Annotated in this window: 110 protein-coding genes, 1 other RNA gene, 1 pseudogene and 2 riboswitches (2 of these 114 only partly in view); of the genes and pseudogenes, 74 read left to right on the plus strand and 38 right to left on the minus strand. The window is 61.5% G+C overall.

Annotated elements, in window-relative coordinates:
* Together AC07TV_RS01365 and AC07TV_RS01370 are read right to left on the minus strand one after the other, a co-directional pair.
* Positions 1–350 carry the beginning of a FecCD family ABC transporter permease gene (locus AC07TV_RS01365; protein WP_494646600.1) on the minus strand. The gene continues 628 nt to the left of window position 1, outside the view, so only the first 350 of its 978 coding nucleotides appear in the window; it begins with the start codon at positions 348–350; its stop codon lies beyond the left edge, outside the window.
* A 6-nt stretch (positions 351–356) separates the two neighbouring features.
* A complete protein-coding gene (locus AC07TV_RS01370; protein ID WP_494646601.1) occupies positions 357–2,177 on the minus strand; it encodes a TonB-dependent receptor domain-containing protein in 1,821 nt (606 codons plus the stop codon).
* A 108-nt stretch (positions 2,178–2,285) separates the two neighbouring features.
* A riboswitch (cobalamin riboswitch) is annotated at positions 2,286–2,492 on the minus strand.
* A gap of 115 nt (positions 2,493–2,607) precedes the next feature.
* Between AC07TV_RS01370 and AC07TV_RS01375 the strand changes: the two genes are divergently transcribed.
* From AC07TV_RS01375 to AC07TV_RS01395, 5 genes are all read left to right on the plus strand, one after another.
* Positions 2,608–2,805, plus strand: coding sequence for a hypothetical protein (locus AC07TV_RS01375; protein ID WP_494646602.1), 198 nt, complete (start codon positions 2,608–2,610; stop codon positions 2,803–2,805).
* A 1-nt stretch (position 2,806) separates the two neighbouring features.
* Positions 2,807–3,142 (plus strand): cell division protein ZapA, encoded by a 336-nt coding sequence (locus AC07TV_RS01380; RefSeq protein WP_494646603.1) that lies wholly within the window; start codon positions 2,807–2,809, stop codon positions 3,140–3,142.
* A 33-nt stretch (positions 3,143–3,175) separates the two neighbouring features.
* A non-coding RNA gene (gene ssrS / locus AC07TV_RS01385) (6S RNA) lies at positions 3,176–3,354 on the plus strand.
* Positions 3,355–3,397: 43 nt separating this feature from the next.
* Entirely contained in the window at positions 3,398–3,850 is a 453-nt protein-coding gene (locus AC07TV_RS01390) for an EVE domain-containing protein (protein ID WP_494646604.1), read from the plus strand.
* Positions 3,847–4,647, plus strand: a complete 801-nt coding sequence (locus tag AC07TV_RS01395) for a sulfite exporter TauE/SafE family protein (RefSeq protein ID WP_494646605.1) — start codon at positions 3,847–3,849, stop codon at positions 4,645–4,647. Before AC07TV_RS01390 ends, AC07TV_RS01395 begins: the two co-directional genes overlap by 4 nt.
* Before the next feature lie 101 nt (positions 4,648–4,748).
* On the opposite strand, the gene AC07TV_RS01400 is transcribed toward AC07TV_RS01395, so the two are convergent.
* From AC07TV_RS01400 to AC07TV_RS01415, 4 genes are all read right to left on the minus strand, one after another.
* Positions 4,749–5,405, minus strand: coding sequence for an NrsF family protein (locus tag AC07TV_RS01400; protein ID WP_494646606.1), 657 nt, complete (start codon positions 5,403–5,405; stop codon positions 4,749–4,751).
* On the minus strand, positions 5,395–5,964 hold the full coding sequence (locus AC07TV_RS01405) for a sigma-70 family RNA polymerase sigma factor (RefSeq protein WP_494646607.1): 570 nt from the start codon (positions 5,962–5,964) through the stop codon (positions 5,395–5,397). Before AC07TV_RS01405 ends, AC07TV_RS01400 begins: the two co-directional genes overlap by 11 nt.
* A 122-nt stretch (positions 5,965–6,086) precedes the next feature.
* Complete coding sequence (locus AC07TV_RS01410; protein ID WP_494646608.1) at positions 6,087–6,863, minus strand: alpha/beta hydrolase; 777 nt, start codon at positions 6,861–6,863, stop codon at positions 6,087–6,089.
* 201 nt (positions 6,864–7,064) lie between these two features.
* On the minus strand, positions 7,065–7,751 hold the full coding sequence (locus AC07TV_RS01415) for a GntR family transcriptional regulator (RefSeq protein WP_494646609.1): 687 nt from the start codon (positions 7,749–7,751) through the stop codon (positions 7,065–7,067).
* Between the two features lie 190 nt (positions 7,752–7,941).
* Between AC07TV_RS01415 and dctP the strand changes: the two genes are divergently transcribed.
* The 11 genes from dctP to AC07TV_RS01470 are packed head-to-tail and all read left to right on the plus strand — an operon-like array spanning position 7,942 to position 17,867.
* Positions 7,942–8,967 carry a TRAP transporter substrate-binding protein DctP gene (gene dctP, locus AC07TV_RS01420; RefSeq protein WP_494646610.1) on the plus strand — a complete coding sequence of 342 codons (1,026 nt, stop codon included), beginning with the start codon at positions 7,942–7,944 and terminating at the stop codon, positions 8,965–8,967.
* A 45-nt stretch (positions 8,968–9,012) separates the two neighbouring features.
* On the plus strand, positions 9,013–9,597 hold the full coding sequence (locus AC07TV_RS01425) for a TRAP transporter small permease subunit (protein ID WP_494646611.1): 585 nt from the start codon (positions 9,013–9,015) through the stop codon (positions 9,595–9,597).
* Positions 9,594–10,934 carry a TRAP transporter large permease gene (locus AC07TV_RS01430; protein WP_494646612.1) on the plus strand — a complete coding sequence of 447 codons (1,341 nt, stop codon included), beginning with the start codon at positions 9,594–9,596 and terminating at the stop codon, positions 10,932–10,934. The genes AC07TV_RS01425 and AC07TV_RS01430 overlap by 4 nt, the downstream gene beginning before the upstream one ends.
* An 18-nt stretch (positions 10,935–10,952) precedes the next feature.
* Positions 10,953–12,605: a malonate decarboxylase subunit alpha gene (gene mdcA, locus AC07TV_RS01435; protein ID WP_494646613.1), complete on the plus strand. Its 1,653-nt coding sequence runs from the start codon at positions 10,953–10,955 to the stop codon at positions 12,603–12,605.
* 5 nt (positions 12,606–12,610) lie between these two features.
* Positions 12,611–12,925 (plus strand): malonate decarboxylase acyl carrier protein, encoded by a 315-nt coding sequence (gene mdcC / locus AC07TV_RS01440; RefSeq protein WP_494646614.1) that lies wholly within the window; start codon positions 12,611–12,613, stop codon positions 12,923–12,925.
* Positions 12,922–13,824 carry a biotin-independent malonate decarboxylase subunit beta gene (locus AC07TV_RS01445; protein WP_494646615.1) on the plus strand — a complete coding sequence of 301 codons (903 nt, stop codon included), beginning with the start codon at positions 12,922–12,924 and terminating at the stop codon, positions 13,822–13,824. The genes mdcC and AC07TV_RS01445 overlap by 4 nt, the downstream gene beginning before the upstream one ends.
* Positions 13,821–14,540, plus strand: coding sequence for a biotin-independent malonate decarboxylase subunit gamma (locus tag AC07TV_RS01450; protein ID WP_494646616.1), 720 nt, complete (start codon positions 13,821–13,823; stop codon positions 14,538–14,540). The genes AC07TV_RS01445 and AC07TV_RS01450 overlap by 4 nt, the downstream gene beginning before the upstream one ends.
* Positions 14,541–14,544: 4 nt before the next feature.
* Positions 14,545–15,213 (plus strand): malonate decarboxylase holo-[acyl-carrier-protein] synthase, encoded by a 669-nt coding sequence (mdcG, locus tag AC07TV_RS01455; RefSeq protein WP_494646617.1) that lies wholly within the window; start codon positions 14,545–14,547, stop codon positions 15,211–15,213.
* Positions 15,206–16,099 (plus strand): triphosphoribosyl-dephospho-CoA synthase MdcB, encoded by an 894-nt coding sequence (gene mdcB, locus AC07TV_RS01460; RefSeq protein WP_494646618.1) that lies wholly within the window; start codon positions 15,206–15,208, stop codon positions 16,097–16,099. The genes mdcG and mdcB overlap by 8 nt, the downstream gene beginning before the upstream one ends.
* A 1-nt stretch (position 16,100) precedes the next feature.
* A complete protein-coding gene (mdcH, locus tag AC07TV_RS01465) occupies positions 16,101–17,015 on the plus strand; it encodes a malonate decarboxylase subunit epsilon (RefSeq protein WP_494646619.1) in 915 nt (304 codons plus the stop codon).
* A 42-nt stretch (positions 17,016–17,057) separates the two neighbouring features.
* Positions 17,058–17,867: a sulfite exporter TauE/SafE family protein gene (locus tag AC07TV_RS01470; protein WP_494646620.1), complete on the plus strand. Its 810-nt coding sequence runs from the start codon at positions 17,058–17,060 to the stop codon at positions 17,865–17,867.
* A gap of 9 nt (positions 17,868–17,876) precedes the next feature.
* On the opposite strand, the gene AC07TV_RS01475 is transcribed toward AC07TV_RS01470, so the two are convergent.
* A complete protein-coding gene (locus tag AC07TV_RS01475) occupies positions 17,877–18,653 on the minus strand; it encodes an enoyl-CoA hydratase/isomerase family protein (protein ID WP_494646621.1) in 777 nt (258 codons plus the stop codon).
* 132 nt (positions 18,654–18,785) lie between these two features.
* Between AC07TV_RS01475 and AC07TV_RS01480 the strand changes: the two genes are divergently transcribed.
* Genes AC07TV_RS01480 through AC07TV_RS01490 form a run of 3 tightly spaced genes read left to right on the plus strand, consistent with a single transcriptional unit; the run spans position 18,786 to position 20,954 of the window.
* Positions 18,786–19,106: a DUF485 domain-containing protein gene (locus tag AC07TV_RS01480; protein ID WP_494646622.1), complete on the plus strand. Its 321-nt coding sequence runs from the start codon at positions 18,786–18,788 to the stop codon at positions 19,104–19,106.
* Positions 19,106–20,779 (plus strand): cation acetate symporter, encoded by a 1,674-nt coding sequence (locus AC07TV_RS01485; RefSeq protein WP_494646623.1) that lies wholly within the window; start codon positions 19,106–19,108, stop codon positions 20,777–20,779. Before AC07TV_RS01480 ends, AC07TV_RS01485 begins: the two co-directional genes overlap by 1 nt.
* 7 nt (positions 20,780–20,786) lie before the next feature.
* Positions 20,787–20,954 (plus strand): hypothetical protein, encoded by a 168-nt coding sequence (locus tag AC07TV_RS01490; protein ID WP_494646624.1) that lies wholly within the window; start codon positions 20,787–20,789, stop codon positions 20,952–20,954.
* A 12-nt stretch (positions 20,955–20,966) separates the two neighbouring features.
* Here the strand turns inward: AC07TV_RS01490 and AC07TV_RS01495 are convergent, their stop codons facing one another.
* Positions 20,967–21,635 (minus strand): GntR family transcriptional regulator, encoded by a 669-nt coding sequence (locus AC07TV_RS01495; RefSeq protein WP_494646625.1) that lies wholly within the window; start codon positions 21,633–21,635, stop codon positions 20,967–20,969.
* A 166-nt stretch (positions 21,636–21,801) separates the two neighbouring features.
* On the opposite strand from AC07TV_RS01495, the gene scpA reads away from it, so the two are divergent.
* From scpA to AC07TV_RS01515, 4 genes are read left to right on the plus strand one after another with little or no spacing between them, the layout of a single operon-like run.
* On the plus strand, positions 21,802–23,952 hold the full coding sequence (gene scpA / locus AC07TV_RS01500) for a methylmalonyl-CoA mutase (RefSeq protein ID WP_494646626.1): 2,151 nt from the start codon (positions 21,802–21,804) through the stop codon (positions 23,950–23,952).
* Positions 23,953–23,959: 7 nt separating this feature from the next.
* Positions 23,960–24,970, plus strand: a complete 1,011-nt coding sequence (gene meaB / locus AC07TV_RS01505; RefSeq protein WP_494646627.1) for a methylmalonyl Co-A mutase-associated GTPase MeaB — start codon at positions 23,960–23,962, stop codon at positions 24,968–24,970.
* A gap of 27 nt (positions 24,971–24,997) precedes the next feature.
* On the plus strand, positions 24,998–26,533 hold the full coding sequence (locus AC07TV_RS01510; RefSeq protein ID WP_494646628.1) for an acyl-CoA carboxylase subunit beta: 1,536 nt from the start codon (positions 24,998–25,000) through the stop codon (positions 26,531–26,533).
* Positions 26,534–26,554: 21 nt separating this feature from the next.
* Positions 26,555–28,567: an acetyl-CoA carboxylase biotin carboxylase subunit gene (locus AC07TV_RS01515; protein ID WP_494646629.1), complete on the plus strand. Its 2,013-nt coding sequence runs from the start codon at positions 26,555–26,557 to the stop codon at positions 28,565–28,567.
* A gap of 66 nt (positions 28,568–28,633) precedes the next feature.
* On the opposite strand, the gene AC07TV_RS01520 is transcribed toward AC07TV_RS01515, so the two are convergent.
* On the minus strand, positions 28,634–30,166 hold the full coding sequence (locus AC07TV_RS01520) for a cyclic-di-GMP receptor FimW-related protein (protein ID WP_494646630.1): 1,533 nt from the start codon (positions 30,164–30,166) through the stop codon (positions 28,634–28,636).
* A gap of 29 nt (positions 30,167–30,195) precedes the next feature.
* Here AC07TV_RS01520 and AC07TV_RS01525 point away from each other — a divergent pair, with 29 nt between their 5' ends.
* Positions 30,196–30,468 carry a hypothetical protein gene (locus AC07TV_RS01525; protein WP_494646631.1) on the plus strand — a complete coding sequence of 91 codons (273 nt, stop codon included), beginning with the start codon at positions 30,196–30,198 and terminating at the stop codon, positions 30,466–30,468.
* Here the strand turns inward: AC07TV_RS01525 and napF are convergent.
* From napF to AC07TV_RS01580, 11 genes are all read right to left on the minus strand, one after another.
* Entirely contained in the window at positions 30,455–30,931 is a 477-nt protein-coding gene (gene napF, locus AC07TV_RS01530) for a ferredoxin-type protein NapF (protein ID WP_494646632.1), read from the minus strand. The two genes, AC07TV_RS01525 and napF, sit on opposite strands and share 14 nt — an antisense overlap.
* A gap of 11 nt (positions 30,932–30,942) precedes the next feature.
* Positions 30,943–31,785: a c-type cytochrome biogenesis protein CcmI gene (ccmI, locus tag AC07TV_RS01535; protein WP_494646633.1), complete on the minus strand. Its 843-nt coding sequence runs from the start codon at positions 31,783–31,785 to the stop codon at positions 30,943–30,945.
* Positions 31,782–32,270, minus strand: coding sequence for a cytochrome c-type biogenesis protein (locus tag AC07TV_RS01540; RefSeq protein ID WP_494646634.1), 489 nt, complete (start codon positions 32,268–32,270; stop codon positions 31,782–31,784). The genes ccmI and AC07TV_RS01540 overlap by 4 nt, the downstream gene beginning before the upstream one ends.
* On the minus strand, positions 32,267–32,851 hold the full coding sequence (locus AC07TV_RS01545; RefSeq protein WP_494646635.1) for a DsbE family thiol:disulfide interchange protein: 585 nt from the start codon (positions 32,849–32,851) through the stop codon (positions 32,267–32,269). Before AC07TV_RS01545 ends, AC07TV_RS01540 begins: the two co-directional genes overlap by 4 nt.
* The gene (locus AC07TV_RS01550) at positions 32,848–34,842 is read right to left on the minus strand and encodes a heme lyase CcmF/NrfE family subunit (protein WP_494646636.1); all 1,995 of its coding nucleotides are present in this window, start codon (positions 34,840–34,842) and stop codon (positions 32,848–32,850) included. Before AC07TV_RS01550 ends, AC07TV_RS01545 begins: the two co-directional genes overlap by 4 nt.
* A 2-nt stretch (positions 34,843–34,844) precedes the next feature.
* Positions 34,845–35,330, minus strand: coding sequence for a cytochrome c maturation protein CcmE (gene ccmE, locus AC07TV_RS01555; protein WP_494646637.1), 486 nt, complete (start codon positions 35,328–35,330; stop codon positions 34,845–34,847).
* A complete protein-coding gene (gene ccmD / locus AC07TV_RS01560) occupies positions 35,327–35,515 on the minus strand; it encodes a heme exporter protein CcmD (protein WP_494646638.1) in 189 nt (62 codons plus the stop codon). The genes ccmE and ccmD overlap by 4 nt, the downstream gene beginning before the upstream one ends.
* Complete coding sequence (ccmC, locus tag AC07TV_RS01565; RefSeq protein ID WP_494646639.1) at positions 35,512–36,267, minus strand: heme ABC transporter permease CcmC; 756 nt, start codon at positions 36,265–36,267, stop codon at positions 35,512–35,514. The genes ccmD and ccmC overlap by 4 nt, the downstream gene beginning before the upstream one ends.
* Complete coding sequence (ccmB, locus tag AC07TV_RS01570) at positions 36,264–36,932, minus strand: heme exporter protein CcmB (protein ID WP_494646640.1); 669 nt, start codon at positions 36,930–36,932, stop codon at positions 36,264–36,266. The genes ccmC and ccmB overlap by 4 nt, the downstream gene beginning before the upstream one ends.
* Before the next feature lie 13 nt (positions 36,933–36,945).
* Positions 36,946–37,554, minus strand: a complete 609-nt coding sequence (ccmA, locus tag AC07TV_RS01575) for a cytochrome c biogenesis heme-transporting ATPase CcmA (protein WP_494646641.1) — start codon at positions 37,552–37,554, stop codon at positions 36,946–36,948.
* Positions 37,555–37,685: 131 nt separating this feature from the next.
* Positions 37,686–38,693: a cytochrome-c peroxidase gene (locus AC07TV_RS01580; RefSeq protein ID WP_494646642.1), complete on the minus strand. Its 1,008-nt coding sequence runs from the start codon at positions 38,691–38,693 to the stop codon at positions 37,686–37,688.
* A gap of 170 nt (positions 38,694–38,863) precedes the next feature.
* Here AC07TV_RS01580 and AC07TV_RS01585 point away from each other — a divergent pair, with 170 nt between their 5' ends.
* Positions 38,864–39,769, plus strand: coding sequence for a hydrogen peroxide-inducible genes activator (locus tag AC07TV_RS01585; protein WP_494646643.1), 906 nt, complete (start codon positions 38,864–38,866; stop codon positions 39,767–39,769).
* On the opposite strand, the gene AC07TV_RS01590 is transcribed toward AC07TV_RS01585, so the two are convergent.
* Positions 39,751–44,772, minus strand: a complete 5,022-nt coding sequence (locus AC07TV_RS01590; protein ID WP_494646644.1) for an EAL domain-containing protein — start codon at positions 44,770–44,772, stop codon at positions 39,751–39,753. The two genes, AC07TV_RS01585 and AC07TV_RS01590, sit on opposite strands and share 19 nt — an antisense overlap.
* 256 nt (positions 44,773–45,028) lie before the next feature.
* On the opposite strand from AC07TV_RS01590, the gene AC07TV_RS01595 reads away from it, so the two are divergent.
* The 17 genes from AC07TV_RS01595 (at position 45,029) to hypE (ending at position 59,922) form a co-directional block, all read left to right on the plus strand.
* Positions 45,029–46,123, plus strand: a complete 1,095-nt coding sequence (locus tag AC07TV_RS01595; protein ID WP_494646645.1) for a hydrogenase small subunit — start codon at positions 45,029–45,031, stop codon at positions 46,121–46,123.
* Positions 46,124–46,126: 3 nt separating this feature from the next.
* Positions 46,127–47,917, plus strand: coding sequence for a nickel-dependent hydrogenase large subunit (locus AC07TV_RS01600; RefSeq protein WP_494646646.1), 1,791 nt, complete (start codon positions 46,127–46,129; stop codon positions 47,915–47,917).
* 22 nt (positions 47,918–47,939) lie between these two features.
* On the plus strand, positions 47,940–48,644 hold the full coding sequence (gene cybH, locus AC07TV_RS01605) for a Ni/Fe-hydrogenase, b-type cytochrome subunit (protein WP_494646647.1): 705 nt from the start codon (positions 47,940–47,942) through the stop codon (positions 48,642–48,644).
* A 63-nt stretch (positions 48,645–48,707) separates the two neighbouring features.
* Positions 48,708–49,322, plus strand: a complete 615-nt coding sequence (locus AC07TV_RS01610) for a HyaD/HybD family hydrogenase maturation endopeptidase (RefSeq protein ID WP_494646648.1) — start codon at positions 48,708–48,710, stop codon at positions 49,320–49,322.
* A 1-nt stretch (position 49,323) separates the two neighbouring features.
* Entirely contained in the window at positions 49,324–49,626 is a 303-nt protein-coding gene (locus AC07TV_RS01615; protein WP_494646649.1) for a HypC/HybG/HupF family hydrogenase formation chaperone, read from the plus strand.
* On the plus strand, positions 49,623–50,081 hold the full coding sequence (locus AC07TV_RS01620) for a hypothetical protein (RefSeq protein ID WP_494646650.1): 459 nt from the start codon (positions 49,623–49,625) through the stop codon (positions 50,079–50,081). The genes AC07TV_RS01615 and AC07TV_RS01620 overlap by 4 nt, the downstream gene beginning before the upstream one ends.
* Positions 50,078–50,941: a hydrogenase expression/formation protein gene (locus tag AC07TV_RS01625; RefSeq protein WP_494646651.1), complete on the plus strand. Its 864-nt coding sequence runs from the start codon at positions 50,078–50,080 to the stop codon at positions 50,939–50,941. Before AC07TV_RS01620 ends, AC07TV_RS01625 begins: the two co-directional genes overlap by 4 nt.
* Before the next feature lie 11 nt (positions 50,942–50,952).
* The gene (locus tag AC07TV_RS01630; RefSeq protein WP_226402793.1) at positions 50,953–51,150 is read left to right on the plus strand and encodes a rubredoxin; all 198 of its coding nucleotides are present in this window, start codon (positions 50,953–50,955) and stop codon (positions 51,148–51,150) included.
* Between the two features lie 7 nt (positions 51,151–51,157).
* Positions 51,158–51,625, plus strand: coding sequence for a [NiFe]-hydrogenase assembly chaperone HybE (hybE, locus tag AC07TV_RS01635; RefSeq protein ID WP_494646652.1), 468 nt, complete (start codon positions 51,158–51,160; stop codon positions 51,623–51,625).
* Complete coding sequence (locus AC07TV_RS01640; protein ID WP_494646653.1) at positions 51,622–52,551, plus strand: hypothetical protein; 930 nt, start codon at positions 51,622–51,624, stop codon at positions 52,549–52,551. Before hybE (AC07TV_RS01635) ends, AC07TV_RS01640 begins: the two co-directional genes overlap by 4 nt.
* Positions 52,544–52,885, plus strand: a complete 342-nt coding sequence (gene hypA / locus AC07TV_RS01645) for a hydrogenase maturation nickel metallochaperone HypA (RefSeq protein ID WP_494646654.1) — start codon at positions 52,544–52,546, stop codon at positions 52,883–52,885. The genes AC07TV_RS01640 and hypA overlap by 8 nt, the downstream gene beginning before the upstream one ends.
* Before the next feature lie 13 nt (positions 52,886–52,898).
* Positions 52,899–53,972: a hydrogenase nickel incorporation protein HypB gene (gene hypB / locus AC07TV_RS01650; RefSeq protein WP_494646655.1), complete on the plus strand. Its 1,074-nt coding sequence runs from the start codon at positions 52,899–52,901 to the stop codon at positions 53,970–53,972.
* Positions 53,973–53,979: 7 nt separating this feature from the next.
* A complete protein-coding gene (gene hypF, locus AC07TV_RS01655) occupies positions 53,980–56,331 on the plus strand; it encodes a carbamoyltransferase HypF (protein WP_494646656.1) in 2,352 nt (783 codons plus the stop codon).
* Positions 56,328–56,810: a [NiFe]-hydrogenase assembly chaperone HybE gene (hybE, locus tag AC07TV_RS01660; RefSeq protein ID WP_494646657.1), complete on the plus strand. Its 483-nt coding sequence runs from the start codon at positions 56,328–56,330 to the stop codon at positions 56,808–56,810. The genes hypF and hybE (AC07TV_RS01660) overlap by 4 nt, the downstream gene beginning before the upstream one ends.
* A gap of 29 nt (positions 56,811–56,839) precedes the next feature.
* Positions 56,840–57,097 carry a HypC/HybG/HupF family hydrogenase formation chaperone gene (locus AC07TV_RS01665; protein WP_494646658.1) on the plus strand — a complete coding sequence of 86 codons (258 nt, stop codon included), beginning with the start codon at positions 56,840–56,842 and terminating at the stop codon, positions 57,095–57,097.
* Positions 57,097–58,224 (plus strand): hydrogenase formation protein HypD, encoded by a 1,128-nt coding sequence (hypD, locus tag AC07TV_RS01670; RefSeq protein WP_494646659.1) that lies wholly within the window; start codon positions 57,097–57,099, stop codon positions 58,222–58,224. Before AC07TV_RS01665 ends, hypD begins: the two co-directional genes overlap by 1 nt.
* Positions 58,225–58,869: 645 nt before the next feature.
* Entirely contained in the window at positions 58,870–59,922 is a 1,053-nt protein-coding gene (gene hypE, locus AC07TV_RS01675; RefSeq protein ID WP_494646660.1) for a hydrogenase expression/formation protein HypE, read from the plus strand.
* Between the two features lie 7 nt (positions 59,923–59,929).
* Here hypE and AC07TV_RS01680 read toward each other — a convergent pair whose 3' ends face one another.
* Positions 59,930–60,136 carry a hypothetical protein gene (locus AC07TV_RS01680; RefSeq protein ID WP_494646661.1) on the minus strand — a complete coding sequence of 69 codons (207 nt, stop codon included), beginning with the start codon at positions 60,134–60,136 and terminating at the stop codon, positions 59,930–59,932.
* Between the two features lie 167 nt (positions 60,137–60,303).
* Here AC07TV_RS01680 and AC07TV_RS01685 point away from each other — a divergent pair, with 167 nt between their 5' ends.
* The 10 genes from AC07TV_RS01685 (at position 60,304) to AC07TV_RS01730 (ending at position 72,437) form a co-directional block, all read left to right on the plus strand.
* Entirely contained in the window at positions 60,304–61,995 is a 1,692-nt protein-coding gene (locus tag AC07TV_RS01685; RefSeq protein ID WP_494646662.1) for a hydrogenase maturation protein, read from the plus strand.
* Complete coding sequence (locus AC07TV_RS01690) at positions 61,992–63,485, plus strand: sigma-54-dependent transcriptional regulator (protein ID WP_494646663.1); 1,494 nt, start codon at positions 61,992–61,994, stop codon at positions 63,483–63,485. The genes AC07TV_RS01685 and AC07TV_RS01690 overlap by 4 nt, the downstream gene beginning before the upstream one ends.
* Positions 63,482–64,483, plus strand: a complete 1,002-nt coding sequence (locus AC07TV_RS01695) for an NADH-quinone oxidoreductase subunit B family protein (RefSeq protein ID WP_494646664.1) — start codon at positions 63,482–63,484, stop codon at positions 64,481–64,483. Before AC07TV_RS01690 ends, AC07TV_RS01695 begins: the two co-directional genes overlap by 4 nt.
* Positions 64,480–65,898 carry a nickel-dependent hydrogenase large subunit gene (locus AC07TV_RS01700; protein WP_494646665.1) on the plus strand — a complete coding sequence of 473 codons (1,419 nt, stop codon included), beginning with the start codon at positions 64,480–64,482 and terminating at the stop codon, positions 65,896–65,898. The genes AC07TV_RS01695 and AC07TV_RS01700 overlap by 4 nt, the downstream gene beginning before the upstream one ends.
* A gap of 177 nt (positions 65,899–66,075) precedes the next feature.
* The gene (locus AC07TV_RS01705) at positions 66,076–67,665 is read left to right on the plus strand and encodes a HAMP domain-containing protein (protein ID WP_494646666.1); all 1,590 of its coding nucleotides are present in this window, start codon (positions 66,076–66,078) and stop codon (positions 67,663–67,665) included.
* Complete coding sequence (gene nhaA, locus AC07TV_RS01710) at positions 67,662–68,828, plus strand: Na+/H+ antiporter NhaA (protein WP_494646667.1); 1,167 nt, start codon at positions 67,662–67,664, stop codon at positions 68,826–68,828. The genes AC07TV_RS01705 and nhaA overlap by 4 nt, the downstream gene beginning before the upstream one ends.
* A 165-nt stretch (positions 68,829–68,993) precedes the next feature.
* Positions 68,994–69,932, plus strand: coding sequence for a GGDEF domain-containing response regulator (locus tag AC07TV_RS01715; protein WP_494646668.1), 939 nt, complete (start codon positions 68,994–68,996; stop codon positions 69,930–69,932).
* A gap of 193 nt (positions 69,933–70,125) precedes the next feature.
* Positions 70,126–70,914, plus strand: a complete 789-nt coding sequence (locus AC07TV_RS01720) for a J domain-containing protein (RefSeq protein ID WP_494646669.1) — start codon at positions 70,126–70,128, stop codon at positions 70,912–70,914.
* Positions 70,911–71,297: a hypothetical protein gene (locus AC07TV_RS01725; protein WP_494646670.1), complete on the plus strand. Its 387-nt coding sequence runs from the start codon at positions 70,911–70,913 to the stop codon at positions 71,295–71,297. Before AC07TV_RS01720 ends, AC07TV_RS01725 begins: the two co-directional genes overlap by 4 nt.
* Positions 71,298–71,405: 108 nt before the next feature.
* Positions 71,406–72,437: an endonuclease/exonuclease/phosphatase family protein gene (locus tag AC07TV_RS01730; RefSeq protein ID WP_494646671.1), complete on the plus strand. Its 1,032-nt coding sequence runs from the start codon at positions 71,406–71,408 to the stop codon at positions 72,435–72,437.
* 28 nt (positions 72,438–72,465) lie between these two features.
* Here AC07TV_RS01730 and AC07TV_RS01735 read toward each other — a convergent pair whose 3' ends face one another.
* The 4 genes from AC07TV_RS01735 to AC07TV_RS01750 form a co-directional block, all read right to left on the minus strand.
* On the minus strand, positions 72,466–73,431 hold the full coding sequence (locus tag AC07TV_RS01735) for an AAA family ATPase (protein ID WP_494646672.1): 966 nt from the start codon (positions 73,429–73,431) through the stop codon (positions 72,466–72,468).
* A 228-nt stretch (positions 73,432–73,659) separates the two neighbouring features.
* On the minus strand, positions 73,660–74,052 hold the full coding sequence (locus AC07TV_RS01740; protein WP_494646673.1) for a hemerythrin domain-containing protein: 393 nt from the start codon (positions 74,050–74,052) through the stop codon (positions 73,660–73,662).
* On the minus strand, positions 74,049–75,116 hold the full coding sequence (locus AC07TV_RS01745) for a DUF8744 domain-containing protein (RefSeq protein ID WP_494646674.1): 1,068 nt from the start codon (positions 75,114–75,116) through the stop codon (positions 74,049–74,051). Before AC07TV_RS01745 ends, AC07TV_RS01740 begins: the two co-directional genes overlap by 4 nt.
* Positions 75,117–75,443, minus strand: a complete 327-nt coding sequence (locus AC07TV_RS01750) for a metal-sulfur cluster assembly factor (protein ID WP_494646675.1) — start codon at positions 75,441–75,443, stop codon at positions 75,117–75,119. It abuts the gene before it with no gap.
* Positions 75,444–75,521: 78 nt separating this feature from the next.
* Here AC07TV_RS01750 and nikR point away from each other — a divergent pair, with 78 nt between their 5' ends.
* The 5 genes from nikR (at position 75,522) to AC07TV_RS01775 (ending at position 82,697) form a co-directional block, all read left to right on the plus strand.
* Positions 75,522–75,986: a nickel-responsive transcriptional regulator NikR gene (gene nikR, locus AC07TV_RS01755; protein WP_494646676.1), complete on the plus strand. Its 465-nt coding sequence runs from the start codon at positions 75,522–75,524 to the stop codon at positions 75,984–75,986.
* Complete coding sequence (locus AC07TV_RS01760; protein ID WP_494646677.1) at positions 75,961–77,307, plus strand: PAS domain-containing sensor histidine kinase; 1,347 nt, start codon at positions 75,961–75,963, stop codon at positions 77,305–77,307. Before nikR ends, AC07TV_RS01760 begins: the two co-directional genes overlap by 26 nt.
* Before the next feature lie 113 nt (positions 77,308–77,420).
* Positions 77,421–78,230, plus strand: coding sequence for a HoxN/HupN/NixA family nickel/cobalt transporter (locus tag AC07TV_RS01765; protein ID WP_494646678.1), 810 nt, complete (start codon positions 77,421–77,423; stop codon positions 78,228–78,230).
* 91 nt (positions 78,231–78,321) lie between these two features.
* Positions 78,322–80,331, plus strand: a complete 2,010-nt coding sequence (locus tag AC07TV_RS01770; RefSeq protein WP_494646679.1) for a TonB-dependent receptor — start codon at positions 78,322–78,324, stop codon at positions 80,329–80,331.
* Positions 80,332–80,420: 89 nt separating this feature from the next.
* Positions 80,421–82,697 carry an NADP-dependent malic enzyme gene (locus AC07TV_RS01775; protein ID WP_494646680.1) on the plus strand — a complete coding sequence of 759 codons (2,277 nt, stop codon included), beginning with the start codon at positions 80,421–80,423 and terminating at the stop codon, positions 82,695–82,697.
* Positions 82,698–82,798: 101 nt separating this feature from the next.
* Here AC07TV_RS01775 and mpl read toward each other — a convergent pair whose 3' ends face one another.
* Positions 82,799–84,145 (minus strand): UDP-N-acetylmuramate:L-alanyl-gamma-D-glutamyl-meso-diaminopimelate ligase, encoded by a 1,347-nt coding sequence (mpl, locus tag AC07TV_RS01780; protein ID WP_494646681.1) that lies wholly within the window; start codon positions 84,143–84,145, stop codon positions 82,799–82,801.
* 50 nt (positions 84,146–84,195) lie between these two features.
* On the opposite strand from mpl, the gene AC07TV_RS01785 reads away from it, so the two are divergent.
* The 9 genes and pseudogenes from AC07TV_RS01785 to AC07TV_RS01825 all read left to right on the plus strand — a co-directional run.
* On the plus strand, positions 84,196–84,786 hold the full coding sequence (locus tag AC07TV_RS01785) for a hypothetical protein (RefSeq protein WP_494646682.1): 591 nt from the start codon (positions 84,196–84,198) through the stop codon (positions 84,784–84,786).
* Between the two features lie 39 nt (positions 84,787–84,825).
* Positions 84,826–85,305 carry a type II 3-dehydroquinate dehydratase gene (gene aroQ, locus AC07TV_RS01790; protein ID WP_494646683.1) on the plus strand — a complete coding sequence of 160 codons (480 nt, stop codon included), beginning with the start codon at positions 84,826–84,828 and terminating at the stop codon, positions 85,303–85,305.
* 55 nt (positions 85,306–85,360) lie between these two features.
* Complete coding sequence (accB, locus tag AC07TV_RS01795) at positions 85,361–85,813, plus strand: acetyl-CoA carboxylase biotin carboxyl carrier protein (protein ID WP_494646684.1); 453 nt, start codon at positions 85,361–85,363, stop codon at positions 85,811–85,813.
* Between the two features lie 7 nt (positions 85,814–85,820).
* Entirely contained in the window at positions 85,821–87,179 is a 1,359-nt protein-coding gene (accC, locus tag AC07TV_RS01800) for an acetyl-CoA carboxylase biotin carboxylase subunit (protein WP_494646685.1), read from the plus strand.
* Positions 87,180–87,182: 3 nt separating this feature from the next.
* On the plus strand, positions 87,183–88,073 hold the full coding sequence (prmA, locus tag AC07TV_RS01805) for a 50S ribosomal protein L11 methyltransferase (RefSeq protein WP_494646686.1): 891 nt from the start codon (positions 87,183–87,185) through the stop codon (positions 88,071–88,073).
* On the plus strand, positions 88,073–89,155 hold the full coding sequence (locus AC07TV_RS01810; protein WP_494646687.1) for a DUF3426 domain-containing protein: 1,083 nt from the start codon (positions 88,073–88,075) through the stop codon (positions 89,153–89,155). The genes prmA and AC07TV_RS01810 overlap by 1 nt, the downstream gene beginning before the upstream one ends.
* Before the next feature lie 6 nt (positions 89,156–89,161).
* Positions 89,162–90,094: a carbohydrate kinase family protein gene (locus AC07TV_RS01815; RefSeq protein WP_494646688.1), complete on the plus strand. Its 933-nt coding sequence runs from the start codon at positions 89,162–89,164 to the stop codon at positions 90,092–90,094.
* A gap of 94 nt (positions 90,095–90,188) precedes the next feature.
* Positions 90,189–90,941 carry a GNAT family N-acetyltransferase gene (locus AC07TV_RS01820; RefSeq protein ID WP_494646689.1) on the plus strand — a complete coding sequence of 251 codons (753 nt, stop codon included), beginning with the start codon at positions 90,189–90,191 and terminating at the stop codon, positions 90,939–90,941.
* Between the two features lie 74 nt (positions 90,942–91,015).
* A pseudogene (locus AC07TV_RS01825) lies at positions 91,016–91,471 on the plus strand (lysophospholipid acyltransferase family protein); the annotation flags it as partial.
* Positions 91,472–91,661: 190 nt separating this feature from the next.
* Here the strand turns inward: AC07TV_RS01825 and AC07TV_RS01830 are convergent.
* Genes AC07TV_RS01830 through AC07TV_RS01840 form a run of 3 tightly spaced genes read right to left on the minus strand, consistent with a single transcriptional unit; the run spans position 91,662 to position 95,377 of the window.
* Positions 91,662–92,492, minus strand: coding sequence for a symmetrical bis(5'-nucleosyl)-tetraphosphatase (locus AC07TV_RS01830; RefSeq protein ID WP_494646690.1), 831 nt, complete (start codon positions 92,490–92,492; stop codon positions 91,662–91,664).
* A gap of 44 nt (positions 92,493–92,536) precedes the next feature.
* Positions 92,537–94,360 (minus strand): glutamine--fructose-6-phosphate transaminase (isomerizing), encoded by a 1,824-nt coding sequence (gene glmS, locus AC07TV_RS01835; protein WP_494646691.1) that lies wholly within the window; start codon positions 94,358–94,360, stop codon positions 92,537–92,539.
* 9 nt (positions 94,361–94,369) lie between these two features.
* The gene (locus AC07TV_RS01840; RefSeq protein ID WP_494646692.1) at positions 94,370–95,377 is read right to left on the minus strand and encodes an NAD-dependent epimerase; all 1,008 of its coding nucleotides are present in this window, start codon (positions 95,375–95,377) and stop codon (positions 94,370–94,372) included.
* 170 nt (positions 95,378–95,547) lie between these two features.
* Here AC07TV_RS01840 and waaC point away from each other — a divergent pair, with 170 nt between their 5' ends.
* Both waaC and waaA read left to right on the plus strand, forming a co-directional pair.
* On the plus strand, positions 95,548–96,486 hold the full coding sequence (waaC, locus tag AC07TV_RS01845) for a lipopolysaccharide heptosyltransferase I (RefSeq protein WP_494646693.1): 939 nt from the start codon (positions 95,548–95,550) through the stop codon (positions 96,484–96,486).
* Complete coding sequence (waaA, locus tag AC07TV_RS01850; RefSeq protein ID WP_494646694.1) at positions 96,486–97,745, plus strand: lipid IV(A) 3-deoxy-D-manno-octulosonic acid transferase; 1,260 nt, start codon at positions 96,486–96,488, stop codon at positions 97,743–97,745. Before waaC ends, waaA begins: the two co-directional genes overlap by 1 nt.
* Here waaA and AC07TV_RS01855 read toward each other — a convergent pair.
* The 5 genes from AC07TV_RS01855 to AC07TV_RS01875 form a co-directional block, all read right to left on the minus strand.
* Positions 97,711–99,048, minus strand: a complete 1,338-nt coding sequence (locus AC07TV_RS01855) for a TolC family outer membrane protein (protein WP_494646695.1) — start codon at positions 99,046–99,048, stop codon at positions 97,711–97,713. The two genes, waaA and AC07TV_RS01855, sit on opposite strands and share 35 nt — an antisense overlap.
* Before the next feature lie 7 nt (positions 99,049–99,055).
* Positions 99,056–99,379 carry a rhodanese-like domain-containing protein gene (locus tag AC07TV_RS01860; protein WP_494646696.1) on the minus strand — a complete coding sequence of 108 codons (324 nt, stop codon included), beginning with the start codon at positions 99,377–99,379 and terminating at the stop codon, positions 99,056–99,058.
* Positions 99,379–100,032 carry a protein-L-isoaspartate O-methyltransferase family protein gene (locus tag AC07TV_RS01865; RefSeq protein ID WP_494646697.1) on the minus strand — a complete coding sequence of 218 codons (654 nt, stop codon included), beginning with the start codon at positions 100,030–100,032 and terminating at the stop codon, positions 99,379–99,381. Before AC07TV_RS01865 ends, AC07TV_RS01860 begins: the two co-directional genes overlap by 1 nt.
* Before the next feature lie 62 nt (positions 100,033–100,094).
* Positions 100,095–100,739, minus strand: coding sequence for a TetR/AcrR family transcriptional regulator (locus AC07TV_RS01870; RefSeq protein WP_494646698.1), 645 nt, complete (start codon positions 100,737–100,739; stop codon positions 100,095–100,097).
* A gap of 52 nt (positions 100,740–100,791) precedes the next feature.
* The gene (locus AC07TV_RS01875) at positions 100,792–102,279 is read right to left on the minus strand and encodes a carbonic anhydrase (RefSeq protein ID WP_494646699.1); all 1,488 of its coding nucleotides are present in this window, start codon (positions 102,277–102,279) and stop codon (positions 100,792–100,794) included.
* 110 nt (positions 102,280–102,389) lie between these two features.
* Positions 102,390–102,485, plus strand: a riboswitch (TPP riboswitch).
* Between the two features lie 41 nt (positions 102,486–102,526).
* Between AC07TV_RS01875 and thiC the strand changes: the two genes are divergently transcribed.
* The gene (gene thiC, locus AC07TV_RS01880; RefSeq protein WP_494646700.1) at positions 102,527–104,443 is read left to right on the plus strand and encodes a phosphomethylpyrimidine synthase ThiC; all 1,917 of its coding nucleotides are present in this window, start codon (positions 102,527–102,529) and stop codon (positions 104,441–104,443) included.
* A 117-nt stretch (positions 104,444–104,560) separates the two neighbouring features.
* Here thiC and AC07TV_RS01885 read toward each other — a convergent pair whose 3' ends face one another.
* From AC07TV_RS01885 to AC07TV_RS01895, 3 genes are read right to left on the minus strand one after another with little or no spacing between them, the layout of a single operon-like run.
* Positions 104,561–104,935: a hypothetical protein gene (locus AC07TV_RS01885; protein WP_494646701.1), complete on the minus strand. Its 375-nt coding sequence runs from the start codon at positions 104,933–104,935 to the stop codon at positions 104,561–104,563.
* Positions 104,936–105,298, minus strand: a complete 363-nt coding sequence (locus AC07TV_RS01890) for a hypothetical protein (RefSeq protein WP_494646702.1) — start codon at positions 105,296–105,298, stop codon at positions 104,936–104,938. It abuts the gene before it with no gap.
* Positions 105,299–105,300: 2 nt separating this feature from the next.
* Positions 105,301–106,350, minus strand: a complete 1,050-nt coding sequence (locus tag AC07TV_RS01895) for an HNH endonuclease (RefSeq protein WP_494646703.1) — start codon at positions 106,348–106,350, stop codon at positions 105,301–105,303.
* Between AC07TV_RS01895 and AC07TV_RS01900 the strand changes: the two genes are divergently transcribed.
* The 5 genes from AC07TV_RS01900 to AC07TV_RS01920 form a co-directional block, all read left to right on the plus strand.
* On the plus strand, positions 106,286–106,825 hold the full coding sequence (locus AC07TV_RS01900; protein ID WP_494646704.1) for a Spy/CpxP family protein refolding chaperone: 540 nt from the start codon (positions 106,286–106,288) through the stop codon (positions 106,823–106,825). The two genes, AC07TV_RS01895 and AC07TV_RS01900, sit on opposite strands and share 65 nt — an antisense overlap.
* Before the next feature lie 438 nt (positions 106,826–107,263).
* Positions 107,264–108,088, plus strand: a complete 825-nt coding sequence (locus AC07TV_RS01905; protein WP_494646705.1) for an undecaprenyl-diphosphate phosphatase — start codon at positions 107,264–107,266, stop codon at positions 108,086–108,088.
* Positions 108,073–108,642 (plus strand): YqiA/YcfP family alpha/beta fold hydrolase, encoded by a 570-nt coding sequence (locus AC07TV_RS01910; RefSeq protein WP_494646706.1) that lies wholly within the window; start codon positions 108,073–108,075, stop codon positions 108,640–108,642. Before AC07TV_RS01905 ends, AC07TV_RS01910 begins: the two co-directional genes overlap by 16 nt.
* 7 nt (positions 108,643–108,649) lie before the next feature.
* A complete protein-coding gene (locus tag AC07TV_RS01915) occupies positions 108,650–110,551 on the plus strand; it encodes a ribonuclease catalytic domain-containing protein (protein ID WP_494646707.1) in 1,902 nt (633 codons plus the stop codon).
* A protein-coding gene (locus AC07TV_RS01920; protein WP_494646708.1) for an energy transducer TonB crosses the window boundary here: on the plus strand, positions 110,548–111,002 show its 5' portion. Its footprint extends 442 nt past the window's final position; the window shows 455 of its 897 coding nt (coding positions 1–455); its start codon is at positions 110,548–110,550; its stop codon lies off the right edge, out of view. The genes AC07TV_RS01915 and AC07TV_RS01920 overlap by 4 nt, the downstream gene beginning before the upstream one ends.

The following is a 111,002-nucleotide window of genomic DNA, read 5'->3' on the forward strand; positions in this document are numbered from 1 at the left end:
CCATCGACGCCGAGAACCGGCAAGCCAAGCAGCATGGCGAACATCGCCCCGACCCCGGCGCCGCCGGAGATGCCCAGCACGTAAGGATCGGCCAGCGGATTACGGAGCAAAACCTGCATCAGCGCGCCAGCCAGGGCGAGCAGCCCGCCGCAGGCAAAGCCGGCCAAGGCGCGCGGCAGGCGAAGCTGCAGCACGACATCGCCGGCCCCGCCTTCACTGCCCAGCAGCGCAGCCAGCACTTCACCGTAGGAAACCTTGAAACTACCCACTGTCAACGCCAGCCCGATACTCGCCACGGCCAGAAGGCCGAGGCTGGCGAGAATCAGGAAGGCGCGGTGACGGGTGGGCATGAATTGTTACTTCGGACTGTAGCGGATACCGACGAAGGCGTTCATGCCCGGCGTGGCATAGGTGTCGGCCAACACGTACTCTCGGTCGAACAGATTGTTGACCCGGGCGAAAACCGACCAGTCCTTGGCAAATCGATAGGCTCCATAGAGGTTGGTGAGCGAATAACCGCCCAACTTCTTGGCCGGCTGGCCGAAAGGATAATCCATGCGGTCGTCGCTGACCTGTTCCTCGACGCGCCATTCCCAGGCGCCATGCGTTTTGCCGATGGCTGCGGCGACGCGATTCTGCGCGCGGCGGGCCAGACGAAGATCGGTGTCCAGATCCTTGGCGTCCAGATAGTCGTAACTGGCCTGAACGTTGAGGCCGGCAAGCACGCCCTCGTAGGCCAGGGTGATGCCTTCCAGTCGCGCGCTGCCGACGTTGCTCGGCGTATTGGTCCACACGATCAGGTTTTCGACGCGATTCAGATACCAGGTCAGCGAAACGTGCTGTGTACCGGTTTCGAAATGCAAGGCCGCTTCGCGGTTGCGGGCATTTTCCGGCACAAGGTTGGGGTTGCCGTGATAGCCAAAACTCAGGGGGTAGTAGAGGTCGTTGAAGGTCGGTGCCTTGAAGGCGGTGCCGTAACCCACGTTGGCACGCCAGTTGCGCGAGAAGCGATAGCCGTAGGCCAGCGAGCCGGTCGTCTTTTCGCCGAACTGCGAATTGTCGTCGCGGCGCAGGTTGGCCTGCAGGCGGTGCGCTTCGTAGCCAAACGTCCAGCCACCGAGCAGGGAATTGTTGGTTCGTTCGCGGACGGCGTAGGCGGCCGTGGTGTCGACCTCCTGTTCCAGGCGCTCGGCGGCGAGCAGGAAATTGCCAAACCGGGTGCGCAGATCGTTTTGCCAGGAATATTGGCGCTGATCAGTCCGGAAATTGCTGTTTCGCAACCCGTTCTTGATGTCATCGGAATCATCGGCGCTCGTCCCGACAGTGACCGTGCTGGTCCAGTTTTCAGTCAGCGCGTTTTTTATGAACGCATTCATGCTGCTCACGCTGTTCCGGTTACGCCAGTCGACCGTTGCGCCGCTGCCGTCGTACTTGCTTTCCCCGTCGCTGTAAAAGAAATTGATGCCGGCTTCATGGCCCTTGGCAAAGCTGTAGGCCAGCCGGCCGCTCAGGCTGTTCATCCAGAAACCGTCGCGATCCTTGTTGGCTGTGGCGGTCCACGGCTTGCTGTTGAAACCGGCAGTCGAATGGGTGGCCGCATTCAGTGCGTAACGCCAGCCGTTCTGCGCGCCAGAAAATCCACCGGAGGCCGAGGCGGTATCGTAAGAGCCAGCGCCCACTTCGCCATAAAAGCGGAGAGGTCCGTCACTTTGGCGAGTGAATACCTGAATGACCCCGCCGATGGCATCGCTGCCATAGAGCGATGAGGCCGGGCCGCGGACGATTTCGATACGCTCGATCTGGCTAGCTGGGATGCGATTCCATGAAGCGCTGCCCGAAGTGGCCGATCCCATGCGCATGCCATCCACCAGCAGCAACACATGGGCGCCGCTTGTGCCGCGCATGTACAGCGATGAGCTGGCACCGAAGCTGCCGTTGACCGAAAATTCGATGCCCGGTTGCCGCGACAGAATTTCTTCGAGGCTCGATTGGCCGGCCGCATCAATGGTTTCGCGTTCGATCACGGAAACATCCGACAACTGTTCCGCGACGCGCATTTCCTGACGCGTTGCAGTGATCAGAATGGGGTCAAGTGCGGCGAGCTGGTCGACGGCGAAAGCCGCAGGGGCAAAAGACAAGGCCAGCAGCGCGGCCATTGGTTTCAAACGTGGATACATGGTTTTCCTTTTCCCGGCGGGCGTCCCCGCATGCCGGAAGAGCATTGAAAAGGAAGTGCGAGGGGAGAAGGGCTGGTTGCGTTAACCCGCACCACACCCCCGTGGCACTTCCGCTTTTTGTCTCAGGCCGGTATCCGGGCTCACAAGTCTTGACGTATCGCCTTCCCAGGTTGGCACCCAGTGGCATGTTGATACGCCCGCACTTGCTTACCGTTGCGGGGGCAGCAGCGGATTTGTCTCGTTGGAGACGCACCGCTTTCCCGTTTAACTGCGTTTGGAGAAACCTTACGCAGCACCTGACACGGCGCGCATTCTACATTCATTCGTGCTGCAGCGCATCAGGCGGCATGCTGGTGTTTGCTATAAACCACTTTTAGAATAATGGCTTAGTCCTTGACCACGCGGCGTTTTTCCCTCTATAGTTCGTCGCATGAATGTGGAACTCGAAACGCTAGAAGCCAAAATCGAACAGGTTGTCGCACTGGTTCATCAGTTGCGCGCCGAGAATGAGGTTTTGAAGAACCAGATGACCGCGGCCGAGGCTGAACGGCTGCATCTGCGGCAGACGATGACGGTCGCCCGCGAGCGACTTGAAGGTCTGATGGACAAGATTCCCGAGGATGTCTGAGATGAGTGGCGAGCCGAATTTCCTCGACGTCAAGATCATGGGTCGCGAATACCGCGTCGCCTGCACGCCAGAAGAGCGTGATGCCCTGCTCTCGGCGGTTGATCTGGTCGACAACAAAATGCGTGACATCGCGCAGCGCACCAAGAACACCATCGCCGAACGCGTCGCCGTCATGGCTGCCCTGAACATTGCCCACGAGCACCTTTCCGGGGCTGCCGGCGGGGCTGGAAAAGAGTTCTCGGAAGCAGTTGATACTTCCGAAACGAAGCGTAGAATCGGTGACATGGGAGCACGACTTGATGCCGTGCTTGCGCCCCAGCAGCAACTGGACCTGTAGTCGGTTCTGCTGACCCCGGCGCCGCCCGCCGAGCGTCCCCTGCGGTGTTTGTTAAGGCCATACATTCCTTGAACCAATGCTAATTGGCATCGGTTGCGGACCATCAATCCGCTGTTGTGCGCGCTCCCAGTGAGCGTGCCTGATGCGGAAGGAATGCGACCACTCTGGACCCAGGTTCAGGATGCCGGCCTGACGGCACTTGCGGGGGCCTTTTTTTTGCCCTCGAAATTACCTGAACGCATGCAATATTGGCTGATGAAATCGGAGCCGGACGAGGTTTCCATCGACGACCTCGCTGGCGCGCCGGGACAGGCGTTTCCGTGGTTCGGTGTACGCAACTATCAGGCGCGAAATTTCATGCGCGATGCGATGCAGGTCGGTGACCTTGCCTTCTTTTACCACTCCAGTTGCGCCGAACCGGGCATTGCCGGCATTTGCGAAGTATGTTCCGAGCCTTATCCGGACGAGACGCAGTTTGCTACGGTCAACCGGTATTTTGACCCAAAATCGAAACCGGAAAATCCGCGCTGGTGGCTGCGCGATGTCCGGTTCGTCAGCAAGTCGCACCTGATTCCGCTGGCCAAACTGCGCGGTTATCCGGAGCTTGCCAACATGCGCCTCCTTGCCCGCGGCAACCGCCTGTCGATCATGCCGGTCACGCCCGACGAGTGGGCATTCATCAACCGTCTCATGGCAGATAACTCATGACAATCTGGTGGCTGGCCTATCCCCTGCTGGGAATCTTCGGCGGCTTCGTTGCCGGTCTGTTCGGCGTTGGCGGCGGGCTGACCCTCGTCCCGTTCATGTACATGCTGTTCGTCGCCCAGAACTTCCCGCCGGAGCATGTCATGCATCTGGCGCTCGGTACCTCGATGGCGACCATCGTTTTCACGTCCATTTCCAGCATGCGCGCCCACCATGCGCATGGCGCGGTGCGTTGGGATGTTGTCCGCAATCTGGCGCCGGGTCTGGTGCTTGGGACTTTTGCTGGCTCGCTGGTCGCTGGTCAGGTGCCGACCGGGCCGATGACGGTGATTTTTGTCGTCATCGTTTATTACGCCTCGATCCAGATGATCCTCGATTTCAAGCCGCAAGCCCACCGGCAACTGCCCGGACCGGCCGGATTGTTTGCTGTCGGGGGCGCTATTGGGGGCGTGTCGAGTCTGGTTGCTGCGGGGGGCGGTTTTCTATCGGTGCCGTTCATGCTGTTCTGTAATGTTGCCATCCACTCGGCGGTTGGCACCTCGTCGGCGCTCGGTTTTCCGATTGCCCTGGCTGGCGCCATCGGCTACATCGTTGCTGGTTGGAGTGACACTGGTTTGCCCAATTATTCGCTGGGCTACATATACCTTCCGGCTTTCGTCGGCATCGTCGTGATGAGCATCCTGATGGCGCCGGTCGGCGCCAAACTGGCGCACAAATTGCCGGTCAAACAACTGAAGCGGGCATTCGGCGGTTTTCTCGCCCTGCTCGCCACCAAGATGTTGTACAGCCTGATCGGCTAGGCGGATTATGAGATTGCTTGTTCTCGGAGCGACCCCGGAGAATAGGCGACCCCTATCCACCCATGCCGCCATCGCCAGATACTGATGGCGAACGGATGTAGCTACCAGGCCAGCACGTAGCGGCCGGTAAACGCCCCAATCGCAGTCGTGATGGAGATTGCGACCACGTACCAGATGGCGACAAACATGGCGCCATCGTTTACGCATGCAACCGTATAAGCCAAGGCTGCGAGCGAGCCCGACAGGACACCGGAAATCGCGCCAGCGGCGGCAAGCCGAGTCGGAATACCCCTGCGCAATCCGGCCTGAATGATGATGAGGCCAGGAAGGGCGGCGGCGACGATGACCCCTACACAAATTGGCGCGGACAGTTGTCGCACCCCTAGTGGCGGGATGCCGCTGCGATCGAAGAGCGCGCCGGCGAGAAGAAATAGAACGCCTGGGAGCAAAGCCAGAGGGCTTGTTGCCATCCCCGGGGTTCCGGCGGCGCGGACGAGAATGACGCCACCACCGGCGAGCAGAATCATTGCTGCAGCCTTGAACTGGAATGGCCAGGCCGTCAGCATCGTGGGCAGATCCGGACGCAACCCGGATACGCCAATTACAATGAGCAAGGCTGCGACAGTGGACAGCGTCAGGCTTGCCCACACGGTGCGACCAAAGGACATGGCCGCATGAGTCTTAATGCCGGCCTGATTGGACAGCCGATGGATAAGCTCATCCGTCCGCATAATCTCGTTGTTACGCTTACGCATCATTTACGCTCCCCTTTGCTGCCGCGATCAATCTCTTTAATGCTCGGTGAAACGCAACTCTCACAGCCCCCTCTTTCATCCCGAGTTCGGTGGCTGCTTCACTGGGTGACGCCCCATTTACGCCAATCGCGCGGACAACCGACTGCTGGCCTGGCGGCAGCTCGGAGATCAAGCGTTCGACGTCAATGCCGGACTCTTCCGGGTCTCTCTGATTGAAGGCTGGCAGGGAGGACCATTGCTCATCGTCGAGATCCACCCTGCCGTGCGCTTCCTTTCGCAGACGCCGCGCCGTATCGATGATCTTGTAGCGCGCAATGGCATTCAACCATGGCAGGAGCGGCCGACCATGATCCCATTGGTCGCGTCTTGAGTGCACAGCGATCAGTACGTCCTGCACCACGTCCTCGGCCTCCACGGAGTTTAATCCAGCATGATGCAACCGATACCTGATGACTCGCCGCAGATACGCCGCCAACTCCTGGAGGAAATGCTCGTATGCAAAGCGATCACCCACTCGCTCCTTGCGCATGGCATTCGCCCAAGTGCTCTCTTGCTTGTGCAATCCCACTCCTGATGCTCCGTTCTCATACCACGCCGTCGTTGCAAGGCATGATGTCGTGGTCAAGCTTCACGGAAGCTCACGGGAATTGGCTAAGCTATCCACGTCATCTCCTGACTAGCAAATTACAATCCCCGTTTCCCGGCTGCAGCCAGAATAAGCGCCGCAATGTCTTTCGGATGCGAAACAAGGGGGAGATGTCCGGATTCGACTTCTATCGTCTTGGCCTTCATGCGCCCAGCAAGGAATCGCTGGAAATCAGGCGAGATCGTGTTGTCGTTCTTTGCGACCGCGTACCAGGATGGCTTGGTTTTCCAGGCTGCAGTTGTGGTTCTGTCAGCAAACAGATTTGCTGCGACCGGTTGTTGTACGGAATAGAGCGTCTTTGCCTTCTCCATAGGTATGCCGTCCGCAAAGTGGTTGAAGAAAGCCTTCTCCGAAACGGTCAAATAGCCATTGTGTTTTTCGACGCCAGCGCGGAGGGGCATTGTCGGAAATTGACTGCCAAGCGCCAGAAAATCTTCGCCGGCATCAGGTGCGCGAGCCGCGACGTAGACCAGCGCCGTAACCTTCGGCTCTCCCCCTGCTTCACTGATGACACTTCCCGCGTAGGAATGTCCTACGAGGACCGTGGGTCCATCCAGCAGGGCGAGCGCCCGTTTCGTTGCGGCAACGTCATCGGCGAGGGAGGTAAGGGGATTCTGGACCGCTATCACCTTCAAGCCGGCCGCCCCTAGGTAGGGGATGACGTCGGACCAACTGGAGCCATCGGCCCAGGCTCCATGTACGAGGACGACATTCTTGGCCTCGACAGGTACGGCCTCTCTTGCGAATGCGGTACCGCCAAAGATCGTGTGCATCAACCCGAAGGCCAGCGCAATTGTGGAAAAGAGTGTTTTCATCAAATAACTCCTGAATGGTAACGAAGCACAGCGCTTCATCATGGCTATTCGGCAATCGGAGTGATTTGTTACATCCACTGGTAAAAAACATGTTCAGAAAAGATGGTACGCAACGCGATCGGCATCTCGGCTGTGCTCGGTTTTCGCCTCGCCAGTTGGAGCGATAGCGGCCTGCCCGGCTGCTCGCTCGGCTGACCGGGGTCACAAGCCGGCCTTGAAGTCGCGCAAGGTGGCGACGAGGTCGGCGAAACGTTCGCCCTGAACTGTCACGTGGGCGCGTAGCTGCGCCGAGGCGAGTTCGCTGTCGCCCTTGACGATGGAATCGACGATGGCCTGGTGCTCGTTGAACGAGGTCGCCATCCGGTTGCGGACGCGCAACTGTAGCCGGCGATAGGGGCGCAACCGGCGGTGCAGGGCGGTCGCCTGCTCAACCAGGAAGCCGTTGTGGCTGGCTTCGTAGATGCGCTGATGGAAGACCTCGTTGAGCTGGTAGTAGATATCCGGAGTATTGGCGTCACGCGCAGCTTCGCAGGCGTCATGTGCCTCCTGCAACGCCACTTGCTCGCTTGGCGTAATACGCCGCGCGGCCAGTCGGCCGCACATCGCTTCCAGTTCGGCCATTACTTCGAACATTTCGCAGACCCGGTCGGCCCCAACTTCCGGGACGGTCGCCCCGCGTCGTGGCTTGATTTCGATCAGTCCGACCGAGGCAAGCTGGATCAAGGCTTCGCGTACCGGCGTTCGGGATACGCCGAAGGTGTCGGCTAATTCCTGCTCGTCGAGCCGCGTGCCGGGTGGATAGACGCCAGTGACGATGCGCTCTTCAATCAGTTCGCCGAGGCGTTCCGACTGGCGGGTGGTAGGGGGTATTTCGACAGGGCTGTTCATGATTAGTGCTCCAGCGTGCGGCAACGATTTAATTATACGAAATTAGTTGACCAGTATTCAATGTATGACTATCGTGTATACACAACGGTGATTTTTGAACACAAAACAAGAGTGCGGTATTCCCTAGCGTGGATAAGCCAGCCAGTGAGGTTTCACCGTCAGTGCTTTTCTAACCTTGGAGGAGATATCCATGTTCAGCAAGACTAAACGCCAGCTTACGCTGGCCATCGCTGCCGCCGCTCTCACCTGTGCTCTGCCCGTCGCCCATGCCCAGACGCCGCGCGTCATCAAGATTTCCCATCAATTCCCCGCCGCGACCAACGAGGAGGGCGATTTCCGTGATCGACTTGTCCGCCGCTTCGTAGCGGAAGTTGAAAAGCAGTCCAAGGGCAGCCTGAAGTTCGAAATTTATCCCGGCAGTTCGTTGATGAAGACCAACAGCCAGATCGGGGCCCTGCGCAAGAGCGCGCTGGACATGAGCCTGGTCCCGCTAGCCTATGGCGGTGGAGAGATTCCGCAGGTCAACATCACGCTGATGCCGACGCTGGTCAATAGCTACGAACAGGGGATGCGCTGGAAAACAGCCCCGATCGGCAAGGAGCTTGACCGCATTCTGGCCGACAAGAACATCAAGATCATCACCTGGATTTGGCAGGCTGGCGGAATTGCCTCGACCAAGAAGACCGTGGTTGTTCCCGATGACGCCAAGGGCCTGAAGTTCCGCGGCGGCAGCAAGGAAATGGACCAGATGTTGAAGGGCGCCGGCGCCGCAGTGACCGGCATGCCGTCCTCGGAAATCTACAGTGCGATGCAGTCCGGTGTGCTCGACGCGGCGCTGACCTCCAGCACGTCGTTGATCAGTTTCCGTCTGCAGGAATTCAGCAAGTACGTGACTACGGCCCGCAACAAGAGCTTCTGGTTCATGTTCGAGCCACTGCTGATCTCCAAGGGCCTCTACGACTCGTTGACCCCGGAACAACAGAAGATCATCAGTGACGTCGGTGCCAGTCTGGAGAAGTTTGGCGTTGAGGAAGCCAAGAAGGATGACCTGCGCATGGCCGAGGTGTTCGCCAAAGCAGGAGCCAAGGTGGCCGACATGGACGAGAAAGCGTTCCTGGCCTGGCGCGGTATCGCCGAACAGACCGCTTTCAAGGATTTCGCCGAGAACATCAAGGATGGCCGCGTCCTGCTCGACATGGCGCTGTCGGTCAAGTAATCCACCGGCCGGGCATGCCCGGCCCATCCTTCTTAAAGGTGAATCATGAGCCCCGGATATTTCATCAGCCGAGCGGTCAAGGCCTTCAATATTGCGACAGGTTACCTGTCGGCTTTTCTGATCGTCATCGCTACCTGCGTTCTTGTTTTTGAGGTCGCAGTCCGTTATTTCTTTGCCTGGCCGACCGACTGGGAAATCGAGTTTTGCGTCTATTTGCTGATTGCCTCCAGCTTTCTGGCCGCCGCCCATACCCAGCTCAATCGCGGTCATGTGACGATTGAAATTCTCGACGAAGTCACGCCGCCGAGCTGGACCCAGTGGCGCATGGCGTTTTCTGACCTGCTGTCCTTCCTGTTCTGCGCCTTCATCGCCTGGAACTGCTGGCACCTGTTCTACGAAGCCTGGGACGAAGGCCGGATGAGTGACACCTCCTGGGCGCCCAAGATGTGGCCGGTCTTTGCCACCATGGCGGTCGGCATGACCTCGCTCGCCCTGCAGGTCTTTGTCCAGTTCATCGAAGACTCGCTGCCCGAAGCCATGCGCTCGCACCAGCCGCCGCCGCAACACAACGCGGCCATTCAGGTGGCCATCGAACGCATCCAGCATGACGACGAAGGAGAGCGCAAATGAGCGTCGGAACCTTGGGCTTGCTCTACGCGGCCGCCACTTTCATATTCCTGTTTTCCGGGATGCCGATTGCCTTTGCCGTTGGCTCGGTCGCCCTGATTTTCATGTACTTTTTCATGCCGGTGGCGCAGCTGTCGATCATCGCTGAAACCATCTTTTCCGAACTGAACAGCTTCACGCTGCTGACCATTCCGCTCTTCATCATGATGGGCGCAGCCATCGGCAAATCGCGCGCTGGCGCGGATCTCTACAACTCCCTGAACCGCTGGTTGTACAAGGTACCGGGTGGCCTCGGGCTGGCCAATACGCTGGCCTGCTCGGTGTTCGCTGCGATGTGCGGTTCCTCGCCGGCAACCTGCTCGGCCATCGGTTCATCGGGCATTCCGGAAATGCGCAAACGCGGTTATTCCGAGCGTCTGGCCACCGGCCTGATCGCCGCCGGCGGCACGCTGGGCATCCTGATTCCGCCGTCGCTGACGCTGATTCTTTATGGTCTGGCCACCGAACAGTCGATTGGCAAGTTGTTCATGGCCGGCGTTGGCCCCGGCTTGATGCTGACTGCTTTGTTCTCGACTTGGGTGATCTACAAATCCTGGGCCGAAAAGAACGAAAAAATTTCGGCCAATCGCTCGACCGGTATGGCCATGCCGGCGGAAGAGTCCTATAGCTGGAAACAGCGCCTGGAAACGCTGCCCCGCCTGGCGCCCTTCCTCGGTCTGATCATTATCGTCATGGTTGCCCTCTACGGTGGCTGGGCCACGCCGTCGGAAGTCGCCGGCATCGGCGCCTTCGGTGCGCTGCTCATGGTCATGGCGATCTATGGCTGCTGGCGCTGGAGCGACCTCAAGGTCATCCTCTCCGGGACGGCGCGCGAGTCGTCGATGATCATGCTGATCATCGCCATGTCCTTCCTCTACACCTACGTCATGAGCTACCTGCACATCACCCAGTCGGCCGCCGCCTGGATGATTTCACTGGAGTTGAGCAAGTGGGCCTTCTTCTTCTGGGTCAATATCCTGCTCATCGTGCTTGGTTTCTTCCTGCCGCCGGTCGCCATCATCCTGATGGTCACGCCGATCATCCTGCCGGCGCTGAACGCCCTCGGCATCGACCTGATCTGGTTCGGCGTGATCATGACCATCCTCATGGAAATGGGCCTGATTCACCCGCCGGTCGGCCTCAACCTGTTCGTGATCAGCGGCATTGCCCCCGACATCAAGCTCAAGGAAATCATGTGGGGCACCGTGCCCTTCCTGCTGCTCATGGCGCTCGGCATCGTGTTGCTCTGCATTTTCCCGGAAATCGCCACCTGGCTGCCGTCGCAGTACAGCGGTTCCTGAGCGAGCGGAAAGACGATCATGAACGCACCTCTCCCGCGTGACTGGGATTCCCTGCGCCAAAGCCGTGGCCGCCGCCTCGAGCGGGCGGCGAGCCTTGGTTTTGGCCGGGAAATCCCGGTCGACCGTATCATCGACCTGCTCGAAGCCGTCATCCAGCCGGGCGACCGCGTCTGTCTGGAAGGCAATAACCAGAAGCAGGCCGATTTCCTCTCCGAGTCCCTGGCTGATTGCAGCCCGGAACGCATCAATCACCTCAGTATGGTCCAGTCAGTCCTGGCGCTTCCGAGCCATGTGGACCTTTTCGAGCGCGGCCTGGCAAACCGCCTCGACTTTTCTTTCAGCGGTCCGCAGGGCGCCCGCCTGGCCAAGCTGGTCCAGGAGCAGCGCATCGAGATCGGGGCGATTCACACCTATCTCGAACTGTTCGGCCGCTACTTCATGGATCTGACGCCGAATGTGGCGCTGATCGCGGCGCAGGCGGCGGATGCCGAGGGCAATCTCTATCTCGGGCCGAATACCGAAGACACGCCGGCCATCGTCGAGGCGACCGCCTTCAAGGGCGGCATCGTCATCGCCCAGGTCAACGAGCGCCTCGACAAGCTGCCGCGCGTCGACGTGCCGGCCGACTGGGTCGATTTCACGGTGCTCGCCCCGAAGCCGAACTACATTGAGCCGTTGTTCACCCGCGATCCGGCGCAGATCACCGAAGTGCAGGTGCTGATGGCGATGATGGCGATCAAGGGCATCTACGCCGAGTACGGCGTCACCCGCCTGAACCACGGCATCGGTTTCGACACGGCAGCCATCGAGCTGCTGCTGCCGACCTACGCCGCCGACCTTGGCCTGAAGGGCAAGATCTGCACGCACTGGGCGCTCAATCCGCACCCGACGCTGATCCCGGCCATCGAATCCGGCTTCGTCGAATCGGTGCACTGCTTCGGTTCGGAAGTCGGCATGGATGCCTACATCTCGGCCCGCTCCGACATCTTCTTCACCGGCGCCGACGGCAGCATGCGTTCCAACCGGGCGTTTTCCCAGACGGCCGGCCTCTACGCCTGCGACATGTTCATCGGCTCGACCTTGCAGATGGACATGGCCGGCAACAGCTCGACGGCGACGCTGGGCCGCATTGCCGGCTTCGGCGGCGCCCCGAACATGGGCTCCGACCCGCACGGCCGGCGCCACGCCAGTCCGGCCTGGCTCAAGGCCGGGCGCGAGGCCTACGGGGCGAACGCCATCCGCGGCCGCAAGCTGGTTGTGCAGATGGTGGAGACCTTCCGCGAGCATATGGCGCCGGTCTTCGTCGAGGAACTCGATGCCTGGAAACTGCAGAAGTCGATGGGCGCCGAACTGCCGCCGATCATGATCTACGGCGACGATGTCAGCCATATCGTCACCGAGGAAGGCATCGCCAACCTGCTGCTCTGCCGCTCGCCGGAAGAGCGCGAACAGGCGATCCGCGGCGTTGCCGGCTTCACGCCGGTCGGCATGGCGCGTGACAAGGCGATGGTCGAAAACCTGCGCGACCGCGGCATCATCCGCCGCGCCGAAGACCTCGGCATCGACCCGCGGCTGGCTACGCGCGACCTGCTCGCCGCCCGTTCCGTCAAGGATCTGGTGCGCTGGTCCGGTGGCCTGTACGCCCCCCCTTCACGCTTCCGCAATTGGTGACCGCCATGGAAACTCTCGATTTTCGTTTCGACTCCAAGCCCGTGCCGCGGGCAGCCGATCCCGCGTTGTGTGGCGTGGTCGGTTCGGGCAATCTGGAAATTCTCGTCAAGCCCGGTATTGAGCCGGAGGCTTGCCGGGTCCGCATCAAGACCTCGGCGCGCGGCTTTGGCGACACCTGGCGTGCTGTGCTCGACAGCTTCGCCACGAGTCATCCGGCCGGCGGCACCGTTATCGCCATCAACGACATGGGGGCGACGCCGGCTGTCGTCACCTTGCGCCTGGCTCAGGCGCTGGCCGAATATCAGGGAGGCGCACTATGATCGCGTCGCTTGCTGCACGTCACAGCTGGTTCGAGGCGACCGCCCGGGCTCGCCTCGCCGGCCTGCTTGATCCCGGCAGTTTCAGCGAAATCCTGCCGCCGGCCGAATCCACACCCAGCCCGCATCTCGCCCTGCTCGACCTGCCCGGCGCATTTGATGACGGCGTGGTCGTTTGCTACGGTCAACTGGAAAAAAAGCCGATTTTTGCAATCGCCCAGGAAGGCCAGTTCATGGGCGGCGCCGTCGGTGAAATCCACGGCGCCAAGATCGTCGGGATGCTTCGCCGCGCGATTGAAGAAAAGCCGGCAGCCGTGCTCTTTCTCATCGATTCCGGCGGCGTTCGTCTGCACGAGGCCAATGCCGGGCTGATCGCCATTTCCGAAATCATGCGCGCCGTGCTCGATGCGCGTGCGGCCGGCGTGCCCGTGCTGGCGCTGGTCGGCGGCAGTTGCGGTGCTTTCGGCGGCATGGGCATCGTCGCCAAACTCTGTTCGGCCATCATCATTTCCGAAGAAGGCCGACTCGCGCTGTCCGGCCCGGAAGTCATTGAAACGGTGGCCGGCGTCGAGGAATTCGACTCGAAGGACCGGGCGCTGGTCTGGCGCGTCACCGGCGGCAAGCATCGCTACCTGATGGGCGATTGCGCCATGCTGGTCGAAGACGACATCGCGGCCTTCCGCCACGGCGCCACGGAATTCCTTGCCGGCTGGAGCGAGCCCGCCCCAAGCCTCGCCCATCTGCGGGCCGGCCAGCAGGCGCTGGAAAATCGTCTGGCCGCCTACGCCAGCTATCGCGACGGCCTGCAAGTCTGGGCCGCACTCGGTATTGCCCAGCCGGAAAGCGTGCCGCTGCTTGACCGCGACAGCCTGGTCGCCTTGAAGGAAGGATTGCCGACATGAGCCTCAACGACATTCTCGATAGCCTGTTCCCGGCCGGCCACGCGGTTGCCGTGGACAACAAGGTGATTACCGGCGAAGCGACGACGGCGCAAGGCACGGTCGCCGTGCTCGGCACCACCGACGCGGCGGCCATCGACCACGCCATGGCGCTGGCTTTATCCGGCTTCATTCTCGACACCATCGAGCAGCACCCCGGCCGACCGCTGGTCTATTTGGTCGACACCAGCGGTCAGGCCCTGTCGCGCAGCCAGGAGTTGCTCTGCCTGAACGGCTCGCTGGCCCACCTCGCACAGTGTGTCGATCTGGCTCGTCGACAGGGCCACGCCTCGCTCAGTCTGGTCACCGCCAACGCCGTCAGTGGCGGCTTCCTGTCATTCGGCCTGATGGCCGACCGGGCCTATGCGCTGGCCGATGCCCAGGTCCGGGTCATGGACCTGCGTGCCATGTCTCGCGTCACCAAGATCGCTCATGAGCGTCTGCTCGAACTCGCTGCCGGCTCGCCGATTTTCGCGCCGGGCGCCGAGAGCTATGTCTGCATGGGTGCGATCGAAGCGATCTGGCCGGTACCATCGGCTGGCTTGCTGGAAGAAGCGCTCGCCGCCGGGCAGGTCGCGCCGGTCGGCGATCTACGCCAGTTATGCGGTGCCGAGCGTGGTGGCCGCCAACTGGCGGCAGGCATCACCAAAACCGTTCAGAACGCCGCCTGCGGAGCCTGACGGGATGCGTCGCCACGACCTCGTTTATCTGGATCGCGATGCGGCATTCGAGACGCCTTGCGCCGCAATAGGCGATGCCTCGTGGCGGGCGGCGCGCGACTGGATCGCCGCTGGCCGGCCGCTGGTTGCTGCCCGCCAGCCGGCAGGTGGCGGCCCGCTGCTGCTCGGCCTGAGCCTGCCGCTGAACCAGCAACGAAAGCGGCTGACCATCCACGTCGACCGCCGGGCCGTAGCCGGAATCGACGTACCGCTTGCCATCGCCCGCTGTTGTTCCCGGCTGCCGGTTGCCGAGGCCGACGTGCTGCGCCGATTGGCCGAGCGGGCGGTTGCCTGTTCGGCCAGTCTCGGCGTTTTCGGCTCGCTGGCCTGGGAGGCGCTAAGTGGCGAAGACTACCGCCATGCCGAATCGGATATCGACCTCATCTGCGATGTCGAGACAATGCCGCAATTCGACGACATGCTGGCGGCGCTGCGACTGGCGGCTGGCGAGTTGCCCTGCCGGCTCGATGGCGAAATCCGCTTTCCCGATGGCAACGCCGTCGCCTGGCGGGAAATGGCTGCGCAGCGGAAAAATCCCGCTGCCCTGGTCCTGGTCAAAGGCCCGCACGAGGTTGGCTTGCGGCCCGTGCAGGCCTTGCTCGCCAGCCTGAACGAGGTTTGCTGTCATGCTTGAGCACATCGTCCCGAGCAATCGTCCTGCCCCGCGGGCCATATCGGCCGGGCGCGCGGCAACCGAGCGCATCGGTCGCCTGGCCATCCGCAGCCTGTACCGTGAGGCTGCACTGGCGCCCAAGCCCGGACTGGTCAGCCCGAACAGCCAGGGCAGCCACCGCGACATGGATTTCAGCACCTTCCTGCGCAGTCTGCAGGCCTTGCGCAGCTATTTTTCCGCCATCGCCGGTTGCGGCCTGCAACGCCCGGGCTTTGCGCCTTTGCGGGCGCTGGGCATCGAGGCCGAAGCTGCCATGCTGGCGGCAACCAGTGGCGTCAACACCCACCGCGGGGCGATTTTCAATCTTGGCCTGCTCTGTGCGGCAGCCGGCCGCTTGATTGCGGATGGCGAAACGCCAAGTGCCGCGACGGCTTGCGCGGCCGTCAAAACGAACTGGGCGGCCGACATTCTCGACGGTCTGGCCGTCTTGCCAGCCGCCTCGCAGCTCAGCCACGGACTGGAAGTCGCCCGTCGCTACGGCAGCGGTGGGGCGCGTCAGGAGGCGGCGAGCGGTTTCCCGGCGGCGCTGGAGATCGGCCTGCCGGCCTACCAAAACATTCTGGTCGCCATCGGCGACGGCGAACTGGCGGCGGTGCAGGCCTTGTTTGCGCTGATTGCCGAACTCGACGACACCAACCTGCTGTGGCGTGGCGGTCCGGCCGGACTGGCCCGCGGGCGGCGTGCCGCCAGGGAGTTTCTGGCAGCCGGCGGCGTGCTCGCCGACGACTGGCGCGAGCATGCGGCGGCAATCGACCGCGATTTTGTGGCGCGCGATCTCAGCCCCGGCGGTAGCGCCGACCTGCTCGGCGTGACGCTCTTTCTCGCCGAACTCGACGGCCGGGACTGAAATGCGCCTCGCCCTCCTCTTCAGTGGCCAGGGCGGCCAAACCGTCGCGCACTGGCAGCAAGTGCAGGCTGGCATTGACGGCGAATTGGGCCCGGCGATATTGCAGGCGTTGCCGGGCATCGCAGAACTAGATTCCACGGTCAACCCGGAAAAACTGGCAAAAAACAAAATTGCCCAACCGCTGATCTTTGCCCAGCAGATGCTGCTCTGGGCTCAGTTGCAAAGCCGCCTGCCGCGGCCGATCTGCGCGGCCGGCTATTCGCTTGGCGAAATGGCGGCGAGCTCCGTCGCCGGGGCCTTTGGCGCGGTCGAAGGCGTGGTGCTGTGCGCCGAGCGCGCCGCCGAGATGGATAGCGCGGTCAGCGGTGAATACGGCATGCTCGCCGTGCTCGGGCTGGATGAGGCGCTGGTCGCCACGCTCGCCGAGGAGGCCGGGCTGGCGGTGGCGATCCGCAATGCACCGCGGCATTTGGTGGTCGCCGGGCCACGTGCCGGCATTGTGGTCGTCGCCGGCAAATTTGAGAGGGCGGGGGCGACCCGTCTGGTCCATCTGGCGGTACGCACGCCATCGCATACGCCGTTATTGGCCACAGCGGCGGCCAACTTCAGGCAACGATTGGCTTTGCTGCCCGAGCGCCGCCTGGCCTTTCCCGTCCTCAGCGCCATCGACGCGACGGTCGCGCGCACTGCTCGCCCGGCGCTTGACGCGCTGGCCCGCCAGATCTGTACGCCGCTCGATTGGGCGGCCTGTCTGCAAACGGTACGTGAGATGCAACCCGATGCAGTGCTCGAAATCGGCCCCGGCAATGCGCTGGCCAAGCTGTTTGGCGAACTCGCCCCGGAGATTCCGGTTCGTGCCTGCGATGATTTTCGCAGCATCGACGGCATCGTTCGCTGGCTGGACGCCGGCCACTGATAAAGTTCGGCGCTTGCCAATATTGTCGCTGCCTCCATCCTCGTGATCCCTTTCGATGTCATTCCGGCGTACCTGCTGACCGGTGCCGTGGCCGGTTTTTTTGCCGGGCTGCTCGGCGTGGGCGGTGGCGTTGTGGTCGTCCCGTTGCTGACCGTCATCTTTGCCGGGCAGGGGTTTCCGGCCAACGAAGTCATGCATCTGGCACTCGGCACCTCGATGGCGACCATCCTGTTCACGTCCATTTCCAGCTTGCGCGCCCATCACGCACACCGCGCCGTACTGTGGCCGGTAATGCGCGACCTGACGCCGGGTGTCCTGGTCGGGACGATGCTCGGGGCGATGTTGGCGGCCCGTATTTCGTCGCGGGCACTGTCGATTTTCTTCGTCGGATTCATGATTTTCGTCGCCGTGCAAATGATGGCCAACCTGCGTCCGAAACCGAGCCGCAACCTGCCGGGGCGCGGCGGCCTGGGCCTTGCCGGCAGTGTCATTGGCACGGTCGCCAGTCTGGCCGCGATGGGCGGCGGGGCGCTCACCGTGCCTTATTTGATCTGGTGTAACGTCCGGCCGCACCAGGCCATCGGGACTTCGGCGGCGGTCGGTTTGCCGATCGCCATCGGCGGCAGCATCGGCTATGTCTGGAATGGTTGGGGGCATCCCGGCTTGCCGGCGAGCAGTCTGGGTTTCATCTATTTGCCGGCGCTGGCCGTCATCCTGCTCGCCAGCGTCCTGGCCGCCCCGCTCGGCGCCCGCCTCGCCCATCGTCTACCGGTGGTCGTGCTCAAGCGGATTTTTGCTGGGCTGCTCCTGGTGCTGTCGAGCAAAATGCTGTGGAGCCTGTACGGCAGTTGATTGCCGAGTTCAGCGCGCCTTGAACGCCGGTTTGCGCTTTTCCAGAAAGGCAGCCAGGCCTTCGCGGTAATCCTCGGTATCGAGGAAGGCGAACGAGGCGGCTTTCTCCTCATCGCTCAACGGTTTTCCATCGAGCAGTCGGCGTATCCACTGCTTGTGCCAGCCGGCGACGAGCGGCGCCCCGGCGCAGATGCGTTTGGCCGTGGTGTAGGCTTCGCTTTCGGTTTCCTCATCGGCAACGACGCGGGTGACCAGCCCCTTGGCGTAGGCTTCCGCAGAATTCAGGATGCGGCCTTCGAGCAGGATCTCCTTCATGACAGCCGGCCCGGCCAGACGCAGCAAGCCTTCCATTTCACCCGGGTACATCGAAAAACCCAGACGATTGATCGGCGCGCCAAAACGGGCCGACTCGCCGCAAATCCGGAAATCACAGACGCCGGCGATTTCCAGCCCGCCGCCGATGCAGGCACCCTGAATCAGCGCCACCGTCGGATGCGGGCAATTGTCGATGGCCTGAAGCGCGAGGGCGACCTGACCGTGGTAATGAAGCGCCTGTTCCAGTGTTGCCCGGCCAGTGACGAATTCTTCAAGATCGCCGCCGGCGGCGAAGGCGTCGCTGCCGGCTCCGCGCAGCACGACGCAGCGAATGCTGCGGTCGACGCTGATTTCAGCCATTTTTTCGGCCAGCTGGTTCCACATCCCGAGGTTGATGGCGTTCAGCTTGCCGGGGTTGTTCAAGGTCAGGGTAGCGACTTCGTTGTCGCAGGAAAAATCAATGGTGCTCATGGGTTATCTCGAATGACCATATAAAAAATATGGGATTAGTCGATCCAGATCAAAGGAAACGAGTCTTATATAAGATAGAATATTGCGGCTTTTTTGTCGGTAATTATTAATTAAAAGTTAGGAGATCAAGCCATGAGCAGCGCGATGTATGAGCGGATGCGGGCCAATCCGAAGTTTCAGGAGCTTGTTTCAAGACGGGGACGTTTTGCCTGGACGTTGGCTTTTGTCGTATTAACCATGTTTTACGGCTTTGTGATGGTGGTGGCTTTCAATCCGGCGGCCCTCGGCCAACCGGTTGCCGAAGGCTCCATGTTGACGGTGGGTGTGGCCGTTGAGCTATTCATGTTCATTTTCTTCTGGTCGCTGACGGCAGTTTACGTCAAACGCGCCAATTCGGAATTTGACGCCCTGACGCAGGAAATCGTCAAGGAAGCCTGGAAGGAGAACAAATAATGCGACGTTTGACTCAACTCGGCACCGCGCTCGGTCTCTTCGCCCTTGCTGCCATGGCTTTTGCCGGCGGCCCGCTCGAAGGCGTCACTGAAAAGCAGGCGACCAACTGGCACGCCATCATCATGTTCTGCCTGTTCGTCTGCATGACCATGGGTATTACCTACTGGGCCTCGAGCCGGACCAAGTCGACAGCCGACTTCTACACGGCCGGCGGCGGCATCACCGGTTTCCAGAACGGTCTGGCGATTGCCGGTGACTACATGTCGGCCGCCACGCTGCTTGGTCTGACTGCCATGGTTTACGGTCAGGGCTACGACGGCTACATCTACATGCTGGCCTTCTTCGCCGGCTGGCCGATCATCCTCTTCCTGATGGCCGAACGCCTGCGCAATCTGGGTAAGTTCACCTTCTCCGACATCACCGCCTATCGCCTCGATCAGGGCAAGGTGCGCACCATGGCCGCGATTTCGTCGCTGACCGTGGTCTGCTTCTACCTGATCGCCCAGATGGTCGGTGCCGGTCAGCTGATCAAACTGCTTTTTGGTCTGGACTACAACGTCGCCATCTTCGCCGTTGGTATCCTGATGATGGTGTATGTCACCTTCGGCGGCATGGTCGCCACGACCTGGGTGCAGATCATCAAGGCCTGCATGCTGCTGGCTGGCGGTACGCTGGTCATGTTCCTGGCCTTCAGCCAGTTCGGCTTCTCGTTCCAGACCTTGCTGGAAAAGGCGACGGCAGTTCATAAGCTCGGTCCCAAGCTGATGTATCCGGGTAGCCTGCTGGCCGATCCGGTCACCGCCATCTCGCTCGGTCTTGGCCTGATGTTCGGTACGGCTGGCCTACCGCACATCCTGATGCGTTTCTTCACCGTGACCGACGCCAAGGAAGCGCGCAAATCGGTGCTGTATGCCTCCGGTTTTGTCGCCTACTTCTTCAACGTCATCTTCATCATGGGCCTGTGCGGCATCATTATCGTTGGTCAGAACCCGGAGTTCTTCGAAGGCGGCACGCTTGGCAGCAAGATGATCGGCGGCGGCAACATGGTTGCCATGCACCTCTCCAAGGCTGTCGGTGGTGACATGCTGCTCGGCTTCCTGGCCGCGGTGGCTTTCGCCACCATTCTCGCCGTGGTGTCGGGACTGGCGCTGGCCGGTGCATCGGCCATCTCGCATGACCTCTATGCCCGTGTGATCAAGAAAGGCACGGCTTCGGAAGCTTCCGAAATCCGCGTCTCCAAGATCGCCACCATCTGCCTCGGCTTCGTTGCCATCATCCTCGGCATCCTGTTCGAAAAGCAGAATATCGCCTTCATGGTCGGTCTGGCCTTCGGCGTCGCGGCTGCAGCCAACTTCCCGGTGCTCATCCTCTCCATGTACTGGAAGGGCCTGACCACCCGCGGCGCGCTGTTCGGTGGCTACGGTGGCCTGGTTTCTGCCGTGCTGTTCGTGGTCTTCTCGAAGTCGGTTTGGGTCGATGTGCTGCACAATGCAGCGCCGCTCTTCCCCTATACCCAGCCGGCGCTGTTCGCGATGCCGATTGCCTTCATCCTGGCCTACATTTTCTCGAAGACCGATTCGAGTGTGCGTGCCGGTCAGGAAATCGAGGCTTTCGAAGATCAGTATGTCCGTGCCCAGACGGGTTACGGCGCAGCCTCCGCCAGCAACCACTAGGTTTCTGTTGCAGAAAAAACCCCCTGACGGCGAAAGCCGTCAGGGGGTTTTTGTTTATTGGCGCGGAAAACTCATTGAAGCCGGCAACGAGCCGGTTTGCAGCCAAGGCTTGGCCGGTCTTTCCGTCAGTGCTGCACCGGATCTTGTTTTGAATTTGGCTGAATTTTCCGGTTGACCGTGGCAACGATCAGTTGCCTTGCCCCGCGGCACTATCCCGAATCTTGGCTAGGGCTTCGCGCCCGGACAGCAGATGATCGTGCATCAGTTTCTCGGCCTTGACGGCGTCGCCGGCCTGCAGCGCAGCCATGATCAGGCGATGCTCGTCCAGAGACTGCTGCAGGCGGCCCTCGAGTGAGAGCGAGTGCAATCGAGAGAGCTTCAATACCTTGCGCAGGTCCTGAATGACCGAGAGCAGCCAGCGGTTGCCGGACAGCTCCTGAATTTTTTTGTGGAATTCCTGATTCGACTCGAAGAAGGCGTCAATGCGTCCCTCGCGGGCCGCCGCCTCAAGCTGCTCATGGATGTTCTTCAGTGCCGAGATGTCGGCTGGTTTCGCCCGCTTGACCGCTTCTGCCGCACAGCGCCCTTCCAGCATGGCCATCAGCGGGAATATGTCGTCCATGTCCTGCCGGGAAATCTCGGTGACGTAGCAGCCACGGCGGGGGCGCAGATCGACCAGCCCTTCGGAAGCGAGAACCTTGAGTGCCTCGCGCAAGGGCGTACGGGAAATGCCGTATTCCTCGGCGAGCTTCTGCTCGTCGATCCAGGTACCCGGGGTCAGTTCGTGTGCGAAGATGCGTTGACGCAGTCTTTCGGCCACTTCCTGATAGAGCGCGGTAGGTGCGATACGTGTCATGGTTTTGGTGTGATGTGATTGAGCCGATCGGGACTTAGCCGACTTGCTTCCATAATTATGGATAAAGTATTATGTGGGGCTTGGTATGTCAAGCTGGGCCCAAAAGCGTAGAATTTTGAATTCTGCATCATAAGCCCGAAAAAATCGAATCAGCGAGGGGTGTGTCATGTCTGAAAAGTTCTTTGATTCCAATAACCTGGATGCTTGGGAAAAGGCCGCAGCCAAACAGTCACCAGGGGGCGATGTCGGGAATCTGGTGTGGAATACCCCCGAAGGGCTAGCCGTCAAGGCACTGTATACGAAGGCAGATGTCGCCGGTCTCGAATTTGCCGATACCCTGCCCGGTTTTGCGCCCTATCTGCGCGGCCCGCAACCGACGATGTATGCCGTCAAGCCGTGGACCATCCGTCAGTATGCGGGTTTCTCCACCGCTGAAGCCTCCAACGCCTTCTACCGCAAGGCGCTGGCCGCCGGCGGCCAGGGCGTTTCCGTGGCTTTCGACCTGGCGACGCACCGTGGTTACGACTCCGATAACGCCCGTGTTACGGGTGATGTTGGCAAGGCCGGCGTGGCGATCGACTCCGTCGAAGACATGAAGATCCTCTTCGACAGCATTCCGCTCGACAAGATATCCGTCTCGATGACCATGAACGGCGCGGTGCTGCCGATTCTCGCCGGCTACATCGTCGCCGCCGAAGAGCAGGGTGTTAGCCAGGACAAGCTGTCCGGCACTATCCAGAACGACATTCTCAAAGAATTCATGGTGCGGAATACCTACATCTATCCGCCCAAACCATCGATGAAGATTATTGCCGACATCTTCGGCTACACGGCGCAGCACATGCCGAAATTCAACTCGATCTCGATTTCCGGTTATCACATCCAGGAAGCCGGTGCCAATCAGGCCATCGAGCTGGCCTTCACGCTGGCTGACGGCATGGAATACGTGCGTACCGGCGTCGCCTCCGGCATGGACGTCGACACCTTCGCCGGCCGCCTGTCCTTCTTCTGGGCGGTGGGCATGAATTTCTACCTTGAGATCGCCAAGATGCGCGCTGGCCGCCTGCTGTGGGATCGCATCATGACCGGTTTCAACGCCAAGAGCCCCAAGTCCAAGATGCTGCGCACGCACAGCCAGACTTCCGGTTGGTCGCTGACCGAGCAGGATCCGTACAACAACGTCGTGCGTACCACCATCGAAGCGATGGCGGCTGTTTTCGGCGGCACCCAGTCGCTGCACACCAATGCGCTGGACGAAGCCATTGCGCTGCCGACCGAGTTCTCGTCGCGTATCGCCCGCAACACGCAACTGATCATTCAGGAAGAAACCCACATCACCAATGTCGTCGATCCGTGGGCCGGTTCCTACATGATGGAAAAGCTGACCCAGGACATGGCCGACAAGGCCTGGGGCATCATCCAGGAAATCGAAGCCATGGGCGGCATGACCAAGGCCGTTGAATCGGGTTGGGCCAAGATGCAGGTCGAAACCTGCGCGGCCGACAAGCAGGCACGCATTGACTCCGGCAAGGACGTCATCGTCGGCGTCAACAAGTACAAGCTGGCCAAGGAAGACGCGATCGACATCCTCGATATCGACAACCACGCCGTGCGTGACTCGCAGATTGCCCGCCTCAAGCAGATTCGCGCGACGCGCGACAGTGCTGCGGTCAACGCGGCTTTGGAGGCGTTAACCAAAGCCGCCGAATCCGGCGAAGGCAACCTGCTCGACCTGACCGTCAAGGCCATGCGCCTGCGTGCCACGGTGGGTGAAGTGTCCGATGCGCTGGAAAAGATCTTTGGTCGTTTCCGTGCCAACAACCAGACCATTTCGGGTGTGTACGGAGGTGTTGTGGAAGGTCAGGAAAGCTGGGAAAAGATCAAGGCCGATGTCGCCAAATTCGCCGAAGAAGAAGGTCGTCGTCCGCGCATCATGATCGCCAAGCTCGGCCAGGATGGCCATGACCGTGGCGCCAAGGTGGTGGCTACGGCCTATGCCGACCTCGGCTTCGACATCGACATGGGCCCGCTCTTCCAGACTCCGGAAGAAGCTGCCCGTCAGGCCATCGAGAACGACGTGCACGCCGTGGGTGTGTCGTCGCTGGCGGCCGGTCACAAGACCTTGTTGCCGCAACTGGTCAAGGCCTTGAAGGATCAAGGCGGCGATGACATCATCGTTTTCGCTGGCGGCGTGATTCCGGCCCAGGATTACGACTATCTCTACAACGCAGGCGCCAAAGCCATTTTCGGACCGGGAACGCGGATCGAGGATTCGGCCATCAAGGTGATCGAAGAAATTCGCAAGGCACGCGGTTAAGTCTCGGATGAATCTGGGCGAAGTTCCCGTGCGTGCCAATATTCTGTCTGCTGGCGACCAACTGCTGGTCGATGGTGTGCTGGCTGGTCAGCGCCGTGCGCTGGCCAAGGCCATCACGCTGATCGAGTCGACGCGTCCAGATCATCAGCAGCGCGCCCAGCAAGTGCTTAACGCTATTTTGCCTAGTACTGGCAAGGCGATCCGTATCGGCATTTCCGGCGTGCCGGGGGCGGGTAAATCCACCTTCATCGAAGCGCTTGGCGTCTGGCTCATTGAGCAGGGCAAGAAGCTGGCTGTGCTGGCCGTCGATCCTTCATCTTCGGTTTCTGGTGGTTCGATCCTTGGTGACAAGACGCGGATGGAATTGCTCAGCCAGCGCGAGGAGGCCTTCATCCGGCCGAGTCCGTCATCGGGTTCGCTGGGCGGCGTGGCCGAGAAGTCGCGCGAAGCGATGCTGCTCTGTGAAGCCTCGGGCTACGACGTGATCATCATCGAGACCGTCGGTGTCGGCCAGTCGGAAACGACGGTGGCTGGCATGGTCGACATGTTCTGCCTGCTCCAGTTGCCGAATGCCGGTGACGACCTGCAGGCGATCAAGAAGGGCATTGTCGAGATCGCCGACATGGTGATCATCAACAAGGCCGATATCGACCGTCAGGCCACTGCTGTGGTCCGTGCCCAATGGCGCAACGCCCTGCACATGCTGCGCCCGGCCTCGCCCAACTGGGCACCGCCGGTTATCACGCTGTCCGCTTTGCACAAGGAAGGCATCGCTGAATTCTGGGAACAGGTCGAGAAGTATCAGGCGGCTCTGAAGTCGACCGGAGAGTTCGATGCCAAGCGCCAGCATCAGGCTTTGAGCTGGATGTGGCAACTGATCGACTCCGGTTTGCGTCAGTATTTCCGTCATCACCCGCGCGTGCAGGAGAACCTGCCCGCCTTTACCCGATCCGTCGAGGAAGGCCATACGACTCCGGCTGCCGCCGCGTATGCGCTGCTCGACTATCTGAAACACTAATCACCCGATCCATTTAGGGAGTTTTCTATGCACGACATCATCCGCCAGCTGGAAAAAAAGCGTGAAATGGCCCGCCTCGGCGGTGGCCAGAAGCGTATCGACAGCCAGCACAAAAAGGGCAAGCTGAGCGCCCGCGAACGTATCGAGCTGCTGCTCGACCCGGATTCCTTCGAGGAATGGGACATGTTCAAGGAGCACCGCTGTACCGATTTCGGTATGGATCAGGCCGAGAAAATTCCCGGTGACGGTGTCGTGATTGGTTACGGTACGGTTAACGGCCGTCTGGTTTTCGTTTTCTCGCAGGACTTTACCGTGTTCGGTGGTTCGCTGTCGGAAACCCACGCCGAGAAAATCTGCAAGGTCATGGATCAGGCGATGAAGGTTGGCGCTCCGGTGATCGGCCTTAATGACTCGGGCGGTGCGCGGATTCAGGAAGGCGTTGCCTCCTTGGGCGGTTACGCCGACGTCTTCCAGCGCAACGTGATGGCCTCCGGCGTCGTGCCGCAGATCTCGATGATCATGGGCCCCTGCGCCGGTGGCGCGGTGTATTCGCCGTCGATGACCGACTTCATCTTCATGGTCAAGGACTCGTCCTACATGTTCGTGACCGGTCCGGAAGTCGTCAAGACCGTGACCCACGAAGACGTCACAGCCGAAGAGCTGGGCGGTGCCGTGACTCACACCAGCAAATCAGGTGTCGCCGATCTGGCCTTCGAGAATGACGTCGAAGCCCTCTCCATGCTGCGCCGGTTCATGAATTTCCTGCCAGCCAACAACCGCGAAAAGCCGCCAGTCACGCCGACCAACGATCCGGTCGATCGCATGGACTATTCGCTCGACACCCTGGTGCCGGACAACGCCAACAAGGCGTACGACATGAAGGAGCTGATCGTCAAAGTGGTCGACGACAATGACTTCTTCGAGCTGCAGGCCGACTACGCCAAGAACATCATCATCGGCTTTGGTCGCATGGATGGCCATCCGGTTGGCATCGTCGCCAACCAGCCGCTGGTGCTGGCCGGCTGTCTCGATATCAAGTCGTCGATCAAGGCCGCCCGCTTCGTCCGCTTCTGCGACGCCTTCAACATTCCGGTCGTTACCTTTGTCGATGTGCCGGGCTTCATGCCGGGCACCACGCAGGAATACGGCGGCATCATCAAGCACGGTGCCAAGCTGCTTTACGCCTACGCCGAATGTACCGTGCCGAAGGTCACCATCATTACCCGCAAGGCCTACGGTGGCGCCTACGACGTTATGTCCTCGAAGCATCTGCGTGGCGACGTCAATATCGCCTGGCCGTCAGCAGAAATCGCGGTCATGGGCCCGAAGGGCGCCGTGGAAATCATTTTCCGCGAGGAAAAGAACGATCCGGCCAAGCTGGCCGAGCGCGAAGCCGAATACAAGGCCAAGTTCGCCAACCCGTTCGTGGCTGGCGCGCGTGGCTTCATCGACGACGTCATCATGCCGCATGCCACCCGCAAGCGTATCGCTCGCTCGCTGGCCATGCTGCGCGACAAGAAACTTGAAAATCCGTGGCGCAAGCACGGCAACATTCCTCTGTAAGCGTCAGGGAGAAAAAGGAATATGTTCACTAAAATTCTGATCGCCAACCGCGGTGAAATTGCCTGCCGCGTCATCAAGACGGCCCGCAAGATGGGCATCAAGACAGTCGCCGTCTATTCCGAAGCCGACAAGGATGCCTTGTTCGTCGACCTCGCCGATGAAGCCGTCTGTATTGGACCGGCTGCTTCGAAAGAGTCCTATCTGGTTGCCGACAAGATCATCGCCGCCTGCAAGCAGACTGGCGCCCAGGCCGTCCATCCGGGCTACGGCTTCCTGTCTGAAAATGCCGAGTTCTCCCGTCGTCTGGAAGAAGAAGGCATCAAGTTCATCGGTCCGAAGCATTACTCCATCGCCAAGATGGGCGACAAGATCGAATCCAAGAAGCTGGCCATCGCTGCCAACGTCAACACCATTCCGGGTTACAACGACGCCATCGCCGGTCCTGACGAAGCTGTCAAGATCGCTCAGGGCATCGGCTATCCGGTGATGATCAAGGCTTCCGCCGGCGGCGGCGGCAAGGGTCTGCGCGTTGCTTACAACGATGCCGAAGCGCACGAAGGTTTCTCCTCCTGCGTCAATGAAGCGCGCAACTCTTTCGGTGACGACCGCGTCTTCATCGAAAAATACGTGCTGGAACCGCGTCACATCGAAATTCAGCTGCTCGGCGACTCACATGGCAACTACGTCTACCTGAACGAACGTGATTGCTCAATTCAGCGTCGTCACCAGAAGGTAATCGAAGAGGCGCCGAGCCCCTTCGTTGATGCCGAGATGCGCAAGGCGATGGGCGAACAGGCCGTGGCGCTGGCCCGCGCGGTGGACTATGAATCGGCCGGTACGGTCGAGTTCGTCGTTTCCGGCGCGACCAAGGAGTTCTACTTCCTGGAAATGAATACTCGCCTGCAGGTGGAGCATCCGGTTACCGAACTGATTACCGGCCTCGACCTCGTTGAGCAGATGATCCGCGTCGCTTACGGCGAGAAGCTGCCGCTGACCCAGGCTGAAGTTCCTATCAATGGCTGGGCCATGGAGTGCCGGATCAACGCCGAAGACCCGTTCCGCGGCTTCCTGCCGTCGACTGGCCGTCTCGTGAAGTTCCTGCCGCCCAAGGAAACCAGCGACGCCAGCGGCACTACCCGTGTCGATACCGGTGTTTACGATGGTGGCGAAATTTCGATGTTCTACGACTCGATGATCGCCAAGCTGATCGTGCACGGCAAGGATCGCAGCACGGCGATCTCCCGCATGCGTGACGCCTTGAACGGTTTCGTCATCCGCGGCATTTCCTCGAACATCCCGTTCCAGGCTGCGTTGATGCAGCACCCGGTGTTCCATTCCGGCATCTTCGACACTGGCTTCATCCCCAAGCACTACCCGACGGGCTTCGATGCCTCGATGGTGCCGCACGATGATCCGGCCTTGCTGGTTTCGGTGGCTGCTTATGTCTACCGTGCCTTCACCGATCGCTCCGCTTCCATCTCCGGCCAGCTGCAGGGCCACGAGCGTCTGGTCAGCGACAACTGGATGGTCGTTCGCCTCGACGCCGCCGGCAATCAGCATCATCCGGTCACGGCATGTCTGGTCGATGGTGGCTATGACATCGAGTACGGCGGTCAGCACTACGAGCTGCGTTCTTCCTGGAAACTTGGCGAGTCGCTGTTCGTCGGTACCTGCAACGGTCAGGCTTTCACGCTGCAGGTCGAACGGCACAAGACGAAATACTCGCTGTTCCACTGGGGTACGCGTGCCGACTTCATGGTGATGAGCGCCCGTGCAGCCGAACTGCTGGCGCTGATGCCCGAGAAGCAGGCACCTGACCTGTCCAAGTTCCTGATTTCGCCGATGCCTGGTTTGCTCCGCGAAGTTGCGGTGACGGTTGGTCAGGAAGTGAAGGCCGGCGAGAAGCTGGCGGTCATCGAAGCGATGAAGATGGAAAACATCCTCAAGGCTGACCAGGACTGCAAGGTGAAGAAGATTTCAGCGGCTGCCGGCGAAAGCCTGACGGTGGATCAGGTCATCATCGAATTCGAGTGATTTGATTTTCGGCCGTTTTTTCCGGTCGACCGTGGAAGCGAAGGCCCGCTAACCAGCGGGCCTTTTTTATTGTTTGCTGATCGCGTAGCGGACGAAATCGACCCCGCGTTCGAGCACTTCGGTCGGCAGCAGGTGGCTGACCGAGGTGCCTTCCAGCGTAACGCCGGTATCGAGCCGGACTCCGGCCACACTCGGGACGATCAGCGAACAGTTTTCACCGTCATGGAGCAGGAAGACGGGGACTACGGCATGTGTTTGGCCAGCCGCCGGGCGGGCGAGGCGGCCGGGTTCGATGCGTTCTTCGTACCATTGCAGATCGGCGGCCAGGGCGCCGCCGGGAAGGCTTTGCAGGCCGACCATGACACCGAGTCGTGGCCCGCCGAGGGAGGTCGAGGCGATCAGACAGGGCGATTGGCGGCGGGCGCCCTTGCGGTCGGCCGGGCGGATGGCCTTGCCATCGACGAGCAGCCAGTTTTCACCGGGGACATTGAGCTTCTTGACGGCCGTCGGCATGGTCGATACGCGGTCGAATCCGAACATCGCCGTGCGCTGATGGGCCAGGGTTGCGCTGCCAACATCGAGCGATCCGCTCTGCACGATCATTTCGCCGGTAAACGCTGCATAGGCAAATTCAGCGCCGAAGGCGAGTTCGATTTCGCCGATTTCAGTGCTCCGGTGCTGACCATGCGATTCAAGGCTGGCTTCGATGTCGCGTAGCAGGCGGATGCAGGCCGCTGGCGACAGTTCGCGGCCAAGTTTCAGGGCTTCGGGTGATTCGCCTTCCTTGAGCGCGGCAATGCGCTGGGCGATCTTGCGGGTCACCCGGGGGACTTCGAGCCAGCGCGGAATGCCTTCCGGCAAGGTGCTGCCAAAAAGCGGTTGGAGATCGACCGAGTGACCTCTCGGGTCATCGTCCGGCATGGTCTGGAAACCGGCCAGTTCGCGCCAGCGGCTCAGCGCCCGGTTGGCGACGGCAAGCTGGGCGGCCGACAGGCGATACGGGTCGATCAGGCGCAGCATGAAAGCCCAGGCCAGATGGCCGGCGATGGTGGTGTCGACCAGATGGGGGAAGTCGGGATCAGGCAGCGAATGGCGCGACAAACCGTCTCTTTCGGCCTGATCGAGGATGGCGAAGAGTATTTGATCGAGCAGGGGCGGACATTCCCGGGCGGCCAGGAAATGGCAGTATTCGGCCATCCGGATGGCACAGGCTGCCCGGTGCAGCAGTTTGCCTTTTTCGCCCGAGGCAAAATGTGGCGCCAGGCGCAGATAGGAAGTACCGAGACGCAGCCAGAGGCGCTGGGCAACCTCGAATGCGCGCTGGTCGTCGTCGAGCATGGGCAGTGCCTTGCGCACGTAACGCGGCTCCATCGCATCCTGGGCCGGTACGGCGGCTGTCCGCAGCAGGTCGAGCAATTCGACGGCTAGGCTTGGCGGGAGCGCCGATGCCTCGATGGCTTCGATCTGCAGGCTGATGGCGGCCAGCATGTGCATGGGCTGGGCTTGCGGCTGGCTGGCCAGCCAGGTTTTTGCCGATCCCATGTCGTGAAAGGCCAGGGCGATGTTCTTGCGCGGTTCAGGCAATGTTAACCAATGCATGGTCGCTCCTTCCGGAGTAAGCTTGAATAATGAGCGGATTTGAACATTATGATCGCGAATTGCGGGATCTTGATAGCGAGATTCACCGGTACGCTGCTGTTTGTCGCGTCAATCTGGCCAATCGCCACGAAATTGATGCCTGTTTGCGCAATCACCACGAGAACTGGGCCGACGACAAGGCACGAGAGTCCTTGCATGGGCTGCTGATCCTCCGCATCAAGCTGGAGGCCGAGATGATAGCCCTTGGATTTTCGCCGCCACCACTGGTTCCGCCTGCATCGGAAGAGGCTAGCGAACGCTGATCGCAATGACCGGGCAAGGCGCGACGCAGGCGCCGCAGCCGGTGCATTTTTCGGGATCGATCTCGGGCAGCGGGCTACCGCCCAGGCGGGGCGTGAAACGGATGGCGCGAACCTCGCAGAAGTCGCCGCAGACGCGGCATTCGACCCCCTGGCGGGGCAGGCAGTCTTCGCCGATGGCTGCCTTGTAAGGCCAGGCGGCTTGTTCGGGGTGACGAAGCAAGGCCTTGGGTTGGCAACTGGTAACGCAGTCGCCGCAGAAAGTGCATTCGCCGAGGCTGAAATCAACGGTTGGATAGCTGCCATCGCCGCCGACCAGAATCCCCGTCGGACAGGCTTTGAGGCAGTCATTGCAGCGCGTGCAGCGGTCGATGAATTCGGCTTCCGGCAGCGCCCAGGGCGGGCGGATTTCAGCCCTGGGGCGCGGTCGACCGCGGAAAAAGCCTCGGCGGGACAGGTCGACCATGGTGGCTTGGCCTACTTGCCTGCTTTCATTTTCTCGATGCCGCTACGCAGCATCTGATCGATCTCGGAGCCCGGCTCGACTTGTAACAGCAGTGGCTCCCAGTAGGAAAGCCCCTTCTTGTTGTCGCCGGCCTCCATGGCGGCAGCGCCGGCCAGGAACATGCTGTGGGCGTGCTTCGGATCGACTTTCAGCGCCCGTTCGATGAGCTGCAGCGCCTTGCCGTTGATGCCTTTGCCATTGGCCATGGCGACGGTTTCTGCATAGCTGGCGAGCTGGTCGGGATCGTCGTTGATGGCATTTTCGGCCTTGGCGAAGGCCTGAACGGCTTCGTCGTAGCGGCCCATCGATTTGTACGAGCGGGCGAGCATGAGCCAGCCCGGCATGTTGTCCGGGTTGGCTTTGAGCTTTTCGGCCAGGCTGGCGACCATTTCATTGATCTTTTCCGGCGTCATTTCTTGCGGTGCAGCGGTTTGTACCGGGTCGAGCGCCTTCGGATTGCCGAGGATGCCGTAGCCGAGCAGGCCGAGAATGGGCAGCAGGATCAGGATGGCGATGGCCATCTTGCGGCTCGGGCCATGTGTGGCCGCCGGGGCGGCGCCACCGGCGGTGGCTGGCTCGACCTCTTCTAGCAGGCGGCGTTGCAGCTCATGTCTGGCTTGGTCGAAATCGGCCTCGGCGAGCGATCCTTCGGTTTTTTCGCGAGCCAGTTCGGCCAACTGGTCGCGGAAGATGGCGAGGTTGGCTTCCTTGCGGTCGGCCTTGCTCGTCGAGCGCAGGCCGAGCCACAGCGGCGGCAGGATGAAGGCGGAAACGACCACGATCAAGAGAACGGCAAACAGGGCGAACTGATTCATTTCTGGTCGATTTCCTTGAGCATCGCGTCGGCGCGGCTGGATTCGTCAGCCGACAGTGGCTGGTCTTCGGCATTGATGCGGGTGGCGCGACGGCGCAGGTAACGCTGCAGGATAAACAGGCCGAGCAGCATGAGGGCGACCGGGCCGCCCCAGAGAAGCAGCGTGATGCCCTTGACCGGCGGCCGGTAGAGGACAAAATCGCCATAGCGGACGACCATGAAATCGACGATTTCCTGGTCGGTCTTGCCGTCCTTGATCATGGTCCGGACTTCGCGCCGCAGGTCCTGGGCCAGCTCGGCGTTGGAGTCGGCGATGGTCTGGTTCTGGCAAACCAGGCAGCGCAACTCCTCGGAAAGCTTCTGCAGGCGCTTTTCGGCGACCGGATCGGCCGCCGTGGCGGCCTCCGTGGCCGCATCGGCGAATGCCACGGTCGACCCGAAAAAAGAGCCAAAAATGAAAAGGGCAATCAGGACGCGGCGCTTCATTTGTTCAGCTCGGCGAGCAGCGGCATGATCTTCTTGCTCAGCACGTCCGGTGATATCGGCCCGGTGTGCTTCATGCGGATGATCCCGGCTTTGTCGATGACGTAGGTTTCCGGCACGCCATAGACGCCGTAGTCGATGCCGACGCGGCCATCGATGTCCATGACCGTCAGCGTGTACGGATTGCCGTGCTGGGCCAGCCACTGGTTGGCGCGCTGGAAGGCCAGTTTTTTCTCCTCATCGGCCGGCATCTTGCTCATGTCGAAATTGCCGTCGCCGCGCACTTCCTTGTAATTCAGCCCGACCAGCGGCACCTTGGTGTTCCTCGAGAACTCGACGAGCACCGGGTGCTCGGCGCGGCAGGAGACACACCACGAGGACCAGACATTGAACAGCCAGACCTTGCCCTGCATGTCCTTGGGGCCAAGCATCTTGTCCGGCGTGGCCAGAACGTTCAGGTTGAAGGCCGGGGCCGGCTTGCCGACCAGCGGCGACGGGACGTCACGCGGGTTGAGGTTGAGGCCGACGGCAAGCAGGGCGACGAGAGCGGCGAAAGCGCCGAGGATCCAGTAATAACGATTCATGCGTGTTGGCTTCCAGCCGGGGTTTGAACGGCAGACGAGGCGCGGGACTTGGCGCGGTAACGGCGATCAAGCATGGCCAGCAGGCCGCCCAGTGCCATCAGTACGCAACCGCCCCAGATCCAGTCGACGAAGGGTTTGTAATAAACGCGGACCGCCCATTCGGCTTCCGGCCGGTCGCGGTCGATCGGTTCGCCGAGCGAGACATAGACGTCGCGCAGGAAACCGGCGTCGATGGCGGCTTCGGTCATCGGCATGCCGGACGACGCGTAGTTGCGTTTTTCGGGTTTCATTTTCAGGCGAAATTTCCCGTCGACCGTGAGATCAAAGTCGCCCTGCGCCGCCACGTAGTTCGGCCCCTGAATTTCCCTGACGCCATTGAACTTGAAGCTGTAGCCGGCAACATCGACGGTGTCGCCGGGCGCCATCTTGACGTCTTTTTCATCTTGGAAGCTGCTGACCATGGTCACGCCGACGACAAACACCGCGATGCCGAAGTGGGCGACGCACATGCCGACAAAGCTGCGCGGCTGCTTGAATGCGGCGCTCAGGAAAGACTGGCCGGCGCGGGTGTGCTGGACGCGCTGGACGTAAGCAGTCAGCGTCGTAAAGGTGACCCAGGCGGCGAGCAGGATGCCGAGCGCGGTCAAGGCGCTCCACTGACCATAAACCAGCGGCAGCGCGATGGCGACGACGGCCGCGGCAATCATCGCCCAGCGTACGGTGCGGGTGATTTCCGGGATCGATGCCTCCTTCCAGCGGGCGAAGGGAGCGACGCCCATGAGGAACAGCACCGGCGCCATGACCGGGACGAAGACGGCGTTGAAGTACGGCGGTCCGACCGAAATCTTGCCGACACCGAGCGCGTCGATAAGCAGCGGGTAGAGCGTGCCGAGCAACACGGTGGCGCAGGCGACGACAAGCAGCACATTGTTGGTGAGCAGGAATGATTCGCGCGAGACCAGGCCGAAGCGGCCGCCCAGTCCGACCTTCGGGGCGCGCCAGGCGAACAGCGCGAGCGAGGTGCCGATCACGGCGACCAGGAAGATCAGGATGAAAATGCCGCGTCGCGGGTCGGTGGCGAAGGCATGCACCGAGGTCAGCACACCCGAACGAACCAGGAAAGTGCCGAGCAGCGACAGCGAGAAAGCCGAAATGGCCAGTAGCACCGTCCAGTTCTTGAAACTGCCGCGCTTTTCGGTAACGGCCAGCGAATGGATCAGAGCAGTGCCGACCAGCCAGGGCATGAACGAGGCGTTTTCGACCGGATCCCAGAACCACCAGCCGCCCCAGCCCAGTTCGTAATAAGCCCACCACGAACCCATGGCGATGCCGAGGGTCAGGAAGCACCAGGCGGCCATCGTCCACGGCCGCGACCAGCGCGCCCAGGCGGCGTCCAACTGGCCGGAAAGCAGGGCCGCGATGGCAAAGGCAAAAGCCACCGAGAAGCCGACGTAGCCCATGTAGAGCAGCGGCGGGTGAATGACCAGCCCGAAATCCTGCAGGAGCGGGTTGAGGTCGCGCCCTTCGGCCGCTGCCGGCAGCAGACGCTCGAACGGGCTGGAAGTGATCAGGATGAAGAGCAGGAAGCCGAAGGCGACCAGACCGAGCGTGCCGAGGACGCGGGCAACCATCGTTTCCGGCAGTTGCTTCGACAGCATGGCGACGCCAAAGGCCCACCAGGTCAGCATCAGCATCCACAGCAACAGCGAACCCTCATGGCCGCCCCACACCGCGGCGACGCGATATTGCAGCGGCAGCAGCGAATTCGAATGCTGGGCAACATAAACCACGGAGAAATCATTGGTCACGAAGGCCTGCGTCAGGCAGGCGAAGGAGAAAGTGACAAGCAGCGCCATGGCCGAGGCGGCCGGACGGGCGACGGCAACCCAGGCCATGCGGTTCTGGTGGGCGCCGATCAGCGGCAGGGTGCCGAGGATCAGGGCGACCAGCGCAGCGAGAATGAGGGCGAAATGGCCGAGTTCGGGAATCATGCTCAGTAGCTCGCTTTCGGCTTGTCGCCAGAAGAAGACGGGGAAACATGCTTGCCGGCGGCGCGGGCCTGGGCGTCGTCGACAGCCTTGGCGGCTTCCGGCGGCATGTAGTTTTCATCGTGCTTGGCCAGTACTTCGGTGGCCATGAAATTGCCGTCGGCAGTCAGCTTGCCTTGGGCCACGGCGCCTTTCCCTTCCTTGAAGAGGTCGGGGAGGATGCCCTTGTAGTGCACCGGAATGTCTTTTTCGGTATCGGTGACGACGAACTGGATGGTCACGCCATCAGCCTGACGCTGGATGCTGCCTTCCTTGACCAAGCCGCCGATGCGGAACAGCTTGTCCTTGGGCGCCTTGCCGGCAGCGACTTCGGTCGGCGTGATGTAGAGCGCGATGTTGCTGTTCAGGGCGTTCAAAACGAGCGCCGCGATGATGCCGATGATGGCCAGCGCGCCGCCGATCAGGGCGAGTTTCTTGTGACGGGATTTCATTCTGCGGTGTTCCTTGTTTCGGCGCGCAACTGGCGCTTGAGGCGAGCGATGGTGGTCTTTCGATTGCGGACGACGATGATCGGTTCAATTGCCATGATCAAAACGGTGGCGCCGAACGAGCCCCAGACGTAAAAGCCATAGCCGCCCATGGCGATAAAGTCGGAAAAACTGGCCCAGTGGATCATTTTTCGTCTCCTGCCTTGCCCAGCAACTCGGCCTTGACCCAGTCGGTGTGGCGTTCGCGCTCGAGCATGATGGTCCGCACCCGCATCAGTGCAATGGCAATCGAATACATCCAGAAGCACATGGCCATCAGCAGCATGCCCCAGAGCATGGTGGTGGCCATCGACGACTTGGCGAGATTGACGCTGGAACCCTGATGCAGGGTGTTCCACCATTTGACCGAGAAATAGATGATCGGGATATTGACGACGCCAACCAGCAGCAACAGGCCACCGGCCTTGTCGGCCCGGCGCGCATCATCGATGGCGGCGGTCAGGGCCATGTAGCCGATGTAGAGGAAAAGCAGGATCAGTTCCGAAGTCAGGCGCGCATCCCAGACCCACCACGCCCCCCACATCGGCTTGCCCCACAGGGCCCCGGTGAGCAGCGAGAGGAAGGCCATCAGGGCCCCGGTCGGCGCCAGGGCCTGCGCCATCATGCCCGACAGCCGGGTGTTGAAAGCCAGGCCGATGGCGGCCCAGCCAGCCATGACCAGATAGATGAACATCGACATCCAGGAAGCCGGGACGTGGATGAAAATGATCCGGTAGCCCTCGCCCTGCTGGAAGTCGGTCGGCGCGACGAGCATGCCGAGCCAGAGCCCGGCGAGGCCGAAAACGATCGAGACAGCGACGAAGTAGGGAATCAGCGCGCCAGCGAACGGATAAAACGTGGCCGGCGAGGCGAAGCGGTAGAGATTGAAGCGATCTTTCATTCGAGGGCGATCTTCAAGGCAGCGGCCGATGCCCAGGGGGCAAAGCCAAGTGAGGCAAAGGTAAGTGCAGCGAGCAGTGACAGGTGACCTTCTCCCCCGAGCCCGGTCACCGTCGCATCCACTGCGCCAGCGCCGAATATTAGCACTGGAATATATAGCGGCAGAACCAGCAGCGAGAGCAGCACGCCGCCGCCACGCAAGCCCAGGGTCAGCGCCGCGCCGATGGCACCAATGCCGGACAGCGCCGGGGTGCCGATCAGAATGGCGAAAGTCAGTACGATCAAGGCGTCGGTCGACAGATCGAACTGGATACCGAGGACCGGGGCGATCAGCGCCAGCGGCAGGCCCGAGACCAGCCAGTGAGCAATCACTTTGCCGGTAACGACCAGCCCGAGGGGGTGCGGGGCCAGCGCCAGTTGTTCCAGTGTGCCATCGCGATGGTCGTCGGCGAACAGGCGGGGCAGAGAGAGCATGGTGGCGAGCAGGGCGGCGACCCACAACACGCCGGGCGCCAGCTTGCGCAGCAGGTCGGGTTCAGGTCCGACGCCGAGCGGGAACAGGCTGACCACAATGACGAAGAAGAAGAGCGCCGAAACGATATCGGCCTGGCGCCGCATGGCCAGTTTGAGATCACGGCCAATGACGGCTGCAACGATTTTGAACATCAGCGCATCATCCTCAACCGAGTCGCAATTCGCGCACCGTACCGGCCGGAATGCTGACCAACTGGTGCGTCGTCATCACGGCCAGGCCGCCTCGCTGCAGATGGCCCGAAATGATGCCGGCCAGCCAGTCGACCGCAGCAACGTCGAGGGCGACAAAAGGTTCGTCAAGTATCCACAGTGGCCGTTTTTCCTTGACCAGGCGGGCCAGCGCAACACGACGCTTCTGTCCCTGCGAGAGGTATTTGCAGGCGAGGTCTTCGCGGCCGGCCAGTCCGACCTGTTCCAGCGCGTCGATGGCGTCGTCTTCGGATAGTTCCTCGTCGGCCAGGCGGGCTGCTGCCAGCAGGTTTTCCAGCGGGGTCAATTCTTCCTTGATGGCGTTGAGGTGGCCAAGGTAGCAGAGGTCAGCGCGGAATTCGTCGGACTTGATCGACTCGCCCTTCCAGCGGATTTCACCGGTTTCCGGTGGCAAAAGGCCGATCAGCATGCGTAGCAGGCTGGTTTTGCCGGCGCCGTTTTTGCCCTGCAGGTACAGCAATTCCCCGGCCTCCAGCTTGAAGCCAAGGCCTGCGAACAGGCGGCGCTCGCCGCGCACGCATTCCAGATTGTCAGCTTCAAGCATCAGGGGGAAAACCGAAAGAAATCAGGCACAAATTATGGACGCGCAAGTTTAACGGCAGATTAACGGGAATCAAATAAACACCAACAAGAAAAACGGGGGCCGCAGCCCCCGCCCGTTCTCTGGAGCGGTTGTTATTTCTTTTCGAACGGCGTCGGACGCGGCGTCGCGTCGGATGACGGTGGCAGGATCGGCATCTTGAAGTTCGGCTGGTCGCCGGTCAGGGTCTTCAGGAAGGCGACGATCTTGGCGTTTTCGTCGGCTGTAAACTTCTTGCCGAGCTGGATGCGGGCCATCGTGTCTACTGCTTCCGGCAAGGTGTTGGCAGCGCCGTCGTGGAAGTACGGATAGGTCATTTCAACGTTGCGCAGGGTCGGCACTTTGAAGTTGAAGCGGTCGGCATCCTTGCCGGTCACGGCAGAACGGCCTTCGGCCGGGCTGGATGCCTTGTAGGCTTCGACCAGACCCATCTTCTGGAAGGAGTTGCCGCCGACGGCCGGGCCGTTATGGCAGGCAACGCATCCGGCGTCCTTGAATAGCTGGTAGCCGGCCAGTTCATCCTTGGTGATGGCCTTCTTGTTGCCCTTCAGGTATTTGTCGAAGCGTGAGTTCGGGGTGACCAGGGTTTCCTCGAAGGCGGCGATGGCCTTGGTGACTTTTTCGATATCGACCGTCTCGGAGCCGAAGGCCTTCTTGAATTCGGCAACGTAGCCGGGGATGGTTTGCAGCATGCTGACGGCCAGCGTGTGGGTGAAGCCCATTTCACCCGGATTGGCGATCGGGCCACCGGCCTGGGCCTTGAGGTCGGCGGCGCGGCCGTCCCAGAACTGGGCGAGGTTGAGGCTGGAGTTGAGCACGGTCGGCGCATTGATCGGGCCTTCCTGCCAGTTGTGACCGATCGAGGTCTTGATGTTGTCGGTGCCGCCCATCGACAGGTTGTGGCAGGAGTTGCAGGAGATGAAGCCGGATTTGGAGAGGCGCGGATCGAAATAGAGTTTTTTGCCCAGTTCGACGAGGGCCGGGTTGGTGACCTTGGCCGGTGCAATTGGCTGGATCGGTTCATTGCTGGCAGCCATGGCAGCCTGACTGATGATGGCTCCGGAAAGCAGTGCAATGGCGACGGACAACGTAGTGTGTTTCATCGTTTATCTCCCTTGGTGAAAAAGTATCGATGGTCGATTCTCCCCTTCCTGCTTGTGCTAATATTGATCCAAGTCAATGATTTTTATGGGTTTTGGTTATAGCGGTTATAGCCGTTCCCTATAGTCGTCAGAAGGGGCATGAGCCCTCGTGTGTCAAATGGAGAGTAGCAATGACCTTAACCGAGTTGCGCTATATCGTCGCTTTGGCTCAGGAAGGTAATTTCAGCCGGGCGGCGGAGCACTGTTCGGTCAGCCAGCCAACGCTGAGCGTGGCGATCGCCCGCCTGGAGGACGAGTTTGGCGTGCAACTGTTCGAGCGCGGCAAGGGTTTTGTCAGCCCGAGTGCGGTTGGTGCCAAGGTGGTCGAGCAGGCCAAGCGGGCGCTTGGTGAGGCGGAGAAAGTCCGGCAGGTGGCCATGCTTGGCCGGGACCAGCTGGAGGGGCCATTGCGGCTCGGTGTGATTCACACCATCGGCCCCTATCTGCTGCCGCAACTCATTCATTCCCTGAAAGTGGTGGCGCCGGCCATGCCGCTCGCCATCGAGGAGAACATGACGGCTACGCTGGCCGACATGCTGCACGACAACGAAGTCGACGTCGTCATCATTGCGCTGCCCTTCGACGTGCCGGGGGTGTTGACCCGGGCGATCTACGATGAATCCTTCAAGGTTGTCGTGCCGCGCGGTCATCCCTGGGAAAGCAGGAAGTGGATTGCGCCCGAGGACGTGGCCGGCGATGAGGTGCTGTTGCTGAAGGCCGGCAACTGCTTCCGCGATCAGGTTCTGGGCGCCTGTCCGCAGGTCAGTAGCCCGGAAACCGACGTCCGGCTCGGCCATTCGATCGGTACCATCCGCTGCATGGTGGCCTCCGGCCTCGGCGTGTCAGTGTTGCCGGACAGCGCGCTGGGCCATCCTTACAGCAACGACATGATCAGCGTCATTCCCTTCAAGGAGCCAGCCCCGGCCCGCCGGGTGGCGCTGGCCTGGCGGCCGGGATTCGTGCGGCCGAAGGCCATCGAGGCGCTGCTTGATGCGGTGCGGGGGCTCCGTTCGCCAGCCTATCGCTTGCTGGTCTGAGTGTTCATCAGCACTTCGGCCTGAATGTGCTGGATGCACTCGGTCAGGCTGGCGTTCTGCTCCTCGAATTCCAGTTTCAAAGCCGCGATGGCGCTGCTGTCCCCAGTGTCGTGGCAGCGACGCAATTGGCTGCCGATGTCGTGCAGTTTCTTGTGCAGGTCTTCGATCATTCGGAACGCGTCGGCACTGGCATAGCGCTGACCGTCCTGGCTGTAGTACCAGCGACCAAAACGGCATTGATGTTGGTCGAGTTCGGGAGGGCGGATGGCCCCCGTCGTGTCGTCGAGGTAGGCATACAGCGATTTTTTCCAGCGGCTGTGGTCGACGTCGGCGATCAGCATGGGCAAATCCTCGTGTGACCATTTGAAGGCCGTGGCCAGACCCCATAGTTCATCCGGTTTGAATTGCCTGATCCATTCGGGCAGAAGCGCGGCCGGCATCGGGTGGGCGATGCCGAAGCCTTGCGCCATGTCACAGCCCAGAAGCAGGAGAACAAGGCCGTGCTCGACGGTTTCCACCCCTTCGGCGATGACTTGCCGGCGGAAAGCCTGGGTCAGCCCGATGACGCCTTCGACGATGGCCAGATCGTCGGCATCGTCGAGCATGTTGCGGATGAAGGACTGGTCGATCTTGAGTACATCGGCCGGCAACTGGCGGAAATAGGTCAGTGACGAATAGCCAGTGCCGAAATCGTCGAGGGCAAAGCTGACGCCGAGGCGCCGGCATTCGCCGAACAGTTCGGCGACGTTGGCCATGTCTTCAAGGGCGGCGGTTTCGAGCACTTCAAGCTCGATCAGGCCGGGTGCCAGATTCGGATGGGCCGCCAGCAACTCAGCTAGGCGCCGCGAAAAGCCTTCGTGCTGCAGGTGCTTGCCGGAAATGTTGATGCTGACCGGCAGGTCGACACCTTGGGCGTGCCAGTCTTCCATCTGACGCAGGGCTTCCTGGATGACCCAGTCGCCGACTTCAATATCCAGTTCGCTGTCTTCGATGATGGGCAGGAAGCGTCCCGGCAGCAGCAGGCCATCGGTCGGGTGTTGCCAGCGGATCAGTGCTTCGGCGCCGGTTACGCTGCCCTTGCGCATGTTCACCTTGGGCTGGAAGTAAAGCTCGAATTCGCCCTTGGCGAGGCCTTCCCGAATGCGCACGATTTCTTCGCGGCGAATGCGGGTGCGGCGGTCGTTTTCCGGGTCGAACAGGTGATGGCGATTGCGGCCGCCCTGCTTGGCCGCGTACATCGCCTGGTCGGCATGGCGGAGCAGCGTGTCGGCATCCGAGCCGTCATGCGGGTAGAGGGTCACGCCAATGCTCGCCGAAATCGAAATGGCGTGTTCGGAGACGCGGAAAGGTTGATTCAGTGCGCTGATGATGCGGGCGACGGCATAGTCGCATTCGTGCAAGTCATCAAGATTGGAAACGAGCAGTACGAACTCGTCGCCACCCAGACGTGACACCGTGTCGCCGGCCCGGACACAGGTCTTGAGGCGCTGGGCAACTTCGATGAGCAGGAAATCGCCGGCCGAGTGGCCAAAGCGGTCGTTGATCGGCTTGAAATTGTCGAGATCGAGATAGCAGATAGCCAGCATCTTCCCGCTGCGCTCGGTTTGCGCCATGGCGAGTTGGAGGCGGTCGCCGAGCAGCATGCGGTTGGGTAGCTGGGTCAGCGCGTCGTAGTGAGCGAGGTGTTCGAGGCGTTGTTGGTGCTGCTTGATGACCGTAATGTCGGAAAAAATGGCGACGAAATTGGCGATCTCGCCGTTCCGGTTGCGGACGGTCGAGATGGTCAGCAGCTCGACAAATATTTCACCGGATTTCTTGCGATTCCATATCTCGCCTCGCCAGTAGCCGTCCTCGGCAATTTTTTTCCACATTTCGGCGTAAAAGGCCGGATCGTGATGCCCTGACTTGAGCAGATCAGGAGTTTGGCCAATGGCTTCGTCTCGGGGATAGCCGGTCAATTCGGTAAAGGTTGAATTGACTTCGACGATGCGCCCTTTCGGGTCGGTGATCATGATCCCTTCGTGCGCATTGTCGAAGACGCTGGCCGCCAGTTGCTGGCGCTCTTCGGCGATCAGGCGCTCGGTAATGTCCTGCGACGTACTGATCAGGGCCGGGCGGCCATTCCAGTAGCCATGCGTGATGCGGGTTTCGATCATGGTCTGCTCGCCGTTGGCGTGCAGGATGGGAAGCGGGCAGCTGAAGCGGCGACCGGCGACAACGTCGATCATTTGCTCGTTGGCGATTTTTTGCAGATTTTTCGGGTGGACCGTGGCAATCAGCTTGCCGATCAGGGTGTCAGGCCCATAGCCGAGGCCTTCAGTTACGGCCCGGTTGTAGTGCAGGATGTGACCATCCTCGTCGAGGATGAAAATGAAATCCTTCAACGCATCGAACAGGCCGCTCAGATTCTGTTGCAGGCGGCGAGCTTCTTCTTGTGCGTCCAGTTGCAGCAGGGTCTGGCTGAAGTGTGTGCCGAGCATCTCCAGCGAGCGCAGGGTCGAGGCGAGAACGCCGGTGGCCCGACGACTGCCCAGCGTGATGCAGGCGACCGGCTGATCGGCCAACATGATGGGCAAGGCGACCAGGCAGCCCAAGCCTTCGCCGCGGATCGCTTCGCTGTCAAGAATGCTGGCGTCGGCGCAGTGGTCGCTCGGTTCCTGGCAGTTGCAAATCGTGCCGCCATCCAGAGCGAAGCGGGCAAACGGGGTGTTGGCGTCGAGCCGGGAGACTTTGGCGACAAAGTCGCCCGAAACGCCGGCGTGGGCAATCAGTTGATAGCTGCCATCGGGCTGTCGCCAATGGAGGCAGCCCGAATCGAGGTCGGGGAAACGCAAGGTGGCCTGCAGCAGGACTTGAAACACGGCGTTGCGTGGCAGGCCGGCCGCCAGCGCTTGTGCCAGGTCGTGCTCGATTTCGAGGCGCAACTCGGCATTTTTGCGCTCGGAAATATCAACCGCTGAAGCGATGACTGCCGGCCGCCCGAAGTATCTTGAACTATGTAGCCGGATTTCGACCGGGAAGATGCGCCCTTCGCTGTGGCGAGCGAGAATTTCGAAGGTTTGCGGTGTGCCGGCCAGCGCGCTGGCAATGTGCCGATTGATGGTCTGCACATCGGTCAGCCCTGGCTGGGTAAACGCCGCGTGGCTCAGACCGATCAACTGTTCGCGTGGTACCCCGGATATCTGCTCGGCGCCGGCGTTTACGTCGAGAAAGATGCCATCCTCGGACTGGATGAACAATGCTTCGCTGACGCTGTTGAAAATGCCACGAAAGGTTTCCAGGCTTTTATCCAGTTCACGTGAGCGGTGCTGGTGGGCAATGAGCAGGGCAGCCAGTTGGCAGGCCTGCATCAGGCAGCCCAGGTCTTCTTCGCGCGGCTGGCTGGGCAGTCGGTGATAGGCGGCGAAAGTGCCAAGCAACATGCCGTCCGGCCCGATGATCGGGTCAGACCAGCAGGCGGCAATTCCGCTTTCCCGGGCGAGGTTGTGATAGGCCGCACACAGCGGGTCGTCGAACACGTTTTCGACAATGACCCGCTGTTTCAGCGCCGCTGCCGTGCCGCAGGAACTGATACCTTCGCCGATCGGCATGCCATCGATCGCGGCACTGTAGGCCGCTGGCAGGCTCGGGGCGGCGCCGACACGGAGGTGCTGTCCGGATTCGTCGCTGAGCATGATCGAGCAGCGCCAGTCCGGCATCTCGGCTTCGACCGACATGACGAGCAGTTCGAGGGCGCGGGACAGGGTTTCTCCGCTGATCATCCCGGCCAGCGCGGCATTGCGCAGGCGCATCGCTTCTTCAGCCCGCAGCCGTTCGGAAATGTCACGGGCAAAGCCGACGGTGCCGAGCAGGCTGCCGTCTTCGCCGACGACCGGAGCCTTGTAGGTCTCGTGCCAGATGCGCTGCTGCCCGATCATTACCGGTTCGATAACGACCTTGTTTTTCCGGGTGGCCATGACTTCCGCGTCGTCGGCGCGGAAACGCTCCGCCATCTCGGGTGGCCAGAAATCGAAATCGGTTTTGCCGACAATGGTGCTGGTGTTCGCTTGATTGGCCGCTTCGGCAAAGCTGCGGTTGGTGGTCAGGAAACGCGATTCTGTATCCTTTAGCCAGACCAGGAAGGGGAAGTTGTCGAGCAGAGCGCGCTGGTAGCGTTCGTTGCGGGCGGTTTCCTCAAGGATTCGCTCGCGCGAACGAAGCATCGATTGTTGCTCGCTCAGTGCGCTATCTATTTGGCCGAGGTTGAGCGGGCTCATCAGCGTGTGTTCGGAGAGCAGGCCGACCAGAGCGCCGTTCTCGTCGACCACAGCCAGATGCCGGATGTTGCGTTCCAGCATCTGCTGCGCCGCTTCCGACAACGGGCGGTCGGCCCGGATGCTGATGGCGGGCTGGGTCATTACCGCGCCAAGGCAGGGATTGTTCCGGGTGTCGAGGAAGAAGCGAACAACGTCGTGTTCGGTGACGATGCCGAGAGGCCGTCGGCCATCGACGACAAAGACGCAACTGATACTGACCGCCTCCATGGCGAGCAGCGCATCCTCGAGACTGGCATCGGCCGGTAGTCGGGGGAAAGTGCGCTCCATCAACGTATCGGCACTGTTCAACTGAAGGAAAAAGTCGGGACCGAGATGTTTGCGAAAATCCGATTCGCTGACGACGCCGAGTGGCAGCCCTGCCTCGTCGGTGACTACGATACGCCGAATGCCGAGGTTGGCGGCTTCCCGGTAGGCTTGCTGGAAGGGCGTGGCGGCCGGCACGCTATGTACCGGGCTGCTCATGGTCTCGCTGGCGGTTTGGTCAGGCGAGCGATGCTGCCGCATGACGCGCACGATGTCGCGCTCGGTGATGATGCCGAGGATGGCGCCCTGATCGACGACGATGACCGACGAGATCTTCGACTCCAGCATGCGAGACGCCACCTCGCGCAGGCTCATGTCGGGTCCGACGCGATCGCTTTGGGTAGATATCAGCTCGACGATCTTGGTCGCGCGTTTTCTTTTCATTGTTTGATTCTAGAACGATTCCTTGCTGTTGCGGCTTGATGGCGGTCAATCCTCCGGGCTAATCGAGTGTGGAAGAGTGGTTTCCACCATGGATTGGTGCTAACCACCCGATTCTCCTTCGCGGCTTCCTCAAAGGCCTTGGCAGGTGTCCGAAGTGCCTTGATTTCAATCGATAAATCAGTGATTTCAGCTCTGTGGCACACGCTTTGCGTAGTAGCACGCCTACTTGGCAACAAAACCAACGGGGGACATACCAGTGACCGAGACCTTTTATGAAGTGCTGCGCCGCCAGGGGATAACCCGGCGCAGCTTTCTCAAATTCTGCAGCCTGACCGCGACGTCGCTCGGGCTGGGCAGCGCCGCCGCACCGCGCATCGCGCATGCGCTGGAAACCAAGGCGCGAACGCCGGTGATCTGGCTGCACGGTCTGGAATGTACCTGTTGCTCGGAATCCTTCATCCGCTCGGCGCATCCGCTGACCAAGGATGTCGTGCTCTCGATGCTCTCGCTCGATTACGACGACACGTTGATGGCCGCTGCCGGCCATCAGGCCGAGGCGATCATCGAAGAGGTCAAGAAGAAATACAAGGGCAACTACATCGTTGCCGTCGAAGGCAATCCGCCGCTCAACGAGGACGGCATGTTCTGCATCCACGGCGGCCGGCCGTTCGTCGAAGTGCTCAAGGAAACCTGTGCTGATGCCAAGGCGATCATCAGCTGGGGCGCCTGCGCTTCCTACGGCTGCGTCCAGGCCGCCAAGCCGAACCCGACGCGTGCGACGCCGGTGCACAAGGTGATTTCCGGCAAGCCGATCATCAACGTCCCGGGTTGCCCGCCGATCGCCGAAGTCATGACTGGCGTCGTCACTTACATGCTGACCTTCGACCGGATTCCCGAGCTCGACCGCCAGGGCCGGCCGAAAATGTTCTACGGCCAGCGTATCCATGACAAGTGCTATCGCCGCGGCCACTTCGATGCCGGCCAGTTCGCCGAAGCCTGGGATGACGAAGGTTCGCGCAAGGGCCACTGCCTGTACAAGATGGGCTGCAAGGGGCCGACGACTTACAACGCCTGCTCGTCGATGCGCTGGAACGGCGGCGTCAGCTGGCCGGTGCAGTCCGGCCACGGCTGTATCGGCTGTTCCGAGGAGGGCTTCTGGGACAAGGGCAGCTTCTACGACCGGGTGACTGACATCAAGGCTTTCGGCGTCGAAGCGAATGCCGACACCATCGGCAAGGCTGCCGCCGGCACCGTCGGCGCCGCGATTGCCGCCCATGCTGCCGTCTCGGCACTGGCTCGGGCGCGCAATTCGAATTCCCACGGTCAACCGGAAAAAGAGGGGGAAAAGTAAAAAATGGCTGCTTACGAAACTCAAGGCTTCAAGCTCGACAACTCCGGCAAACGTGTCGTTGTCGACCCGGTCTGCCGCATCGAAGGCCATCTGCGGGTGGAGGTCAATCTCGACGACAAGAACGTCATTCGTAACGCCGTGTCCACGGGCACCATGTGGCGCGGTCTGGAAGTCATCCTCAAGGGCCGCGATCCGCGCGACGCCTGGGCCTTCACCGAGCGCATCTGCGGCGTGTGTACCGGAACCCACGCGTTGACCTCGGTGCGCGCCGTCGAGGATGCGCTGAACATCAAGATTCCGGAAAACGCCAACAGCATCCGCAACATCATGCAGCTCAACCTGCAGGTGCATGACCATCTGGTGCACTTCTATCATCTGCATGCGCTCGACTGGGTCGATGTCGTCTCCGCCCTGAAGGCCGATCCGAAAGCCACCTCGGCGCTGGCCCAGAGCATTTCCAGCTGGCCGCTGTCGTCGCCGGGCTACTTCCGCGACATCCAGAATCGCCTCAAGAAATTCGTCGAATCAGGCCAGCTCGGCCCCTTCATGAACGGCTACTGGGGCAACCCGGCCTACAAGCTGCCGCCCGAAGCCAACCTGATGGCCGTGGCGCACTACCTCGAAGCCCTCGATTTCCAGAAGGAAATCGTCAAGGTGCACACCATTTTCGGTGGCAAGAACCCGCACCCGAACTGGCTGGTCGGCGGCGTGCCCTGCGCCATCAACATGGAAGGCACGGGGGCGGTTGGCGCGGTGAACATGGAGCGGCTGAATCTGGTCAAGAGCATCATCGACCGCAGCATTGAGTTCACCGAGCAGGTGTACATCCCCGACCTGATCGCCATCGCCAAGTTCTACAAGGGCTGGCTATATGGCGGTGGCCTGTCGGGCAAGAACGTCATGTCCTACGGCGACATCCCGGACAAGGCCAACGACTACTCGGCCGGCAACCTGCTGCTGCCGCGCGGCGCCATCATCAATGGCGACCTGTCCAAGGTCCATGAAATCGACCTCAAGGATCCGGAGCAGATTCAGGAATTCGTCGCCCACTCCTGGTACAAGTACCCGGACGAAAGCAAGGGCCTGCATCCCTTCGACGGCGTCACCGAACCGAGCTTCGTGCTCGGCCCGAACACCAAGGGCACCAAGACCAACATCAAGGAGCTCGACGAAGGCGGCAAGTATTCGTGGATCAAGGCCCCGCGCTGGCGCGGCCACGCCATGGAAGTCGGCCCGCTGGCCCGCTACATCATCGGCTACGCCCAGGGCAACAAGGAGTTCAAGGAGCCGGTCGATGCCTTGTTGAAGGAACTCGATGCACCGGTCACCGCGCTGTTCTCGACACTGGGCCGTACCGCGGCACGCGGTCTGGAATGCCAGTGGGCGGCGCACAAGATGTCCTACTTCTTCGACAAGCTGATGACCAACCTCAAGGCCGGTGACCTCAACACGGCGAACATCGAAAAGTGGGAGCCGAGCACCTGGCCGAAGGAAGCGATGGGCGCCGGTTTCACCGAAGCCCCGCGCGGTGCGCTCGGTCACTGGATCCGCATCAAGGACACCAAGATCGACAACTACCAGTGCGTCGTGCCGACCACCTGGAACGGTGGTCCGCGCGACCACAAGGGCCAGATCGGTGCCTTCGAAGCCTCGCTGATGGACACCCCGGTGGCCAAGGCCGACGAGCCGCTCGAAATCCTGCGCACGCTGCATTCCTTCGATCCCTGCCTGGCCTGCTCGACGCACGTGATGAGCCCGGATGGACAGGAAATGACGTCGGTCAAGGTCCGCTAAGCGGTCCGGAAAGGAGGCAATCATGCTCTCTCAACAGGACATGCTCGAGGCCGAACGGCACGGTAAACAAGTCCGTTCGATCTATGTCTACGAAGCGCCAGTCCGCCTGTGGCACTGGATCAATGCGCTGGCCATGGTGGTGTTGGCGGTAACCGGGTATTTCATCGGCAAACCCTTGCCGACGATGCCCGGTGAAGCGTCGGACAACTTCCTGATGGGCTACATCCGTTTCGCTCATTTTGCCGCGGCCTACATCTTTGCTGTCGGGTTGCTCGGCCGGGTTTACTGGGCGTTCGTCGGGAACCATCACGCCAAGCAGATCTTCAAGCTGCCGATCACCAATCCGCAATGGTGGAGCGAAGTCTTCTTCGAATTGCGCTGGTATCTGTTCCTCGAAAAGACGCCGAAGAAGTACGTCGGCCACAACCCGATGGCGCAGCTCATGATGTTCTTCTTCTTCACGATTCTGGCCGTCGGCATGCTGTTCACCGGCTTCGCGCTGTACAGCGAAGGCGCCGGCCTGGGCAGCTGGCAGGACACCCTGTTTGGCTGGGTCATTCCGGCCCTCGGCGGCTCAATGCAGGTGCATAACCTGCACCGGCTGGGCATGTGGATCATGATGACTTTCGTACTCGTGCATGTTTACGCGGCGATCCGCGAGGACATCATGAGCCGGCAGTCGCTGATCTCGACCATGATTTCCGGCTGGCGGATGTTCAAGGACTGAGGCTTCAACTTGCGTTCGCCCCGGCGTACAGCCGTACCCGGGGCACTTTTTCAGGTGGTGACAATGACTTCAAAACGCATACTGGTCCTCGGTATCGGCAATATCCTGTGGGCCGACGAAGGTTTCGGCGTGCGCTGTGTCGAAGCCCTCAACGCCGGCTGGGAATTTCCGCCGCAGGTGACGGTGATGGACGGCGGCACGCAAGGTCTCTACCTGCTGCCCTACGTCCAGGAGGCCGATTGCCTGCTGGTTTTCGACGCCGTCGATTACGGCGATCCGGCCGGCCGGTTGCGCGAGGTAGTCGGCAACGAAGTGCCGCGTTTCATGGGCGCCAAGAAAATGAGCCTGCACCAGACCGGTTTCCAGGAGGTGCTCATGGCCGCCGAGCTGACCAACAAGCTGCCGGCCGAACTGGTGCTGATCGGCGTCCAGCCCGAGCAACTTGAGGACTTCGGCGGCAGCTTGCGCGATATCGTCAAGGCGCAGATGGTGCCTGCCCTCAACCTGGCGCTCGACTGGCTGGAAAAATGGGGCGCGGCGGGCCGGGTGCGTGACGGGCAGAGCGAAAGCATCACTGATAACGCGCTGGCCATGGATGTCTATGAATCCGAACGGCCGCCGGCTGAGCTGGCCTACCGCTTGGGTGACGCCCGCTTTCTGAACATGGAAACTGCCTGACATGTGTCTCGGCATCCCCGTCCAGGTGGTTGAATGCGGCGAACATTTCGCCCGCTGCGCCGGCCGCAACGGCGAAGTGCGCGTCGACCTCAGTCTGGTCGGCCAGCAACTGCCGGGTACCTGGCTCATGACTTTTCTCGATGCAGCGCGCGAGGTAATCGACGCCGAGCGCGCCGCCGCCATCGACGCGGCGCTTGATGCACTTGATGCGGCACAAGCCGGCGCCACCGATTTTTCTGCCTTCTTCGCCGATCTCGATCGCGAACCCCAACTCCCCGATTTCCTGAGGACACAACAATCATGAGCCTCGAACTCAAAGCCGGCCCGACCTCGCTCGAAAGACTCGAAACGGCCATCAGCCGATTACTTCAAAAACACGGCTTTTTTCCGGTTGACCGTAGCAATCCCGAATTCCCGGCCGGTCTGACCGCCCTGCTCCTCACCGAAGACCCGCAACGCAATCTCGAAGTGCTCGATGCCTGCGTCATCCTGCCCGAAGCGCTCAAACCGGTCGGCAATCAAATCGCCCGTTGGGTCGCCGGCCCCGAGTTTTCCGCGCCGCTCATGCAGCAATACGGTGTGCCGCGCGCCCCGGCCGTCGTCTTCCTGCGGGACGGCCAGTTTGTCGGCGTCCTTAACGGCATCCGCGACTGGAACGAATACCAGAACGAAATCGCCCGCCTGCTCACCGGCCCGGCGCAACCCAAGCCGATCGGCATCCCCGTCCGCGCCGCCAGCACGCAAGGAGCCTGCGCATGAACCCGTCCACGATGCGTCCCTTCCCGATCTCCGTCGTCGCCATGGGCCCCGGCTCGCAGGGCGAAGAAGCGCCGGACTACCTGCCGATGCCGAAAGGCATGGAAACCTTCTCGCAGCCGCGCCTGCCGGACAACGTGGCGCCCGAGGTGGTCAATAGTGCAGCCAGCCTGGTTGGCGCCTATGTAGACGAGGCCGAGAAAGTCGGCTTTGCAGGCGGGGCCACGCTCAACCTGCGCGACCTCGACGCGACGATGCGCGACGTCATCAACCAGTCGATGGGCTTCGGCGAAGTCAGCGCCTTCACCACAGCACCGCAACACTGGCGGGTGCAGGAGACGGCTTTTTCCGGCATTTGGCGCGTACTGCAGGTGGCCGACGATGGCGCGATGGTCGTCGACCGTCTCGAAACCGGCGCCATCCCGGCTGCGCTGACCGACACCATGCTGGCCACGGCGACCGCCGATCTGCCGCCGCCCGACTACCCGGTCGGCTGCATGAACGCCCAGGCCCTGGTCGAAGAAATCCGCATGCAGGCCGCGACATGGCAACCCGGCGACGCGGCGCACATCATCAACCTGACCCTTTTGCCGGTCAGCGACGCCGACCTCGACACGCTCTACGGCTGGCTCGGCCACCGCGAAGTCTCCATCCTGTCGCGCGGTTACGGCAATTGCCGGATCACCAGTACGCGGCTGCACAACGTCTGGTGGGTGCAGTACTTCAACAGCATGGATGCGCTGATCCTCAACTCCATCGAAGTCATCGCCATGCCCGAAGTGGCGCTGGCGGCCGACGAGGATTTCACCGATTCCGTCGAGCGCCTGCGCGAATATCTCGACATGATGGTGGAGCCGGTCTAGTCTCCTCCTTCATGCGCTTCGAAGGTTCGTTTCTCAATGTCCAGCCGGGCGACCGGCTGGAATGCGGCATCTGCTGGTGGGTCTATGACCCGGAGCAGGGTGACGACGTGCGCGGCATTCCGCCGGGGACGCCGTTCGCTGATTTGCCCGACGACTGGTGTTGCCCTGGGTGCGATGCGCCGAAGCATAAATTCATGGTGACCGAATGAGCGCAAGATGAATGTCTGGACGACCGACCCGTCGTCCGCTCTGGTCGCCGCCTTCGCCACCATCGCCCGGACCCGGATGCACGATATCCCGATCTGCAACCCGAATCTGCAAGTCGAGGCCGTCGGTTTTCAGCAGCGTCCGGATGGCCACTGGGCTGGCGCGATGATCACGCCGTGGGCGATCAATCTGCTCTGCCTGCCCGGTCAGGCCGAAGACTGGCCGGCGCTGGCTGCCTGCGCCAAGCACGACTGGCATTTTCCGTCCGGCGACTATCAATTCACCGTGGCCGAGGAAGACAGCATCGGCATCTATCATCTCTGTTCGCTGTTCTCGCCGGCCCTCGAGTTTGAAAGCCATGAGGCGGCCCGCCTGACCGCGCTGGCTGCGGCGCACGCCTTGTTCGCCGACCCGCTGGCCGAGCCGCCGGCGGCCAAGGCGACCAGTCGTCGCGCCTTTCTCGGGTTGGGGCGATGAGCAGCAGTGCCGGCCTGCTCACCGTCAAGGCGCTTTTCCGGGAGCGCGCCTTGCACGACATTCGTGTCACCCTGACGCGCCCGCCGGTCACCCGCCTGTTCATCGGTCAGTTGCCCGATGCGGTGACCAAGACCGTGCCCTATTTGTTCACGCTGTGCGCCCATGCCCAGCGGACGGCCGCCGAGGCCGCCGTAACGGCCGCGCTGGGGGAGGCGCCGCGGGCTTTCGATAGCACCGAACTGTGGCTGGAAGTGCTGCATGAAAATTTCTGGCGCCTGCTGCTCGACTGGCCGCCAGCGCTCGGCCTGCGCCCGGAAAAAGAAGCCTTCATTGCCTGGCGCAACGCGCGGCAGGGTGGCGATTGTCTGGCGGTAACGCAAAATCTGTTGCACCAAAGCCTGCGCCCGATGGCTGAAAAATGCCTCGAAATGCTGGTTGACCGTAGCACCGACGAAGTGGCGCCGGATGATGGCGATCTGGAGATTCCGGCCGCCGCGCCGCTCGCCCCGCAGGCCTGGCTGGATTACTGGCAGGGCACCTCGGCGCAAATGCCGGCGCTGCCCGTGCCGACCTCGATTCGCGCGGTTTTTCTGGCGCGCCTGGCCGAAACGCTGGCGGCCGTCGATGCCTTGGCTGGCGGCGCCCCGTTTCCGGTGGCCAGTGCCGGCGAGGACGGCTGGGGCGTCGGGCAAACGCTGACGGCGCGCGGCGTGCTGACGCATGCCGTGCATGTGGTTGAGGGCAAGGTCGCCAACTACCGTGTGCAGGCGCCGACCGACAGTTTTTTTGCCGATGCCACGGCCCTGTCATCGCTGTTGGGTAATCTCCGCTTTGCCTCGCTCGATCAGGCCAGGCAGGGCTTGAACCGGGCCATACTGGCGCTCGATCCCTGTCTGCCCCATGTCGCGGAGGTGGTCGATGCATGAAATGTCGCTGGCCGAAGGCGTCATGCAAATTGTTGAGGACACGGCAAAGCGCGAGAACGCCAGGCGGGTGAAACTGGTCGTACTGGAAATCGGCCGCATGTCGTCGGTCGAGCCGGAGGCGATCAAGTTCTGTTTCGAGGCGGTAACGCACGGCAGCATCGCCCAGGGCGCCGCGCTGGAGATTGTTAGCGTGCCGGGCGCCGGCTGGTGCATGCTGTGTGCCGAAACGGTGCCGATGCAGGAACTCTACGGCGCCTGCCCGAAATGCGGCAGCCACCAGGTCCAGGCCACCGGCGGCACGGAAATGCGGGTCAAGGAAATAGAAATCGAGTAATCAGGAGACCGATATGTGTACAGTTTGCGGCTGCGGGGCAGGGGAAACGAAGATCGAGGGAGTGCACGCAAAACCCCACGAACACACCCACGTCCACGAGGATGGCACGGTGCATACCCACACCCACGATCACGGGCATGACCACGATCACGCCCACAGCCATGCCGCCGCGCTGGTTGGCGCCCATGCCCATAGTCATCACCACGGTGACGGCAGCGAACACAGCCACGACCATGTTCATTCGGGCGAGCACGCCCACAGCCATGGTGGCGAGCACCATCACCACGAACACGGCGTCGCCGGCGATCTCGACTACGGCACCGGCCCGGCCGGCGCCCACGTGCCGGGCATGTCGCAGGCCCGCATGGTGCAGATCGAGCAGGACATCCTGTCCAAGAACAACACCTACGCCGCGGCCAATCGGCAGAATTTCGACGAGCGCGGCATCTTCGCGCTCAACCTCGTCTCCAGCCCCGGTTCGGGCAAGACGACGCTGCTCTGCAAGACCATCGAACTGTTGAAAGACAAGGTCGCCATCAGCGTTGTCGAAGGCGACCAGCAGACCTCCAACGACGCCGAGCGCATCCGCGCCACCGGCGTTCAGGCGCTGCAGATCAACACCGGCAAGGGCTGCCACCTCGACGGCCACATGGTTGGTCACGCGCTGGAGCGCTTGCAGCCGGCCGATGAATCGCTGTTCCTCATCGAGAACGTCGGCAACCTCGTCTGCCCGGCCGCCTTCGACCTCGGCGAACACCACAAGGTCGCCATCCTCTCGGTCACCGAAGGCGAGGACAAGCCGCTCAAGTACCCGGACATGTTCGCCGCGGCCGACGTCATGCTGCTCAACAAGTGCGACCTGCTGCCCTACCTCGAATTCGACGCCGACCTGGCCGAAGCCAACGCCCGCCGGGTCAATCCCGACCTGACCATCTTCCGCGTCTCGGCAACCAGCGGGGATGGCCTGAGCGCCTGGCTGGACTGGATTCAATCGGGGCTGGAGGCACAGCGCGCCAAGCGTTCGGAATCGGTCGACGCGCTGAAGCGCCGGGTAGCCGAACTGGAGCGCCAGTTGGCGGCAAAGTAGGCCGCCGATGAGCGGCCGCCTGTTCCGTATTCGCGGTCTCGTCCAGGGGGTCGGCTTCCGGCCCTACGTCTGGCGGCTGGCCTGCGAACTCGGGCTGACCGGCTGGGTGCGCAACGATGGCGCCGGGGTGATTGCCACGGTCAACGGGAAAAACTGGCCAAAATTCAAATCCCGTTTGCCGCTCGAGGCGCCCCGTCTGGCGCGCATCGACAGCATCGAGGACGAAGCAGCCGAAGTGGGTTGCGAAGGCTTTGTCATCCTCGACAGCGAACCGGGCGAAGTCAAAACCGCTATCGGCCCCGACGCCGCGATCTGTCCCGAGTGCATCGGCGAAATCTGCGATCCGGCCAGCCGCCGCTGGCGCTACGCCTTCACCACCTGCACGCATTGCGGCCCGCGCTATACAGTCAGCCGTCGCATTCCCTACGACCGCGCGCAAACCAGCCTCGCCGCCTTTCCGCTCTGTGCGCCGTGCAACGACGAATACCTTGCCCCGGCCGACCGCCGATTCCACGCCGAAACGACCTGCTGCCCGGACTGCGGCCCGCAACTGAACTTGCTTTCAGCCGACGGACAGCCACTGTCTAGCGATCCCATTGCTGAAACCCTGCGCCTGCTGCGCGACGGCAAAATCGTCGCTATCAAGGGTCTCGGCGGTTTTCATCTCGCCTGCGACGCGCGCAACGCCGCGGCTGTCGCCGAGCTGCGCGAACGCAAGCAGCGCGAGGAAAAGCCCTTTGCCGTGATGGGCCTCAACGTCGCCTCGCTGGCCGAGTTTGCGCGGATTGGCGATGACGATCTGGCGTTGCTGCACAGCGTTGCCGCACCCATCGTCCTCTGCCCGAAGGGCGCCGCCGAACTGAAAGGCATCGCCCCCGGCCTCGCCTGGCTCGGCGCCATGCTGCCGACGACGCCGCTGCATTTGCTGCTCTGGCACGAAGCAGCCGGCCGCCCGGCCGGCATCGACTGGCTGGCCCAAACCAGTGACCTGCTGCTGGTCATGACCAGCGCCAACCCGCACGGCGAGCCGCTGGTCATCGGCAACGATGAAGCGCTTGTACGCCTGTCCGGCATTGCCGACGCCTACCTGCTGCACGACCGGGAAATCGTCATCCGTTGCGACGATTCCGTCGTCCGGGCAACGCCGGCCGGCCCGGCCTTCATCCGCCGCGCCCGCGGTTACGTGCCGGTGCCGATTGCGTTGGCCGATGACGGCCCGACCGTACTGGCGCTCGGCGGCTACCTCAAGAACACGATCTGCCTCATGAAAGGCCGCCAAGCCTTCCTCTCGCAGCACATCGGCGGCCTCGACAACGCGGCGGCCATCGGTTTTCTCGAAGAAACGGTCGAGCGTCTGCTGGCCATCCTCGATGTCCGGCCTGACTTTATCGCCCACGACCTGCACCCCGATTTCCCATCGACGCATCTGGCCGTTCGCCTGGCCGAAAAGCTCGCCATTCCGGCCATCGCCATCGGCCATCATCACGCCCATCTCGCCGCGATCTGCGCCGAACACGGCGTCAACGAGCCGATCATCGGTCTGGCGCTCGATGGCGTCGGCCTCGGCCCGGACGGTGGCGCGTGGGGCGGTGAGTTGCTGCATCTTGATGGCGCAAACTGCGAACGCCTCGGCCACCTCAGTCCGCTGGCCATGCCGGGCGGCGACCGCGCCGCCAAAGAGCCGTGGCGCATGGCCGTCTCTGCCCTGCACGGCGCCGGCTTCGGCTACCGCGTCGGCGGCTGGATCAAGCAGTATTACCCGAGCCGCGACCCCGGCCCGCTGCTCACCATGCTCGCCCGCAATCTACGCTGCCCGCCGACGACCAGCCTCGGCCGCTGGTTCGACGCCGCCGCCGGCCTGCTCGGCGTGCGCGATCTCATGCAATTCGAAGGTCAGGCAGCGATGGAGCTCGAAGGTCTGGCCGTCCAATACGGTCCGGTCGATCCTTTGCCCGGTGGCTATGCCTTGCTCGAAGACGGCACGATCCTCGATTTTTCGCCGATGTTGTCGCCTCTGATGGGCTGCAAGGACGATGCCGCCCACGGCGCCGCGCTGTTCCACGCTACCGTGGCGGCCGGTCTGGCCGATTGGGCGATTGCTACGGTCAACCGGAAAAAAGGCCCAAAATTGAAAGTCGCCATCGGCGGCGGCTGCGCCATGAACGCCGTGCTCATGACGGCGCTGCGCAGCCGTTTCGATGCGGCCGGCATCGAACTCCTCGAAGCCCGTCAGGCGCCGCCCAACGATGGCGGTCTGGCGCTTGGACAGGCCTGGATCGCCCGCCGTCTGGCGCTTGCCGACCGGCAGCCGAGCAGCGAAAATCGGTCAGAACAGATTTCGACAAAGGAAATGTCTTGAGCGATAAAGCGCCGACTTCGTGGCAGCTTGATCCGGCCAGTGCGTTGATGCAGCGCTCCGCCGCCTTGTCGGAAGGCTTGCCGGTCAATCCGGCGCTGACGGGCGAAGTCTGCTGGTGCGTTCAGGAGCGCGGCGACTGGCTGGCCGGCGTGATCGCGCCAGGCTTCGTCCGTATTTTTCTCCTGCCCGGGGGTGGCGAACTGTGGGGCGACATTCCACTCGGGCAGCAACGCTATCTGGCGCTTGGGAACATGGATTGGCGCTTCGTTGCGGCCCACGACCCGGAACTTGGCGACTATCAGTACGTCGACCTGGTGCAGCCGATCAGTCAGGTGCTGGGCATGGCGGCGGCCCGCCTTCTCGTCGGCGATGCCCGTTTGGCGCTCGGCCTTGGCGCCCACGTGGCCGTGGTTGGCGATGAACCGCGCCAGCCGGTCAGTCGGCGCGGCTTTCTGCGTGCCCTGAGCGGCCGGCGATGAACCGAATTTTGAGAGTTTGAGGAGCCGTCATGTGTCTGGCCATTCCTGCGCAAGTCGTTGAACTGCGCGACAACGACAACGCCCTGGTCGATCTGGCCGGGGTCAAGAAGGAAATCTCGCTAGCCCTGGTCGAGGGCGTGGCGGTGGGTGACTACGTGATCGTCCATGTCGGCTACGCGCTGAACAAGCTCGATCCGGAAGAGGCCGCCAAGACCTTGAAGCTGTTCGCCGAAATCGGCCAACTGCAGGGCGAGTTGGCACCCGGCGACGATCTGACCATCCACTGATGAAATACATCGACGAATTCCGCGACGGCGAGGTGGCCAAGGGGTTGGCCGAAGCCATCCGCCGCGAGGCGAACCCGGCGCGCAGCTACCATTTCATGGAATTCTGCGGCGGCCACACCCACGCCATTTCGCGCTACGGTGTTTCCGACCTGCTGCCGGCCAACGTCAAAATGATTCACGGCCCGGGTTGCCCGGTCTGCGTGCTGCCCATCGGCCGTGTCGATCAGGCGATCAGGCTGGCGCTCGAACAGGGGGTCACGCTGTGCACTTACGGCGACTGCCTGCGCGTGCCAGCCTCCGACAGCCTCTCGCTACTCAAGGCCAAGGCCCGCGGCGGCGACATCCGCATGGTTTATTCAAGCGCCGATGCCGTGACGCTGGCCCAGAAAAATCCGGACAAACAGGTCGTCTTCTTCGCCATCGGCTTCGAGACGACGACGCCGCCGACGGCCGTGGCGATCAAGCAGGCAGCCGCCCTCGACCTCAAGAATTTCTCGGTACTCTGCTGCCACGTGCTGACCCCATCGGCCATTTCGAGCATCCTCGAATCGCCGGAAGTCCGCCAGTGGGGCACCGTGCCACTCGACGGCTTCATCGGGCCAGCCCACGTGTCGACCATCATCGGCAGTCGGCCCTACGAATTTTTTGCCGAGGAATACCGCAAGCCGGTGGTCATCGCCGGCTTCGAGCCGCTCGACGTCATGCAGGCGATCAAGATGCTGGTTCGTCAGGTCAATGAAGGCCGCGCCGAGGTTGAAAACGAATTCTCGCGGGCTGTTGACCGGGATGGCAACAAGAAGGCGCAACAACTGGTCGCCGAAGTGTTCGAAATGCGGAAGAATTTCGAATGGCGCGGTTTGAACATCCTGCCCTACTCGGCGCTGCGCATTCGCAGCCAGTTCGCCGAATTTGATGCTGAAAAGCGCTTTCCGCTTGGTTATCAATCGGTGGCTGACCATAAGGCCTGCGAGTGCGGGGCGATTCTGCGCGGGGTCAAGCGGCCGCAAGACTGCAAGATTTTTGGGACGGTTTGTACGCCGGAGAATCCGGTGGGGTCTTGTATGGTGTCGTCGGAGGGGGCTTGTGCGGCGCACTATACGTACGGGCGGTATAAGGATGTGGCCTGAGGTGGGGGTTTTCCTTTTTAATTGGCATGGGGTTCCGCCTTGCTGGCGGGCGTACTTTCTTTTGCTTCGCCAAAAGAAAGTAGCCAAAGAAAAGGCGACCCCGGGGGCGGCGCCCTTCGGGTTCCTTGCGCTACTCGGCAGGCCGGGCGGCTTGCTAAACTCGCCTGCGGCTCAGACAACGCAAGCCGACTGCCCCCGGCCCGCCTGCGTTGCTCAGCGCCTTCCACGGGGGCCCCAAAGGCGTCCACGTTCAAACGTTGTGCCCCAAAAAACCGGTTTCCACGGTCAACCGGAAAAAACGGCCAAAAATGAAATCTGTTATTCAAGCACCCAAGCTCAAGTACAGGTCGTTTCACCGGGCCCCTTGAGAGGTGCCGAGCAACGCAGGGGCTGGCGGAAAAAGGGCGAGGACTGTCTGAGGGCGAAGCCCGAGTTCCGCAGCCCCCGCCAGCACCGAGTAGCGCAGGGAACCGGCGCAGCCGGCACCGACCCAGGGTCGCCTTCTTTTTGCTTACTTTTTCTTGGCGAAGCAAGAAAAAGTGAGACGCCCCGCAAGGGCGGAACCCAACGGTTCAGAAAACTATCGCCGCGTCAGGTGCGAAAAGCTGCGCCTCAGCTCCCTACAAGATCCTTTGATCCATCCCTATGACCGAAACCCGCAAAACCTACGTTCGTCCCCTCGACATCAAGCACGGCCAGGTCGACATGGCCCACGGCTCGGGCGGCCGGGCGATGGCGCAATTGATCGAGGAACTGTTCGCCAAATACCTCGGCAACGAATACCTGGCGCAGGGTGACGACGGTGCGCTGCTGCCAAACCCGGGCGAGGGAAAACTGGTCATGGCCACCGACTCGCACGTCGTTTCGCCGCTTTTCTTCCCCGGCGGCGATATCGGCTGCCTGTCGGTGCATGGCACGATCAACGACGTGGCCATGATGGGCGCCAAGCCGCTCTATCTTTCTGCCGGCTTCATCCTTGAAGAAGGCTTCAAGCTCGCCGATCTGGCGCGCATCGTGCAAAGCATGGCTGCTGCCGCCAAGGAGGCTGGGGTGCCGGTGGTGACCGGTGATACCAAGGTCGTCGAGCGCGGCAAGGGCGATGGCGTGTTCATTACGACGACGGGTGTCGGCGTCGTCCCACCGGGTCGGGAACTGTCCGGCCGTTATGCCAAAGCGGGCGATGTCATCCTGGTTTCCGGCACGCTGGGCGATCACGGCATGGCGATCATGGCCGAGCGCGAAAGCCTCGGTTTCGAGTCGCCCATCGTTTCCGACACGGCTGCGCTACATGGCCTGATTGAGGCGATGCGGGCCAGCGGCGCCGATATCCACGTCCTGCGCGACCCGACGCGGGGCGGACTGGCCACGACGCTCAATGAGATCGCCAAGCAATCCGGGGTTGGCATGATGCTGCAGGAAAAGGCGATACCGGTGACCCCGGCGGTCAACGCGGCCTGTGAGTTTTTGGGATTGGATCCGCTTTATGTCGCCAACGAGGGAAAATTGGTGGCGATCTGCGCTGAAGACGATGCCGAGAAGCTATTGACTGCGATGTGCGCCCACCCGCTCGGTGCGGCGGCGGCCATTGTCGGCAGGGTGCTTGAGGATGAGCACCATTTCGTCCAGATGACGACCGGCTTTGGTGGCCGTCGCATCGTGGACTGGCTGAGCGGCGAGCAATTGCCGCGGATTTGCTGAGACTGGTTTAGTGGCGCAGCGCGATCATTACCGACAGCACGTCGCCGACTTCGGAAATGACGAGTTCGCGGGCGTCGGCAAAATTGTCGGCATTGCGGATGTGGAACAGGTCACGACGACCGTCCGGATAGCGGATGGCGGCGACGTATTCCGGACGCGGCGCCCGGCTGACGGGAAGATCCCGAGGTTTGACTCGCTTTTGCTGTGTTTGCATTGTTGTTCTCCGATCCCATTTTTATTGATGTGCATCGTAGACAAAGCCAAGTGTCTGAAAAATATCGCGAAAGTTATAGAGATATGCGGCATGGGACGGTACTCCCCGCAAAGCCCCGTCCTGTCTCGTTTCATCTTGCTGACATGAATTGTAAAGAACTGTAAATCGTGCGAATTCTCTTCATTACCCATAGCTTCAACGGCCTGACCCAGCGACTTTATTGCGAACTTGTTACGCGCGGCCACGAAATCAGCATCGAATTTGACATTGCCGATGCGGTCAGCGAGGAGGCTGTGGCCCTGTTCCGGCCGGATTTGATCATCGCACCATTTTTGAAACGAGCGATTCCCGAGTCGATCTGGTCGCGCTATTGCTGCCTGATCGTTCATCCGGGGCCGGTTGGCGATCGCGGTCCGTCGGCGCTCGACTGGGCGATTCAGGGGGGCGCCAGGGAGTGGGGTGTCACAGTGTTACAGGCCGAGGCGGAGATGGATGCCGGGCCGGTCTGGGCGTCGGCGACCTTTCCGATGCGCCCGGCCCGGAAAGCCTCGATTTATCGCAACGAAGTGACCGAAGCAGCCGTCCAGGCGGTGCTTGCTGCGGTCAACCGGAATAAAGAGCCAAATTTCGAACCTGAAAGGGTGGCCGGACAAGCGCACGCCCTCATGCAACAGGCCGACCGCGCTATCGACTGGCAGAGCGAAACCAGCGCCGCCATTCTGGCCAGGCTCAATGCTGCCGATGGCTTTCCCGGCGTCGCCGATGAACTGTTCGGCCAGCCTTGTCACCTGTTCGATGTCTGGCCGGAAGCCTCGCTCAAGGGCGAGCCGGGCAGTCTGCTTGGCCGCCGCGAAACGGCAATTTGTCGAGCAACGGCTGACGGCTCGGTATGGATCGGCCACGTCAAGCCGGCTGGTGGCATCAAGCTGCCGACATCGCTGGCTTTTACGGAGGCTGCCGAGTTGCCGGAGTTGCCGCTAGACGGCGGCTACTGGAAATCGCCGATCCCGACCTGGCAGGACATCGCCTACGAGGAGGCCGAATGGAACGGAAATTCGGTCGGCTTCCTGAGCTTCGAGTTCTACAACGGTGCGATGAGTACCGGCCAATGTCGGCGCCTGACCGAAGCCTTTCAGTGGGCAACGACAAGGCCAACCAGGGTCATCGTTCTGCGCGGCGGGAGTGATTTCTGGTCGAACGGCATCCACCTCAACACCATAGAAGCCGCCGAAAGCCCGGCCGACGAGTCGTGGGCCAACATCAATGCCATCGACGATCTGGCCGAGGCCATCTTGCGCTGCGAAACGCAGTTGACCGTAGCTGCGGTCGGCGGCAATGCCGGAGCCGGCGGCTGCTTCCTGGCGCGGGCCGCCGATTACGTCTGGGCCCGCGACGGCGTCATGCTCAACCCGCATTACAAAAACATGGGCAACCTCTACGGCTCGGAATTCTGGACCTATCTGCTCCCGCCGCGCGTTGGCGACGAGGGGGCCAAGGCGATCATGCGCCACCGCCTGCCGATGACGGCGCCGGAAGCCGTCAAGCTCGGCTTCTACGACGCCTGCCTGCCCGGTCCCGGCTTCGCCGTCGATGTCGCCCGGCGCGCCGCCGAACTGGCCGCCGCCCCGGATTTCCCGGAAAAACTTGCCGCCAAGCAGGCCAAACGCCACGCCGACGAAGCCGCCAAGCCGCTGGCTGCTTACCGCGCCGAGGAATTGACCGAAATGCGCCGCAATTTCTACGGCTTCGATCCCTCGTACCACGTCGCGCGCTATCATTTCGTCTCCCGCTCGGCGCATTCGTGGACGCCGCGCCACCTTGCCCGCCACCGCGATCTCGACTGGAAAGTTCCGGCATGACCCTTCCGTCTTCTTCCCACAGCAGCCTGCGCCGCCTGCCGGCCATCCTCGTCGTCGACGACGAGGTACGTTCGCAGGAAGCACTGCGGCGGACGCTGGAAGAGGATTTCGAGGTGCTCTGCGCGTCGAGCGCCGACGAGGGCATGGAAGTTCTCCTGCGCGAGCAAGCCGTCCGCATCGTGCTCTGCGACCAGCGCATGCCGGGGACGACCGGCGTCCAGTTTCTCAAGGAAGTGCGCACGCGCTGGCCGGACATCGTGCGCATCATCCTTTCCGGCTATACCGACGCCGAGGACATCATCAGCGGCGTCAACGAGGCCGGCATCTGGCAATACCTGCTCAAGCCCTGGCAACCCGAGCAACTGCTGCTGACTTTGCAGCGCGCTGCCGAAGTCTGGCGTCTGCAACAGGAAAACCAGCGCCTGTCGCTCGATCTGCGCACCGCCGAGCCGGTGCTCAAACGGCAGGTCGATAGCAAGCAGGAAAAGGTTAAAAGCAACTTTGGTCTGGCCGGCCTGATCCGCGCTCCGGGCAGTCCGATCAATGCCGTCTGCGACATGGTCGGCCGTGTCGCACCGTTCGACCTGTCGGTCATGGTCACCGGCGAATCGGGTACCGGCAAGGAGATGATCGCCCGCGCCATCCACTACGAGAGCAGTCGGGCGAGCAAGGCGTTTATTACCGAAAACTGCGGCGCGCTGCCCGATAACCTACTCGAATCCGAGCTCTTCGGTTACAAGCGCGGTGCCTTCACCGGCGCTGTTGATGATCGGGTCGGACTGTTCCAGCAAGCCGACGGCGGCACTTTGTTCCTCGACGAAATCGGCGAAACCAGCCCGGCTTTCCAGGTCAAATTGCTGCGCGTGCTGCAGGAAGGCGAATTCCGCCCCCTCGGCAGCAATCGCCCGGTCCATGTCGACGTTCGCGTCATCGCCGCGACCAACCGGGATCTCGAAGACGATGTGCGTACCGGCCGTTTCCGCGAAGACCTCTATTACCGGCTGGCGACCATCGCCCTGCACGTGCCGCCCCTGCGCGACCGGCCAATGGATCTGCCGCTGCTGGCCAGTCGCCTGCTCGCCAGCAGCTGCCATGCGCTCGCCAAGCCGGTCGAAGGTTTCACCAACGAGGCGCTCGCCAGCATCGCCGCCTACCGCTGGCCGGGCAATGTGCGCGAACTGCAAAACGAAATCCTGCGCATGGTTGCGCTGTCCACGACGCCGCTACTGGGTGCTGATCTGCTCTCGCCGCGCGTGCTGCGCAGCCCGGTTGGTGAGTATGGCGACACCCGTCCGGGTGACGAGCCGGCCTGGGCCGCCGGCTTGAGCGGCGGTCTCAAGGAGCGCATGGACCAGCTCGAAATGCATGTCCTCAAAGAAGCGATGAGTCGCCATCGCTGGAACAAATCGCGGGCGGCGCGGGAGTTGGGCTTGTCGCGCGTCGGTCTGCGCGCCAAGCTGGTCCGTCACGGGCTGGAGCAAGCCGAATGAAAGTGCTCTGGCTGCAGAGCGGCGGTTGCGGCGGTTGCACGCAGTCGATGCTTTGCTCCGAGCCGCGTTCGCTGTTCGACGAACTGGGTGATGCCGGCATCGAATTTCTCTGGCACCCGGCCCTCTCGGTCGAGAGTGGAGAGGAAGCGCTCGCTATTCTGGAAGACTGTGCCGAAGGCCGGCTCGCCTTCGACGCCCTGTGCATCGAAGGGGCCATGCTGCGCGGCCCGAACGGCACCGGCAAATTCCACCTGATGGCCGGCAGCGGCCGGCCGCTGACCGAATGGGTCGCCCGTCTGGCCCGCCACGCCAAATGGGTTTTCGCCATCGGCTCGTGCACGGCCTACGGCGGCTTTTCGGCCAATACGCCTGGCAATCCCCTTGAAGCCTGCGGCTTGCAGTTCGACGAGCAGACGCCGGGCGGCTTGCTCGGCGCCGGCTTCCAGTCGTCGGCCGCCTTGCCGGTGATCAACATTGCCGGTTGCCCGACGCATCCCGGCTGGGTTGTGGACACGCTGGAAAAGGCCGCGCTGGAGGGCCTGAGCCCGGAAGACCTCGACGAATTCGGGAGACCGCTGCTTTACGCCGGTGGCTTGGTTCATCACGGCTGCGCCCGCAACGAGTTTTACGAATTCAAGGCCAGCGCCATGAAGCAATCCGACCTCGGCTGCCTCATGGAAAATCTCGGCTGCAAGGGCACCCAGGCGCACGCCGACTGCAACCTGCGCTCGTGGAACGGCAGCGGATCGTGTCTGCGCGGCGGCTTTGCCTGCATCGCCTGCACCGAACCGGGTTTCGAATCGCCCGGCCACGCTTTCCAGGAAACACCCAAACTGGCCGGCATCCCGATCGGCCTGCCGACCGACATGCCGAAAGCCTGGTTTGTCGCGCTCGCCGCGCTGTCCAAGTCGGCGACGCCGAAACGCGTGCGCAACAATGCCGTCGAGGATCACCCGGTCGTCATGCCGGCCGTTCGCAAGAAAGGCGGCGGCAAGTGACGCGCATCGTCGTGGGGCCGTTCAACCGCGTTGAAGGCGATCTCGAAGTCAGCCTTGATGTCGAGGCCGGTCTCATCCAGTCGGCGCGGGTCAATTCGCCGCTCTTCCGCGGTTTCGAGCAGATCATGATCGGCCGGGCGCCGCTCGACGCGCTGGCCATCGTGCCGCGCATCTGCGGCATCTGTTCGGTTGCTCAGTCGGCGGCGGCAGCCTCGGCGCTGGCCGAGGCGATGGGTATCGTTCCCACGGTCAACGGGAAAATATCACGAAATTTGATATGTGCCACCGAAAACCTGGCCGATCACTTGACGCATTTCTACCTCTTCTTCATGCCCGATTTTGCCCGCCCGGCCTATGCCGACCGGCCCTGGCACGGTGCCGTGGCGAAGCGGTTCACAGCGGTTACCGGCGACGCTGCCGCCGAAGTGTTGCCAGCCCGCGCCGGCTTTCTCCGCCTCATGGGCTTTCTCGCCGGCCGCTGGCCGCACACGCTGGCCATCCAGCCCGGTGGCAGCACGCGGGCGATCACGGCTGGTGAACGTATCCGCCTGCTCGCCTTGCTTCGCGAGTTCCGCGGCTTTGTCGAAAAACGCCTGTTTGGCGACTCGCTGGCCGCTGTCGCCCAACTGGCCAGCAAGGACCAGCTACTCGCCTGGGCCGACGGGCGGGTCGGCGATTTGCCTGCCTTTCTGCACGCCGCCAGCGACCTCGGTCTCGATAAACTCGGCCGCGCCTACGACGCCTTCCTGTCCTACGGCGCTTACGATTTGTTCCCGGCCGGCACCTGGCAGGCCGGGCAGGCGGCAGCTTTCGACCCGGTCGCCATCGACGAAGACACCACCAGCGCCTGGCTGGCAGCCGGCCAAGCACGCCACCCGGCGCAGGGCGAAACCATCGTCGATGCCAACAAGCCCGATGCCTACACCTGGTGCAAGGCGCCGCGCTACGCTGGCCAGCCCTACGAAGTCGGTGCCTTGGCTCGCCAGGTCATCGCCGGTCACCCGCTGGCCCTTGATCTGGTGCAGCGCGACGGCGCCAGCGTCATGGCCCGCGTCGTCGCCCGCCTGCTCGAACTGGCCCTCGTCCTGCCGGCCATGGAAGGCTGGGTGAATGCCCTGCAGCCCGGCGAACCGTTCTGTGCCCACGGTGACATGCCCGATGACGCCACCGGCACCGGCCTCGTCGAAGCCGCCCGCGGCAGCCTCGGCCACTGGCTGGGCATCCGGCGCGGCCGCATCGAGCGCTACCAGATCATCGCCCCAACCACCTGGAACTTTTCACCGCGCGATGCTTCCAATCAGCCCGGCCCGCTTGAACAGGCGCTTGTCGGCCTGCCGGCCGGCGATGCCGCGCCACCGACCGTACAGCACGTCGTCCGCTCTTTCGATCCCTGCATGGTGTGCACCGTGCATTAGCCTCGAGCAGTTCCTGAATGTCGTGCCAGGAAAATGGTTTGACGGTTATTGTCCAAAATCAACTCAGCCGCCAAGCGGTTTTAAGAGTGACAATGCGGCGATGAATCAGACTTGGAACAGGTAAATCCCATCCCCCGAATGAATCTCAGCAGAGTTTCCAAAAGCCTTGTTACCCGAATGATTTTGTTCGGAGTGTTGCTTGTCGTTTCCGGGGCTTTGGCGCGTTTTTTCTTTCTTGGCAAGTTTTTGCGCGAGGATGTGATTGAGGTTGTTTCTGCTCAGCAAATCGCTCTGGCCAAAGCTGTTGCCAGGGATGTCGATCATCAATTGACAACGCGCTGGAACACCCTGAATCGTCTTGGAGAAAGCTTACCGCTCGAGATGGTGAAGCAGCCTGAGCGGTTGACCGACTGGCTGGCGGAACGTCACCGGATCAATCCTGTGTTTTTGCCGGGATTGCTGGTGGCCGACAGACAAGGGATCATCATCGCCGACTTTCCTCCGATTCCCGGGCGAAGAGGTGCGTCAATTGCCGACAATCCCGACTTTGCCCGAGCCCTCACCGGGAATGCCGGCATCGGCAAGCCGCAATTCGGCGCTTTTGCCAAAAAACCGGTTTTGCCCATGGGCATGGCGTTGAAGGACAAAGACGGTGTTGTCCAGGCGGTCCTTGTCGGCGTCAGCGCGCTCGATACTCCCGGTTTTCTCGGGCCCATCTTTACCGGAAAAATAGGTCATACCGGCGGGTATTTGCTGATCTCGCCGCAGGATGGTCTTTTCGTCGCGGCCGGCGATCCCGACCTCGTGTTGAAAAAAACGCCACCGCTCGGTGTCAACCTTTTGCATGATCGCGCCATGCAGGGGTTTCGCGGCGCTGGGATAACAATCAATGTGAAAGGCACCGAGGAGCTGGCGGCGGTGGCTGACGTGCCGAGCACCGGTTGGTTTGTCGTGGCCAGGATGCCGACCGCCGAAGCGTTCGAGGCAGTGACGCGAGCCCAGGAGAGGATCGTCAAATACGGGATTCTCGCCGTCATTTTTGTTTGCGTCGTCATCGGTCTGGTGTTCAGAGTTCTGCTACGCCCGCTTTTTTCGGCTGCCGACCTGGCCGAACGCATGACCCAGGGTGAGCTTCCGTTGACGCCATTGCCGGTGGTTCGGGACGACGAGGTCGGCCATCTCACCGGCGCCTTCAATCGCTTGCTGGAGAAATTGTCGACAACCCAGGCGGCACTGGAGCGCATGGCTCATCATGACCCGCTGACCGGCCTGCTCAATCGCAACCTGCTGAACGACCGGATGCTGCAAGCCTTTGCCCGGGCCAAGCGCAACGGGACGAAAGTCGCTGTGCTGTTTCTCGATCTGGACGGTTTCAAGCCGATCAACGACGAACTGGGACACGAATATGGCGATGCAGCGCTGGTCGAGGTGGCGCGACGCCTGTCCGGGCTGGTTCGCCAGAGCGATACCCTGGCGCGCGTCGGGGGCGACGAGTTCGTGTTTGTCATCGTCGATCTGGGCGGCAACGGCGACGAGGTGGTGAAAAAAATCGCCGCCAAATGCATCGAAGTAATTTCCAAACCGATCGAGCTGCAAAATGCCGCGCATTCGCTGGGCGTCTCGATCGGGATCGCCATGAGCGATGGCTTGAGCGACCCGGGGCAGCTTCTCAAGGCGGCAGATCTGGCCATGTACGTTGCCAAAAAGAATGGACGCAGCTGCTATGCCATGGCGCCCGAATCGCTCCCTTCCGAAGGAAAAGCATGACCACGCTTCAGACAACGCTCTCCAGCAGTTTCAACCGATTTTTCGAGTCGGAAAAATCGAGCGGCATCGTCCTGATCTTCTGCACGATCCTGTCGCTGCTTGTCGCCAATTCGGCCTTCGGGCCGGCCTATCTTGATTTCTGGCACATCAAAGTGGCCGGGCTCAGCCTGGAACACTGGGCCAACGATGCGCTGATGGCGGTGTTTTTCCTGTTTGTCGGTCTGGAACTGGAGCGTGAACTGTATGTCGGCGAGTTGTCGAATTTCCGCAAGGCGCTGCTGCCGATCATCGCTGCGGCGGGGGGCATCGTCGTCCCGGCGGGGATTCACTACGCCCTCAATGCCGATATGCCAACGCAGGCCGGGGCGGGTATTCCGATGGCCACCGATATCGCTTTTGCGCTCGGCGTGCTGGCTCTGCTCGGCAGTCGGGTGCCGGCTTCGCTCAAGGTTTTTCTGACGGCGCTGGCGGTCATGGACGATCTGGGGGCCATTGTCGTCATCGCCATTTTCTATACGACGCAGTTTTCGCCCGCTTACCTGCTGGCGGCGTTCGCTGTCTTTGGCGTGCTGATCATCCTCAATCGCCTGCGCGTCATGTCGCTGCTGCCTTATTTGCTGGGCGGGGTGCTGATGTGGTTCCTGATGCTCAAATCCGGGGTGCACGCGACCATAGCCGGCGTTCTGCTGGCGTTCGCCATTCCTTTTTCGGGCGATCGCGATGACGAGTCGTCGCCCTCGCATCACCTCGAACACCTGCTGTCCAAGCCCGTCGCCTTTGTTGTTCTGCCCATTTTTGCGCTGGCCAATACCGGAATCGTCATCTCGGCAGGTTGGCAGCAGGAACTGTTGTCGAGCAACAGCCTGGGCATTCTGGGCGGCCTCGTCCTTGGCAAGCCGCTGGGCATTTTCCTGGCCAGTCTGCTCGCCGTGGCGGTCGGGGTCTGTGCCCTGCCCGGCGACCTCAAGCGCCGTCACATCCTGGGGGCTGGCCTGCTGGGCGGCATCGGCTTCACGATGTCCATTTTCATCACCAACCTGGCTTTCCACGACAGCGCGAGCCTCATTAATTCGTCGAAAATGGCCATCCTGGTGGCGTCGCTGGCGGCGGGCGGGCTCGGCTTTGTCTGGCTCCGGTATTTCAGCCCGGCGTCCCGAGCATGAATCAGTAAAAACGGCGGGTAGCGCCCACCAGATTGCATCGGCGATTTGATCTTCTGACCACTGCGGAGGCATGCCTATGCGTATAAAGATCGGGGATTTCCGGTGCAAAGCCTCAAGCACTTGGGAGTACACTGCGCGGTTTGCATTTGCCTGGTCGGGATTCGAATGAAGATACTGTTGGTAGACGATTCGCGAGCGATTGCCATGGTCATGCGGGCTCGACTCGAATCGTTCGGCTACGAAGTCAAACATGCGATCAGCGGCGAGATTGCACTTGAGTTCTTTCTGGCGGAAACCTTCGATCTGATCCTGATGGATATCGAGATGCCAGGCATGAACGGGTTTGAGGTGACGACCCGGATTCGCGCCCAGGAAGGCATGGAGCCTTGGGCCTGGACGCCGATTATTTTCGTGACTGCGACCGATACCGATACCAATCTGGTGACGGCCATCGAAGCGGGGGGCGACGACTTCATCTCGAAAACCGTTCCGGAAAATGTCCTGCAGGCCAAGATGAAAGCCATGTCGCGGATCGCCGCCTTGCGCGCCCGCCTGTGCCTGGCCAACGGCAAACTTCAGGATCAGGCCAATCGCGACGGCTTGACTGGCTTGCTCAATCGCCGTGCCATGGACATGCAGCTCGACATCGCCTGGGAACAAGCCCGGCAATCGGCCAAGCCGTTCAGTCTGTTGATGATCGACGTCGATAATTTCAAGAAATATAACGACCACTACGGCCACCAGGCCGGCGACGATTGTTTGATAGCGGTTGCTGCCTGCCTCGGCGAACAGATTCAACTGATCAACGACGACCGGACGGCGCCGGGGGCGTTTGTCGCCCGTTACGGTGGCGAGGAGTTTGCCGTGATCATTCCAGACGCCGCGCCGGGCGTGCACGCCGGTGTGGCGGCCAGCCTGATCGAGGCGGTCGCCGGCTTGGGTATTCCTCATGAAAAGAACGGGGCCTATGGCATCGTTACCATTTCCCTCGGTGCCGCCTGCTTCCCGCACGCCATGGGCCAAATCAAGACGCTCTTCCGCCTTGCCGACGACCTGCTTTACAAAGCCAAGGACGCCGGACGCAACCGGGCCGAAGTGGCCTGAGGAAAGCTGCTGCCGGGCGGGTAATATTTCAAATTCAGGCCTTTTTTCCGGTTGACCGTGGCATCCCACGGTCAACCGGAAAAAATGGCCAAAATTGAAAACCCGTGGCGACGCCTCTACCGAGCGGCGAACGTGGTATCGGACCCATGCATTTGGTATGCTTGGCCGCTAGTCCGGCCTGAAAACCCAACGCATGAAGCAGACAACGACCTACTACGACTTGCTGGAAGTGGTTCCGCACGCCGATCTGGCGGAAATCAGCACCGCCTATCTCAGACTTTCGCGTGAGCTGGGCGCGGCCGGCAACCCGCTCGGCGCGGCCGAGGCGGCCTTTCGCCTGAAGCTGGTCAAGCACGCTTACGAGGTGCTTTCCAATCCGTCGCGCCGTTCGGACTACGACGCCGGCCTGACCACGCGCGGCAACGCACCAGGCGGGGCGGACCAGCCACTGCACATCGAAGTGGCGATGGAGCCGACGAAATGGAGCCCGATCCGCCGTTTGCTGACGATCATTGCCGGGGTGATGATCTTCGGCATGGTCGTCCAGATCAGCGCCGTGTTCATGGCTTACCAGCGGGCCTCGGCGCTCAGCGGCGGCGATCCGGCATCGCCGGCGGCCGAAAAGATCTATCTCCAGGAGTTCTATCAGACCTACGGAATTCGCGCCGCGAACCGGGCCGAGGCGGATTTGCTGCTGGCCGACATGAAGCGCAAGGAGCAGGCCGAGCGCGAGGAAAGCCAGCAACAGCGCCTTGTCGAGCAGCAGGAACGCGAGCAACGCCGCTTTGAGGAGGAATCACGACGCCTGGGCGCTGAAGTTTCGGCCAATCTTCGGCGCGCCGAGCAGGAGGCAGATCGCGCCCGGGAAGAAGAAATCCGCCGCAAGGAAGAGGCCGAACGGCGGGCGAAGGAAGAAGACCTGGCGCGCCGGCAGCGCGAAATCGAGCGCTTTCGCGGGCGCAGCTTTTCGTCCGGCGAGTGATTACCCGTCGTCTGCGCCAAACCGGGATCAGCCCGGAAAATCCGCTTCGGCGGATCTCCGGCTTTCTCGTCGGCAGCCTGCTTGTCGTCGCTTTGGCCGGCTGTCAGCGGATCAGCGCCGGCGATTTCGTCGGCAAATGGCAGTCCTCACGCGCCGTCACGCCCATCCATCTGGCCGCCAATGGCGAGTGGGAAATCCGTCAGGACGACGGCACCATCCTGCAATACGGCGTCTGGCGTTACGCCGACCAGAAAATCATCTGGAGCATCAAGCAGGGCAGTCGGGTAGTCGACGATCCGACGCCGGTGCTCGCCGTCGAGCGCCGCGAGTTCAAGCTGCAGGAACGCGATGGGGCGACGACCGTTTTCCGGCGTCTCGATTGACCACTGCACCGCCCGAAAATGACTTGGTAATTTTCGCGCTGGCTCATTAGACTGAAACTGTTGCCGTACGGGGTTTGATCGCCTCGGGCGCTAGCCAAGGAGTTCAAAATGTCCGCTCTTGTTGCCTTCTGGAATCTCGAAAACCTCTTTGCCCCCGAAGGCTATCCGGGGCGCGAGCCGTGGATTGCCAAGTCCATGCAGAAGGATCTCAAGGGCTGGTCGGAGACGCTGTTCAAACGAAAAATCGCCCAGCTTGCTTCGATCGTCGTTCGCATGAAGGACGGCGCCGGTCCGGATGTTCTGGGCGTCTGCGAGGTTGAAAATCGCTATGCCCTGCAGGCGCTGGCCGACCACCTCAACCAGCTTCTGTCGGCGCGCAATTACCAGCTCGTTCATGTCGATTCGGCCCGCGATCAACGCGGGGTGGACACCGCTTTCCTGTTCGACGCCAACCAGTTCACCGCCAAAATGGACGAACTGTTTTCGCACTGGGTCATGCGCCAGACCGGGACGCGCGACATCACGCAGATCACCTTCGTCGCGCCGTCCGGAAAGCAACTGGTCATGCTGGCCAACCACTGGCCGTCACGCTCGTCATCGACCGGTGATGGGGCGGAATATTCGTCCGGTTTCCGCGCCACGGCGGGCGAAACGCTGGCTTATTGGCATGGCCGGATTCGGGAAATCAAAGGCGACAACACCGCGGTCATCGCGCTCGGCGACTTCAACGACGAACCCTTCGATCGATCCGTCACCATCCATGCCCAGGGCCTGCGCGACAAGGGCGACGTGACGCGGACGCGGAGTGCCAAGTTCTACAACCTGAGCTGGGAGTATCTGACGGTGATGACCCAGGACCGCAAGGGCAATCAGCGCCTGCTCAACGGCACGCTGTATTTCGGCAGCGATGCCAGCCTGTTCGACCAGATCCTCATTTCAACCGGCCTGCTCACCGGCAAGAGCGGCTGGCGCATGGTGGACGGCAGCGCGCGGATCGAGGCCTATCCGCCGATGGTCAGCCACCGCGTCGGCGAGGGGCCGATACGCTTCGGGCTGCCGGCCGGCGATGTCGCCGGAAACGTCAACCTCGACGGCTACAGCGACCATTTTCCGGTGTCGGTACGCATCGAAGAGGTTTGATCGGGCGCCGCAGCGCCCAACCATCTCCCTAGAAGCCGATCTTCCGGCTCCGTCCCATCCTGGCCTGTTCGAAATCCCGTCCTTCCAGCCAGTTGCGGCCTTCCAGCTTGGCCGTGCCGAAGGCGGCGAGCAGGCGTTTGCGCATGTCGCGCGGCGGCAGCGAGCCGAGCCGTTCGAGCACTGCTTCGTCGGCTTCCGGCGGGAAGCCCCAGTCGTGCTGGCCGACGATCTCGCGGTACAGCGCGGCAGCGATGCTGATCGCTGCATCGTGGTCCGGGCGTGGCACTTCGTAGACGTTCATACGGTTGAGGATGGGCTCGGGAATCGAGCGTTCGTCGTTGGCCGTCGTTACCCACAGGATGTGCGAGGCGTCGATGTCGATGTCGATGAACTCGTCCTTGAAGGCACGCGCCGTGTCGTGTTCGAGCAGGCCGTACAGCGAACCCATCGGGTCGTAGCGCGAGTCGCCGCCGGCCTTGTCGATTTCGTCGAGGACGACGATCGGGTTGGCGTAGTCGCCATGGACCAGCGTGTGTGCCACCTTGCCCGGCTTGGCGTTGTTCCACTGCGACGAGGCACCGGACAGCACCCAGCCGGCAGTCAGCGAGCTCATCGAGATGAACTCGTGGCCGGTGCCCAGGCGGTTGGCCAGTTCGCGGGCGAAATGCGTCTTGCCGATGCCTGGCTCGCCGAGCAGCAGGATCGGCGTGAAGCTCATCGGCTCGTTGCCGGCAACGGAAAGGGCGACGTATTTCTTGAGGTCGTCGATCACGTCGCTAAAATTGGGGCAGCTGTCGTAGAGATCGTCGATCATGTCGGCGCCGGTCGGGCGGATCAGGAAACGACCGCCGCCCCGCTGTTTCATCTTGTCGTAGAGGCTGGCCAGCGCTTCGTTGCGATTGCCGGCTGCTTCTTCCATGGCGCGGTCGATGGCCGCCACGTCGTAGATGGTGCGCTCTTCAGCGACCGAGAGTCGGATTTCACTGTGTGCCATGATGACTTCCTCCATGCGCTCTTAGACCGGTTAACGGATCCAGCGTGCTACGGGTTTAGTCGAGCATATTTCGTTCCCGGTGTCGGGTGGTCGTCGTCGGAAGGAGGGCAAACCCTTGGCGCAAGCGGCTTTGCGGCTTTCAACAAAGACGAAATGGCGGTTTCGATTTTGGCCATTTTTTCCGGTTGACCGTAGCAAACCGACAATTTGTGCCCCTCTTTGGAGCGTTCAGTGCTCCGGGTAGAGCAGTTGCTGCGCCGTTTCGAACACTTCCCGTTCCTCGAAGCGGACATGGTCGTGGAGCAGCGTGGCGAAGCGGGCGAGGATTTCGCTGTCCGGTTCGATCAAGCGCCGGTTCAGATCGCGCAATTCGGCGTGTTCGGCCAGCGTGCGCTCGACCAGCGCGTTGGCACCAGCGGCGGCCAGTGCCGGCAGCAGGTCGTTTTCTTCGCTCTGGAAATGGGGTTCGAGCACTTCGGGAAAGGCTTCGATGATCTTCTCGGCCGCCTCGGCAATGGCCAGTGCGTGGCCGGCGTCGCTGGCAAAGCGGGCCAGTCGGGACAGCTTGAGGGCGTGGTGGTGTTCGCGCGACAGTTGCAGCAGGGCAGCATGGCGTTTCATCGGGCACCTCTTTTGGCGTTACTGCCGACCAGCGTCACCAGCGTTGCAATGAAGACGAGCAGGACCAGCCCGTTGAACAGGGCGGCGGTGTGGCGCAGATCGAAATTGTTGTTGAGCCCGCCGAAGACGCGCAGCGCCAGCGTCAGGTGGAGCAGCGCGAGCGGCAGGTAAAGGGTCGGGTGGTAGGGAATCCTGATGCGGGTGACGGCAGGGAAAATGATCGGCGCGTGGCCGAAGACCATCGAAAAAACGAAGCCCAAGCCAATGGCGTGCAGGGCCGCATCGCGCCATTCATGACCGGGGGCGAAGGCGCCGGCCAGCCCGAGCAGGCCGGCTGCGGCGAGCCAGGCGTAGCCGGAAAGCAGGCAGGCAGCAATGAACCGGGTCAGCCCTTCGGTGGCGATATTGCGGCGGGCAATGTCGTAACGCAGCAGCCAGAGGGCAAGGGCGATCAGTCCACCGGCAAAGATCCGGTCGAGCCCGGCCGCGGCGCCGAGCATTAGAGCGCCGACGATGGTGAGGAACAGCTTTGGGGCGAGCGGCGGCGTCGGCAGAAAACGGGTCAGTTCGAGCCGTTCGCCGGCAATGGTCAACACGAGAAAAAGCAGCCACCAGGCGACGGCGGTGCTGACGTTTCCCGTAGCCAGCCAGAGCAGATTGCCAACCAGCCAGCAGCCGGCGGCCAGGGTCAGGATGATGGTGAAGACGGCAACCTGACGGCGCAGGGCGACCGCGCTGGCGGCGATCAGGCCGAGCGCGCCAAGGCTGCCGAGGATCTGGCCGAGCAGCAACGGGGCGCCGGCGAGCAGCGCAATGCCGCTGGCCCCGGCCGCTAGCGGGGCGAGGTAGGCCCAGTTCCGGCCAGCTGCGACAGCGCGCTCGAGGCTGATCACCGTGCCAAAAAAGGCGGCGATCATGAGCGGCCCATGCACGCCGGCCGCCTGCATGGCCGGGCCGGGCACGTCCCAGCCGAGGCGGGCGAGGCCGGCCATCACGCCGCCGAGCAGCGAGAGCATGCCGAAAAAGAGCAGCGGCAAGCGGCCGCCGGGTTTGAGGTCGGCCATTTATGCGCTGTCCGCCTCGTCCCAGCCCAGACTCAGGCGGCACTTTTCGCTCATCATCGACGGCGCCCAGGGCGGCTCCCAGACGAGGCGGATTTCCGGCTGGCAGTCGGCCGGCAGGACGCGGTCGAGCTCGGCGTAGGCGTCATCGACGATCATTTCGCCCATTGGGCAGGCCGGCGAGGTCATGGTCATATCGATAAGCAGCTTGCTGCCGTCGACTTCGATGCGGTAGATCAGCCCGAGATCGACAATATTGGCGCCGACCTCGGGGTCGACCACCTTGCGCAGGGCGGCGCGAATCTGTTCGGTATCGAGGGCAGCGGTCATTTGAGCCAGACGTTAGAATGCGGTGAAGGCCATCCTAGCATCGCGTTTTCAGGCCGTATTTAGCACGGAGCAAAGAACATGGAACGCTTCACAATTTCTTTGGATGAGGCTTTGGCCAAGGAATTCGATCAACTGATCGCGGCCCGCGGCTACAGCAACCGCTCGGAAGCCGTGCGCGACCTGATCCGCGGCGCCATCGAGAGCGATCGCCAGCGCGAAACGCCGTCCGGTCACTGTGTTGCCAACCTGTCCTACGTCTATAACCACCACGAACGCGAACTGGCCGAACGCCTGACCGGCCTGCAGCACGACCACCACGACCTGACCGTGGCAGCGTTGCACAGCCACCTTGATCACGACAATTGTCTCGAATCGGTTATTTTGAAAGGCTCGACAGCCGACGTCAGACAATTTGCCGACGCGCTGATGGCCGAACGCGGCGTCCGCCACGGCAAACTCAACGTCATCGCGCTCGAAGCGGAACACCATCATGCCCATGACGAGCACGGCGAAGCCCATGTCCACTATCGCCCCGCCCGCTGATCTGGCCGGCGATTCGCCGCTGCCGCCGGGTGGCGAGCAGGCGTGGATCGAAGTCATCCAGAAAATGGACGAGGTCTACAACGACCTCCTGCAATACGAAGTCGCCCTCGAAGAAAAGAACGCAGCGCTCGAAGAGTCGCACCAGTTCATCGAGAGCGTGCTTGCCTCGATGTCCGATATCCTGATCGTCTGCGACCGCAATGGCAGCATTGAAGAGGTCAATTCCTCGCTGCTCCACATCTCCGGCAAAACGGCCGGCGAACTTGAGCACACCCCCGTCTTCGATCTCTTTGCCGACGACATCGAGCGGGCCAAGGCGCGCGACATCTTTGCCCGGTTTGGCCGTGAAGGCGTCCACGACTGCGAGTTTTTCCTGCGTGCCGGTGACGGTTCGACCGTGCCGGTGTCGATGAACTGCACGCCGCGCCTGTCGCAGACCGGCAAGCTCATGGGCATGGTCGTCACTGGCCGGCCGGTCGGCGAACTGCGCCGTGCCTATTCGGCCTTGCGCCAGGCGCACGACGACCTCAAGCGGACGCAGGGCCAGTTGCTGCATGCTGAAAAGATGGTTTCGCTCGGCCGCCTGGTGGCCGGTGTGGCGCATGAACTCAACAATCCGATCAGCTTCGTGCTCGGCAACGTGCTGTCGCTCAAGCGCTACGCCAGCCGGCTCGAAAGCTACCTCGGCGCGGTGCACGCCAGCAATGCTGCCGATAACGCCGCGCTCAAATCCATGCGCGACGAACTGCGTATCGACCGCATCCTGGCCGACATGCCGCACCTCATCGACGGCATGATCGAAGGGGCCGAGCGCACGCGCGACATCGTCGATGCGCTGAAGCGCTTTTCGGCCGTCGACAAGATGACGCCCGAGCAGGTCAGCCTCAACGAAGTCGTCGAACGCTCGGTGCGCTGGGTGGTGCAGAGCGCGGCGGCCAAGTTCACGGTCAACACGAATTTATCGCCAAATTTGAAATGCTCGGGTTCATCAGGGCAATTGCAGCAGGTCGTCATGAACCTCGTGCAGAACGCCTGCGATGCCACGGCCAGCCAGCCCGAACCCAGCCTGACCATCTCCGGCGCCAGCGAAGGCGGCATGGTCATCCTGCGTTTCGCCGACAACGGCCCCGGCATCTCCGAAGAACATCTCGGCCGCCTGTTCGAGCCTTTCTTTACGACCAAGCCGGTCGGCCAGGGCACCGGCCTCGGCTTGTCGATCAGCTATGGCATCGTCGAACGGCATGGCGGCAAGCTCAGCGCCCACAACCTTCCGGGTGGCGGAGCGGAATTTATCCTTGCACTTCCGGTGGAAAGTCACTGACCATTTAGTGGACATTCTGGCCAGCTTTCAGATGATGAAGTCAATACGAACAACGACTTATTGATCTGGCACGCTCTTTGTATGAAGATGGACATAAAGTTCATACAGAGCCCATGGAAACCCTGCCCTCCGACTGGCTGTCGCTACTCATCCTGACCTTCGTGCTCGGCATGAAGCACGGTTTCGACGCCGACCATCTGGCCACCATCGATGGCCTGACCCGCTACAACGCCCGTACCCGGCCGGCTCTGGCGCGCTATTGCGGCACCCTGTTCTCGCTCGGCCACGGTGCAGTGGTGATGGCCATCGCCCTCGGCGTCTCGGCGCTGGCCGGACAGTGGGCGGTGCCGGAATGGTTCGGCATGCTGGGTGCCGTGATCTCCATTATTTTTCTTGTCGCACTCGGCAGTCTCAATCTGGCCGCTGTGCTCGCCGCCGAACCCCATGAAATGGTCCAGCCGGTCGGTCTCAAGGGCCGCCTGCTCGGCAATCTGCGCCATGTTTCGCATCCGGCGCTGATTGCCTTGGTCGGCGCCTTGTTTGCGCTGTCCTTCGACACCCTGTCGCAAGCTGCTTTCTTCGCCCTGACCGCAACCCAGTTCGGTGGCTGGGAACATGCCCTCGTGCTCGCCCTGCTCTTCATGCTCGGCATGTTGCTGACCGATGGCATCAATGGCCTGTGGATCGCGAGGCTGATCGCCCGGGCCGATCAGGTGGCGCTCATTGCTTCCCGCGTCATGGGGCTGGTGGTGTCGGGTGTCAGCCTGCTGGTCGCCGCTTTCGGCGCCGCCAAAATGCTGTCGCCGACGGTCGATATGTGGAGCGAAGGCAAGGAGTTGATATTCGGTTTTTCGCTGGTGGCGATCATTGCCCTCAGCTTTATTGCTGCGGTGCGCCTGACGCGCCGGCCGGTTACGGTTTAGTCACTTGACGACGGGGGGATGGCCGGGCGACCGGCTTTTTTAAGCGATGAAATTAAGACAAAAATTATTTAGTTCTTATTTGATGGTGGCGATGACCGCTGCAGTCGCTCATGAGTCGACCGAACTGTCCGCAGTCGAAGTCCGCGCCAAGGCGGAAAATCTCGAAGGCATTGCGGCTTCGGGCAGCGAAGGCGTGGTTTCCAGCCAGAGGCTGGCCGCAGTGCCCATCCTGCGTCCCGGCGAGGCGCTGGAAATGGTGCCGGGCCTGATCGTCACCCAGCACGCTGGCGACGGCAAGGCCAACCAGTATTTTCTGCGCGGCTTCAATCTCGATCACGGTACCGATTTCGCCACCTATGTTGGCGGCGTGCCGGTCAATATGCCGACGCACGCTCACGGCCAGGGCTACACCGATCTCAATTTCCTGATTCCCGAACTGGTCGACCGCATCAGCTTCCGCAAGGGGCCGTACTTTGTCGAGGAGGGTGATTTTTCGTCAGCCGGCGCGGCACATATTGACTATATTCGTCAGATCGACGGCACGCTGGCGCAATTGACTTTGGGCCAGAACGGTTATGCGCGCAGCCTGCTCGCCGGTTCGCCGGAGCTGGTTGGCGGACATTTACTTTACGCCCTTGAACTGTTCCACAACGACGGGCCGTGGCAGGTCGATGAGGATTACCGTAAATTGAACGGCGTCCTGCGTTACAGCCAGGGCGCGCGCAACGATGGTTTTTCGCTTACCGGCATGGCGTACCGTGGCCGGTGGACATCGACCGACCAGATCGCCCAGCGCGCCATTTCCAGCGGCGCCGTCGACCGTTTCGGCTCGCTCGATCCGACGACCGGCGGCGAGACGCATCGTTTCAGCCTGTCCGGCGAGTGGGCGAAGCGCTGGGAAAAGGCGCAGAGCAAGGCCAATGTCTGGTGGCTGAAGTCCGACCTCGATCTGTGGTCCAACTTCCAGTATTGCCTGAATGCCGGCTGTCCGCCGGGCGACCAGTTCAAGCAGGCCGAACGTCGGCAGGCCGGCGGTTTCGCTGTTTCGCACGCGATGTTTGATCGCTGGGGCGGCTTTGAAGTCGAGAACAGTATCGGCCTGCAGGGGCGGATCGATGACCTTAATCCGGTTGGTCTCTATGCGACCAGTGCCCGCCAAACGCTGAGCACGGTGCGCGAAGACAAGGCGACACAGCGCAGCCTCGGTCTGTGGGCGCAAAACGAGATGCATTGGACCGAATGGTTCCGCTCCGTGCAAGGTCTGCGCGCCGACACTTACGATTTCACGGTCAACAGCAATTTGGCGGCAAATTCGGGAAAAGCCGGCGACCAGATGGTGACGCCCAAGCTGGCGCTGATCTTCGGCCCGTGGCGCAAGACTGAGCTCTATCTCAATTACGGCCACGGTTTTCATTCCAACGACGCGCGCGGCACGACCATTCGCGTCAATCCGGCCGATGGCGTAACGCCGGTGCAGGCGGTCAAGCCGCTAGTGCGGACCAAGGGTTACGAGCTCGGCCTGCGTTCGGAAATTGTGCCGGGCTGGCAGTCGACCGTCGCCCTGTGGCAACTCGATTCGGCCTCCGAACTGCTTTTTGTCGGCGATGCCGGGACGACCGAAGCTTCCCGCCCGTCGCGCCGTTACGGTGTCGAATGGACCAATCTCTACGTGTTGTCTGATTGGCTGGCGGTCGATGCCGACCTCGCCTGGTCGCATGCCCGCTTCCGCGACCACGCCCCCCTGGTCGGCGACTTCATCCCGGGGGCGGTGACGACAACCGCCAACATCGGGCTGACGCTGGATCACCTCGGCCCCTGGTTCGGTGCCATACGCCTGCGCTACTTCGGGCCGCGGCCGCTGATTGAGGACAACTCGGTCCGCTCCGGCGCATCGGCGCTGACCAACCTGCGCATGGGCTACAAGTTCAGCCGGCGCACGCAGCTGGCGCTCGACATCTACAACCTTTTCGACCGCAAGGTGAATGACATCGAATACTGGTACGACTCGCAGCTTGCCACCGAAGGGGCTGCTGTAAATGACCGGCATATTCACCCGACCGAGCCGAGAAGCCTGCGCCTGACCATAAGCCATCGATTTTGACGCTGTAATTATGAATTACACTTCCAGCGGGGCAACGATTGGAGTACCCTAACGGGTTTTCCCTAATACCTAAACCCCCAGGAGAATCCGTGGAAAAGGATCTGCGCGAAGCCGCTCTCGAATACCATCGCTGGCCCACCCCGGGCAAGATTTCAGTCCGCCCGACCAAGGGCCTGACCAATCAGCGCGACCTCGCGCTGGCCTACTCCCCGGGTGTTGCTGCCGCCTGCGATGCGATCGTCGAAGATCCGGCGACGGCCGCCTGGTATACCTCGCGGGCCAATCTGGTCGGTGTCGTGACAAACGGCACCGCCGTGCTCGGCCTTGGTAATATCGGCCCGCTGGCTTCCAAGCCGGTCATGGAAGGCAAGGGTTGCCTGTTCAAGAAATTCGCCGGTATTGACGTCTTCGACATCGAACTGGCCGAGAACGACCCGGACAAGCTGATCGACATGATTGCCGCCCTCGAGCCGACGCTCGGCGGTATCAACCTCGAAGATATCAAGGCGCCGGAGTGCTTCTACATCGAAGAGAAGCTCAAGGCACGGATGAACATCCCCGTCTTCCACGATGACCAGCACGGCACCGCGATCATTTCCGGTGCCGCCATGCTCAACGGCCTGAAGGTCGTTGGCAAGAAGATCGACGAGGTCAAGGTCGTCGTTTCCGGCGCTGGTGCCGCTGCCATCTCCTGCGTGAATCTGTGGTGCGATCTCGGCGTCAAGCGCGAGAACATCACCATTTGCGACTCCAAGGGCGTCATCTACGTCGGTCGCCCGGGTGGCATGGACGAGACCAAGGCGCGTTACGCCCAGAATACCGAAATGCGTACGCTGGCTGACGCCATGGTCGGCGCCGACATTTTCCTCGGCCTCTCTGCTGCCGGCGTCGTCAAGCAGGACATGGTCAAGACCATGGCCGACAAGCCCATGGTCTTCGCGCTGGCCAACCCGACTCCGGAAATCATGCCTGAACTGGTCAAGGAAGTCCGCCCGGATGCGATCATCGCCACCGGCCGTTCCGACTACGTGAACCAGGTCAACAACGTGCTGTGCTTCCCGTTCATCTTCCGTGGCGCACTCGACGTTGGTGCCACGCGCATTACCGAAGAAATGAAGATGGCCTCCGTGCGCGCCATCGCCGAGCTGGCCGAGGCCGAAGTGACCGACGAAGTGGCCATGGCCTATCCGGGCGCCGACTTGTCTTTCGGCCCGGAATACCTGATTCCCAAGCCCTTCGACCCGCGCCTGATTGTCAAGATCGCGCCGGCCGTCGCCCAGGCTGCCATGGATTCGGGCGTTGCTACCCGCCCGATTACCGACTGGGCAGCCTACCGCGCCAAGTTGTCGGAGTTCGTCTATCACACCGGTGTCGGCATGCGCGCCATCTTCCAGGCTGCCCGTCAGGCCAAGGGCAAGCGCATTATTTTTGCCGAAGGTGAAGACGAGCGCGTCCTGCGCGCTGCTCAGGTGGTTATCGAGGAAAAGTTCGCCCGCCCGATCCTGATCGGTCGTCCCGGCGTGATCGAACATCGTCTGGAAAAAGCCAAGCTGCGCATCAAGCAGGGTGTCGATTTTGATGTCGTCAATCCCGAATCCGACGAGCGTTACCGCGAATGCTGGACGGCTTACCACAAGGCCATGGCGCGTCAGGGCATCACCCCGGCCATCGCCAAGGAAGCCATGCGGCGCAAGCCGACGGTGATCGGCGCCATGCTGCTCAAGCTCGGCTACGCCGACGGCATGATCTGCGGCATGACCGGCCAGTACAGCCACCATCTCGGCGTGATTAGCCAGATCATCGGCAAGCGCCCCGGTGTCAGCACGCTGGCGGCGATGAATTATCTGATGCTGCCGGGCCGCTCGCTGTTCATCTGCGACACGCATGTGAACGAAAACCCGAACGCCCAGGAAATCGCTGAAATGACACTCATGGCAGCCGAACAGGTCAAGCGTTTCGGCAGCCATCCGAAGGTCGCGCTGCTCTCCCATTCCAATTTCGGTTCGAGCAATTCCGAGTCGGCGCGCAAGATGAGCGTCGCTGCCGGGCTGGTTTCGGCCATGTCGGCCGGCGAACTGGAAGTCGATGGCGAAATGCACGGTGACTCGGCGCTCAATGAAGACCTGCGCCGTGAAGCCAACCCGGATTCGCCGCTCAAGGGCGAGGCCAACCTGCTGGTCATGCCCAACATCGACGCTGCCAACATCTCCTACAACCTGATCAAGATGACCGGCGGCGAAGGCGTGACCATTGGCCCCATCCTGCTCGGCGTGGCTCGTCCTGTGCACGTGCTGACCTCGACCGCCACCGTGCGTCGCCTGGTCAACATGACTGCGCTGGCTGTCGTGGAATCCATGGAGCGCTAAACCCGGCGCAACAAAAAGGCGCGGGAGGGAAACCTCGCCGCGCCTTTTTCATTTTTGGCTGTTTTTTCCGGTCGACCGTGGAAGTTCAGCCGAAAAGGAGGCTACTCCGTCAATCCGGCCAGTATCTTGCCGTGAATGCCACCAAAGCCACCGTTGCTCATGACCAGAATGTGATCGCCCGGTTGCGCGTTGATGACGATCTGGTCGACCAGTCGGGCCAAGTCATCCTCAACGACAGCGCGCTCGCCCATTGGTGCCAGCGCCTCGCGCGCATCCCAACCCAGATTGCCGGCGTAGCAGAAAGCCATGTCGACCTCGCGCAGGCTGTCCGGTAGTTGCGCCTTCATCGTGCCCAGTTTCATCGTGTTCGAACGCGGTTCGAGCACGGCCAGAATGCGGGCCCTGCCGACCTTGCGACGCAGGCCGGCAACCGTCGTCGCGATGGCCGTCGGATGATGGGCAAAATCGTCGTAAACCGTCACACCGCGCACTTCGCCACGCACTTCCATACGCCGTTTGACATTCTCGAAGCGCGACAGCGCATCCAGCCCCTGTTCAAGCGGCACGCCGACATGGCGGGCGGCAAGCAGCGCGGCGCAGGCATTGGCCCGGTTGTGGTCGCCGGAAAGCCCCCAGACGGTACGCCTAACCTTGCCATCGGGCGAGTGCAAGACCAGTTCGCCACGGGCGTCGTCGCCGGTCACGCGATAGCCGTCCGGGGCGTTGAAACGCTCGACCGGCGTCCGGCAACCGCGCTGCAAAACGCGATCCAGACTGGCCTCGGCGGCATTGGAAACGATCAGCCCTGATTGCGGCAAGGTGCGAATGAGGTGGTGAAATTGCGTCTCGATGGCTGCCAGATCGCTGAAGATGTCGGCGTGATCGAATTCCAGGTTATTCAGAACGACCGTTCGCGGGCGGTAATGGACGAATTTGGAGCGCTTGTCGCAGAAAGCCGTGTCGTACTCGTCGGCCTCGATGACGAAGAACGGTGTGCCGCCCAGTCGGGCCGAGACGCCGAAATTCAGGGGCACGCCGCCGATCAGGAAGCCGGGGTCCATGTTCGCGGCCTCGAGAATCCAGGCCAGCATCGAGGCTGTAGTCGTCTTGCCATGGGTGCCGGCGACACCAAGCACCCAGCGGCCTTGCAGCAGGTTCTCGGCCAGCCATTGCGGCCCGGAAACATAAGGCAGGCCCTTGTCGAGAATGGCTTCAAGCAGCGGGTTGCCGCGCGAAATGGCGTTGCCGATCACGAAGACATCAGGCGCCAGCTTCAGTTGCTCGACATCGAAACCTTCGATCAGCTCGATACCGGCACCGCGTAGCTGGTCGCTCATCGGCGGATAGACGTTGGCGTCGCAGCCCGTGACCTTGTGGCCGGAATCGACCGCCAGTTGGGCTACGCCGCCCATGAAAGTGCCGCAGATGCCGAGAATGTGAATGTGCATTTCAGTTCGAGCCGTTAGAATGGGGGTGATTTTACCTTGATCGAGTCCCCATGGCCCGTCATGAACGGCAACGTACGAGCCCCGGCACCCGGGCCAGCATCGCCAGCGCCGCCGCCCGCCTGATGGCGGAGGACGGCATTACCGATTATCACCACGCCAAAAAGAAGGCGGCCCGCCAACTGGGGCTGCCCGACAATTCAGCCTTCCCGGACAACGCCGAGGTCGAAGCCGAGTTGCGTGCTTATCGCAGTCTCTATCAGGGCGAAGAGCATGAAGAGCTGCTCGGGATGTTGCGCCACACGGCACTCGAGCTGCTCGACTTGCTGGCGATTTTCAACCCCTACCTGACCGGGTCAGTCCTTGATGGTACGGCCGGTGAGCATTCGCACATCGATATCCTGCTCTTCGCCGACAGCGCCAAAGAGGTCGAGATCTTCCTGCTCAATCGCGCCATCGACGTCGACCATGTAGAATCGCGAAATGAGCGGGTCGAGGCTGTGCTGCGCATGGAAACCGACACGGCCGATGCGGACCTGATCATTCTGCCGCCGAACATGGAGCGAGTCAGCCTGAAACACCACGATGGACGTCCGCACGAACGCATCCGGGCCGATGCGCTACGCGCCTTACTAAAGGAATAGACTGGACAAGTTGCAGCCATTTGCGGCAAACTTGCAGCTATGACGAAGCGAAAAACAGCTTCCAAGCCGGTCGAAAAGCCTCGTGTCCTAGTCATTCACGGGCCGAATCTGAACCTGCTTGGCACCCGTGAACCTGAGCATTATGGCCAGGTAACCCTCTCGGACATCAACATGTCGCTGGCGCGCATGGCGGAAACGGCCGGTGTCGATCTTGAGGCGTTCCAGAGCAATCATGAAGGTGCGCTGATCGAGCGTATTCATGCCGCTCGCGAACAGGGTGTCCGCGCCATCATCATCAATCCCGCGGCCTACACGCATACCAGCGTAGCCTTGCGTGATGCGATTGCGGCCGTGGCGATTCCGTTCGTCGAAGTGCATCTTTCCAATGTGCATGCGCGGGAACCGTTCCGCCATCACTCGTATTTTTCGGATCTGGCCATCGGTGTCATCTGCGGGTTGGGTCATGAGGGCTACCTGCTGGCCCTCGAATATCTGCTTAACAAGCTTAATATTGAATAGTCCGGTTCAGGCCGGACATTTGTGCCCGACGGGCGCAACACAGAAGGGAGTCTCCATGGATCTGCGTAAACTCAAGAAACTTATCGACCTCGTACAGGAATCCGGCATTTCAGAGCTGGAAGTGACGGAGGGCGAAGAAAAGGTTCGTATCGCCAAGCATTACGGCACCGTTGCCGCTGCCCCGCAGCAATATTACGCGCCGCCTCCCCAGATGGCACCGGGGGCGCCGGCTGCTTCCGCAGTCAACCTTGATGACGAGGACGAGTTGCCGGAAGGCCACATCGTCAAGTCGCCGATGGTCGGCACTTTCTATCGCTCGCCGTCGCCCGGTGCCGAAGCATTCGTCCAGGTTGGCCAGACCGTCAAGCAGGGCGAAACGCTGTGCATCATCGAAGCCATGAAGCTGCTCAACGAAATCGAAGCCGATGCTTCGGGCGTTATCAAGGCCATCCTGGTCGAGAATGGCGAGCCGGTGGAATTCGGTGAGCCGCTTTATGTGATTGGCTGATATGGCCATGTTTGAAAAGATTCTTATCGCGAATCGCGGCGAAATCGCCTTGCGCATTCAGCGTGCTTGCCGTGAACTTGGCATCAAGACGGTGGTCGTGCATTCCGAAGCGGACCGTGAGGCGAAATACGTCAAGCTGGCTGATGAGTCGGTCTGTATTGGCCCTGCCTCGTCGTCGCTGAGCTACCTCAACGTACCGGCCATCATTTCGGCGGCAGAAGTGACCGATGCCCAGGCGATTCACCCGGGTTACGGATTCCTGTCGGAAAACGCCGACTTTGCCGAGCGCGTCGAAACTTCCGGCTTCGTTTTCATCGGTCCGCGGGCTGAAACCATTCGCCTGATGGGTGACAAGGTGTCGGCCAAGAACGCGATGAAGGAAGCCATGGTGCCTTGCGTGCCGGGCTCCGAAGGCGAATTGCCCGACGATCCGAAGGAAATCGTCAAGATTGCCCGCGCCGTCGGTTATCCAGTGATCATCAAGGCCGCTGGTGGCGGTGGTGGTCGCGGCATGCGCGTCGTGCACACTGAGGCCGCGCTGGTCAATGCAGTAGGGATGACCAAGCAGGAGGCTGGCAGCTTCTTCAACAATCCCGCGGTGTACATGGAAAAGTATCTGGAAAATCCGCGTCACGTGGAAATCCAGGTCCTGGCCGACGAATACAAGAACGCGATTTACCTCGGTGAACGGGACTGCTCGATGCAGCGCCGTCACCAGAAGGTGATCGAAGAGGCGCCGGCACCACACATTCCGGCCCGTCTGATTGCCCGTATCGGCGAACGCTGCGCCGAAGCCTGCCGCAAGATTGGCTATCGGGGCGCTGGTACATTTGAATTCCTGTATGAGAATGGCGAGTTCTATTTCATTGAAATGAATACCCGCGTTCAGGTCGAGCACCCGGTAACCGAAATGATTACCGGTGTCGATATCGTGCAGGAGCAGATTCGTGTCGCGGCTGGCGAGAAGCTTCGCTACAAGCAGAAGGACATCGTCTTCCGCGGTCATTCCATCGAATGCCGCATTAACGCCGAAGATCCCTTCACGTTCGTGCCCTGTCCTGGCAAGATCGAGTTTTATCACCCACCCGGTGGTCCCGGCATCCGGGTCGATACCCACATTTATCAGGGCTATACCGTGCCGTCGCATTACGACTCGATGGTTGCCAAGGTCATCGCCTACGGTGACACGCGCGATCAGGCCATCCGCCGCATGCGTATTGCCTTGTCCGAGATGAGCATCCAGGGCATCAAGACCAATATTCCGCTGCATCAGGAATTGATGCAGGATGCCCGTTTCGTCGAAGGCGGCACGAGCATTCATTACCTCGAACAGAAACTCGCCGACAAGGGCGAAGTGAAGCTGTAAGCGATGGGCTGGCAAAGTGTCAGTTTCCTGACCGACGCGTCGCATGCCGAGCCGATCTGCGATGCCCTGCTTGAAGCAGGCGCGCTGTCGGCCAGCATTGAGGATGCTGATGCAGGCACGCCGGACGAGCAGCCGCTGTTCGGCGAACCGGGATCCCTGCCGAGTTCTGGCTGGACGCATTCGCGCATTGTTGCCCTGCTCGAGCCGGACGCCGATATCGATGCTCTGCTCGGAGAGGCGACAGCGGCCATCGGCCTCAGTGGAGCGCCAGCCTACACGGTCGAGACGGTGGAAGAACAGAACTGGGTGCAGCTGACCCAGTCCCAGTTTGATCCGATCCGCGTTTCGGAGCGCCTGTGGATCGTGCCGTCATGGCACGAAACGCCGGACCCGGCGGCGGTCAATCTGATTCTTGACCCGGGTATGGCCTTTGGCACCGGCTCGCATCCGACCACCCGACTCTGTCTGGAATGGCTTGAACGCAGCGTATCCGAAGGCTGTTCCGTACTCGACTATGGCTGCGGCTCCGGCATTCTGGCCATTGCAGCCGCCCGTCTTGGGGCTGGTCGCGTCGCTGGCGTTGATATCGATCCGCTGGCAGTTGAGGCGGCCCGGTCGAACGCCGAGCGCAATGGCGTGGTTGCACTATTCGCCGATTCGGCAATGCCGGTCGCTGGCGAGTATGATGTTGTCGTGGCCAATATCCTTTCCAATCCGCTTCGTGTTCTGGCGCCGGCAATTTGCGCTCATGTCCGTTCCGGCGGTCGTCTGGCGCTATCCGGCATTCTCCGCGAGCAGGCCGAAGAAATCATTGCCATCTACGCTCAGTGGCTGCCGATGCAGGTGGCCGATACGCGCGAAGACTGGGTGTGTCTGGAAGGAATCAAGCCTTGATGCGGACGCGCTGTCCGGTCTGCGGCACGGTATTCCGTGTGACGACCGAGCAGTTGCGGCTGAGGGCAGGCAAGGTTCGCTGTGGCCACTGTCAGGCCGTATTCAACGCTTTCGACGCATTGGTCAGCGAGGATCACGAGCCATTAATCGAGACGCCGCCGGTCGAGGAGCCGCCGGTCGAGGAGCCGGTTCCGCACGAAGAGTCCGGTTTTCCGGAGCCTGAGGCTCCGTTCGACGAGCCGGAAATAAAGGCGTCGGAAGTTGAATCGGACGCGCCGCAGGCTGAGTGGCCCGCAGATTTGCCGGTTGAAGTCGTTGACGAGACCGCTGCAGCAGAAATATCGCCAAACGACGAGCCCGAACAGCCTGATGATGTCGTTCCCGAGGATTTCTCGCCCATCGCTGTCGAGTCCACCGTGGAGCCTGTTACGACTGAACCGGAATTGATTCAGGAGCCGCTCGCCGAACCCCTGATCGAATCTCCCGAGGAGTCGACCGAGGCGGCCCGTCAGGCCGGGCTGGTTGCCTCGCGCGAACTGGCAGATACGGCATCGAGCAACCGTTGGTTGGCCGGAACGCTGGCCAGCGACGGTTTGGGTGGCTTTGATAACGAACCGACTCAGCGGGCGGTCTGGCCCTTTGTCCTCGTTGCTGTTTTGCTGTTGATCGGTCTGCTAGGCCAACTACTGTTCTATTTTCGCACTGAAATTTCGCTGCGCTTCCCCAGTACGGTGGGGCTCTATGAGCTTGCTGCGGTCGACATTCCCTTGCCGCGGAATTCGGCGCTGGTGTCGATTGAAACCTCCGATCTGCAAGCCGATAACGCTCGTGGCCTGTTCGTCCTGCAAGCGACGCTGAAAAACCGGGCTGGCTATGCCCAGGCGTGGCCGGCACTCGAATTGAGCCTGACCGATACCAACGATGCCGTGGTGTCGCGGCGGGTCATGTATGCCGCTGATTACTTGCCGCCCGGCACGACTTCCGATGCCTTTCCGGCCGACGGCGAAATGGCCGTCAAACTCTGGATCGAAGCCAAGGAAAGCGGCGCTTCGGGCTACCGCCTTTACATCTTTTATCCCTGATCCCTCATGACAACACTTATTTGCGGTTCCCTGGCTTTCGACAACATCATGGTCTTTCCGGACCGCTTCAAGAACCACATCCTACCCGAGCAGATTCATATTCTGAATGTCGCCTTCCTCGTGCCGGAAATGCGTCGCGAGTTCGGTGGCTGTGCCGGTAACATTGCCTACAACCTTATGCTGCTCGGCGGCGAACCGATGATCATGGCTACCGTCGGCGACGATGCTGTGCCTTATCTCGACCGCCTCGACAAGCTTGGCTTGCCACGTACCCATGTCCGTCAGGTTGGCGGCAGCTTCACGGCGCAGGCCTTCATAACGACTGACCTCGACGACAACCAGATCACTGCTTTTCACCCGGGTGCTATGAGCTTTTCGCATCTCAACAAGGTTGAGAGCGCCAACGCCAAGCTCGGCATCGTTGCCCCGGATGGCCGCGAAGGCATGATGCAACATGCCCGTGACTTCGCCGATGCCAGCGTGCCCTTCATCTTTGATCCGGGCCAGGGCCTGCCGATGTTCAATGGCGACGAACTGCTCGATTTCATCAATCTGGCCGATTACGCCTGCTTCAACGACTACGAAGCCAAACTGCTGTGCGACCGGACTGGTCGTAGCCTTGAACAACTGGCTGGCAGCCTGAAGGCGCTCATTGTGACGCGTGGTGGCGAAGGCTCAGAAATCTACGCGGATGGCGTTCGTCACGACATCCCGTGTGTCACGGCCGACGAAATCCTCGATCCGACCGGCTGTGGCGATGCCTATCGCTCGGGCCTGCTGTACGGCATTGCCAACGGGTTCGATTGGCTGACGACCGGCCGTCTGGCAGCGGTGATGGGGGCCATCAAGATCGCTCATCGCGGTGGCCAGAATCATCAGCCGAGCCGCGAGGAAATCGCTGAGCGCTTCCGCAAGGCCTTCGGGGCATTGCCTTGGTAATCCAATAGACTGAAACATCGCTGTCATCTTCGGGCAAAGTGCATGTAACAACGCTCGTCCAGACTTGTTCTCCACGAATACAAGGAGAACAAAGATGGAAAATATCCATAAGGCGGCTGGTCGCAGCCGTCCCGAAAAGAAGAGTCTGGCTGTCGGCTTCGCCCGCAGCCAGAGCGATATCCTCGATGCGCAGCGTCTGCGCTACCGCGTTTTTGCCGGTGAAATGGGCGCCAACCTGCCGAGCCGCATCCCGGGCGTCGACCATGATATTTACGATCCGTACTGCCAGCATCTCGTCGTGCGTGATACGCAGACCAGCGAGATCGTCGGTACCTACCGCATCCTGACGCCGGAAAATGCCCGTCAGGTTGGCTACTACTCGGAAAACGAATTCGACCTGACCCGTCTGCAATACCTGCGCTCGCGACTGGTCGAAATTGGCCGTTCCTGTGTTCATCCGGACTACCGGACTGGCGCGACGATCACCTTGCTGTGGTCGGGTCTGGCCAATTTCATGATCGAGAACAGCTACGACTACCTGATGGGCTGCGCTTCGATCAGCATGGCCGATGGCGGCCACGCAGCGGCCAGCTTGTATAATCGTCTGGCTGCCGATCACCTCGGGCCGCAGGAGTACCGTGTTTTCCCGCGTTGTCCGCTGCCTTTGGCTGCCCTGCAGCAGGATTTGCCGGCCGAAACGCCGCCGCTGATCAAGGGCTACCTGCGTGCCGGGGCCTGGATTTGTGGCGAGCCGGCATGGGATCCTGATTTCAACACGGCTGACCTGCCGATTCTGATGCCGATGGCCAAGGTTTCCGGCCGCTACGCCAAGCACTACCTGGGATAAGAACACTGAGCCAGACTAATTTAGCGATTCGCGCTTTCCGGATACTTCGTATCACCCTGCTGGTAATCAGCGGGGTGCTTTTTTCGCTGTGCGTTTTCCCTCTGTGCAGCGACCGCAAGCGTCTGGCACTCAAGGCCAGTTGGGCGGCTGCCTTGCTCGATGCACTCGGTGTCGAGGTCGAGGCCGACCTGACGCATGCGGTTCCGGGTGCCTTGCTGGTCGCCAATCATATTTCGTGGATCGATATCTACGTCATCAACGCCGCGCTGCCAGCGGCCTTCGTCTCGAAGGAAGAGGTCCGGCACTGGCCGCTGATCGGCTGGCTGGCGGCAAAGAACGACACGATATTCCTGCGCCGTGGCAGCCGTGGCCATGCGAAGGTGATCAACGAGCAGGTAGCCGAGGTTCTCGACAAGGGAAAACATGTTGCCGTTTTTCCTGAGGGGACGACCACCGATGGCCGGAGCCTGCTGCATTTTCATGCCGCACTGATTCAGCCGGCGCTGAGTGCCGGGCGGCCGGTCTTGCCAGTGGCGATTTCGTACTGGGAGCTCGATGGCCAGCGCAGTCTGGCGCCGCGTTACGACGGCGATATTTCGATGGGGCAATGCACGGCGGCCATCCTTGGCCGAAAACGCCTGATTGCCCGGCTGGTGACCACGCCGGTGCGTGGCCTGAATGGTGAAGACCGCAAGCAGGTGGCGGCCGAGGCGCGCGAAGCTATCGCTTTGGCGGCTGGGCTTCCGTTGGCGAGCAATCCACTTGAAACACCTGCCGATCTTCGAGCCGGACAGCGGTCAGGTGGCCTCCCCACAGACAACCTGAGTCGAGCGCCAGCAGATTCGGCGTAACTTTCAGGCCGAGTGCCGACCAGTGGCCGGTAACCAGCACGGCGTCGGCACTTTTCCGGTTCGGTAGATCGAACCAGGGCACATGGCCGGCCGGTGCGTTGGCCAGTTTGCCCTTGACCTTGAACTCCATGACGCCATCCAGCGTGCAGAAGCGCATGCGGGTCATGGCGTTGACGATGACGCGTAGCCGCGGCCAGCCAGTTAGCTTGTCCGACCAGCCCGCCGGTTCGCTGCCCCACAGGTTGAGAATGAATTCACGGAAATTGGGCCCTTGCAGGGCGGCTTCGACCTCGCGGGCCAGTTCGCGGGCCCGGGCTGCCGTCCATTGCGGCAGCAGGCCGGCGTGGACCAGGCAGTATTCGCCCTCGGTGTGGCAGAGCGGTTGATGGCGCAGCCAGATCAGCAACTCGTCGCAGTCCGGGGCCTCGAGGATTTCCTGCAGCGTGTCGTCCTTGCCGCGAAACTTGGCGCCGCCTTCGGCGACCATGAGCAGATAGAGGTCGTGGTTGCCGAGCACGGTGATTGCCGCCGGCCCCAGCGACTTGATCAGGCGCAGGGTTTCCAGCGAATGCGGGCCACGATTGACCAGATCGCCGACCAGCCACAGGCGGTCGCTGGCCGGATCGAAGGCGCAACGCTCGAGTAGCCGCTGCAGCGAGTCGTAGCAGCCCTGGATGTCGCCGATGGCGTAAGTGCTCATTGCTACGGTCAACCGGAAAAAATGGCCAAAATTGAAATGCCTGCCTACTCGACGGTGACTGATTTGGCCAAATTGCGCGGCTTATCCACATCCGTACCCTTGACCAGCGCCACATGGTACGACAGCAGTTGCAGCGGAATGACGTGGAGGATGGGCGACAGTTCGCCGTAGTGCTCAGGCAGGCGCAGGATGTGCACCCCTTCCGATTCGGGGATTTCCGAATCGGCGTCGGCGAAGACGTAGAGTTCGCCGCCACGCGCCTGGACTTCCTTGAGATTCGATTTGAGCTTGTCGAGCAACTGATCGTTCGGGGCGACCGAAATGACCGGCATGTCTTCGTCAACCAGTGCCAACGGGCCGTGCTTGAGCTCGCCGGCCGGGTAAGCTTCGGCGTGGATGTAGGAAATTTCCTTGAGCTTGAGCGCGCCTTCCATGGCGATCGGGTAGTGGCGACCGCGCCCGAGGAAAAGCGCGTGGTGCTTGTCGGCAAAACGCTGAGCCCAGGCCTTGATCTCGTCTTCGAGCTCAAGCACCTTGTTGACGGCGACCGGCAGGTGGCGCAGCTGGTGAATGTAGGTGGCTTCCTGTTCTTCGCTCAGGCGACCCTTGACCTTGGCAGCAACCAGCGTCAGCAGGAACAGCGCGGCGAGTTGGGTGGTGAAAGCCTTGGTCGAGGCGACACCGATCTCCGGGCCGGCGCGGGTGATGAAGCGCAGGGCGCATTCGCGGACGATGGCCGACTCCGGCACATTGCAGATGGCCAGCGTCTTGGTCTGGCCGAGCGACTTGGCGTGGCGTAGGGCGGCCAACGTGTCGGCCGTTTCGCCGGACTGCGAAATGGCGACGATGAGCTGGCGCGGGTTGGGTACCGACGTCCGGTAGCGGTATTCGCTGGCAATTTCGACATTGCACGGCACGCCGGCGATGCGCTCCAGCCAGTAGCGGGCGGTGAAGCCGGAATGGCTGCTGGTGCCGCAGGCCAGAATGAGGATCGAGTCGACATCAGCCAGCAGGTTGCCGGCTTCTGCTCCGAAAATGCCGGGCTGGATGGTCTTGCTGCCGCCGACGATTTCCAGCGTATTGGCCAGTGCTTCGGGCTGCTCGAAGATTTCCTTCTGCATGTAGTGCTGGTAGTTGCCGAGTTCGACAGCGGCAGCGGACAGCTGGGAAACATGCACCGGGCGCTCGACCGGCGTGCCATCGAGGCGGGTGATGCGGACATTGCCTGCGGTCAACTCGGCAATATCGCCGTTTTCCAGATAGACCATGTTGCGCGTGACTTGCAGCAGGGCGGAGGCATCCGAGGCGGCATAGTTGCCGGTATCGGAAACGCCGAGCAACAGCGGCGAGCCTTCGCGGGCGACGATGACCTTGCCCGGCTGGGTGTGATCGATGACGGCGATGGCGTAGGCGCCAACCAGACGCTGGCAGGCGATCTGCACTGCCTTGAGCAGGTCCGGCTCGGTCTTCAGGGTGGCCTGAACGAGGTGGGCGATGCTTTCGGTGTCGGTATCCGACGTGAAGACGTAGCCCTGCGCGGTCAGCTCGCTACGCAGGGATTCGTAGTTTTCGATGATGCCGTTATGGACGACGGCGATGCTGCCGGAAACGTGCGGGTGTGCGTTGCGTTCGCACGGCACGCCGTGGGTCGCCCAGCGGGTGTGGGCGATGCCGGTGATGGCCTGGGTGTTGGCCGAGGCAGCTTCCAGTTCGGCGACGCGGCCGACCGAGCGAACACGCTCGATGCTGTTGCCGGCGATGACGGCCAGTCCGGCCGAGTCATAGCCACGATATTCGAGTTTCTTCAGACCTTCGACGAGAACCGGAACGATGTTCTTGTCGGCTGCTGCCGCGACGATGCCACACATAGCTGATCCTTAAACCTTGTAGTAATCGCGATACCACGCGATGAAGCGATTGACACCTTCCTGGACCGGCGTGCCCGGGACGAAGCCAACCCAGTCGTTGAGCAGGTCGGTGTTAGCGTAGGTGGCCGGGACGTCGCCATCCTGCAGCGGCAACAGGCGCTTTTCAGCCTTCTGGCCGAGGGCGTTTTCGATGGCGCCGATGAAGTCGAGCAACTGCACCGGATTGTTGTTGCCGATGTTGAAAACGCGGTAAGGCGCGTTGCTGGTCGCCGGGTCGGCGGAAATCGCGTCATATTCGGCGTTGACCGCAGCATTCTTGTCGAGCACGCGAATGACGCCCTCGACGATGTCGTCGACGTAGGTGAAATCGCGCTGCATGTTGCCGTAGTTGAAGACGTCGATCGGTCGACCTTCCAGAATGGCCTTGGTGAACAGGAAGAGCGCCATGTCCGGCCGGCCCCACGGGCCATAGACCGTGAAGAAGCGCAGGCCGGTCGTCGGCAGGCCGTAGAGGTGGCTGTAGGTGTGCGCCATGAGCTCGTTGGCCTTCTTGGTCGCGGCGTAAAGGCTGACCGGATGATCGACGCTGTCGTGCTCGGAGAACGGCATCTTGGTGTTGCCGCCATAAACGCTCGAGCTGGAGGCATAAACCAGGTGCTGCACCTTGTTGTGCCGGCAGCCTTCGAGAATGTTGGTGAAGCCGACGATGTTGCTCTCGATGTAGGCGTGCGGATTTTGCAGCGAGTAACGAACGCCGGCCTGGGCGGCCAGGTGGATGACCTTGTCGAACTTCTCGTCGGCGAAGAGCTTGTCCATGCCGGCGCGGTCGGCCACGTCGAGCTTGACGAAGCGGAAGTTCGGGTGCGAGGTCAGGCGCTTGAGGCGGCTTTCCTTGAGCGAGACTTCGTAGTAATCGTTCAGGTTGTCGAGACCGACCACTTCGTCGCCGCGCGCCAGAAGGCGCAGTGAGGCGGTTGAACCGATGAATCCGGCGGCGCCGGTAACAAGAATTTTCACGGAATTGCCCAGAAGAAAAGTTGCCAGATTTTATCGCAGTGCAGCATCGAATTTATGACGCTTGTGCATATTCAGCCGGAAGCGCGCAATCAAAGGCAGCTGACACGTGCCGGCATTTATAATTGCAGCTTCGAAAGTCGTGATTTTATCCGTCGATGCGCATTCTGATCGTGAAAACTTCCTCGCTCGGCGACGTTATCCATAACCTGCCGGTGGTCAGCGATATCCGGCGGCACTTTCCGGATGCTACGGTCGACTGGTGCGTGGAAGACGGTTTCGCTGCCATACCGCGACTGCATCCCGGGGTTGGCAAGATCATTCCGGTCGCAGTCCGGCGCTGGCGAAAAAACCTGTTAAAAGCGACAAGCTGGCGGGAGATTGCCGAATTTCGCCGTGGTTTGCAGGCTGTACCTTACGACGCTGTTATCGATACCCAAGGCTTGCTCAAAAGTGCGTTGATGGCCAGTCTGGCCGAAGGCCCGGCGCTGGGTTATGCCGCAGATTCGGCCCGCGAACCCATGGCAGCCCGTTTTTACGACCGGAAGTTCAGCATTTCCCGTGAGCTGCATGCCGTTGTCCGCAACCGTTGCCTGGCCGCTGCTGCGCTGGGCTATGCGGCCGATGGTGAGCCCGATTACGGTATCGAAGCGGCACCCGCCGGATTTGGCTGGCTGCCGCACCGTCCGTATGTCGTCTTCCTGACCGCTACCAGCCGCGACGACAAGCTGTGGCCGGAGGCGAACTGGCTGGCCTTGGGGCAGCAACTCAATGCGCAGGGGATCAGCGCGGTCCTGCCTGGCGGCAGCCCGGTCGAGCGCGAACGGGCGAGTCGTCTGGCGGCGGGAATTCCCGGTGCCGTGGCCGCACCGGTCATGAACATTCCCGATCTGGCCGCCTTGCTCGCCGGGGGACGCGCCGCAGTCGGCGTCGATACCGGTCTGACCCATCTCGCCGTTGCCCTCAAGGTGCCGACCATCGCGCTCTACACGGCGACCGACCCCGGCCTGACTGGCGTCCTTGGCGTCGGCTTTCATCGTAATCTGGGCGGCAAGAACCAGATTCCATTGCCGACTGCCGTGCTGGCCGAATTGCAACTGGCACTGGGCTGATGGCGCGTTATTTCTATTCGCTGCTGCTTTACCTGATCACGCCGCTGATCTGGCTTCGCCTGCTCTGGCGCAGCCGCAAGCAGCCGGAATATCTCCAGCATCTCGGCGAGCGCTACGGTTTCTATCGCCAGCCGGTGCCGAAACAACTGATCTGGGTGCACGCCGTATCGGTTGGCGAAACCCGCGCTGCCCAGCCGCTGATCGAAGGCTTGCAGGCGCGCTGGCCGGATCATCGCATCCTGCTCACCGGCATGACGCCGACCGGCCGCGACGCCGGGCAGCAGGTCTACGGCGACAAGGTCATTCAGGCCTACCTGCCCTACGATTACCCCGGGGCGGTCGACCGTTTCTTCCGCTATTTTTCGCCAGCTTTCGGGGTGATAATGGAAACCGAAATCTGGCCCAATCTGCTGGCTGCCGGGAAGCGTCGCAAAGTGCCGATCTTTCTCGCCAACGCCCGTCTTTCGGCGCGCTCGGCCCGCGGCTACGGGCGATTTTCAGCCCTGGCCGGGCCGGCGTTTTCGGCGCTGGCCGGCGTTGCTGCGCAAACAGCAGGTGACGCCGAACGGATAGCTGAATTGGGCGCGACTACCGTCGAGGTCTGCGGCAATTTGAAATTCGATGTCACCCCCCGCGCCGACAAGCTCGCCCTCGGTCACGAATGGCGGGCGGCGATTGGCCAGCGGCCGGTCTGGTTGGCGGCCAGCACGCGCGAAGGCGAGGAGCCGCTGGTGCTCAAGGCGTGGCGCGAAGTGGCCATTCCCGACGCCTTGCTCGTACTGGTGCCGCGCCATCCGCAGCGTTTCAACGAAGTGGCCGCTTTGCTCGAGCAGCAGGAACTGCGCAGCGTTCGGCGCAGCGTGGCCATGCCGGCGGCCGATACCCAAGTCTGGCTAGGCGACAGCATGGGCGAGATGGCGGCGTATTTCACGCTGGCCGATCTGGCCTTCATTGGTGGCAGTTTGCTGCCGCTCGGCGGGCAGAACCTCATTGAGGCGGCGGCTTGTGACTGTCCGGTCGTCGTCGGGCCGCACACCTTCAATTTCAAGCAGGCGACCGAGGATGCGATCGCCGCGGGTGCGGCGTTACGCGTCGACAATCCCGAAATGCTCGGTGCCACGGTCAACCGGATTTTTGGCCAAAAAATGAAATTGGCCGAAATGCGGACAGCGGCGGGATCGTTCGCCCGCGCCCATCAGGGCGCGGCCAAGCGGATGCTGGCGCTTATAGTGCGCTGGACGGATCCAGCAGGGCGTTGATCTGGGCGACGTCTTCCTCGCCCAAGGAACCGGTTGCCGCCTTCAGGCGCAGTTGCGCCAGCAGCGTGTCGAGCGTGGCTCTAGCCAGGTCACGGCGGGTTACATAAACCTGGTTCTCGGCGTTCAAGACATCGATGTTGATGCGCACGCCGACTTCATAGCCAAGCTTGTTCGACTCCAGCGCTGATTGCGATGAAACCAGCGCCGCCTTGAGCGCCCGGACCTGGGCTAGACCATTGGTCACGCCGAGATAATACTGGCGGGCCGACAACGCAGCGCCACGGCGCGCGGCCTCAAGGCCGGATTGCGCCGCCGTGCGGTTGGCGGCAGCCTCGCGCTGGCGCGAAACGGTCAAGCCACCCTGAAATAGCGGAATGTTGAGCTGGAGGCCGATGTTGGTGTAGTCGGTGTCGAACGGTGTCGTGCCGACGCCAGAAATGAAGCCATAGGACTTCGAGTGCCCCTGATTGGCGACCAGATCAAGTGTCGGGTAATGGCCGGCGCGCTGCTTGTCTACCTCGCGGGCCGCAATGTCGGCGGCAGCCTGCTGGACCTGCACGGTGATGCTGTCCTTTTCGGCGGCAGCGACCCACTGATTCATGTCGCTCGGCTGCGGCATGGTCAGTTCGGCATCCTTGCGCGGTGTAGCCAGCGGGCCGGGCACCTTGCCGATAATCGACTGCAAGGCATGTTGCTTGACCTCGAAGTCGCTTTCGGCGGCAATCTCCTGAGCCGATGCCAGATCGTAGCGGGCCTGAGCTTCATGAGAGTCGGTGATGGTTGCAGTGCCGACTTCGAAATTTTTCTTGGCTGATTCCAGTTGCTGGGCGATAGCCGTCTTGTTGGCGCGCACTGCCTTGAGGTTTTCGACGGCGTAGATTGCATCAAAATAGGCTTGCGCGACGCGCAGGATCAGATCCTGCCGGGCCTGCACGAAATTGGCCTCTGCCTGTGCCACCTGCATTTTCGACTGGTCGTACGAAACCCAGTTCTGCCAGCGGAACAGGGGTTGCGACAGCGTCAGCTGGTAGCCGTTGGAATTGTATTGGGGCTTCGACAGCGTCGGGCCGTTGTGGGTCGAAATCTCGTTCTTGTTCCACACCGTGTTGCCCGTCAGCGTCAGGCTGGGCAACAGGCCGGACAGGCCCTGCGGTGCTTTTTCGCGGCCGGCATCGAGCGTTGCCCGAGCCGCGGCAAAGGTCGGGTCGTTGTCCTGCGCATCGCGATAGACCTGCATCAAGTCTGCGGCGAACAGCGGGGATGCCAACAACGGGGAGACGATCAGCCAAGCGAGTTTTTTCATGCCTACCTCAATAACGACGCATGTTGGAATCGACTTCACCAGCCCAAGCCTCGACGCCACCCATCAGGTTATAGACCGCAGCGTAGCCCTTGCGCTCGAGAAACATGGCGACCTGCATGCTGCGGCCGCCGTGGTGGCAGATGACAACGATGTCCTGCTCGGGGGCGATTTCGGCGCACCGCATCGGCACCAGATGCATGGGGATGTTTTGCGATCCAGCCAGCTGGCAAAGCTCGATTTCCCACGGTTCGCGCACATCAAGCAGGACGGGGCTGGGCCGGCTCTCGTCGGCCAGCCATTCGGCAAGTTGTTGGGCTCGAACCTGTTGCATCAGAAAGAGAAGCTTTCCTTGGCCACGAAGCCATCGAGTGCGGGAATGACTGTCTCGAACAAGTTGACCGTGTTGTAGATGCCATCTGCCGTGCAGGTGATCAGTTGGGCTTCCATGACCGGTGCTTCGCCGACCACGACAGCCAGACGGCCACCGACGCGCAGCTGCTTGAGCAGGGCGTCAGGAACGCCGGGAATGGCGCCCGAAACAACGATGGCGTCGTAAGGTCCACGCTGGGACCAGCCGTTGGCGCCGTCGCCGAGTTCAATCGTGACGTTGGTGACGCCGGCACGCTCGAGATTTTGTTTGGCGATATCGACCAGCGCCGGGCGGCACTCGACGGTAACCACGTGCTCGGCACGGGCAGCCAGCAGGGCAGCCATGTAGCCGCTACCGGTACCGATTTCAAGAACCTTGTCGGTCTTCTTGAGGCCCAGCTCCTGCAGCATCTTGGCTTCGATTTTCGGGGCCAGCATCATCTGGCCATCGCCCAGCGGGATTTCCATGTCGGCGAAAGCCAGATTGCGATAGGCCGGAGGGGTAAAGTCCTCGCGCTTGACGACAAACAGGAGGTCGAGAACCTGCGGATCCAGAACATCCCAGGGACGGATCTGCTGTTCGATCATGTTGAAGCGCGCTTGCTCGATGTTCATTGGTGGGTCTCCGCAGACTGAATATTAGCACGAGCTAATATATTGATTCCGACAAATCAAAATTATACCCGACTCTCTTTTTCCGGCTTGCGCAAACCCTGACGCAGCAGGTCCATATGTATGCGCAAATAGGTCTGCGGGTCGCTCTCGGCGCCTTGGCAGCAGCTCATTGAAAAGCGCCAGATCAGCAGCATTAAAATCGGTGCGATAACAACATCGACGGTGGTTTCGACGTCCATGGTCCGGAATTCACCACTGTCCATGCCGCGTCGCAGGGCGCCGGCGACCAGCGCCCGGCCGCGGCTGATGACGTTTTCGTAATAGAAGTTGGCCAAGTCAGGAAAGTTGCGCGCTTCGGCCACTATCAGTTTCGGAATGCCGGCAAATGCGGTCTGGCCGATCTTTGTCCACCAGTTTTGGAGCAGGAGTTCCAGTAGCTCGAAGCTGCAGCCACTATGTTTTGCCGCAATTGCTTCATTTTCGGCAATGACCGGGATGATCCCTTCCTGAACCACTGCCTTGAACAGCGCATCCTTGTTCTCGTAGTAGAGATACAGCGTCCCCTTTGACACGCCAGCGCGGGCGGCAACGTCCTCCAGACGGGTCGCGGCGAAGCCTTTTTCGACGAAAAGATGAAGCGCGGCCTCGAGCAGCTCGGAGGGACGGGCTTCCTTGCGTCGCTTGCGGGGGATGGGGATGGCAGACATGGTAACTTAATGACTTGTTGGTCATTAAGTTACCATTGCGACTACTTTCCGGTCAACGGCCTTCCTTGATCAGGCGGCCGCCCGAGGGCTGGATGGGCCGGGCGTTGTTTTTGTACAGCCGGCTGAAAATGTTGATTTGATCCGGCGAAACCTGCACCGGCTGCTTCATGACCAGCCACAGCACGCCTTCGGAGCACGGCGGCGTCGTCAGCGAGCCCATGTAGGTGTAGTAGTTGCGGGCGGTCGGCAGCAGGGTGTTCAGGTCGATCGTGGTGGTTGGTGGTGCTACCGGCAGGTTCTTTTCCAGCGGCATGTTGTTCCACAGGGTCTGGATGAACGGGTTCTCCGTGCCGCGTTCGAGCAACACGGCGACGACGGCGAGCTGACCATCGTCGGCCTTGTGCACGAGGTGGGCGACCATGTCGAAACGCTGGCCGTTGACCTTTTCTTCCGACGGGCGATGGAAATGGAACTGGACCAGCTCATAGGTCTTGCCGGTCAGTGAAATCGAGCTTTCGCCGATTTCGACCTGAACGGTGTGGCCGTTGTCGATAATCCGGAAGGTCGAGGGCTGGTAATTGAACTTGATCGGCTCCAGATCGACCTTGATGCCGTCCTTGATATCGATCGGTGACTGCCGTTGGCCAATGGCGCAGGTCTTGTTGTTCTGGTCCAGTTTCGCCCAGTTTTCCGGGCCGCCGGCACCTTCGTAATCCCAGTGGATGTGCGCGTGCTGGATGGCTGGTTCGCTGTGAGCCAGTTCCAGCATGTAGCCTTCGGAGTGCGCGATCTGGGGCTTTGGCGCTTTTTTTGGCTTGGGGGCCGGGGCCTGGCTGGTGTGGACGATGACGGTGGCCGCCTTCGGCGCGGCGACTCTGGCCGGCGCCGGTGTGGGTGCGGGTGGTGGCGGCGCCGGAGGTGCCGCTTCCTTGGCGCTTTCCATGGCCGCCTTGAGGTTCGGCCGGATCGACGGAATCGCGCTTTCTTTCAGCGGTGCTGCGCTATGGCCCGCATCGCTCGCTTTCACGGCTTCCGGCTTTTCGGCCTTGGCCATTTCCTTCTTGAGCATCGCCTCGTTGGCGGCTTTCAGCTGGCCGGCTGCCTCGTTGGCCTTCTGCGCGATCTCGGCGGCGCCCTCCTTGGGCGGGCGACAGACTTCGCGCAACACCTTGTCGTCCAGCGTGCCGGTGCGCACCGGCAGGTCGGCGCCCTTGATGTCCTCTTCGCGGACAATGTCATTTTCATTCTTCTTGAAAATGCGCTTTGTCGTGCTGGCGCTGCGGGTCGTGCAGTCGTAGCGGGTGAACGCCTCTATCACGCGGTAAGGCGCGCCGGTGCGGCCATCCACCAGTTCCTTTTCGAGCACGACGCGTCCTTGCGCCTCAACGATGTTGCCGTCACGTTTCAGGCTCGTGCGGTTGAGTTCGATACGTTTGCCCGGTTCGGCTGAAATGGTCTGCCAGGCGGGCGCGGCTGCAGCACCGAAAGGCAGGGCGACCAGCAGGCTGGCGATCATCAGTAGGCGCATCTTGGTTCCCATGTTTTCTCTTTGAATTCTGGCGCTTGTCGATGATATTTCGGCTGATTTCGAGAAATCTTGAGCGCATTTTGTCATTCCTTGCATTTTGCCTGTATTTCCAGTAACTTGCAGCCTCTCGTTAGGGGTGCCCGACTCGATTCGGGCTGAGAATCACCCTTCGAACCTGACCGGGTCATGCCGTCGTAGGGAAACGAACTTTGTTGCTCCTTGCCCGTCTTACCCCGCTGCATCCACGCAAGGAATAACCATGAACGCCACCGAACAGTTTCTCGCCGCCAACGCCCACGTTGACGCGGCCGCAGTCCAGCCGCTGCCCAATTCCCGCAAGGTTTACATCGAAGGTTCCCGTCCGGACATCCGCGTTCCGATGCGCGAAATCTCGCAGGACGACACGCCGACCGCTTTCGGTGGTGAAAAGAACCCGCCGATCTTCGTTTACGACTGTTCCGGCCCCTATTCCGACCCGGCCACCAAGATCGACATCCGCTCCGGCCTACCCGCCCTGCGCGCCGGCTGGATTGCCGAGCGCGGCGATGTCGAAGAGCTGGCCGACCTGAGTTCCGAATTCGGCCGCAAGCGCGCCACCGACCAGTCCCTCGACGAACTGCGCTTCCCCGGTCTGCACCGCAAACCCTTGCGCGCCAAGGCCGGCAAGAACGTCAGCCAGATGCACTACGCCCGCCAAGGCATCATCACCCCCGAGATGGAATACGTTGCCATCCGCGAAAACAACAACCGCCGCGCCTACATCGAATCGCTACGGTCAACCGGAAAAATGGGCGAAAAAATGGCTGCCTTGCTCGGTCGCCAGCACCCCGGCCAGAACTTCGGCGCCAGCATCCCGGAAGAAATCACCCCGGAATTCGTGCGCAGCGAAATCGCCCGCGGCCGCGCCATCATCCCGAACAACATCAATCACCCGGAAAGCGAGCCGATGATCATCGGCCGCAACTTCCTCACCAAGATCAACGCCAACATCGGCAACTCGGCGCTCGGCTCTTCGATTCAGGAAGAAGTCGAGAAAATGACCTGGTCGATCCGCTGGGGTGGCGACACCGTGATGGACCTGTCCACCGGCAAGAACATCCACGAAACCCGCGAGTGGATCATCCGCAACAGCCCGGTCGCCATCGGTACCGTGCCGATCTACCAGGCGCTGGAAAAGGTCAACGGCAAGGCCGAAGACCTGACCTGGGAAATCTTCCGTGACACGCTGATTGAGCAGGCCGAACAAGGCGTCGACTACTTCACCATCCACGCCGGCGTGCTGCTGCGCTACGTGCCGTTGACCGCCAACCGCATGACCGGCATCGTCAGCCGTGGCGGCTCAATCATGGCCAAGTGGTGTCTGGCCCATCACAAGGAAAGCTTCCTCTACACGCACTTCGAGGAAATCTGCGAAATCATGAAGGCCTACGACGTCGCCTTCAGCCTCGGCGACGGCCTGCGTCCCGGCTCGATCTACGACGCCAACGACGAAGCCCAACTCGGCGAACTCAAGACCCTCGGCGAACTGACCCAGATCGCCTGGAAGCACGACGTGCAAGTCATGATCGAAGGTCCCGGCCATGTGCCGATGCACATGATCAAGGAGAACATGGATCTGCAGCTCGAATACTGCGACGAAGCCCCGTTCTACACCCTCGGCCCGCTGACCACCGACATCGCGCCGGGCTACGACCACATCACCAGCGGCATCGGTGCCGCGATGATCGGTTGGTACGGTACGGCCATGCTCTGTTACGTCACGCCCAAGGAACACCTCGGCCTGCCCGACAAGGACGACGTCAAGACCGGCATCATCACCTACAAGCTCGCCGCTCACGCCGCCGACCTCGCCAAGGGCCACCCCGGCGCGCAGATCCGCGACAACGCGTTGTCCAAGGCGCGCTTCGAATTCCGCTGGGACGACCAGTTCAACCTCGGCCTCGACCCGGACAAGGCGCGCGAATTCCACGACGAAACCCTGCCCAAGGAATCGGCCAAGGTCGCCCACTTCTGCTCCATGTGCGGCCCGCATTTCTGCTCGATGAAGATCACGCAGGACGTGCGCGAATATGCAGCGGCTCAGGGCATCGCCGAAGCCGATGCGCTGGAGAAGGGGATGGAAGTCAAATCCATCGAATTCATCAAGGCCGGCGCTGAGGTTTATAGCAAGGTCTGAGCTTCGCTAAGCGGCTCCTAGCAAAGGAAAGGCGGCTGAATCAGCCGCCTTTTTACTTTTTTGGGATTGCTACGGTCAACCGGAAAAAATGGCCAAAATCGAAATTTGCCGCGGCGCTCAGTCTTTGGCTTGGTTCTCACGCAGAATTCGTTTGAGCGTAGTAATCCGACGCGTCAGACCGACGGGTGTCAGTGAGCGAGGACCACGTTCGATGCGGAATTCAATGGGCGCATCGAAGTGCGCGACCTCCGACAACAGAAAGCAAATGCGATTGACGCGATGAAAGCCGGGGATGATCCATTGGTCGGTGCCTACTTCCCCGTCCACGACTGTCCAAACATGGTTTTCGTCGTGGTTAAAAGCTAGCTGCAAATCGTCGCCAAAAGTTTCAAGCCCATGCCCGCCCCAGATATCAAACCGTGCCGACGGATGTCTGTATGGGCGGAAATATTCGTAGAACACGTCCTCGTGAAAAACGGCGGTTTTTTGCATTCAGATATCCCAATGTGGCGATAGTTGCTCATCCCAATTTTTCACCGATTTGAAACGTGCGATTAGTTCGGAGACGGTGCCCCAAGGTTCTCTATTGATTTCGTCGGTGTTTGCCGGTCGTAGTTCTTGAAAGGTGTGCCAGACGTGGTCGTCCTCTGTGGGGCCGCCACTGCATTCCCATAACTCTGCGTAGAGGGGCGGAATACCAATTTGTTCGGCGATATAGAACTCCCTGCCGTCAAGGCGCGCTTGGAGTGCTTCGACATTTGCCGCCGTGGCACTACCCTCAAGCAGCAAGCTGCCCCATGACTTGTAATTGCTTCCGTCGCGATAGAGGTAGTCGAAAACGCTGAATTCGGTCATGTCTATCTCGCCAAGCGATTGTCCAGAAAGATTTCAGCACGATGGCGCTGAAGAAAGGCTGCAGCAGGAACAAAGCGTTCCGGAATCTCGATGGCGCGGCCTTCCAGAGGCTTTAGAACGGCCTGAACGAAGGGTTCGTCGCGCTTACGCAGTGCTTCCGACAGAACGATCTTCCAGTCGTCGCTCAGCGTAATCAGCCCTTTATCGAACGCGCGGTCATGGATGGCCGAAAGGCAAAGGCCATTGCTTGGGTTCAGGCGGTTTGCCTTGTCCTTGCTCCACGGCACGATATGGCTGGCGATCAGCAAGCGCGGTTCGGAGAGGCCGGACATGCAGCAACGGCCACGGTAGCTGGCGAGAACGGCGCGGCGGAAAAAATTTTGCTTGATGCGTTGTTCGGTAAAGACGCGGCGGGTTTCGCCGGTGAAATCGTCAGGAATTTCGAAGCCTTCTGTTCTTTCCTCTTTTTCCCGGTCGACCGTCGACGTTGGGCTTAGCTGTTCTCGAAGTCGCGCACATTCAAGGGCTAAGCCCTCCCAGTCGGCGTGGAAGTCAGACCAGATTTCACGGTCGAGATTTGAGGCTCCATCGAGGCCTTTGCGGCCAGTGCTGGTAATTGCTGGATCAAGGCTGGCGAAATTAACGAGCTTCATCGCAACAGCTGATGGCGTTCGGCCAATCAGCTCTGCTAGCTGAATGATTTCCGGGTTGCGCGAATGTAGCTTGCCGAACGGAAGCTGGCAGTACAAGTGGAAAGCAAGTTTGAGTTGCTCACGGGTCCAGAGCCTAGATGCCATGCTGCCAGTGCCTAAAGTTGATGACGATTTGATAAGTCTAACCTGGGTTTGTGCGTGTGGTCTGCGCTTGCTGTTACGCCATTTACTTTCATTTACAGCCCGGTAACCCACCTTAACAGGGCCTTGGGGGAGTATTCGTCCTGTCGCCTGGCCCGCTTGGGTTGGCCAATTTGAACAAGAGGATGAAGAGATGAAAACTACCCCCAATACCAATATCAAACGTTTCCTGATCGCCGCCAGCGTGGCTTTGGCCATTCCGTTATCCGCGGCGGCTTTTGGCGGTCATGGCAGTCATGCCGGCTGCGGCATGGAGGCGCATGGCGGTGCAGGCCACCCCATGATGGGTGGCAACATGATGCCGCCGCATCTGCGCGGCTTGAATCTGACCGAGGCGCAGCAGGACAAAGTGTTCGAGATCATGCATGCCCAGGCGCCGGTGATGCGCGACAAGGCCAAGGCCCTGCGCAAGGCGGAAACAGATATGCGGGCGCTGACCTCGGCGGCCGATTACAGCGAAGCCAAGGCGCGCGCACTGGCCGACGAGGCGGCGAAGGCGATGTCCGAAATGACGCTGGCGCGGGCCAAGGCGGATCGTCAGGTGTTCGAGGTACTGACGCCGGAGCAGCGCAAGCAGCTGGCTGAAATGAAGCCGACCGAGCGCGGGCCGCGCGGCCGTGGCGATGGTCCGCGCGGCGCGGTGGCTGATGTTGCCAAGCCGGCCGGTCGCTGATCCGGGTTTTTGACACTTGGGGGCTGCTGGCCCCCATTTCATTTTTGGCCCGTTTTTCCGGTTGACCGTGGAAGTCATCGGCGCCGAACGGACAAGCCGAATCTGCGACAATCGGGCATGCCCGAAAAGCCTTGCCCCGCCGTTCCACCGCCGATGGCCTGCCGCCCCAATTGCGGCGCCTGCTGCATTGCGCCGTCGATCAGTTCACTGAACAAGCCGGCGGGGGTGCCATGTCGACATCTGGATGGCGATTTTCGCTGCCTGATTTTCGCTAGTCCCGAACGGCCGGATTGCTGCGCTGGTCTGCAAGCGTCGGCCGAGATGTGCGGTTTATCCCGCGAGCATGCGCTCAATTGGCTGGCCGAACTCGAAGTTTTGACACATCCGGGATAGTAGAATGCGGCCTCCCCAACTTGCTAAAAGCACAGGCTGCACGCCATGGACCCGATTCTTCTCCTCAAAGCCCTCATCCTCGGCGTCGTCGAAGGGCTGACCGAATTCCTGCCGATTTCCTCGACCGGTCACCTGATTCTGGCCGGCGATTTGCTCGATTTCAACGACGATCGCGGCAAGTTGTTCGAGATCGTTATCCAGTCCGGGGCCATTCTGGCCGTCGTCTGGGAGTATCGCGAACGCCTGCTGGCCGTGGCGCGTGGCGCCTTCAGCGACAAGGCGGCGCAGAAATTCCTCCTCAACCTGTTCGTCGCCTTCCTGCCGCTGGCCATCCTCGGGCTGGCTTTCGGCAAGGCCATCAAGGCCAACCTGTTCAACCCGATTGCCGTCGCCACCACCTTCATCCTCGGCGCCTTCGTCATTTTGTGGGCCGAGAAGCGCGAGCACACCATTCGCGTCCAGACGGTCGAGGAAATGACCCTGCTCGACGCCCTGAAAATGGGCTTCGCGCAGGCCGTGGCGCTGATTCCCGGCACCTCGCGTTCCGGTGCAACGATCATCGGCGGTCTGCTTTTCGGCCTGTCGCGCAAGGCGGCGACCGAGTTTTCCTTCTTCCTCGCCATCCCGACGCTCGGCGCGGCCACCGTCTATCAGCTCTACAAGGAGCGTGCCCTGCTCAGCGCCGACGATATCGGCATGTGGGTGGTCGGTTTCATTTCCGCATTCGTTTCGGCTTTTCTCTGCGTGCGCTGGCTGCTGCGCTTCATTTCCAGCCATGATTTCACGCCCTTCGCGTGGTATCGCATCGTCTTTGGCATTGTCGTCCTGATGACCGCCCACTTCGGCTGGGTGCAATGGACCGCCCACTGATCATCTACCTGCACGGCTTCTGCTCGTCGCCGGCGTCGTGGAAATCGCAGTTGCTGGCCGAGGAAATGGCACGGCGCGGCATGGCCGAGCAGTTCGTCTGCCCGCAACTGTCATGGGTGCCCGATGAGGCGGTGGCCTGTGTCAGCCGCCTGATCGAACAGGCCGGCGGGCCGGTCACCTTGATCGGCAGTTCGCTGGGTGGCCACTACGCCAACCATCTGGCCGAAAAGCACGGTTTGCAAGCCGTGCTGATCAACCCCGCTGCGGTCGACCGTCTGGATTTGAGCAAATTCGTCGGCAATCACGCCAACTTCCATAGCGGCGAGCCTTTCACCTTCACCGAGGCCCACGCCGCACAACTCAAGGCGCAGGTTTCGAAGCCGACACCGGAGCATTACTGGTTGTTGCTGGAAGAAGGTGATGAGGTGCTGGATTTCCGCCAAGCGCAGGCCTTCTACGCTGGTTGCCGGCAAACCGTCCTGCCGGCCGGCGACCACAGCTTCACGAAGTTTCCCGACTTTGTGCCGCAAATCATTGAATACGCTGGGCTATAATCCGCCGATGAATGTATTGTTTGAAGAAGATGGCGGCTTCAAGGCCGGCAATATCATGGCCGACAACGACAGCTCGTTGCAGGTCGAAATGCCTACCGGCAAGCGCAGCAAGATCAAGGCCGCAACGGTGTTGCTGCGTTTCGAGAAACCGTCGGCGGCGGCCTTGCTCGATCAGGCCACGCCGCTGGCCGAAGAAATCGAAGCAGAATTCCTCTGGGAGTGCGTGAACGATGGCGAATTTTCGTTTCTTGATTTTGCCCGTGATTACTACGGACACGAGCCCAGCCCGCTCGAAGCGACGGCGGTGCTGCTTGCCGTGCACGCCGCGCCCGTCTATTTCCATCGCAAAGGCAAGGGCCGCTTCCGCAAGGCGCCTGCCGACATTCTCGCAGCTGCTCTGGCCAGCCTTGAAAAAAAGCGTCAGCAAGCGCTCGCGATGGAAGGCTGGATTGGCGAGCTGAAGGAGTTCCGCCTGCCGCCGGAAATCGGCGTGCTGACCGATGCGCTGCTCTACGCGCCGGACCGCAACAAACCGGAAACCAAGGCCTTCGAGACGGCCTGCGCCGAAACCGGCCTGACGGCGGCGCAAATGCTCTTCAAGTGCGGTGCCATCAAGTCGCCCTACTTCCTGCATTACCGTCGTTTCCTGCACGAACAGTTTCCCAAGGGCGTGGCTTTTCCGCCGCTTGAGGCACCGAAGTTGCCGCGGGATTTGCCGCGCGCAGATGTCCGCGCTTTCTCGATCGACGACGCCAACACGACCGAAATCGACGACGCCCTGTCGGTCGTCCGGTTGCCCGGCATCGGTTCGCGCATCGGCATCCACATCGCCGCGCCGGGGCTGGCTATCGAACATGGTTCGCCGCTTGACGGCATCGCCCGCGCCCGACTATCGACGGTCTACATGCCCGGCAACAAGATCACCATGTTGCCCGATGCCGTGGTCCAGAATTACACACTGGCCGGCGGTGTCGATTGCCCGGCCGTCTCGCTCTACCTGACGGTCAATGACTCGCTTGAAATCCTCAGCCACGAATCGCGGCTGGAGATGGTGCACATCGCCGCCAACCTGCGCCACCACGAAATCGAACCGTGGTTCAATGCCGAAACGATCAATGGCCCGCTGCCCGACCAGCCGTTCAAGGACGAACTGGTCCATCTCTGGCATTTCGCCAACGCCTGCGAAGGTCGGCGTGGCAAGCCCTCAGCGATGCAGGGCATCAACGATTACAACTTCGAAATCGGCGGTGATCTGGCCGATCCGGACAGTTGCACCGTCGAAATTTCCGAACGCAAGCGCGGCAGCCCGCTCGACAAACTGGTCGCCGAGTTGATGATCGTCGCCAACTCGACCTGGGGTGGCCTGCTCGCCGAGAAGAACATCGCCTGCCTGTACCGCGCCCAGACGCAGGGCAAGGTCCGCATGACCACCTCGCCGCTGCCGCACGAAGGCCTCGGCGTACCGCAATACGCCTGGATGACCTCGCCGCTGCGTCGTTACTGCGATATGGTCAATCAATGGCAGCTGATTGCCTGTTTGAAAGGCGAAACGCCGGCATTTGCCCAAAAATCGGCCGAATTATTCGGCGCCATGCGCGATTTCGAACTGACTTACGCTGCCTACGCCGATTTCCAGCGCCAGATGGAACGTTACTGGTGTCTGCGCTGGATTCAGCAGCGCGGTTTGACTGAAATCGAGGCCACTGTCCGTCGCGAGCAGAGCGTCAAGCTCGACCATCTGCCCTTGTTGCTCCGCGTGCCTTCGCTGCCGGCTGATCTGGTGGCCGGGCAGCGTGTGCGTCTGGCCATCGAGAATCTTGATCTGCTGGCCCCGGAAGTCAGCTGTCGTTTCGTCAGCCTGCTTGGCGAGAACAATTTGGCCGACGCCACGGAGAGTGAGGAGCAGTGAAAAAGAAGAGACCGTCCCTGCGCGCCGCCCGCGCGGCGAAGCAAGATCGCCGCTTGTGGATCGCAGTGGGCATCTCGGTGCTTTTTCATGGCTTGTTGCTGTTCCTGAATTTCCAGTTTCCGGAGGCTTCACAGGCCTTCCGCGAAAAGGCCATGGACATCATCCTGGTCAACGCCAAATCTGCACGCAAGCCGACGGATGCTCAGGCGCTGGCTCAGGCCAATCTCGATGGCGGCGGCAATACCGATGAAAATCGGCGGGCCAAGACACCCTTGCCGCCCTCGCTGCAAAAGAACGATGGCGACTCCATTCAGCAGATGCAGCGTCGCGTCCAGGAACTCGAAACAGCCCAGCAAAGGCTGCTGGCGCAGGCGAAGAGTCTGCGCACCGTTGCCGCGGCAAATACGGCCACCGAGCAGCCATCGCCTGTCGTGCCTGTGGTCAGTGGCTT

The sequence above is a fragment of the Azonexus sp. GW821-FHT04F04 genome (assembly GCF_059420025.1).

What these genes read in the sequence shown, in the direction of transcription:
- AC07TV_RS01370 (WP_494646601.1), bottom strand. Translation starts at nt 2,177, where the DNA reads ATGTATCCACGTTTGAAACCAATGGCCGCGCTGCTGGCCTTGTCTTTT.
- AC07TV_RS01375 (WP_494646602.1), top strand. Translation starts at nt 2,608, where the DNA reads ATGAATGTGGAACTCGAAACGCTAGAAGCCAAAATCGAACAGGTTGTC.
- AC07TV_RS01380 (WP_494646603.1), top strand. Translation starts at nt 2,807, where the DNA reads ATGAGTGGCGAGCCGAATTTCCTCGACGTCAAGATCATGGGTCGCGAA.
- AC07TV_RS01390 (WP_494646604.1), top strand. Translation starts at nt 3,398, where the DNA reads ATGAAATCGGAGCCGGACGAGGTTTCCATCGACGACCTCGCTGGCGCG.
- AC07TV_RS01395 (WP_494646605.1), top strand. Translation starts at nt 3,847, where the DNA reads ATGACAATCTGGTGGCTGGCCTATCCCCTGCTGGGAATCTTCGGCGGC.
- AC07TV_RS01400 (WP_494646606.1), bottom strand. Translation starts at nt 5,405, where the DNA reads ATGATGCGTAAGCGTAACAACGAGATTATGCGGACGGATGAGCTTATC.
- AC07TV_RS01410 (WP_494646608.1), bottom strand. Translation starts at nt 6,863, where the DNA reads ATGAAAACACTCTTTTCCACAATTGCGCTGGCCTTCGGGTTGATGCAC.
- AC07TV_RS01415 (WP_494646609.1), bottom strand. Translation starts at nt 7,751, where the DNA reads ATGAACAGCCCTGTCGAAATACCCCCTACCACCCGCCAGTCGGAACGC.
- dctP (WP_494646610.1), top strand. Translation starts at nt 7,942, where the DNA reads ATGTTCAGCAAGACTAAACGCCAGCTTACGCTGGCCATCGCTGCCGCC.
- AC07TV_RS01425 (WP_494646611.1), top strand. Translation starts at nt 9,013, where the DNA reads ATGAGCCCCGGATATTTCATCAGCCGAGCGGTCAAGGCCTTCAATATT.
- AC07TV_RS01430 (WP_494646612.1), top strand. Translation starts at nt 9,594, where the DNA reads ATGAGCGTCGGAACCTTGGGCTTGCTCTACGCGGCCGCCACTTTCATA.
- mdcA (WP_494646613.1), top strand. Translation starts at nt 10,953, where the DNA reads ATGAACGCACCTCTCCCGCGTGACTGGGATTCCCTGCGCCAAAGCCGT.
- mdcC (WP_494646614.1), top strand. Translation starts at nt 12,611, where the DNA reads ATGGAAACTCTCGATTTTCGTTTCGACTCCAAGCCCGTGCCGCGGGCA.
- AC07TV_RS01445 (WP_494646615.1), top strand. Translation starts at nt 12,922, where the DNA reads ATGATCGCGTCGCTTGCTGCACGTCACAGCTGGTTCGAGGCGACCGCC.
- AC07TV_RS01450 (WP_494646616.1), top strand. Translation starts at nt 13,821, where the DNA reads ATGAGCCTCAACGACATTCTCGATAGCCTGTTCCCGGCCGGCCACGCG.
- mdcG (WP_494646617.1), top strand. Translation starts at nt 14,545, where the DNA reads ATGCGTCGCCACGACCTCGTTTATCTGGATCGCGATGCGGCATTCGAG.
- mdcB (WP_494646618.1), top strand. Translation starts at nt 15,206, where the DNA reads ATGCTTGAGCACATCGTCCCGAGCAATCGTCCTGCCCCGCGGGCCATA.
- mdcH (WP_494646619.1), top strand. Translation starts at nt 16,101, where the DNA reads ATGCGCCTCGCCCTCCTCTTCAGTGGCCAGGGCGGCCAAACCGTCGCG.
- AC07TV_RS01475 (WP_494646621.1), bottom strand. Translation starts at nt 18,653, where the DNA reads ATGAGCACCATTGATTTTTCCTGCGACAACGAAGTCGCTACCCTGACC.
- AC07TV_RS01480 (WP_494646622.1), top strand. Translation starts at nt 18,786, where the DNA reads ATGAGCAGCGCGATGTATGAGCGGATGCGGGCCAATCCGAAGTTTCAG.
- AC07TV_RS01485 (WP_494646623.1), top strand. Translation starts at nt 19,106, where the DNA reads ATGCGACGTTTGACTCAACTCGGCACCGCGCTCGGTCTCTTCGCCCTT.
- AC07TV_RS01495 (WP_494646625.1), bottom strand. Translation starts at nt 21,635, where the DNA reads ATGACACGTATCGCACCTACCGCGCTCTATCAGGAAGTGGCCGAAAGA.
- scpA (WP_494646626.1), top strand. Translation starts at nt 21,802, where the DNA reads ATGTCTGAAAAGTTCTTTGATTCCAATAACCTGGATGCTTGGGAAAAG.
- meaB (WP_494646627.1), top strand. Translation starts at nt 23,960, where the DNA reads ATGAATCTGGGCGAAGTTCCCGTGCGTGCCAATATTCTGTCTGCTGGC.
- AC07TV_RS01510 (WP_494646628.1), top strand. Translation starts at nt 24,998, where the DNA reads ATGCACGACATCATCCGCCAGCTGGAAAAAAAGCGTGAAATGGCCCGC.
- AC07TV_RS01515 (WP_494646629.1), top strand. Translation starts at nt 26,555, where the DNA reads ATGTTCACTAAAATTCTGATCGCCAACCGCGGTGAAATTGCCTGCCGC.
- AC07TV_RS01520 (WP_494646630.1), bottom strand. Translation starts at nt 30,166, where the DNA reads ATGCATTGGTTAACATTGCCTGAACCGCGCAAGAACATCGCCCTGGCC.
- AC07TV_RS01525 (WP_494646631.1), top strand. Translation starts at nt 30,196, where the DNA reads ATGAGCGGATTTGAACATTATGATCGCGAATTGCGGGATCTTGATAGC.
- napF (WP_494646632.1), bottom strand. Translation starts at nt 30,931, where the DNA reads ATGGTCGACCTGTCCCGCCGAGGCTTTTTCCGCGGTCGACCGCGCCCC.
- ccmI (WP_494646633.1), bottom strand. Translation starts at nt 31,785, where the DNA reads ATGAATCAGTTCGCCCTGTTTGCCGTTCTCTTGATCGTGGTCGTTTCC.
- AC07TV_RS01540 (WP_494646634.1), bottom strand. Translation starts at nt 32,270, where the DNA reads ATGAAGCGCCGCGTCCTGATTGCCCTTTTCATTTTTGGCTCTTTTTTC.
- AC07TV_RS01545 (WP_494646635.1), bottom strand. Translation starts at nt 32,851, where the DNA reads ATGAATCGTTATTACTGGATCCTCGGCGCTTTCGCCGCTCTCGTCGCC.
- AC07TV_RS01550 (WP_494646636.1), bottom strand. Translation starts at nt 34,842, where the DNA reads ATGATTCCCGAACTCGGCCATTTCGCCCTCATTCTCGCTGCGCTGGTC.
- ccmE (WP_494646637.1), bottom strand. Translation starts at nt 35,330, where the DNA reads ATGAAATCCCGTCACAAGAAACTCGCCCTGATCGGCGGCGCGCTGGCC.
- ccmD (WP_494646638.1), bottom strand. Translation starts at nt 35,515, where the DNA reads ATGATCCACTGGGCCAGTTTTTCCGACTTTATCGCCATGGGCGGCTAT.
- ccmC (WP_494646639.1), bottom strand. Translation starts at nt 36,267, where the DNA reads ATGAAAGATCGCTTCAATCTCTACCGCTTCGCCTCGCCGGCCACGTTT.
- ccmB (WP_494646640.1), bottom strand. Translation starts at nt 36,932, where the DNA reads ATGTTCAAAATCGTTGCAGCCGTCATTGGCCGTGATCTCAAACTGGCC.
- ccmA (WP_494646641.1), bottom strand. Translation starts at nt 37,554, where the DNA reads ATGCTTGAAGCTGACAATCTGGAATGCGTGCGCGGCGAGCGCCGCCTG.
- AC07TV_RS01580 (WP_494646642.1), bottom strand. Translation starts at nt 38,693, where the DNA reads ATGAAACACACTACGTTGTCCGTCGCCATTGCACTGCTTTCCGGAGCC.
- AC07TV_RS01585 (WP_494646643.1), top strand. Translation starts at nt 38,864, where the DNA reads ATGACCTTAACCGAGTTGCGCTATATCGTCGCTTTGGCTCAGGAAGGT.
- AC07TV_RS01590 (WP_494646644.1), bottom strand. Translation starts at nt 44,772, where the DNA reads ATGAAAAGAAAACGCGCGACCAAGATCGTCGAGCTGATATCTACCCAA.
- AC07TV_RS01600 (WP_494646646.1), top strand. Translation starts at nt 46,127, where the DNA reads ATGGCTGCTTACGAAACTCAAGGCTTCAAGCTCGACAACTCCGGCAAA.
- cybH (WP_494646647.1), top strand. Translation starts at nt 47,940, where the DNA reads ATGCTCTCTCAACAGGACATGCTCGAGGCCGAACGGCACGGTAAACAA.
- AC07TV_RS01610 (WP_494646648.1), top strand. Translation starts at nt 48,708, where the DNA reads ATGACTTCAAAACGCATACTGGTCCTCGGTATCGGCAATATCCTGTGG.
- AC07TV_RS01615 (WP_494646649.1), top strand. Translation starts at nt 49,324, where the DNA reads ATGTGTCTCGGCATCCCCGTCCAGGTGGTTGAATGCGGCGAACATTTC.
- AC07TV_RS01620 (WP_494646650.1), top strand. Translation starts at nt 49,623, where the DNA reads ATGAGCCTCGAACTCAAAGCCGGCCCGACCTCGCTCGAAAGACTCGAA.
- AC07TV_RS01625 (WP_494646651.1), top strand. Translation starts at nt 50,078, where the DNA reads ATGAACCCGTCCACGATGCGTCCCTTCCCGATCTCCGTCGTCGCCATG.
- AC07TV_RS01630 (WP_226402793.1), top strand. Translation starts at nt 50,953, where the DNA reads ATGCGCTTCGAAGGTTCGTTTCTCAATGTCCAGCCGGGCGACCGGCTG.
- hybE (WP_494646652.1), top strand. Translation starts at nt 51,158, where the DNA reads ATGAATGTCTGGACGACCGACCCGTCGTCCGCTCTGGTCGCCGCCTTC.
- AC07TV_RS01640 (WP_494646653.1), top strand. Translation starts at nt 51,622, where the DNA reads ATGAGCAGCAGTGCCGGCCTGCTCACCGTCAAGGCGCTTTTCCGGGAG.
- hypA (WP_494646654.1), top strand. Translation starts at nt 52,544, where the DNA reads ATGCATGAAATGTCGCTGGCCGAAGGCGTCATGCAAATTGTTGAGGAC.
- hypB (WP_494646655.1), top strand. Translation starts at nt 52,899, where the DNA reads ATGTGTACAGTTTGCGGCTGCGGGGCAGGGGAAACGAAGATCGAGGGA.
- hypF (WP_494646656.1), top strand. Translation starts at nt 53,980, where the DNA reads ATGAGCGGCCGCCTGTTCCGTATTCGCGGTCTCGTCCAGGGGGTCGGC.
- AC07TV_RS01665 (WP_494646658.1), top strand. Translation starts at nt 56,840, where the DNA reads ATGTGTCTGGCCATTCCTGCGCAAGTCGTTGAACTGCGCGACAACGAC.
- hypD (WP_494646659.1), top strand. Translation starts at nt 57,097, where the DNA reads ATGAAATACATCGACGAATTCCGCGACGGCGAGGTGGCCAAGGGGTTG.
- hypE (WP_494646660.1), top strand. Translation starts at nt 58,870, where the DNA reads ATGACCGAAACCCGCAAAACCTACGTTCGTCCCCTCGACATCAAGCAC.
- AC07TV_RS01680 (WP_494646661.1), bottom strand. Translation starts at nt 60,136, where the DNA reads ATGCAAACACAGCAAAAGCGAGTCAAACCTCGGGATCTTCCCGTCAGC.
- AC07TV_RS01690 (WP_494646663.1), top strand. Translation starts at nt 61,992, where the DNA reads ATGACCCTTCCGTCTTCTTCCCACAGCAGCCTGCGCCGCCTGCCGGCC.
- AC07TV_RS01695 (WP_494646664.1), top strand. Translation starts at nt 63,482, where the DNA reads ATGAAAGTGCTCTGGCTGCAGAGCGGCGGTTGCGGCGGTTGCACGCAG.
- AC07TV_RS01705 (WP_494646666.1), top strand. Translation starts at nt 66,076, where the DNA reads ATGATTTTGTTCGGAGTGTTGCTTGTCGTTTCCGGGGCTTTGGCGCGT.
- nhaA (WP_494646667.1), top strand. Translation starts at nt 67,662, where the DNA reads ATGACCACGCTTCAGACAACGCTCTCCAGCAGTTTCAACCGATTTTTC.
- AC07TV_RS01715 (WP_494646668.1), top strand. Translation starts at nt 68,994, where the DNA reads ATGAAGATACTGTTGGTAGACGATTCGCGAGCGATTGCCATGGTCATG.
- AC07TV_RS01720 (WP_494646669.1), top strand. Translation starts at nt 70,126, where the DNA reads ATGAAGCAGACAACGACCTACTACGACTTGCTGGAAGTGGTTCCGCAC.
- AC07TV_RS01730 (WP_494646671.1), top strand. Translation starts at nt 71,406, where the DNA reads ATGTCCGCTCTTGTTGCCTTCTGGAATCTCGAAAACCTCTTTGCCCCC.
- AC07TV_RS01735 (WP_494646672.1), bottom strand. Translation starts at nt 73,431, where the DNA reads ATGGCACACAGTGAAATCCGACTCTCGGTCGCTGAAGAGCGCACCATC.
- AC07TV_RS01740 (WP_494646673.1), bottom strand. Translation starts at nt 74,052, where the DNA reads ATGAAACGCCATGCTGCCCTGCTGCAACTGTCGCGCGAACACCACCAC.
- AC07TV_RS01745 (WP_494646674.1), bottom strand. Translation starts at nt 75,116, where the DNA reads ATGGCCGACCTCAAACCCGGCGGCCGCTTGCCGCTGCTCTTTTTCGGC.
- AC07TV_RS01750 (WP_494646675.1), bottom strand. Translation starts at nt 75,443, where the DNA reads ATGACCGCTGCCCTCGATACCGAACAGATTCGCGCCGCCCTGCGCAAG.
- nikR (WP_494646676.1), top strand. Translation starts at nt 75,522, where the DNA reads ATGGAACGCTTCACAATTTCTTTGGATGAGGCTTTGGCCAAGGAATTC.
- AC07TV_RS01760 (WP_494646677.1), top strand. Translation starts at nt 75,961, where the DNA reads ATGTCCACTATCGCCCCGCCCGCTGATCTGGCCGGCGATTCGCCGCTG.
- AC07TV_RS01765 (WP_494646678.1), top strand. Translation starts at nt 77,421, where the DNA reads ATGGAAACCCTGCCCTCCGACTGGCTGTCGCTACTCATCCTGACCTTC.
- AC07TV_RS01770 (WP_494646679.1), top strand. Translation starts at nt 78,322, where the DNA reads ATGACCGCTGCAGTCGCTCATGAGTCGACCGAACTGTCCGCAGTCGAA.
- mpl (WP_494646681.1), bottom strand. Translation starts at nt 84,145, where the DNA reads ATGCACATTCACATTCTCGGCATCTGCGGCACTTTCATGGGCGGCGTA.
- AC07TV_RS01785 (WP_494646682.1), top strand. Translation starts at nt 84,196, where the DNA reads ATGGCCCGTCATGAACGGCAACGTACGAGCCCCGGCACCCGGGCCAGC.
- aroQ (WP_494646683.1), top strand. Translation starts at nt 84,826, where the DNA reads ATGACGAAGCGAAAAACAGCTTCCAAGCCGGTCGAAAAGCCTCGTGTC.
- accB (WP_494646684.1), top strand. Translation starts at nt 85,361, where the DNA reads ATGGATCTGCGTAAACTCAAGAAACTTATCGACCTCGTACAGGAATCC.
- accC (WP_494646685.1), top strand. Translation starts at nt 85,821, where the DNA reads ATGTTTGAAAAGATTCTTATCGCGAATCGCGGCGAAATCGCCTTGCGC.
- prmA (WP_494646686.1), top strand. Translation starts at nt 87,183, where the DNA reads ATGGGCTGGCAAAGTGTCAGTTTCCTGACCGACGCGTCGCATGCCGAG.
- AC07TV_RS01810 (WP_494646687.1), top strand. Translation starts at nt 88,073, where the DNA reads ATGCGGACGCGCTGTCCGGTCTGCGGCACGGTATTCCGTGTGACGACC.
- AC07TV_RS01815 (WP_494646688.1), top strand. Translation starts at nt 89,162, where the DNA reads ATGACAACACTTATTTGCGGTTCCCTGGCTTTCGACAACATCATGGTC.
- AC07TV_RS01820 (WP_494646689.1), top strand. Translation starts at nt 90,189, where the DNA reads ATGGAAAATATCCATAAGGCGGCTGGTCGCAGCCGTCCCGAAAAGAAG.
- AC07TV_RS01830 (WP_494646690.1), bottom strand. Translation starts at nt 92,492, where the DNA reads ATGAGCACTTACGCCATCGGCGACATCCAGGGCTGCTACGACTCGCTG.
- glmS (WP_494646691.1), bottom strand. Translation starts at nt 94,360, where the DNA reads ATGTGTGGCATCGTCGCGGCAGCAGCCGACAAGAACATCGTTCCGGTT.
- waaA (WP_494646694.1), top strand. Translation starts at nt 96,486, where the DNA reads ATGGCGCGTTATTTCTATTCGCTGCTGCTTTACCTGATCACGCCGCTG.
- AC07TV_RS01855 (WP_494646695.1), bottom strand. Translation starts at nt 99,048, where the DNA reads ATGAAAAAACTCGCTTGGCTGATCGTCTCCCCGTTGTTGGCATCCCCG.
- AC07TV_RS01860 (WP_494646696.1), bottom strand. Translation starts at nt 99,379, where the DNA reads ATGCAACAGGTTCGAGCCCAACAACTTGCCGAATGGCTGGCCGACGAG.
- AC07TV_RS01865 (WP_494646697.1), bottom strand. Translation starts at nt 100,032, where the DNA reads ATGAACATCGAGCAAGCGCGCTTCAACATGATCGAACAGCAGATCCGT.
- AC07TV_RS01870 (WP_494646698.1), bottom strand. Translation starts at nt 100,739, where the DNA reads ATGTCTGCCATCCCCATCCCCCGCAAGCGACGCAAGGAAGCCCGTCCC.
- AC07TV_RS01875 (WP_494646699.1), bottom strand. Translation starts at nt 102,279, where the DNA reads ATGGGAACCAAGATGCGCCTACTGATGATCGCCAGCCTGCTGGTCGCC.
- thiC (WP_494646700.1), top strand. Translation starts at nt 102,527, where the DNA reads ATGAACGCCACCGAACAGTTTCTCGCCGCCAACGCCCACGTTGACGCG.
- AC07TV_RS01885 (WP_494646701.1), bottom strand. Translation starts at nt 104,935, where the DNA reads ATGCAAAAAACCGCCGTTTTTCACGAGGACGTGTTCTACGAATATTTC.
- AC07TV_RS01890 (WP_494646702.1), bottom strand. Translation starts at nt 105,298, where the DNA reads ATGACCGAATTCAGCGTTTTCGACTACCTCTATCGCGACGGAAGCAAT.
- AC07TV_RS01900 (WP_494646704.1), top strand. Translation starts at nt 106,286, where the DNA reads ATGAAAACTACCCCCAATACCAATATCAAACGTTTCCTGATCGCCGCC.
- AC07TV_RS01895 (WP_494646703.1), bottom strand. Translation starts at nt 106,350, where the DNA reads ATGGCCAAAGCCACGCTGGCGGCGATCAGGAAACGTTTGATATTGGTA.
- AC07TV_RS01905 (WP_494646705.1), top strand. Translation starts at nt 107,264, where the DNA reads ATGGACCCGATTCTTCTCCTCAAAGCCCTCATCCTCGGCGTCGTCGAA.
- AC07TV_RS01910 (WP_494646706.1), top strand. Translation starts at nt 108,073, where the DNA reads ATGGACCGCCCACTGATCATCTACCTGCACGGCTTCTGCTCGTCGCCG.
- AC07TV_RS01915 (WP_494646707.1), top strand. Translation starts at nt 108,650, where the DNA reads ATGAATGTATTGTTTGAAGAAGATGGCGGCTTCAAGGCCGGCAATATC.